Raw genomic sequence first — 112184 nt, 5'->3', positions numbered from 1 at the left:
GGCGGCACCGACACCATCGAGGCGGTGGTGAAGGTGGACGGCGTCGAGCGCGAGATCGTCGGCGCGGGCAACGGTCCGCTCGCGGCGTTCGTCGACGCGCTCGGTGCCATCGGCATCAATGTCCATGTGTTGGACTACTCCGAGCACGCGCTGTCGGCGGGTGAGGAGGCCCAGGCCGCCGCATACGTCGAGGCCTCCATCAACGGCAAGACGGTATGGGGTGTCGGCATCGCGACATCGATTACCACCGCATCGCTTCGGGCCGTCGTGTCGGCCGTCAACCGCGCGTCACGCTAGCCAGTCGAGGAAGGCGCTCAGCAGCCGGTTCACAAGACCGGCGGCACCCTGCGCGTTCTCGGACGCCTGGTGAGGTTGCTCGACCCAAGCCCGTCGCGCATCCTGCTGAACACGTCAGCCTCGTGTCGAGGTGAAGCCGGCGGTGTCGTCGTAATGACACCGCCGGCTTCACCTGTAAGTAAACTGACTGGCGCGCAAATAGATTGCGCACCTGACCGTTGACAAAGGAGCGGGCATGGACTGGGGTTCGACGTGGGATTTCCTCTGGCACTTTCTCATCATCTTCGGATGGATCGCCTACCTGATTGTGTTGTTCCAAATCCTCACCGATCTGTTCTGGCGCGACCATGAGACGTCCGGCGTCGTGAAAGCCATTTGGGTGTTCTTCCTGATCGTGTTCCCGTGGCTCGGGGCATTGATCTACCTGTTGACTCGCGGCAAGGGCATGGCGCAGCGGGCGCATGCCGCGGCGGTGGCGGCCCAGAAGGCGACCGACGACTACATCAGAGAGGCCGCGGGCCGGTCGCCCGCCCAGGAGATCGCGGACGCCAAGGCGCTCTTGGAGGCGGGCACGATCTCGCAGGCCGAGTTCGAAAGCCTGAAGGCGAAAGCGCTTTCCTAGTCGCTTTCCTAGTCGAGGAAAGCGCTCAGCAGTCGGTCCACCAGACCGGCGATATCCAGCGCACGTGACTCAGGTGCGATGGTGAGGTTGCTGAACACCAGGCCGTTGAGCAGCCTGCTGAGTTCTTCCATCCTCTCAGGAGCCGGAGTGAAGCCCGCGGCCTCGACGATAAGCGTCGCGGACTTCACTGCGGCCGCCTGGAGTTCACGCATCATCGGCTGCAACTCCGGGCGTCGTGTGCTTTCCATGAAGAGCTCGAACCGCGCGAGTGTCACCCGCCGCATCGGTTCGTTGGGATGGATCAGTTGAACTATCAACGCCTCCAACGCATCTCGTGACAGCGGACCGACCGCCGATTGCAGTTGTTCGACGCGTTGCCAATGCAGGTCGACGGTTCTGGCCGCAGTCGCTTCGAGCAGCGCAGGACGGGTGCGGAAGTAGTTCGAGGTAGTGCCGGCAGGGAGGCCGGCGCGACTGTCGACCTGACGATGCGTAAGACCCCCGACGCCGTCATCGCAGAGGATGTCGATCGCGGCGTCGAGGATCTGGTTCCGTCGTTCGGGATTGGCGGACATCAGTTCTTATAGTGCAGCTTCGCGAACGCCGTCAGGAAGGCTGGGTACGGCAGGATCAGCAGGAACCAGCTGAACCACATCGGGAAGAACGTCAGATAGAAGTCGACGTTGCCTTTGATCACACCGAAGTAGACGTGAAGCGGAACGCTGAGAGCGATGTACGCGATCGCCACGGTGATCAACACCTTGTGCGGCCCGTTGGCGAACGCCATTCGGCGATAGCCCACGATGCCGGTGATCGCGGCGTACGTCATCGGTATCAGCAGGATCTTGTCCGTCGTCGGCGTCATCGCGTACTGGAGCGTGAGCGCGTCGCCGAAGAGAATCCGGTACACGTGCAAACCCACTCCCATCGCGATGGTCAGGATCGCGACTACGCGGAAGAAGTAACCGTGCCTGCGGTAGGTGTCCCTAAGGGAGCGGTGTACTACATGTGTAGTGATCGTCATGCGCCGAAGGTGCCACTACGTTCGTAGTGGATACAAGGGGTCCGTCAGAAGAGCGCCAACTGGTCGCCACCCAGAGAGGCGTCGGCGAACTCCTCGACGGTGCTGCCTCCGACGACGGCGTGGAGCTGGCTCATGAAATCGCGATCGGTGATGGACGGAATGCCCAGCTCACGCGCCTGGTAGCCCTTGCCGTGCTCGGGATTGGCCTCATTGCAGATGATCACCGAGGTCTCGGTGTCGACGGCGTCCGCGTACGACAGTCCGGCGTGCAGAATCCGCTCGACGAGCTCCTCGTGAGTGCGGTCGACCTCGGCGGCCAGCGCCACTCGCATGCCCTGGACCAACGGCCGGCCAGCGACGAATCTGCCGGGGTTGACGTACGGGCATGGCAGCCGCGCCGCCAGCATCTTCAGCGGTCGCAGTTCCTCGTGTGTCACCTGTCCGTTCGGCCACTCGCGCCGCGACAGCGGACGAACCGGCAACCACACCTTGCGTTCGCGCGCGCGCACCAATACGGGCTTGAGGATCTGCGCGAGCACCATCGCGTCGTCTAGCGCGTCGTGCGGCTTCAGTTGCGTGATACCCCAATGCGCGGCAAGGGTTTCCAGGCGCAGGTTCTCGGTGCCCAGCTCCAGTCGGCGGGCCAGTTCGACGGTGCACATCGCGCTGTCGATGGGCAGTTCCGCCTCGACCATCTCGGCCTCGGCGGTCAGGAACGAGTAGTCGAAGCCGACGTTGTGCGCCACCAGGGTGCGGTCGCGCAGCAGTTCGATCAGATCGCCGACGATGTCGCCGAAGCAGGGCTGGCCCTCCAGCATCTCGGCGGTGAGGCCGTGAACATGGGTGGGTCCGGGGTCGCAGCCGGGATTGAGCAGTGTGTAGAGGCTCTTCTCGACGTTGCCGTCGTCGCCGAGAGCCAGGGCCGCGATGCTGATGACCCGCGCATGTCCGGGGTGGAAACCGGAGGTCTCCACATCGACGACGGCCCAGCCTGTGCCATCTTCGGCTGCCGGCCGGCCCCAGGAGCCGGGCCGCCGACTTTCGGCACCTGTTTGGCTCACGTTTTCGAGGATGGCACGGACGGGTGACATCACAGGATCACTCGCCAGCGTGTCGGGCACCTGCTTCTGCCCTTTTAGACTGCCGGGGATGATCACCATTCGCGGACGAGTCGCCCTCGCGGCCGGAGCCGGGGCGCGTTGGGCGTCGCGGGTCACCGGTCGTGGCGCGGGCGCGATGATCGGTGGTCTGGTCGCGATGTCGCTGGACAAGTCGATCCTGCGCCAGCTCGGCGAGGCACGTCGCACGGTGATCGTGACCGGTACGAACGGCAAATCGACCACCACACGCATGACCGCGGCCGCGCTGGGCACCGTCGGGCCGGTCGCGACAAACGCCGAGGGCGCGAACATGGATGCCGGGTTGGTCGCAGCCCTCGCGGGCTCGCGTGACGCGACGTTGGCGGCGCTCGAAGTGGACGAGATGCACGTCCCGCATGTGGCGGACGCTCTCGATCCCGCGGTGATCGTGCTGCTGAATCTGTCCCGGGATCAACTGGATCGCGTCGGTGAGATCAATCACATCGAGCGGACTCTTCGCGGCGGTCTCGCACGTCATCCTTCGACGGTGGTCATCGCGAATTGCGACGACGTGCTGATGACGTCGGCGGCGTATGACAGCCCGAATGTGGTCTGGGTGGCCGCCGGCGGCGGATGGGCGAACGATTCGGTGAGCTGTCCGCGTTCGGGCGAGGTCATCGTCCGCGACGGCAACCACTGGTATTCGACGGGAACGGATTTCAAGCGGCCGTCGCCGCAGTGGTGGTACGACGACACCCACATCCACGGCCCCCACGGCTTGTCGTTGCCGATGGAGTTGGCGCTGCCAGGGAACGTCAACCGCGGCAACGCGACTCAGGCCGTCGCCGCTGCGGTCACGCTGGGCGCGGACCCCGCCGCCGCGGTGGCCGCGGTGTCGGGCGTCGACGAGGTGGCCGGCCGCTACAGCACGATGCGCCTGGGGCAGCACACGGTGCGGATGCTGCTGGCCAAGAACCCGGCGGGCTGGCAGGAGGCGCTTTCGATGGTCGACACCGACGCCGGCTCTGTGGTGATCTCGGTGAACGGTCAGGTGCCCGACGGGGAGGACCTGTCGTGGCTGTGGGACGTCAACTTCGAGCATTTCGTCGACAAGCCCGTCGTCGCCGCCGGCGAACGTGGTACCGATCTCGCGGTCCGGCTGGGCTACGCCGGTGTCAAACACACGTTGGTGCACAACGCCGTTGAGGCGATCACGTCATGCCCACCGGGGCACGTCGAGGTCGTCGCCAACTACACGGCGTTCCTGTCCCTGCAAAGAACGTTGTCGCGCCATGCGTGAATCGACGGTGCGGATCGGGTTGGTGCTGCCCGACGTGATGGGAACGTATGGCGACGGCGGCAATTCCGTGGTGTTGCGCCAGCGCCTGCGGTTGCGCGGCTTCGACGCGGAGATCGTCGAGATCACGCTGGCCGATCCCGTGCCCGCCGAGCTGGACCTGTACACCCTTGGCGGAGCGGAGGATTACGCGCAGCGGCTGGCTACCCGGCACCTGCAGCGGTATCCGGGTCTCCAGCAGGCGGCCGAGCGGGGTGCGCCCGTGCTCGCGATCTGCGCGGCCATCCAGGTGCTGGGTCACTGGTATGAGACGTCGTCGGGTGAGCGGGTCGACGGGGTGGGCATGCTCGACGTGACGACGTCCCCGCAGGACAAGCGGACGATCGGTGAAGTGGTGTCGCAGCCGCTGCTGCCCGAGTTGACGGAACGCCTCACGGGCTTCGAAAACCACCGCGGCGGAACGGTTCTCGGCCCCGCGGCGCGACCGTTGGCGCGGATCATCAGCGGGGCGGGCAACCGAGCCGGCGACGGTTTCGACGGGGCGGTACAGGGCGGCGTCGTCGCCACGTATCTGCACGGGCCGTGCCTGGCGCGCAATCCGCAGCTCGCGGATTATCTACTGTCGCGCGTCGTCGGCGAGCTCGCTCCGTTGCAGATCGACGAGGTCGACCTGCTGCGCACGGAGCGACTGGCCGCACCCCGGCGCGTCTAGACCATCGCTATCCACGTTATGCAGTGAAAGTTCGAGTAAACCTCTGCATTTCGTTGATTTCGATGAGGCAGCCCCGGCTCACCAGTGCCGCCTCGACGCGTTCGATCACGTCCTGCGGCTTGTCCTCGGCGATGACGCGGATGACGATCCAGCCGAGCTCCTTCAGCATGCGCAGCCGCGCGATGTCCTTCACATACTGACGACGATTCTTCCTGTGGTGGTCGCCGTCGTATTCGACCGCCACCTCGTATTCACGCCACCCCATGTCGAGCCAGGCCACCGGCGTGACGCCGCGCAGGACGGGTATCTGCGTCTCGGGTAGAGGAAATCCCGCGTCGAGCAACAACAGTCGGATGCGCGACTCCCGCGGCGAGGACGCACCCCCGTCGACGAGTGGGAGGAGTTCACGCAGCTGCTTGACTCGGTGCGCCCGCGGATGAGCATCCGCGAGATCGAAGACCTCGCCGACGGAATACCGCTGATTCCACATGAGTGCATCCAACCGAGTCAGCGCCTCGGTGCGTTTCAGATGTCTTCCCATGTCGAACGCGGTGCGGACCCGTGTCGTCACGGGTAAACCGGCGACTCTGGTGATCTCGCTGTCCAGGATCCGATCCGCCCTGGGCACCAGCCCCGGTTGCGGACGCATCTTGACTCCAGCGAGCTCGATGGGGTGGTCCGGATCCACATACGGCGCACCGTGCAGGGCCGCGGCGGCCACCCCGGCGACCACACCTTTGCGGCGCGAGGCGAGCCACGCTGCGATTGCACGGTCACGCAGCGACAGTTCCGCATTCTTCGGTGCGTACACACCGTGATGAACCGCGCGGTACCAGCGGCTCAACTCGTGGCGGGTGACCCGTCCCGCCGCGATCGCCTCACTACCGATGAAGATGTCAGCCATGCCCGCATCGTGCCCCGGGGCACCGACACGTCATCGCTATCCACGTTTTGCAGCGAAAGTTCGAGTAAACCTCTGCATTTCGTTGAAAGCGATGGTTAGGCCATCGCGCGACGCCCCGCGAGCGCGCGACCCAGCGTCAACTCGTCGGCGAACTCGAGGTCGCCACCCATCGGTAGGCCGGACGCGATCCGCGTCACCGTGAGCCCAGGGATATCGCGCAGCATCCGCACCAGATACGTCGCTGTCGCCTCGCCCTCGGTGTTCGGGTCCGTCGCGATGATCACCTCGGTGATCTCCACACCGTCCACCCGCTCGCCAATCCTGTTGAGCAGTTCACGAATTCGCAGCTGTTCGGGCCCCACCCCCGACAACGGGTCCAGCGCTCCGCCCAGTACGTGGTACCTGCCGCGGAACTCCCGGGTGCGCTCGACGGCCTGCACATCCTTGGGTTCCTCGACGACGCACACCACCGAACCGTCGCGGCGAGCATCCGAACAGATGCGGCACCGATCGTCGTCGGATACGTTGCCGCACACCGCGCAGAACTTGACCCCGTCGCGAACCTTCCCCAACACCGCCGTGAGCCGGTCGATATCCGGCGGCTCGACGGACAACAGGTGGAAGGCGATCCGCTGCGCACTCTTCGGCCCGATACCCGGCAGCTTGCCGAGCTCGTCGATCAGATCCTGGACCGGTCCCTCGAACAACTCAGATTCCCGGCAGCCCTAAGTCGCCCATTCCACCGGCAAGGGGGCCGAGACGATCGTGAGCGAGAATCGTCACCTGTTTCGACGCATCGGCAATGGCTCCGACGACGAGATCCTGCAGCGTCTCCACGTCCTCCGGATCGACCACCTTCGGGTCGATGCGCACCGCGATCACCTCGCCGCTGCCCTTCATCGTCACCTGCACCAGACCACCGCCCGCCTGGCCGTTGACCTCGGCGGCGGCCAGCGCGGCCTGCGCCTCCATCAGCTGCTGTTGCACCTGTTGCGCCTGGGCCAGCAGCGATGACATATCGGGCTGCCCACTACCACCGGGTTGCATGACGATCCCCTTGCGTATTGGTCTCGACTTGATTGCTTCGTCGGGTCGAGCTTCAACAGTAGTCGGGGTCGGCGCTACGGTGGCGCCCGTGCATCCTCGCCTGCGTGTCGGTACCACGAGAGCACTGCGGTCCAGCGCCGCGGTGGCGACAGGACTGCTCGTCGCCGCATCGACGCTCGTCAGCCCTGCATCAGCGGCGCCGGCCAACATCGCGGGCAAGATCGTGTTCCTCGATCCAGGCCACAACGCCGTCAACGACGCCTCGATCAGCCGCCAGGTGCCGACCGGCCGCGGCGGCACCAAGGACTGCCAGGCCAGCGGCACGTCCACCGACGACGGCTATGCCGAGCACGCGTTCACCTGGGAGACCACGCTGCGCATCCGGCAGGCGCTCACCGCGCTCGGCGTGCGCACGGCCATGTCACGCGGCGACGACGCCAGCGCCGGGCCCTGCGTGGACGAACGCGCCGCGCTCGCCAATTCGGTGAAGCCCGATGCGATCGTCAGCATCCACGCCGACGGCGGACCGGCCACCGGCCGCGGATTCCACGTCCTGTACTCGAATCCGCCGCTCAACGACGCGCAGGCCGGGCCAGCGGTACGACTGGCCACCATCATGAAGGACCAGTTGCAGGCCTCGGGCCTGGTGCCGTCCACCTATATCGGCTCGGGCGGCCTGAACCCGCGGTCCGATATCGCCGGGCTCAACCTCGCTCAGTACCCCGCGGTCCTGGTGGAGCTGGGCAACATGAAGAACCCCGCGGATTCCGCGCTGATGAAGACGCCCGAAGGGCGGCAGAAGTACGCCGACGCCGTGGTCCGCGGTATCGCCGGCTTCCTCGGTTCGGGCTAGCCCTCGACCTGCTTCTTCAGGTTCGCCAGGACCTCGTCCTGGATCTTGCGCAGCCCCAGCGGGGCGAACGTCTTCTCGAAGAAGCCGCCGATGCCGCCCGCGCCCTTCCACGACGTCTTGACCGTCACCGACGAGCCCTCACCCGCTGGCGCGACCGTCCAGTTCGTGATCATCGACGAGTTGCCGTCCTTCTCGATCACGGTGTGCCCGGCCACGTCGACGGTGGCCTTCACGTCGCGCACCCGTGACTTCGTGGCCTGCAGCTTCCAGGTGACCACGGTGCCCGCGCCCTGCCCGCCCTCGAGCACCTCATACGCGCTGTAGTGCGGGGAAAGGATCTTGGGCCGCACGTTCACGTAGTCGGCGACGGCCGCCAACACGGTGTCGGGGGCGGCGTCAATCAGAACGGTGCTAGACGCGCTGACCTGTCCCATCGGTGCAAACTCCTAGGTCGGGGTGACATGTGTCGGTGCGGTCGCATCACCTGCAACCGCGGACTAGCGTATATCCGTGTCTGTGACGGAGACCGACGCACGTACTGCTCACTCCGCGGGAGTCGAGCGGCTCCTGGCCAGCTATCGGGCGATCCCGCCGAATGCCACGGTTCGCCTCGCGAAACCGACGTCGAACCTCTTCCGGGCCCGCGCCAAGACGACGGCCAAGGGCCTCGACGTCTCGGGCCTCGGTGACGTCATCGCGGTCGACCCCGAAAAACGGACCGCGGACGTGGCCGGGATGTGCACCTACGAGAACCTCGTCGCGGCCACTCTCCCCCACGGCCTTTCGCCACTGGTGGTGCCTCAGCTGAAGACGATCACCCTCGGCGGGGCGGTCACCGGGCTGGGCATCGAGTCGGCATCGTTCCGCAACGGCTTGCCGCATGAGTCGGTGCTGGAGATGGACATCCTGACCGGAGCGGGTGAGGTCGTCACCGCCAGCCGGAGCCAGAATTCCGACCTCTTCCATGCCTTCCCCAATTCGTATGGCACGCTTGGGTATTCGGTTCGGATAAAGATCGAGCTGGAGACGGTGCGGCCGTTCGTCGAGCTCCGCCATCTGCGATTCCACACGCTGGCCGATCTGTTTGCGGCGATGGATCGCATCATCGAAACCGGCGGCCACGACGGCAAACCCGTCGATTACCTCGACGGCGTGGTGTTCTCGGCCGACGAGAGCTATCTGACGCTCGGTTTCCAGACGTCGACGCCGGGGCCGGTCAGCGACTACACCGGCCAGCAGATCTACTACCGCTCCATCCAGCATCCGGAAGGCGAGAAACACGACCGCCTGACGATCCACGACTACCTGTGGCGGTGGGACACCGACTGGTTCTGGTGCTCAAGGGCATTCGGCGCGCAGGACCCGCGGATCCGCCGGTTCTGGCCGCGGCGCTACCGGCGAAGCAGCTTCTACTGGAAGCTGATCGCCTACGACCAGCGGTTCAACATCGCCGATCGGATCGAGAAACGCAACGGCCGGCCACCGCTGGAACGCGTCGTACAGGACATCGAGGTGCCGATCGGACGGGCGGCCGAGTTCGTCGACTGGTTCCTGGCCAACGTGCCCATCGAGCCGATCTGGTTGTGCCCGTTGCGGCTCCGCGACGACACCACCTGGCCGCTGTACCCGATTCGCGCGCATCAGACGTATGTCAACGTCGGCTTCTGGTCGTCGGTGCCGGTCGGCCCCAGCGAGGGGCACACCAACCGGCTGATCGAACGCAAGGTCAGTGAACTGGACGGGCATAAATCGCTGTATTCGGATGCGTACTACAGCCCAGAGGAGTTCGAGGAACTCTATGGTGGAGAAACTTACAAAACCGTCAAAAAGACCTACGACCCCGACTCACGACTGTTGGACCTGTACGCGAAGGCGGTACAACGGCGATGAGTGCTAACGCGGAGAGCGGAGGAACACGTTGACCACGTTCAAGGAACCCACCACTCAGGCGACAGGCCGGCTCACGCTTGCCGAGATCCTGTCGATCTTCGCCTCTGGCCAGGTCCCGCTGAAGTTCACCGCGTACGACGGCAGTGCGGCCGGGCCGGAGGACGCCAAACTCGGGCTCAACCTGTTGACCCCGCGCGGCACCACGTATCTCGCGACGGCGCCGGGTGAACTCGGGCTTGCGCGGGCCTACGTGTCGGGCGATCTCGAGCCGATCGGCGTGCATCCCGGCGATCCCTACGAATTGCTGCGGGCGCTCGCCGACAAGCTCGACTTCAAGCTTCCGCCTCCGCGTGTGCTGGCCAACATCGTCCGCAGCATCGGCATCGAGCACCTCAAGCCGATCGCACCACCGCCGCAGGAGGCTCTGCCCCGCTGGCGGCGCATCGCGGAGGGCCTGCGGCACAGCAAGACTCGTGACGCCGAGGCCATCCACCACCATTACGACGTCTCGAATCGGTTCTACGAGTGGGTGCTCGGGCCGTCGATGACCTACACCTGTGCGTGCTACCCGGATGCCGACGCGTCACTGGAAGAGGCGCAGGACAACAAGTATCGGCTGGTCTTCGAGAAGCTGCGGCTGCAGCCGGGCGATCGACTGCTCGACGTGGGGTGCGGCTGGGGCGGCATGGTCCGCTACGCGGCGCAGCACGGGGTGAAGGCGATCGGCGTGACGCTGTCGAAGCAGCAGGCCGACTGGGCGCAGCAGGCGATCGCCGAGCAGGGCCTTTCCGACCTGGCCGAGGTGCGTCATGGCGATTACCGCGACATCCGCGAATCCGGATTCGACGCGGTCTCGTCAGTCGGGCTGACCGAACACATCGGCGTGCAGAACTACCCGGCGTACTTCCGCTTCCTCAAGTCGAAGATGCGCAACGGTGCGCTGCTGCTCAACCACTGCATCACCCGGCACGACAACCGATCCCCCGCGACCGCAGGCGGATTCATCGATCGCTACGTGTTCCCCGACGGTGAACTCACAGGTTCGGGCCGCATCATCGCCGAGGCGCAGGACGTCGGCCTCGAAGTGGTGCATGAGGAGAACCTGCGTAACCACTACGCGATGACGCTTCGCGACTGGTGCCGCAACCTGGTCGAGCACTGGGACGAAGCCGTCGAGGACGTCGGACTGCCCACCGCGAAGGTGTGGGGGCTGTACATGGCCGGCTCACGGGTGGGCTTCGAGACGAATATCATTCAGCTGCACCAGTTCCTGGCGGTCAAGGTCGACTCGCACGGCAACGACGGCGGGCTGCCGCTGCGCCCGTGGTGGACGCCCTAATTCCTGGCGACTTGTGTGCGTTTTGTTGCGCTGAGCGCTCCTGAACGCACACAAATCGCTCAGGTGCCGTCGATGCGACGGGCGCCAAGTTCGTTCTGAAGCAGCTCCAGCGCGGCTTCCTCGGGATCGCGCCGCGGCGCTTGTGAGGTGTCGCTGCCCGCTTCGGCGAGCATGCTCTCCTCCTCGTCGTCGTGCTGCGGCGGCGGAGGAGCGGCGGGCGTGGACTCCTGCGGTTCAGGGGCGGGCGGACCGGGCGGGCCCGCCTCGCATCGAATCGTCCAGTCGACGCCGAGCGCATCCTTGAGCGCCTCGCGGATGACGTCGGCGTTGCGCTGTTCGGTCAGCCGCTTGGCCAGGGGCGCAGACTCGTGGCTGAGCACCAACGTGCCGCCCTCGACAGCACGGACCACCGCGCCTGCCAGCATCACCTCGGTGGTACGGCTGCGTTGGCGGACCTTCTCGCGCACCGTCGTCCACATGCTGCGCACCGCAGCCGCATTCGGCTCGCCCGTGACGGCGGCGGGCGGCGGCGCGGCGACCACGGGGTCGGAGGGCGGGCGCACCGGCGGAGGCGAATCGGGCTTCGGCGGCTCCGGCCGGGGCTCGGGGGCGGCGGCCTTGGGTTCGGGCCGGGGCTCGGGGCGGGGCTCCGGCGCGGCCTCGACCGCCACCGTCGGCTCCAGGGCGGGCTTACGCACCGGCTCGGGCGTTGGGGCCTGCGGCTCGGCGGCCTGCGCTTCGGTCTTGCTCTTGCGGGCGTACACCTTTGGAGCGCCGCCCTCGGTGTCCGGGATCGACATGTCCAGCCGGGTCTCGATGCGCTCGACACGCTGCAACAACGCGGCCTCGGTGTCGCTGGCCGACGGCAGCAGCAGCCGCGCGCACACCACCTCGAGCAGCAGCCGAGGTGCGGTGGCCCCGCGCATCTCCCCCAGCCCGGCGTGCACCACCTCGGCGTAGCGGGTCAACGTGGCGGTGCCGATCCGCGTCGACTGCTCGCGCATCCGGTCCAGCACATCCTCGGGGCCGTCCACCACCCCGCGGGCCACCGCATCGGGAACCGACTGCAGCACAATGAGATCCCGAAAGCGCTCCAGCAGGTCGGTCGCAAAGCGCCGCGGGTCATGGCCGGCGTCGATCACGCCCTCGACGGCGCCGAACAGCGCCGCGGCGTCGCCCGCCGCCAGCGCGTCGATCGCGTCGTCGATCAGGGCCACGTCCGTCGCACCCAGCAGCGCAAGCGCCCTGGGGTAGGTGACCTGATTGCCATCCGCGCCCGCCAGCAGCTGGTCGAGCACCGAGAGCGTGTCGCGGGGCGACCCGCCACCGGCCCGGATGACGAGCGGGTACACCGCGTCATCGACGGTCACGTTCTCCTGCGCACAGATCCGTTCGAGCAGCGAACGCATGGTCCGGGGCGCCAACAACCGGAACGGGTAGTGGTGGGTGCGCGAGCGGATGGTCGGCAGCACCTTCTCGGGTTCGGTGGTGGCGAACACGAAGATCAGGTGTTCCGGCGGCTCCTCGACGATCTTGAGCAGCGCATTGAAGCCGGCCGTGGTGACCATGTGCGCCTCGTCGACGATGAAGATGCGGTACCTCGACTGGGCGGGCGCGTAGAAGGCGCGATCGCGAAGCTCGCGGGTGTCGTCCACACCGCCGTGGCTGGCGGCGTCCAACTCGGTGACATCGACGCTGCCGCCGCCGTTGGGCGCCAGCGCGACGCATGAGTCGCAGACACCGCACGGCGTGGCCGTCGGCCCCTGCACACAGTTCAGCGAGCGGGCCAGGATGCGCGCCGACGACGTCTTTCCGCACCCGCGCGGCCCGGAGAACAGATAGGCGTGGTTGATGCGCCCGGCCGACAGCGCGGTGGACAGCGGTTCGGTGACGTGCTCCTGGCCAACCACGTCGGAGAAGGTCGCCGGTCGGTACTTGCGGTAGAGCGCCACGCTCAGCAGGCTACCGAGGCCCGGTGACGCCGCGGCGCCGCCTGTGGCCAAACGGGCAGTTCTGCCGAAATGTGTCCCCGTCCGGCCCGGTCGGTGCTCCTAACCGTGAGACCTGCCCACAGCAGGCGGACCGGAGGAGAGACCGATGAAGAACAGCCTGTCGCTGCGCCGTCAGAGCATTCGCGCGCTGACCCCCGCCGAGCTGAGCATCGCCCACGGCGGTGCCAATGCCAAGACCGGCACCTGTATTCCGACCAGGACGACGAACCGGACGAAATAGCAGGACGCCGCGATCGTGCGGCAGCCACACTTTGGGGAGCAGATGTGACGAGAAACGGGGCCGAGCATCTCGATGCTGCCCGACCCTCGGCCGGGGGTGAGGTCGTGACCGACGACGGTGTCGCTGACGGCGAGGTCCGCTACGAGTCGGTGTTCCGCGCGACCTGGCGGGACCGGCAGTCGGCGGGCGCCCGGCCGGGCGAGCTGATCAAGAACCCGGGCTGGATCGACGCCGGCCTCATCGCGCTGGCGGTGCTGTTGACCGGGGGCGCGGTCGCCGCCGCCACGATCACCGTCCAACAGTCCACGCCGTTACCTGCGGTGGTGCAGGGGGCGATCGTGACGGCTGATCTCACCGCGGGTCCGCCGCCCGCCCCCGGCGCCACGGTCGAGTTCCGTGACCCGTCGGGTGCGACGGCCGACGCGGTCGTCGTCGACGTCACCGCGACCGACGTGACCGCCCGGCTGGAACAGCCGGCCCCGGTATCCGCCGGTGAGCTTCTCGTTCCTGCCGCGCGGCAGCGGCTGATAAGCGTCTTCCTGCCGAGGTTCTGGTGAGCCCGCGACGGCGCGCGATCCCGTATATCGCGCAGGCCGAGATGGCCGATTGCGGCGCGGCCGCGATGTGCATGGCGCTCGCCTACCACGGCCGCCACGTGTCACTGGCGGAGATGCATGCGGCCACCGGCACCGGACGCGACGGCGTGAACGCGCTGCGTCTGGCGGAGGCGGCCACGTCGTACGGGCTGCGTGCCCGCGGGGTGGCGACCGAACTCGACGATCTGAGCGCCCTGCCCCGGGGGACCGTATTGCATTGGGGCGCCGCGCACTTCGTCGTCTTGGATTCGACATCACGGCGCGGCGTGACGATCGTCGACCCCGCCGCGGGGCGCTACCGGGTGCCGTGGAAAGCGGTCGGCGACCTGTACAGCGGTGTGGCGATCATGCTGGAGCCCAGCGAGTCGTTCAGTACCGGCGGAAGCAAACCCCCGGGTGCGTTCCACCATGCGCGACGACTGATGACCCGCTCGCGCGGCATCGGCAAGGTGTTGGCCACGTCGGTAGTGGTGCGGCTGATGGCGCTGGCCGTGCCGATCCTGACCGGCGTCATCGTCGACCAGATCGTGCCCGCAGGCGACGACCGCCTGCTGTGGATCGTCGCGGCGGTGATGGCCGCGCTGATCTGCTACTCGGCGCTCGCCACCTTCCTGCGGGCGCACTTGCTGCTGCGGTTGCGCAGCCGCCTCGACGTCGAGATGACACTGGGCTTCCTCGAACACCTGGTGGACCTGCCTTACGCGTTCTTTCTCAAACGCTCCTCGGGCGACTTGATGATGCGGCTGCGCAGCAACGCCACGGTGCGCGAAATCCTCACCAGCGGAACGATCGCCGCTCTGCTCGACGGCGTGCTGGCCACGGCGTATCTGGTTGTGATCTTCGTCCTGTCGCCGCAGCTGGCTCTGCTGGTGGTCGCGCTTGGCGTCGCGCAGGTTGTGGTGCTGTTGTCGGCGCGGCGACGCAATCAGCACTTGATGGGCGAGGCGCTGGCCACCGAGGCCCGCTCGCAGTCCTACGCCTACGAAATGTTCTCCGCGGTCGAGACGCTGAAGGCCGCGGGAGCCGAGCGCCGAGCGGTATCACACTGGACCAACCTTTTCGTCGCGGAACTGAACGTCTCGTTGCGCCGCGGGCGTTTGTCCGCCGCCGTCGAGACGGCGCTGCACGGGCTGTCGCTACTCTCCCCGATCGCGGTGCTGCTGTACGGGGCATATCTGGTTGGGAGCGGCCAGCTTTCACTCGGCACCATGCTCGCTCTGGCCGCGCTGTCCACCGCATTCCTGGAGCCGCTCGGCGTTCTCGTCGGAACCGTCCTGCAGATTCAGCTGCTCGGTAGCTACATGGCCCGCCTCGACGACGTGTTCAACACACCCACCGAGGTAGCAGGTCGCAACCTGCAGCACGCTCCCCGACTCACCGGCGCGCTGCGTGCCGAGGGCCTCACCTTCCGGTACGCACCCCACGGCCCGCCGGCCATCGACAGCGTCGACCTCGACGTGCGGCCGGGCCAGGTACTCGCCGTCGTCGGACGCTCCGGTTCGGGCAAGTCCACACTGGGCCGGCTGCTGCTGGGGCTGTACGCACCCGGTGCGGGGCGGGTCCTGCTCGACGGCATCGACCTGGCGACCATGCACCCACGCAGCGTGCGCTCGCAGATCGGGGTGGTGACCCAGGACCCGTACATCTTCGGGCTGTCGATCCGCGACAATCTGTCCCTCGGTGATCCGAGCCTGCCGCTGGAGCGGCTCGAGGTCGCCGCCGAGCAGGCCGGCATCGCGGAGGACATCCACGCGATGCCAATGGGTTGGGACACCCCGCTTGTCGACGCGGGCGCCTCATTGTCCGGTGGGCAACGCCAACGACTGGCGCTGGCCCGCGCACTCGCCACGCAGCCGCAGCTGCTGCTCCTCGACGAGGCCACCAGCAATCTCGACACCGTCACCGAGGCGAAGGTGCACGCCAACATCGCCCGGCTCGGCTGCACCGTCGTGCTTGTCGCGCATCGGCTGGCGACGGTCGTCGACGCCGACTGCATCGTCGTCATGGACGCGGGTCGCGTCGTCGAGGTCGGCCACCATCGCGAGCTGATGGCCGCAGGCGGGCACTACGCACAGCTGGTGGCCGGCCAGCTCGTCGCCGAGCCGGGGCGTTAGGAGGACGACATGGATTCGCAACTGACCACAAGTGGATTCTTCGTGATGCGCGCCCCGCTGCTCCCGATGGAGGAACTGGATCGACTGCGCAGCGATTCGCAGTACTGGCAGATCCTGTCGAAGCGCCCGGACGTACGTGAGGCGCTGCACCTGGCGTCGCCCGGGCTGCTGCAACGCCTGGGCGAGGGCAAGCCCGATGACAAGGTCGCGGCGTCGGTAACCGCATATCTGGTCCGGATGTGCACCCGGGCAACGCCTTTCGGGCTCTTCGCGGGCTGCGCGCTGGGGGCGGTGGCGGACACCACCGCCTTGACGGTCGACGGCCCGGAGGGCACCACCCGGCACAGCAGACCCGACACCGAGGTGCTGGCGACGCTCGTGGAGCGGCTGCTCAAGGATCCGTCGACGCGGCCCGCGATGGCGGTCGAGCCCAACTCCAGCCGCTACCACGCCGCGGGTGCGTTGCGACTCATCGAGAGCCGGCTGCGCGACGGCAGGCGCACGCATCATCTGGTCGTGGTCGAGGACGACGCGCCGTTGCGGTGTGCGCTCGACACGGCCACCGGCGGGTGCTCGGTCGAGAAGGTCGCCGAGGCGGTGGCGGCCGAGGCCGGCGTCGAGTTGGCCGAGGCACGCGAATACGTCGACGCTCTCGTCGAGGCGCACGTGCTCACCCCGGTGGCCGAACCCGCCGTGACCGGCGCCGAGCCGTTGGCGCACGTGCTCTCGTGCCTGAGCGGGCCGGAGCTTGCCGCGACGTCGGAAACCCTCAGCCGGGTGTCGGAGGAACTCAGCCGGCTGGACGCCGCCGGGCTCGGCAACCCGCCGAGCGCCTACGACAGCGTGGCCACCAGCCTGCTCGAGCTGGCAGGCGGCGGCGACACCGCCCGGGCGGTCCAGGTCGACCTGCACCGCAACGGCTCGGGCCTGACCCTGGGCCCCGACGCCGTGCACCTGCTCGAGAAGGGGATCGACGTGCTGCACCGCGTCTCGCCTCAGGGCGGCGACCCGGCATTGGCGCGGTTCAAGGCCGACTTCGCGAACCGCTACGAGGACCGCGAGGTGCCGCTGATGGAGGCCCTCGACGAGGAGATGGGGATCGGCTATGACCGGTCGCCGCATCCCGCCGCCGATGAGTCCCCCTTGCTTGCGGGCATGGATTTGGGCGGCGTCGCAGGCGATTACGCGTTTACCGCGCGCGACGCGACACTGCTCGATCTGGTGATGCGCGCTCGCGAGAACGGCGCCGAAAGCCTCGAACTCGACGCCGGCACCGTGACCCGCCTCGCCTCGGCGACACCGCCGCCGCTGCCCGACGCCTTGGCCGTCTTCGGCAGCTTGCTGGACGACGCGGTCGAAATCCAAAGCGTCACAGGCCCTTCAGGCGCAGAGCTGCTGGGGCGGTTCTGCCACGGCGACGGCCGGTTGCATGCCGCGGTGCGGGACCACCTGCGTGCCGAGGAGGCCCTCGCCCCCGGGGTGGTGTTCGCCGAGATCATCCACCTCCCCGAGGGCCGGGTCGGCAACGTCCTGGCCCGCCCGCTGTTGCGTGACTACGAGCTGGTGTTGCTGGGACGTTCGGGTGCGTCCGCGGACCGCCAGATCAGCGTCGACGAACTGACCGTGCGTCTCGACGGCGATCGGGTCGTGCTGTACAGCCCGCGACTGGGCGCCGAAGTCCGGCCGCGGCTGACCACCGCGCACAATCCGGCGTGGCGGGGTTTCGGGGTGTACCGGTTCTTGGCCGCCCTGCAGAACGACGGAGTGGCCGCCGGGCTCGCATGGGATTGGGGCGCAATGTCATCCGCGCCGACGCTGCCACGCGTCACCGCAGGCAAGCTCGTGCTGGCCCGGGCACGCTGGCGGCTGTCGGCCGCCGAGATCAAGGCGGTCACCGGAGCCGACCCGGTCGCCGGATGGGCGACCGTCAGCGCCGCCCGTGGCCTGCCCACCGAGCTTCTGATCACCGACGGCGACAACCGGTTGTACGTCGACACCGCAAGCCCGGCGCTGACCGCGGCGGCGGCGAAGGTGCTGCGCGGTCGTTCGGCGGCGGTCATCGAGGAGGTCCTGTCGAGCGCGGTCGCCACCGGCCCGCAGGGGCGGTTCGCCCACGAGTTCATCGTGCCCTTCATCCGTCGCGGCGAGCCCGCGCCGGCCCCGGCTCCATGGCGCGCACCCGGTGTGCGACGCAGCTTTACGCCTGGCAGCGAATGGCTGTACCTCAAGGCCTACACCGGAACCGCGTCCGCGGACCGCATCCTCACCGACGCCGTCGGCCCCGCCATCAACAAGCTGCGCGACGCAGGAAGCCTCGACCGCTGGTTCTTCCTGCGCTACGCCGATCCCGACCACCATCTGCGGCTGCGCCTGCACGGTGACCCAGCCGCACTGCGCGAGCACGCCCTGCCGGCGCTCACCGATGCGCTTGCGCCGCACCTCGGCGACGGGACCGTGTGGACGGTGTCGACCGACACCTACGACCGCGAGGTCGAGCGCTACGGCGGCGACGCCGGAATCGAACTGGCAGAGCAGATCCACGCGGCCGACAGCGACGCCGTGCTCGAGGTGCTCCGCCTGCTCGACGGCGATTTCGGCGAGGCAGCGCCGGAGGCTCGCTGGAAACTCGGCCTGTACGCCACCGACCGCCTGCTGGCGGACGCGGGACTGGACATGCAGCAGCGCCGAGAGTGGGCGAAGAGCGGCGCGGCGGGCTATCGGCCCGAGTACCCGAATGCGACCAACCTCGATCCCGGGATCGGACAACGGTGGCGTACCGAACGCGCGGACATCACGGCGCTGCTCGACGACACCCACGACCACGCCTACGAACCCGCACGCGACGTCTTCAGGCGACGATCGGAACGACTGGCACCCTTGCTCGTCGAGCTCGCGGACCGTTCGGCGCGTGGTGAACTGACGCAGTCCTATTCCTCGCTGTTGCACAGCTTCAGCCACCTCAACGCCGTGCGGCTGTTGCGTTCGGCGGCCCGCACCCACGAACTCATCCTGCTGAGTTTCCTCGACCGCCATTACGCCAGCCAGATCGCAAGGGCGCCGCGCACCTGAAAAGCGTCCCCGCCCAGAGCAGTTGGCGCTCTTACCTGTAGACGCGGCCCATCCGGGCAGCGACCACAGGAGGGAACCGAAATGAACACCAAGCAGCACAAGCTGGCCCTGCGCCGGCAGAGCATCCGCACCCTGACCGCCGACGAGCTGATGATGGCCCACGGCGGCGAGGGCGGTAACGGCACCGGCGGCGGCAACGGCACGGGAACAGGGACCGGCACCGGCCCGACCAAGACGACAAAGCACACCACGGTGCGCACCACGGGTACCCGCCAGCCCACGCTGACGTCGACCGATCTGCCGAAGCCGACGGTCACCATCGCCTAGTGGGTCGTTAACCACATCGACTCGCCCCCACAACACCGCCCCGCAACCGACTGCACCCAGGTTGCGGGGCGGTGTTCCGCGTGCGGTGAAACACACTTCACTCAAAAAGTGTCCCTTCCCAAGGGTTTTGACACCCATACCTATGAGCGTCGCCACCAGGGCGGCGCGCACCCACCAGGAGGAGACACCGATGAACATCAACCGCGACAAGCTGGCCCTGCGCCGCCAGAGCATCCGCACCCTGACCGCCGACGAGCTGAGCCTGGCCCATGGCGGCAAGGGCAACGGCACCGGAACCGGCACCGGCAACGGCACGGGCACCGGCACGGGTAACGGCACCGGAACCCGCACCACCCACAAAACGAAGTAGGCCGCGGCGCGGCTACACCCGACGTAGCCGGGCCACACACCACCGACCGCCCCATCACCGACTCGATTCGGTCATGGGGCGGTCGGCTGTGTGCGTACTGGGTGTGGGTGCCTGCCTTACCCTACGGACAGGAAACCCTTCCCGTCGGCAAGTGGAATCTGGCGTCGGGGCGATTACGAATTTCGCGCCGAAAAAGGACGATTTTTCAATGACACCCGCCACCACACCCCCGGTACGAGTCATCAGTGATGCGCAGCTCGCCACGGCTGCAGCCGCCGGGGACCGGGTGGCATTGGGCGCCATCTACCACCGCTACGCACCGCGGCTGCACGACTATTGCGTGACGTTGGTCCGCGACCACCACACTGCGGCCGACTGCGTGCAGGACGTCTTCTGCATCGCGGCCGCCGATCTGCCGAAGCTGCGTGAGCCGGACAAGCTGCGGCCGTGGCTGTACGCCATCGCCCGTCGCGCCGCACTGCGCAAACTACACGAGCGTCGACGTGAGCCGGCGCTCGACCAGATTCCCGACGCCGCATTCGTCGGCCCCGGGCCGTTCACCCTGACCGCACGAAACGAGCTGGCGCGCCTCGTCGTTGCGGCAGCGGGCGGATTGTCCGAGCGCGACCGTGACGTCCTGGAACTGGCCTACCGCCGGGATCTGGCCGGACCCGAACTCGCCGACGCCCTCGGCGTCAGCCACGACTGCGCGAAGAAACTCCTGCAGCGGCTGCGCCAGACCTTTGAGCGCTCGCTGGGCGCCCTTCTGGTGGCCCGCCGTGCCGCACAGCACGGATGCCCTGAGCTCGCCGTAGCTCTGTCGGACTGGGACGGACAGTTCACGGTTCTGACACGGAAACGCGTTGCGCGCCATATCGAGTCGTGCTCAACGTGCGACGACTACCGCCGGAGCCTGGTCGGTTCAGTGGCCATGGTGAGCAGCAAGGTCATCAGGAAGCTGTCCTAGCGCTGCGGCGAATGGCGGTAACAGTGACTTGGCTCAGCCCTTGAGCAACGATTCGGTGGCCGACAGCAGCGCACAGGTCGCCAGACCGTCCATTGCCTCACGCAGCTCGGGCAGCGGGGGGAATGACGGGGCGATCCGGATGTTCTTGTCCTCCGGGTCATTTCGGTACGGGAAGGTGGCGCCGGCCTCGGTGACCGCGATTCCGGCGTCCTTGGCCAATGCGATGGTGCGCCGCGCTGTGCCCGGCAGCACGTCCAGGCTCACGAAGTAGCCACCCTTGGGCTCGGTCCACGACGCGATCTTCGAGGGTCCCAGCCGGTCGGACAGGATCTCGAGCACGGTGGCGAACTTCGGGGCGAGCAGCTCGCGGTGGCGCTGCATGTGCAGGCGCACGCCGTCGGCGTCACCGAAGAATTTCAGATGCCGAAGCTGGTTGACCTTGTCCGGCCCGATCGACTTCTTGCCCGCGTACTGCAGGTACCAGGCGATGTTGCCCAGCGAGCCGCCGAAGAAGCTCACGCCGGCACCTGCGAACGTGATCTTCGACGTCGACGCGAACACCAACGGCCGGTTCGGGTTGCCCGCGGCCTCTGCCAGACCGAGGACGTCGATGTTGGCCTCGAAGTCGTGGGTCAACGTGTGCACCGCATAGGCGTTGTCCCACATCAGCCGGAAATCATTGGCAGCGGTTCGCATTTGAACCAGCCGTCGCACCTTCTCCCACGAGAAGGTGACCCCGGTCGGGTTCGAGTACACCGGAACGCACCACATGCCCTTGATGGCGGGATCGACCGCGACGAGCTCCTCGAGCATGTCGACATCGGGGCCGTCCTCGTGCATCGGGACGGTGATCATCTCGATGCCGAGGGTCTCGGTGATGGCGAAATGCCGGTCATAGCCCGGCGCAGGGCAGAGGAACTTCAGCTTGGGTTCCTGCGCCCACGGACGTGGTGAATCGACGCCGCCGTGCAGCATCGTGAACGTCAGGACGTCGTGCATGAACTCCAGGCTGGCGTTGTTGCCCGCGATCAGGTTGGGGACGTGGATGCCGAGTAGCTCGCCGAAGATGGCACGCAGTTCGGGCAGCCCGTGCAGACCGCCGTAGTTGCGGGTGTCGGTGCCGTCGCCGTCCTTGAAGGCGTCCTTGCCGGGCAGCTCCAACAGCGCGTTGGAGAGGTCCAGCTGGGCGGCCGACGGCTTACCCCGGGTCAGGTCGAGCTTGAGCCCCTTCGCCTTGAGATCGGCGTAGTTGCGCGTCTGCACCTCGTGCTGGGCGCGGAGTTCCTCGAGGCCGAGCGACTGGAACGACACGGGTGCGCCTTTCATTGGTGCCGGGGAACGCCGTAAATACGAGGGGACCCCGCGCACCCGCCAGAGCCCATTGACCCTTGCTGCCTTCCGGCCCTGGGGGAGTTCACAGGATGGACGCCGCGCGGGGTCCAGAACGAAGTCTAGTACCCGGCGCTCGTGCGGATCGACGGGTGCATCGGGACGAGAAGACCAAGGGGAGTCGGGCCATCAGTCTGTTCCGCTACCATGACCGGCGGAGGATTCGCCTAGTGGCCTATGGCGCTCGCCTGGAACGCGGGTTGGGTTAATAGCCCTCAGGGGTTCAAATCCCCTATCCTCCGCACCCGGACCGAGGTGCGGCTAGATAGCGAAGAGCCTGGTCGCACCTCGGTCCAACAAACCTCAAGGAGGAGTATGCGGCGCTGGGTCGCGGTCACGTGGCACGCGACGTTCTCCTGTGTCGCCGCTGTCCTCTATTTCGCCTTCGTCCTGCCGCGCTGGTGGGAGTTGATGGGCGTCACGTCGCACACCCTCGGCACGGTGCTGCGCATCGTTGCGGGCGCGTTGATCGCGCTGGCGGCGCTGCCGGTCGTGTTCACGCTGCTGCGGACCCGCAGGCCGGAGTTCCGCACGCCACTGTTGGCGCTGCGGCTGCGCACCGCATCGATCGCGCTGCACGTCGTCGCCGGTGTGGTGATCATCGGTGCGGCGATCAGCGAGATCTGGCTATCGCTGGACGACGCGGGACAGTGGCTGTTCGGTCTGTACGGGGCCGCCGCCGCGCTCGCCCTGCTGGGCATCTTCGCGTTCTACCTGGCCGATATCGCCGAGTTGCCGCCGCCACCGCCGAAACCGCTGAAGCCCAAGAAGCCCCAGCAGCGCCGCAAGAAGGACGCCGACGAAGAACAGGCCGACGCCAGCGCTGAGGCAGACGCCAAGGCCGAAGAGGCCGAAGAGGCCGAAGAGGACACCGAGCCTGCCACCGAGGATCAGCCCGACGACAAGCCGGCGGAGGTCACGGCCGAGGAGCCCGAATCGGCCGCCGACGAAGACGCCGAGCCGACCAAGACCAACGGCAAATCACCTGATAGCGGTACGTCCGAAAAGGTCACACCGACGCGTCGTAGGCGCAGACGACTGCGCGGCGGCGTCGCCGTAGACGATTAAGAACTGCGATATCGGGCAAAATGGGCAGATGCGCATACTCCCGATGCGTCGCGCGCTAGCGACGCCCTTGATCGCGCTCGTCGCGGTCCTGGCGCTCGTCGCCCCGGTGCATCCGGCAACGTCCACCGCTGCGCCGGGGGATCCGGTCGTCGCGGCCAGCCAGGTCGAGCCCGCCGTGGCGCGCGTCGACACCGAGATCTACTACCAGAACGCGATCGGAAACGGCGCGGGCATCGTGCTCGACCCCGCCGGTCAGGTGCTGACCAACTTTCACGTGGTGGCGGGCGCCGACCGGATCACTGTGAGCGTCGCAGGCCGGTCTTATCCGGCCGAACTCGTCGGTTACGACCGACAGCACGACATCGCGGTGTTGCAGCTGATCGGGGCAGGCGGGCTGCCCGCCGCGCCGATCGGTGACTCCGCCAGCCTCGTGCAAGGCGAACCGGTGGTGGCACTCGGCAACGCGCAGGGCAGCAACGCCCCCCTGACGCAGGAGGTCGGGACCATCACCGCCTTCGGCCGCACCGTCCAAGCCGAGGACACCCTCACAGGCAGCAAGGACGAGTTGACCGGGCTGATCGAGTTCGCGGCGCCGGTCGTCGCGGGCGACTCCGGGGGTCCCGTCGTCAACGGAGCCGGTCAGGTCGTCGGGGTCACGACCGCGGCATCGGTGAACTTCCGGATGGGCCCGGGCGGCAAGGGTTTCGCCATCCCGATCAACGATGCGATGGCCATTGCCAACCAGATTCGATCGGGGGCGCCGTCGGCATCGGTGCATATCGGACCGCCTGTGCTGCTCGGCGTCGGCGTGCGCACCGCTCCGTTGGATGTGCCCGGCGTGCTCATCGCCGACGTCCTAAGCGGCGGCCCGGCCGAGGCAGCCGGGTTGGCACCGGGCGACGTGCTGATCACCTTGGACGGCACGCAATTGGATTCGGCCACCACGCTGACGTACGTGTTGGACCGCCACTATCCGGGCGACGTCATCGATCTGACGTGGATCGACCGCGGTGGCCAGCAGCGCACCGGGAAGGTCGCGCTCGTCCCCCACTGAATCACGTTGTCTCACAACGGTTCAGCACCCTCGAGTATCCGGTTAAGCCCCGCGATCACCACCTCGAGTTCGAACTCGAACTGAGATTCGGCATCGCGCTCCGAAGGTGCGGCCGCTCCGAGTACCCGACGCAACGCCGGGTAGGCGTCGTGCGGCTCCCGCGACAGCGCCTCCATGGTTTCCGCGCGGTGCCGGTGTGCCCCTGACGCAGTCTGCGCGACGACCGTCTGCGCGGCCGATTGAGCGATGTTCGATGCGGCGGTCAGACCGCGCCGCGCGCTGTCGGGATCGAGGCCCGCCGACAGCATCGCGTCGAGAAGGCGATCGGCGAGGCCCAGCGCCGCAGAGGTGCTCAGCCCGCGCAGCTGGGTGAAGTCCGTAGCCGTGCCGACTCGCAGCAGGCCATCCCGGTAGGCCACCGCATACGCGCGCAGCGTGGCCCGCCAGTCGTCGTCCACAGGCAGCTCGACGGCGGCGAGTTCGCGCTCGAACTGGTCGAGCAGGATCAGGGTCAGCAGCCCCTCACGGTCGCCGACGTAATAGTGCAGCGCCTTACGGCTCACCCCGAGCTCATCGGCCACTGCCTGCATGGTCAGGCCCCCGGCGGGCAGGCTGTGCGCCGCGGCGACGATCTGGTCCCGACTGATTCTCGGTGGCCGGCCCCTGGTTCGCGCCATCACCGCAGCCTAGTTTTTCGCCAGTCGGGAAAAAAGCCTTCCGTCATGCTCCCGTATTTCCTATGCTGAGCGAGTGCCAAACACGCCCTATCGGGTCGTCCAGTGGACGACGGGAAATGTCGGAAAGAGTTCGGTCGAGGCGATCGCGAAGAACCCGAATTACGAACTGGTCGGCCTTTACGCCTGGTCGAAGGACAAATCCGGCCGCGACGCGGGAGAGCTGGCCGGCATCGGGCCGTTGGGGGTGAAGGCCACCAACGACATCGACGCGCTGCTCGCCCTCAAGCCCGATGTCGTGGTCTACAACCCGATGTGGATCGACGTCGACGAACTCGTCCGCATCCTCGAGGCGGGGGTGAATGTCGTCGCGTCGGCCTCGTTCATCACCGGACACAACCTGGGCGACGGGCGGGACCGGCTCGAGGAGGCCTGCCAGCGAGGCGGCTCGACGCTGTTCGGTTCGGGCGTCAGCCCCGGTTTCGCCGAACTGCTGGCGATCGTCGCGGCGACATCGTGCGACCGGATCGACAAGATCACCATCGCCGAGTCCGCCGACACCACCCTTTACGACTCCCCCGACACCGAGCGACCCGTCGGGTTCGGCACCGCCATCGACGACCCCGAACTCCAACCGATGGCCGCACAGGGAACCGCGGTGTTCGCCGAGGCCGTGCGCCTGGTCGCCGATGCGATCGGCGTGACGCTCGACGAGATCAAGTGCGTCTCGGAGTACGCGCAGACGACCGAGGATCTCGAGATGGCGTCGTGGACCATCCCGGCCGGCCACGTCGCGGGTGTCTTCGCCAGCTGGCAGGGCGTCGTGGGCGGCAAGACCGTGATCGACATCAACGTCCGGTGGAAGAAGGGCCAGACCCTGGATCCGGACTGGCAGCTCGACGGCGACGGCTGGAAGATCACCATCGAAGGGCGGCCGACGGTGAACATGGCCGTCAGTTTCCTGCCACCGCAGGACATGATCGAGAACGCCAAGAGCATCGAGGACTTCTTCGTGCTGGGCCACATCATGACGGCAATGCCGCCGATCCACGCAATCCCGGCGGTCGTGGCGGCAGCACCGGGCATCGCCACGTACAACGACCTGCCACTGCCACAGGCACGCGGCGTCGTCTCCACCGCTTAACGACGGCCCGCGACCTTTTTGGGCGCGTCCGATTCCCGGTAGCGCGCACCGTATTTCGGCACCGCGACCGGACCGGCGTGCCGCGCGGCGACGATCGCGTTGCGTAGCGGCCTGGCGATACCGGCGAATGAGCCCATGTCGAAGAGCATCGGCGTGAGCAGTCGATTGTGTACGAACGCGAACGCACTGCCGGTCTCCGGATCGGACCAGCCCAGCGTCCCGCCGAGGCCGATATGGCCAAAACCCTTGAGCAGACCGGGAATCGGTGACTCGTGGTAGCCGAGGTGAAACGGCATCGGTACGCCCATGTTCAGATCGGGCCACGGCTTGGGCTTTCCGATGAGCCCCTGCGTCAGCTCGGGTGAGAGCAGCTGGACGCCATCGATGCTGCCTCCGTTGGCGACAGCGGCATACATTCTGGCCAGCCCGCGCGCGGTCACTACCCCGTTGGCCGCGGGGACCTCCGCGTCGAGGAACGGGATATCGCCCTGCACAAGGGATTTGATGCCGGGAAAGTACATGGCGCCGAGCGCACCCGAGATCGGTAACCCGGCGACCTTCGGCGCGACGAAGTCGAAGACCGGGTTCGCACGGGTGCCCTGCGGGGCCAGGATCTGTGCGACCTTCGTCGGCGAGCCCGCCGGTGGGCGGCCGAGATGCAGGCCGTCGGTGTTCAGCGGTTCCGCGACTTCGACGCGGATGAGCTCACGCATGCCCATACCAGTCACGGCCCTGGCGAGGCCGGACAGAATCCATCCGTACGTCAGCGCGTGGTAAGCCTGCCTGCCCACCAGGTGATCGACCGGTGCGGCGGCGAGGCGCTGCTCCATCAGCAGGTGATCGAGCAGTTCGTCCTTGGTCACACCCTTGAGATGCGCCAGCCCGGACCGGTGCCGCAGGACGTCGCGCACCGTGATCCCGTCCTTGCCGTTCGCGCCGAACTCCGGCCAGTACCGTGCGACGGGCTCGTCGTAGGACATCAGGCCACGGTCGACCAGCCGGTGGATCACCATGGCCGCGACCCCTTTGGTGGCCGAGAACACCATCGCCCCCGTGTCGGCTGTCCAGACCTGCTCCCCCGCGCGGTCCGACCATCCCGTCCACACATCGACGACGGGTCTGCCGTCGATGTAGACCGCCAACGCCCCACCGCCGAACCGGCGGCCCGGGAACAGTCCGGCGAAGATGCGCGCGACGTTCGCGAATCGGGGGTCAGCTGCACCCTGGACGCCGCGCGGCAGACCCTCCTTGGCCCGCAGAAGTGACGCCTTCGTCATAGGGCAACAATGCGACCGCCCACCGCACCGTGGGTCAGAACCGCAAAATTCAGCTGCTCACACTCATGACGTGGGCCTTCAGCTGTGCTCCCGGCGGGCCTTGGACGACGACGTCCGTCAGGATCTGCGCCTGGTCCTTCTCGACGGTGAACTCACCCTTCTGCGGTGCGTCCCCGCCGATCACCTCGTAGAACACGGTGAACGGTGTCTCCGGCAGTGGGTGCAGGCCAATGTATTTCGGCTGGATCGTGTACTTGTACGTGCACGGCCCAGCCGGCACACAGGTCTGCTCGGTGACATTCACCGCGACGGTGAACTCGAACGGAGTCGGCACCTTCGGCGGCGCGGGCGCCAGCGTCGACCGCGGTGCCGCGTCCCGCTGCGACGGCTTGGGCGCACCCAGACTTCCGAAGATCATCATGGCCGCGACGCCGACACCGCTTGCGACGATGGCGAGAAGCGCCAGCACCGCGAACCACTTGCGCGCGGTTGACGGAACTCGCATGTACCTACTTAACCCGAGATTTCGTCAATGCTGGGGACGCCGCCGCTTTCCACGGAAGACGGTCAGCGCGATCGCGCCGATGCCGACCGCCGCCGCGATCACCGCCGCCACGATGAAGGTGATGTCCTTGCCGCTGAGACCGGTAGGCGTCGAGTCGCTGACCAGCTGCAGGTCGTAGTTGCCTGGCAACGGGCCCTCCGCAGGCGCCTCCATGCCGGGGAAGCTCTGGGTCTGGTGCACCTCGAACTGCGGCACGCCCTGTTCGTTCTGCTTCCATTCGCCCCACGCCGGCGTCACACCGTCGAGAAGCACTTTGTGGGCGCCGCCCTGCGAGGGATCGGGACCGACGTCGACGACCCTGCGGACCACGATCGGACGGTAGGTCGCATCGGTGTACTTGACCTGAACGGGGACGTCGTTCAGGGTGCGCACCGGCGGTGGCGGGGGTGGAGGCGGCTGCCCCGGCGCCGGCAGGTACCCGCCACCGAAGAAGTTGCCGACCGCGATGTCGATGGGAATGCCAAGGACATTGAGCCGCAACGCGGTGAAGTTGTACGAGCCGAGATCACGTACCTCGGTGACGACGCGCCCGAACGGCTCGATGAGCAGCGTCCGCGGTACGCCCCCGACGTCGTAGACGAGCTGGAGCGGCTCGGGGTACGGATTGAAGATCAACGGCCGGTAGTACTTGTCGTACTGCACCCAGTCGGGCTGCCATTGCATGACTTTCTGTTCGGCGGCCGCGAGGCTGGCGCTGGTCGGCGTGCTCGCGCCGTCGGTGCTTCCGTCCGGCGCCAGGATCAGATTCCTGAGCTTGTCGATCTCGGCGGGCGGCGCCGGCGGCGGAACCTCCTCCACCGGCTTGGCGTTCATCGCGCGCTCGACATCCTCAGGCAACGCCTCGACCCGTTGGGGTTCGGGGGTCGTGGTGACTCCGGCGGCCTGTTCGATGCTTCCGGAGTCCTCGACGGTGGTCCCGCCGATCTGCTCCGTGGTGGCGGTGGTCGTCTCACCCGATGTGCTCTCTTCGGACGCCGTTGCTTCTGATGCCGACGTACTGGCCACCGTCGCCGTTGTGCTCGTGCCACTGGGCGCCGAAGTGGAGGTCTCGAGCGCCGTTGAACCGCTGGGTGTTGTCGTTGCGCCTGAGGTGGTGGCACCTGAGGTCGTGGCATCTGTGGTCGCCGCTGTCGTTGCGGTGGTCACCGCTTCCGTCGTTGCGGGAGCCGCACTCGTCGGTTCGGATTCAGCCGTAACCGGCGGCGCCGCAGTCGTTGTCACGACGGGCGCCTGGGTCTCCACGGGCGCTTCGGTTACGACCGGGGCCTGGGTCTGCACCGGCACTGGCGTCTGCACCGGAGCCTGCGGTACCACGGGCGGCGCTGCGGTCGGTATCTCGATCACCGGCGGCGGAACCTCGACGACCGGCGGTGCCTCCGGCACGGCCTCTTCGGTAGGCACGTACGGGGTTTCCACGACCGTCGTTTCGTCGACGGGTTGCGCGAGGGCGGGAAACGCCGCGACGCCCATCGCGGTCGAGCCGACGGCTACGACCGACGCCACCGCGACGGCGACGCCGCGAGCACGTCGAACACCACGTGAATCTTGCATTGTCGTTCTCTCTCAACAACAGGCGTGCTGGCGGTCAGGCGTGGAACCGATTGCCGACGGCGCGGGCCAGACACCGGCGTCGGCAACAAACGAAGGCAGCGCAACGGATGTCGGCGGACCCGCGTGGGGCCGGCGGGACACCGACATCAGCCACCCCCTTCCAGCTGGTGTTCCCCCGAACGCTCCAGATCGTGGAATTCTCCCAGGTAGCGGCGGTGAATGCCGCGGATTCATCGAAATCAGCAAATTTGGACGGCGGATGGCATTCTGGCCGGAATGCGATCGCCCACCTGTGGGGTTGCCTTGCGTTCTCAAGGAATTGTCGGGCTAGATACGTTTCTGACCTCACACCGCAGCGCTGGAGGAACGAAACTTTGCGGATCCGATCACGCCCGGTGGGTTGCGGTACGCCGACGGCCAATTCAATCTCTAATACGGGACCGGGCACCTGCCCGATCGTGAAGACTGTGAACCCGCCGGTTTGCCGCAGTTCCCAGGAGGCGTAGTGGAGGGCACGCCCTTCGGTAGGTACCGCCTCGTCGAGTTGATCGGTCGCGGCGGCATGGGTGAGGTTTGGAAGGCGTTCGACACCGCCACCCGGCGGGTTGTGGCGGTGAAAGTGCTGCCGGCACAGATGGCCGCCGATCCCGTCTTCGAGCAGCGGTTCCGCCATGAGGCGTTCGCCGCTGCGGGGCTGAGCAACCCGCACGTGGTGCCGATCCACAACTTCGGCGAGATCGAGGGCCGGCTGTATGTGGACATGCGGCTGATCGAGGGTCAGGACCTCGAACACGTGCTGGCCAAGGGCCCCATGGAGCCCGCTCGAGCGGTGAAGATCATCGAGCAGATCGCGTCGGCGCTCAACGCGGCCCACAAGATCGGGCTCGTGCATCGCGACGTGAAACCGTCCAACATTCTGGTCGCCGAGGACGACTTCTCGTATCTGATCGATTTCGGCATCGCGCGCGCGGCCGGTGAGACGAAGCTGACGGCCACCGGCAACGTGGTCGGCACGTGGCCGTACATGGCACCCGAGCGCTTCACCACCGGCCAGAGCGATACCCGTTCGGACATCTACGCATTGACCTGCGTGCTCTACGAATGCCTCACCTCGAAGCGGCCGTTCCCGGGCGAGAGTGTGGAGCAGCAGATCGCCGGTCATCTCACCGCCCCGCCGCCGCGGGTGTCGATGAAGATTCCCGGGGTGCCGGCGGAACTCGACGCCGTGATCGCCGCGGGTATGGCGAAAGACCCGGAGGACCGCTTCGAGACGACGACCGAAATGGCCCGCGCGGCGCGGGCGGCTCTCACCAGCGCCCACACGCAGCCGGTGAAACCCGGTTCGACGCCGACCGCAGCCGGGACCGCACCGTCGTCGGCAACGCGGGCCTTCGGGGATGAAGACACCGAAAAGCATTGGAACCCAAAGCAGACCCGGCCCGCCGAGACGGTCGAGCCGGCGTCCGAGCCGACACAGGCGCGGCCGGCCGAGCAGACGTCGCCGCAGTGGGCACCCACCAAGGCGGGCACCCCCGAGCACGTCGAAAAGGCATGGGCACCGACACAGGCTCAACCGGCCGACCAAGGACTGCAGCCCCCGTGGGCGTCGACACAGTCCGGTATCCCTGACCATGTGGAAAAGGCTTGGGCACCAACGCATCTCGGCGCGCCCGCGGTGCATGCCGAGAACGCGGCCGCCCCCACCCAGGCTCGACCGGCCGAGGTCCTCCCGTCGGAGAAGCGAGCCGATGACGACGCACCCTGGCCCTGGTACCGACGGCCCGCGGTGATCGTCCCCGTGGCCATCGTGATGATCGTCGCCGCCGTGGCGACCATTCTCGTGGTCCTCAGCGGAGACGAACAGCCCGGCCCCAGCGGCCCACCCGCGGGTAACGGATTGAACGGCACCTTCGCCGCCCAGTTCGGCGCCCCCACCCAACCCAACGGTCAGCCGTTCCAGGGCGCGTCGGGCGGCAGTGAGACCTGGGTGATCAAGTCGGCATGCGACGACGGCGGCGCGTGCGTGGCGAGCGCGACGAAAACCAACGGATCTCTCAGCTCGGCAACGTCATTGGTGCTTGACGAGGTCGACGATCGTTGGGAGTCGGTGAGCGCGAAGCAGGCGACGTGCCAGGGCGCCGGCGCGACCGAGATCTGGGAATCGCTGTCGCTGCAGTCGCAGCCCGACGGGTCGCTGAAGGGCGACTTCATCGTGCGGTCGACGAACCCCAACTGCGCCAGCAACCGACCCGTGACGTTCACCCGAACCGGAGACGTCACCGAGGGCGTGTCCATCGTCGACCCCGCCACCCTGCCCGCCCGGGTGGCCTCGCCCGCGCAGGCGCTGTACGGCCGCTATCAGGAGGTCGACACGTACAAGGACGGCAACCGCAGCGCCGAGGTGAATTTCGACATCCAGACGTTCTGCCTTCGCACCGGCGACCGCTGCCTGAGCTACTGGTTCAATCCGACCGACGTCAAGATTCTCGTGTTCGAGAAGAACCAGTGGGTGCTGGCCAACAGGTCGTCGGACTCAACGTGCAAGGACGGCGGGCCGGCCCACCGCGAGATCACCTTGCAGTACCCCCTGCCCACCCCGGCGCAGGACCCCATCACGGTGCTCACCGGCACCGGGCACTACACCGTCACCGGGAGTTGCCCGTTCAACAGCGACTTCGATTCGCAGGTGCAGCGCACGGGGAACTAGACGAGTCCGGCGACGAAGGACGCCGCCTGATCCGTCATCCCCGGAACGTACTGATGGTGCGGGGCCCGGTTGCTCAGATCGCCCTTGTCGCAGATCGGGTCGTCGGCGTTGCACAGGTCGATGGTCCGTGCGCCGAACGCGGGGCTCAGCGCGTTCAGTGGGCCCATGATCCTGCCGAGGGGGTTGCCGAACACCGCGACGGCGGCCACCCGGTTGGCCGCGGCGGGCGGCAGCGGAGTCGCAAGGGCGTTGAGGTCGAGACCCGGGATGGCGTTGAGGCCGGGTATGGCATTCACGCCGGCGATGGCGGCGACGTTCGGGGCGACGCCCAGCATCAGGTCGACGACCGCGGCGCCCTGGGAGAACCCGCCGAGGACGAGTTTGGTGTTCGGGCAGTTCGTCGCCATGAACTGAGCGTGATTGTTGGCATCGGTGGCGCCTTCGGCCGCGCGGAGGAAGTTCATGGTGGCGGCGTAGTTCACCGGATACACGCCCACCGACCGGTCGCCGACCTTGGAGCGCAACGAGTCCACGAAGGCCTGGCCGACGCCGCCGATGCCTGGCGGATCATTTGTCCCGCGAGCGAAGATCACCTCGATGTCCGGGCACCCCTGCGCTGCCGCGGCGGGAATGCCGTTGGGCGCGAACCACATCGCAGCGACGGCCGCCGTCGCGGCGAGTAGACGAGCAAGGACCGAGCCCATCTGCCCGATGGCATACAGGCAACTCACAGCCTGCTGACGGTTTCGGCTCAGCCGTTCTGTCACAACGCTATCGGCGAAACAGCTATTTCTTCAGCGTGAACTGGTTGATGTCGATGAAGCCCGCTCGGAACGCGTCGGCACATCCGGTCAGGTAGCGCATATACCGCTGGTACACCTCTTCGGACTGAATCCGCACGGCCTCGTCATGATGTGCCTCCAGCGCTGCGGCCCAGTGATCGAGTGTCCTGGCGTAATGCAGCTGAAGGGATTGCCTGCGCGCAACGTTGAAGCCCATCTTCGACGCGTGGAACTCGACGATCTCGATGGCGGGCAACTGGCCCCCGGGAAAGATCTCGGTTGCGATGAATTCATTGAAGCTTGTCATCTCTTCAGACATCGTCAGCCCGTGGTCGACGATCTGCTGCGGGGTCAGCATGGTGATCGTGTGCAGCAGCATCACACCGTCATCCGGTAGCACCCGGTGGGCCATCGCGAAGAACTCGTCGTAGCGGTCGTACCCGAAATGTTCGAAGGCGCCGATGGAAACGATCCGGTCCACGGGCTCGTCGAACTCTTCCCAGCCGTGCAGCAGCACCCGCATGGTTCGTGTGGTGTCGATTTCGTCGAACACCTTCTGCACATGGGCTGCCTGGTTTTTCGACAGGGTCAAGCCGATGACGTTGACGTCGTACTTCTCCACCGCGCGGCGAAGCGTCCCGCCCCAGCCGCAACCGATGTCCAGCAGCGTCATTCCGGCGCGAAGACCCAGTTTGCGCAACGATAAATCCATCTTCGCGATCTGCGCCTCTTCCAACGGGATATCGCGCAACCGATCAAAGTAGGCGCAGCTGTACGTCATGGTGGAGTCGAGAAACAGCCGATAGAACTCGTCGGACAGGTCGTAATGGGCCTGCACCTCTTCGAAGTGCGGTGTGAGTTTCTCCGTCATGACGTTTACACGCCTTTCTGGCCCCCCGGGTTCACGCTTGTCTGCTGAACCACGTACTCAATGAAACCGCACCAGGCATACCTACGTGAACGATTTTCGTCCCGCGCCCATTTCCCCCGCCTAAAAAGTGGAAAGCGCGGCTAGACGTCGACTAGACCGGATTACCCTCGGCGTCCCAATGCGAGGCGACCTTCTTGCTCGGCTGGACGCGGGGCGGCTCCCCCGGCATCTTCGGATAGTTCGGCGGGTACGGCATATCGCCGAGTCCCCGCTCCTTCTCGTCGGCGCGAACCATCTCCAACAGGGGCTCGATCGACTGCGCGACCGAGTCGATGTCGGCCCACGGATCCGGCCGTCCCGCAATGAAATCCGGAACCGTCGAGATGGTGTAGTCGTCGGGATCGGCCTCGCGCAGCTCGTCCCAGCTCAGCGGAGTCGAGACTGTCGCGATCGGGGTCTTGCGCGCGGAGTACGCCGACGCGAAGGTGCGGTCGCGGGCGTTCTGGTTGTAATCGATGAAGATCCGCTGCCCACGTTCCTCCTTCCACCACGACGTCGTCACCCCATCCGGCGCCCGCCGTTCCACCTCGCGCGCCAACGCGATTCCGGCACGACGCACCGCGATGAAGTCCCAATCTGTCTTGATCCGCAAAAAGATATGCACGCCCCGCCCGCCCGAGGTCTTCGGATAACCGACGAGCCCAAGCTCATCGAGCAACGGTTTGAGGATGTCCACCGCGACGGTGCGCGCCTCGACGAACCCGGTGCCGGGCTGCGGATCGAGATCGATGCGGAGTTCGTCGGGATGTTCGGTGTCCGGGCAGCGGACCTGCCAGGGATGCAGCGTGATCGTGCCCATCTGTGCGGCCCAGATGACGGCCGACGGATGGGTGACCTTGAGCGCGTCGGCCGTACGACCCGACGGGAACGTCACCACGCAGGTCTCCAGATAGTCGGGATGCTTCTGCGGTACGCGCTTCTGATAGATCTCCTCGCCCTCGATACCGTCGGGGAACCGCTGCAGATGCGTGGGCCGGTCCCGTAGCGCGGTGAGCATCGGGCCCGACGCGACGGCCAGGTAGTACTCGACCAGCTTGCGCTTCGTGCCCTCCTTACCCAGCTTCGGGTAGTAGACCTTGTCGGGATTGGTGAACCGAACCTTGACGCCGTCGACGTCGAGTTCTTCTGCGGGCGTTGCCATCTCAGGACTCCAGGACGTCGTAGAGGTCGTAGTTCAGCGGTACGTCGAGTTGGTCGAAGGTGCAGCTGGCTGGCTCTCGGTCGGGACGCCAGCGGACGAACTTGACGGCATGCCGGAAGCGCCTGCCGTGCACGGTGTTTCCCTCCATCTGGTCGTAGGCGACCTCACAGACCTTCTCCGGTCGCACCGGGATCCAGCGCTTGTCGGCCGCGGAGTTCCACCGGCTAGGATCGCCCTCGCGCATGTCGTCGCCCTCGCGCAGCGGTTCGAGGTCGGCGAGCAGCTTGATCCGGTCTTTGACGCTGAACGACGCTGCGCCACCGACCATCTGGAGCTCGCCATCGTCACGGTATAGACCGAGCAGCACCGATCCGACACCCTCGCCGCTCTTGTGTATCCGGTACCCCATGGCTACGCAGTCGGCGTCGCGGGCGTGCTTGACCTTCACCATCTCTCGCTTGCCGGGCAGATACTTCCCGTCCAGTCGCTTCGCGATGACTCCGTCCAGCCCGGCGCCCTCGAATGTCTCGAGCCATTGCGCGCCCTGTTCTGGGTCTTCCGTCGTGCGGGTGACGTGGCACCAGGTCTTCTGGTTCACCGCGTCGGCCAGCGCGGCCCGACGAACCCGGAACGGTTCACGCATGAGCGACGTGTCGCCCGTGGCGAGCGCATCGAAACCGATGAAGTGCGCGGGTGTCTGCTCGGCCAGCATCTTGATCCGGCTCTGTGCCGGATGGATGCGCTGCGACAGCGACTCCCAGTCCAGCCGGACGCGGCCGTCGATCTCGCGTGGCACGACGATTTCGCCGTCGAGCACACAGCGTGGTGCCAGCTCCTCACGCAGTGCGTCCAGCATCTCGGGGAAATAGCGGCCGAGGTCCTTACCGCTGCGCGACAGCAGCACCACCTCGTCGCCGTCACGGAACACCAGCGCGCGTCTAGTTGACTGAACTTCGGCGAGCCTGCCGGTGGGGTGGGTGCAGCGGGCGGAGGATCCGGTAATGGGCGAGTTGGGACGGGTGGAGTCAGCCGAGTCCGGCCTGCCGTGGCGGGTGATCTTCCCCGATGTCGAGCACGTGGGTGCCACGTCGTACCTGCGGGAGCTGGCGGCGTCGGATTGCAGTCCACTCACAGTTCGAAGTTACGCGTTCGACCTGCTGCGGTGGTTCCGGTTCCTCCACGAACGCCTGATCAATTGGGAGCGAGCCGAACGGGTCGACGTCCGCGCGTTTGTCGAGCACCTGCGGGCGGTGCCCAATCCGCAGCGGTTGCGCCGACGTGCGGATGCGCCGCCGCCGGGGTCGGTGAACGCGGTGACCGGCAAGACGGAGTTGTCGGGCAAGTACGCGCCTCGCACCATCAATCATCAACTGTCGGTCTTGTTCGGGTTCTACGAACACGCCTGTGCCGCCGACCTGGGTCCGTTGGTGAATCCCGTTCCTGCACAGCGTGCTAGGCATGGTGGTCGGCCGCATGCTCACCACAACCCGATGGAAGACTTTGCGATCTTCCGGCGTGCGAACTATCGGCAGAAGACACCCAGACCGGTGTGGCGGGCGATCCCTGATGACGCTGCCGCAGCTCTGTTCAACGCGCTGCGCAGTCACCGCGACAGAGCGCTGGTGAGTTTCTATCTGTCCTCAGGCGTTCGCGCGTCGGAGCTGTTGGGCCTGCGTCACGGCGAACTGGATGCCGGCCGATACACGATCACGGTGACCAGTAAGGGCAGTCGCGTGCGGGAGACGGTCCCCGCGTCGGTGGACTCGTTCGTGTGGCTGGCGCTCTACCTGGCCGAGCAACCACCTATCGAGCCTGGCGCCCCGGTGTGGTGGACCCGACGCTCCCGCCCAGCACCGCTGAACTATCACGCCATGCGCGCGGTGCTGCGCCGCGCCAATGCCAGCTTGGGCGCGAACTGGTCGTTGCACGACTTTCGCCACACCGCCGCTGCGCGGATGCTGGCCGATCCCGCCTTCACCTTGGTCGACGTGCAGACCGTGCTACGCCATGCAAGCGTCACCACCACCCAGATCTACACCCAGCCGCGCCTGGAAGACCTGATCGGCAAGGTCCTTGAACATCACGCCCGACCGAAGGCCGACGCGGCGACCATCGAACCGGCCTATGACGCCGCGGCGGTCCGAGAGCTGCTGGGGCTGCCGCTTTGAGCGCTGAGGACACCCGGTCACCGCAACGCCGACAGGCCGCGGCGACGCGCCGTGCGATGAGCCCTCAAGTCCAGCTGCTGTCGCGCCCCGATTCTCCTCACTTGCAAGCGATCCCGGCGGACAGCCGATTCGGCCCCGCCGGCCTGGTACGTCCCCTGTGGGGTTATGACGCCAATCATGCGCCCCCGCCGCTGCCCGATCATGCCCGCGGTGCGGCGATGCAGGCGTTGAGCATCACTGAACTATGCGACGTCGTCGCCGAGTATCACCAAACCATGGCACCCCAGCAGCTGCAGCCCATCGTTCGAGGAACGCGAGCAGTGTTGGGTGTGCTGGCTCGATATCCCGGGCAGACGTGGGAGCAGCGGTGGCTGGCCAGTGGCTACGACGCCGCACCTCGCACCTGGTTCGAGCATGACGCTTTGCCGCACTACGATCACTGGTCACCCACGCTCAAGGCAGTCAATGCGCTGCTGCGGGTTCGGGCGTTACGGCCGTCATACAGTTGGCTGCTGGACTCCAAGCAAAGAGTGAACCTGTGGAGGTTCCTCGACTACAACGGCGGTCCGGACTTGGAACGGCTACGCGCGCTGCCCGCTTACCAGGACGCGGTGCCCAAGTACCAGGCCGACGCCGAAAAGGCGTTGGCGCGGGTGATGATTCGCACCGGAAAGACCATTGTCGAGGTGTGCGGTGACGATCTGCTGTTTTACGCAGATGTCGTGCGTACCTCGGGGCGGCAGCGGCGCGAACACCTCATCTGGGAGCTGCTGGTCGCGTTGGGCCCCTTGGCGGCGGAAGCACCCACGCTAAGGGCGACGTGGTCGGCGCGGGGCAACTCACGCCAACACAGCGCCGCGACGATGGTCGACCGATACGGCATCCCCGCCTCAGGGGTGCGTGATGTCCTGGTGGGCTACCTCGAAGAGCTTCAGCCCAACATGGACTACGGCTCGTTGGAAGGCTTGGCCTACCGATTGGCCAGGCTGTTCTGGTGCGAGATCCTGCAGATCAACCCCGGTCAGGCCAACTTGGCGATCTCGGCCGAGGTGGTGACTGCGTGGCGAGAACGCTTGGCGCTGACCCTGGACGGCCGACCGCGACGCGAGGTGCATTCGACCCTGTTCGCCGTCCGTGGGATGTATCGCGACTTGGCCGAGTGGTCGCACGACGACCCCGCCCGCTGGGGTGTGTGGGTGGCGCCGTGCCCAGTGCCGCGAGCACTCAGCCGCGCGGCGGCCAAGGAGAAACGCCGCCAGAAGGCCACGATGCAGGACCGCACCCGCATGCTGACGCCGCTGCTACCCGCGATACTGGCGACGGCTGCCGCCCACAAGGACCGCACCGCGCTGCTGCTGCAGCGCGCCCTGGCCTGCGCCCACGACCAGGAGTTCGTGGTCGACGGCTCCACGTTTCTGCGGCATTGCCCACCGCTGCGACGTGACGGCGACGAACGGGCCCGGATCTGGGCGCACCTCGCTCCAGGGCAGCAACGACCGAGCTGGATCCGGGGTCGCGCTCAGCGCATCGACGTAACCGCGCTGGAAGAGGAAGGATTCTGGGGTTGGGCCGTCGTGGAGACGTTGCGTCACACAGGTATTCGCATCGAAGAACTACTGGAGCTGACTCAGCTGTCGCTTCGGCACTACACCGCCTCCACCACCGCCACTCTGGTGCCGTTGCTGCACATCGTGCCGTCCAAGACCGACTGCGAGCGGCTCATCCCCATGACCCCGGAACTGGTGGCGGTGCTGCTTGAGGTGCTGCGCCGCGCCAAGGCCGGCAAGGATCAGGTGCCGCTGTCAGTTGCCTACGACACCAACGACAAGGTCCACAGCGAACCATTTCCACACCTGTTCGCACGTCCCTTGGGCACCCGCCACGAAGTGCTGGGCCGGCACTATGTGCGCCAGATCCTGATCCACCTCGCCACGATCGCCGGGTTGACCGATGCGGGTCGCCCGGTGCACTTCAGTCCGCACGACTTCCGTCGCCTGTTCGCCACCGACGCGGTCAATAACGGCCTGCCGTTGCACATCGCCGCGGCGTTGCTCGGCCACCTCAACCTTGACACCACGCGCGGCTACACGGCGGTGTTCCCGGAGCACATCGTCACTGCCCACCAGGCGTTCATCGAGCGCCGTCGCCAACTGCGACCTTTCGAGGAGGCCAAGGTCGCCGACGACGACGAGTGGGCCGACTTCGAAGAACATTTCCTACTGCGCCGCGTAGCGCTCGGCGAGTGCCACCGCCCCTACGGCACACCCTGCGTCCACGAGCACGCCTGCACTCGATGCCGGTTCCTGCGCGTAGACCCTGCTCAGCTAGGCCGCATCGACGAGATGGCCGAGAACGCCGAGCAGCGCCTCGTAGAGGCGAAGGACCGAGCGTGGCTCGGCGAGGTCGCCGCTCTGGAGGAAAGCATCAAGCATCTGCGTATTCGACAATCCGAGGCTCGGCAACGGCTTTCGCACGGGGCCAACCCGTTCGCGGACCAGAGACCACAATGAGACTGTGAAGCTACCCGTCATGCCACCGGTCTCACCGATGCTGGCCAAATCGGTCTCGGCCATCCCGCCCGATGCGTCCTATGAACCCAAGTGGGACGGGTTCCGTTCGATCTGCTTTCGCGATGGCGCGGAGGTTCAGCTGGGCAGCCGTAACGAACGACCCCTGACCCGGTACTTCCCCGAACTGGTCGCCGCTGTCACCGCTGAGTTGCCCAAGCGATGCGTCATCGACGGTGAGATCATCATCGCCGCCGACCACAGCTTGGACTTCGAGGCGCTGCAGCAGCGCATCCACCCAGCGCAATCGCGAGTACGGATGCTCGCGGAGAAGACCCCAGCGTCCTTCATAGCCTTCGATCTCCTCGCATTGGGCGACGAGGACTACACCCGGCGGCCGTTTACCGAGCGCCGCGACGCACTCGTTGAAGCGTTGGCCGACTCCGGTCCCTCGGTCCACCTCACACCAGCGACCACCGACCTCGCGATCGCACAACGATGGTTTGAAGAGCTCGAAGGAGCCGGCCTCGACGGGGTAATCGCCAAACCGCTGACCGTCACCTATCAGCCCGACAAACGGGTCATGTTCAAGGTCAAGCACCAGCGGACGGCTGACTGTGTCATCGCTGGCTATCGCGTGCATAAGTCCAGCGACGACGCGATCGGCTCCCTACTATTGGGCCTTTACACGGACGACGGCACCCTATCCTCGGTGGGCGTGATCGGAGCGTTCCCGATGGCCAAGAGGCGGCAGTTGTTCAGCGAATTACAGCCGCTGGTAACCAGTTTCGAAAACCACCCGTGGAACTGGGCCGCTCACGACGCCGGTGACCGCACACCGCTCAAGAACGAGGCGTCGCGTTGGAACGCCGGTAAGGATCTCTCGTTCGTCCCGTTGCGACCCGAGCGTGTCGTTGAGGTGCGCTATGACCAAATGGAAGGTGACCGGTTCCGCCACACCGCGCAGTTCAACCGCTGGCGACCCGACCGCGATCCGTGCTCGTGCACGTACGCACAACTGGAGCAGCCATCGGCCTACCGACTCGCCGATATCCTTCCTGGCCTCGATTCCCCCGGAGTCGATATGCCTGGGCAAAGTCGTAGCCCGCGTCGCTGAGCACATTCATTCGCTGTTCACTAACGATCGGTGGCCGAGGCTGCGGTAGGCGCTGGGTGTGGCGTTGAACCAGCGTTTGCAGGATCGTGTGAGGACGCTTTGTTCGGCATACCCGAGCTGATGGCAGATCTGGCGCAGGCTCAGGTTGGTATCGAGCAGCAGCCTGTGGGCGACTTCGCGGCGAGTTTGATCGACGAGTGCGGCGTACGTGGTGTGCTCGGCAGCCAGTCGCCGCTGCAGTGTTTTGGAGTGCAGACCGAAATGGCGGGCCGCGAGTTCGGAGGTCAGTCTCCCGGAGGGCAGCAGTTGCCGGATGACGTTACAAAGGTTGTGGGCCAGGCCCCGGGTGGAGTCACCGAAGGCGGTTGACAGATAGGTCATTGCGAGCTGGTGGGCCAGTGGATCGTGACTCAGCGGCCGTTGCAGGTCGGTGGCGCGCATCGTGAACCCGGAGACCGGCTCGTTGAACAACGGCGGGCACCCGAAGTAGCGGCGGTAGTCAGTCTTGGTGCCCAGCGCTGGGTGGGGCAGGTGCACCGAGACGGGGTGATAGGCGGTGCCCAGGAACAGATGCATGACTCGCAGTGTGACACCGAGGGCGAGCTCGATGGCCTGGGCTTGCGGTGGCGCCGGGTTGAGGAGGAAGTCGTACTCCAAGCGGCACAGCCCGGGGTCGGGATGGCTAGCGATACGGATGGCGATGCCGGGACTGTAGGCGCCCATATAGGTGTCGAGGATCGCGAAGGCGTCGGCGACGGTCGCCGCGGTGCGGGCCGCCACGCCGACCGGCCCGAGAATGTCGATGTCTTGCCGGGTTGCGAGTTGACGACCGAAATCGAGCACGTTGAGCATGGTGGCTGCGGTCTCCACGGCGCCGATGGCGCTGCGCAGTGAAATGTGACGGTCGCGCTGCCCGATGTCGTCAGCGTCGAGGTCGGCCAATACCAGGACGGCAGCTGGGTCGCCCCCATGAGCAGCGATCAGAGGGATGAAGCCGGTCAGCGACGATCCCCGAACCAGCTGCATGTCCAGAAGAGTCAAATAGACGTCCAGAAATGTCAAGACGGCGATGCTGGTCTGCAGCGAGGATGGGCATCGGAGAAACGCCGTGCGCATCGTGGCACTGCTGTCACAAATGTCGAAGCGACCGAAAGAGGACTGCAAGATATGAGCGGGCAAGACATGGTGAACAGAACGCATCTGCCGATCCCGAGTCAGACCCGCACCGGGTTGATCACCTATGACGCGAAGGACCCGGACTGCGCGTTCCCGCCTATTGAGCGGTTACGGCCGCCGGCGGGGGCGCCGAACGTGTTGTTGATTCTGCTCGACGATGTCGGGTTCGGAGCGTCGAGCGCTTTCGGTGGACCCTGCCAGACCCCGGTGGCCGAACGGCTCGCCGACGGGGGGCTGAAGTACAACCGGTTCCACACCACCGCGTTGTGTTCACCGACCCGGCAGGCCCTGCTGACGGGCCGCAATCATCACTCCGTGGGCATGGGTGGCATCACTGAGATCGCCTCCGGGGCACCGGGATACAGCTCAGTATTGCCCAACACGATGGCCCCGATCGCGCGGACCTTGAAGCTCAATGGCTACAACACCGCGCAGTTCGGCAAGTGCCACGAGGTGCCGGTGTGGCAGACCAGCCCGGTCGGGCCATTCGACGCGTGGCCGTCGTCGGGCGGGGGTTTCGAGTACTTCTACGGATTCATCGGTGGCGAAGCCAATCAGTGGTACCCCAGCCTTTATGAGGGCACCACGCCGGTCGAGGTGGACCGCACCCCCGAGGAGGGCTACCACCTCATGGAGGACATGACCGATAAGGCGATCGCCTGGATCGGTCAGCAGAAGGCCTTGGCCCCCGACATCCCTTTCTTCACCTACTTCGCGCCCGGCGCAACCCATGCCCCGCACCATGTTCCCGCGGAGTGGGCCGACAAGTACCGGGGCCGGTTCGATGACGGCTGGGATGTGCTGCGAGAGCGGACGTTTGCCCGCCAGAAGGAGCTCGGGGTGATTCCCCCGGACTGCGAACTCACCGCTCGGCACGCCGAGATTCCTGCGTGGGCGGACATGCCCGAGGAGCTCAAACCTGTGCTGCGTCGCCAGATGGAAGTCTACGCCGGTTTCTTGGAGTACACCGACCACCACGTCGGCCGGCTCATCGACAGCCTCGAGCGCCTCGGCGTGCTGGAAGACACGCTGGTGTTCTACATCATCGGCGACAACGGCGCCTCGGCCGAAGGCACACTCAACGGCACCTACAACGAAATGCTGAACTTCAACGGCATGGCCGCCATCGAAACCCCCGAATTCCTCATGAGCACGATCGACAAGCTTGGCGGACCCGATTCCTACAACCATTACGCGGTGGGCTGGGCGCACGCGATGGACACCCCGTACCAGTGGACCAAACAGGTGGCCTCACACTGGGGCGGCACCCGCAATGGCACCATTGTGCACTGGCCCGCGGCGATCACCGCCAGGGCCGAAGTTCGTAACCAGTTCCACCACGTCATCGACGTCGCGCCAACGATTCTGGAGGCCGCCGGAATCCCTGAGCCGCTGTTCGTCAATGGCGTGCAGCAGCACCCCATCGAGGGCACCAGCATGCTGTACTCGTTCAACGACGGACAGGCCCCCGATCGCCACGAAACTCAGTACTTCGAAATGTTGGGCAACCGCGGTATCTACCACAAGGGCTGGACGGCGGTGACCAAACACGGAACGCCCTGGCTGCTGGTCGGTGCAGACAAACCCGCATTCGACGACGACGTGTGGGAGCTGTACGACACCACCACTGACTGGTCGCAGGCCCGGGATCTGTCGAAAGACATGCCCGACAAGCTGCACGAGCTGCAGCGGTTGTGGTTGATCGAGGCCACCCGCTACAACGTGCTGCCGCTCAATGACGACCCTGCCAGCCGGATGAACTCCGATCTGGCTGGCCGCCCGGTCCTCATCAAGGGCAACACCCAGGTTCTGTTCTCCGGGATGGGCAGGCTGGCAGAAAACTGCGTCCTGAACCTGAAGAACAAGTCGCATTCGGTAACGGCACAGATCGTGGTGCCCGACACCGGTGCTGAGGGTGTGATCGTGGCCCAAGGGGCCAACATCGGCGGCTGGAGCCTGTATGCCACGGGCGGCAAGCTCAAGTACTGCTACAACCTCGGCGGGATCAAGCACTTCTACGCCGAGTCCGCCGATGCCCTGCCCGCAGGCGAACATCAGGTCCGGATGGAATTCGCCTACGCCGGTGATGGATTGGGCAAGGGCGGTGAGGTGACGCTCTACCTCGACGGCCAGAAGGTTGGCGACGGCCACGTGGAAGCCACGTTGGCCAACGTCTTCTCCGCCGACGACGGCTGCGACGTCGGCGTCGACACCGGATCCCCCGTCTCACCCGACTATCCACCGGCCCACAATGCGTTCAACGGTCGCGTCAAAGGCGTGCAGCTGGCCATCGCCGACGCCGCCCAGGCCGACAATCACGTCGTTTCACCCGAAGACGCGGTCCGCATCGCCCTGGCCCGCCAGTAGCACCCATAGAGCTGAGGAAGTGAATTCACAATGAGACTGACACTGAACCCACTTGGGAGCGCCTGTGCACTCGCACTTGCCGCGGGCTTCTTCCTCGGCGGCGGTACGGCCGCCGCCGAGCCGCCCACCGACCCGGTGCGCCCACCGAATTGCGCCGCCGCCGATCTCGCCGGCATCGCCTCTGGGGTTGCGGCCGCGACATCGGCCTACCTGTTCACCCATCCCGATGTGAACGAATTCTTCACTGACCTTCACGGGCATCCTCACGAAGAAGTGCCCGAATCCACCAGAGTGTATTTCGACGCACATCCGCAGGAGCTCGCAGAGCTCAGGGGCATCCGGCAACCGCTGGTCGACTTCCGTAACCGCTGCGGATACGGCGAGCCCAATCTGCTTGAAGGGCAACAGTAGTGAACGGATTGCGTTGGACGGCCCGAGTCCGCGGTATGACTGTCGCGCTCGCATTCCTGACGTTGCCCGGCGCCATTGTGTTGACTGTGCCCACCGGCACGGCCAACGCGGACGTGTGCGCCAGCGCGGGGCGCCGCATCTCGGTCGGGGGGTGTGTCAACATCGCCGATGCAGTCGCCCCCTACGTCCCGCCACCGGCCTACTACGCCCCGCTGCCGGAAGATCCGCCGCCACCTCCACCGCCGCCGCCTGGGTCCAACGTCAGCGGCTGCATTGGCTACAACGGCAGATGGGTCAGCGCCGGAGGCTGCAACTAGGACAGCGCCGAGGGTGCTTGCCCCCCGGCAGCTGGCTCGTGACTGTCAGAGGCGCTTCACGCCGAAAGAACGCGACTCCGCCATCGCTTGACAAGTTCAGTGAAGAAAACCGTCCCACTTCGGCTCGTACGACCACACCCCAGCCTCGGTCGGCACCTTGACCTGGGCTTTGGCGAGCATCGGCTCAAGCGGCGGCTGCACGGGGAGATCCACTTCACCCATTATTGCGTCCACGAGCGGTAGTCATCGGTAGTTGTCGTGCAGACGCCACCATTCATAGGGTGGCCCCTGCGGCCGTCCAGCAGGCACGTCCTGAGTCATCCTGGCGCGCGGCGGGACGCCAAGGTCGTCCCGCGCCTTCATCAACGCCTTCTCTTCGGCCAACAGTTCGTCGCGGGCGGCCTGCCATTCGTCGCGCGGGACAATTTGCGGCAGCGCAATGGCGTCGTTCGTCACCGACGGCGCCGGAATGGCGGGGCCCTGCTGCTTCGCAAAGTTCTCGCCCATACATGAGTAGACCTCTCAGCGCGTGCATAGTCATCGGGTGCAGGAGCAGTGCAGGATCGATGTGTGTCGATATCCACCCTTCACGATCCCGACCGGCGTGCTTTCGCGAGCGACAACTACGCAGGCGCGCATCCCGAGGTGCTGACCGCACTAGCCGCCGCCAACGGCGGGCACCAGGTCGCCTACGGCGAAGACAGCTATACCGAACGGCTCGCGGACGTGATCCGCGCACACTTCGGCGAGCGCGCCCTGACGTTCCCGGTCTTCAACGGCACAGGCGCCAACGTCGTCGCACTCACCAGCCTGCTGCCGCGTTGGGGCGCCGTCGTGACGGCGTCGAGCGCGCACATCCACACGGACGAGGCCGGCGCCCCGGAACGGATGACCGGCCTCAAACTCCTCACCGTTCCCACCGCCGACGGCAAGCTGACACCCGAATTGGTCGCCCGCGAGGCCTGGGGCTGGGGCGACGAACACCGCGCCCAGCCACTCGCGGTGAGCATCACGCAGGCCACCGAACTGGGCACCGTCTACACACCGGACGAGGTGCGGGCGTTGTGCGAGTTCGCACACGCGCACGGTATGGCCGTCCACATGGACGGCGCCCGGCTGTGGAACGCGGCCGCGGCGCTCGGCGTCGGTTTCCGCGAGTTCACCACCGACGCGGGTGTCGACATCCTCAGCCTGGGTGGCACCAAGAACGGCCTCCTCGGCGCGGAGGCTGTGGTGGTGCTCCACTCGGACGGCTCCAGTGGACTGGTGTTCCTGCGCAAGCTGACCATGCAGCTCGCGAGCAAGATGCGGTTCGCATCGGCACAGTTGCTTGCGCTCTTCGAGGACGATCTGGGGGTACGCAACGCCACCCATGCCAACGCGATGACGCAACGCCTGCGCGCCGCACTGGAGGCTGGCATCGCCGACGGTACGCTTCGCGGGCTTGCCTTCACCCAGGACAGCCAGGCGAACGCGATCTTCGCGACGCTACCGACCGAGGTGGCCGACCGGATCCGTGAACGCGTGCGGTTCTACGACTGGGACCGGGCCCGCGGCGAGGTCCGGTGGATGACCGCATGGGACACCACACCTGAGGACGTCGACGATTTCGTCGGCATCGTCGCCGAAGAGTTCGCACGCTGCTGATGAGCCCCGAGATCTATTCACCTGAAACGCCTTTCGCCTATGCTGTGGACGCGGTCCGACGCGGCGAGAAGAGCTCCGACGAAGCCGCCGACGAAATACTGCGCATGCTGACGGACCGCGAGCTGCTGTGGCTGCTCGACGGCGATAAGCCGATGGTCAGATCCGTCGTCGACGGTGCGCGGACTCGGACGAACTTCCTCGCCGTCACGGCGGGCCGCATCGACCGGATCGGCATCCCGGGGCTGCGTTTCACCGACGGTCCGCGCGGCGTGGGCATCGCACCGTCGACCAGCTTTCCCGTCTCCATTGCACGGGCCGCAACCTGGGACATCGACATCGAACGGCGCGTTGCCGCCGCGATCGCGGCCGAGGCGCGCGCCCACGGCGCCAACTTCTGGGGTGGTCTATGCATCAACGTCGCCCCGTTCCCCGGCTGGGGACGCGCCCAGGAGTCCTACGGTGAAGATCCGCTGCTCATCGGCGAAATGGGCTGCGCAGCAATCGAAGGTGCGAAGCCATGGGTGATCACGAGCGTGAAGCACTTCGCCCTCAACTCCATGGAGGAGGCGCGGTTCCAGGTCGACGTCAGCGTGCCGGAGGACATCCTCCACGAGCGATACCTTCCGCACTTCCGCCGAGCCGTCGAGGGCGGGGTGGATTCGGTGATGTCCGCCTACAACTCGGTCAACGGCGAATGGGCCGGGGAGAACTCCCACGTGCTGACCGAGATTCTGCGCGACCAGTGGGGGTTCGCCGGATTCGTGCACACCGACTGGGTGTGGGGTCTGCGGTATCCGGTCAAATCCGTTGCGGCAGGCCAGGACGTGGAGATGCCGTTCCGGCAGCAGCGTGCTCGCGCGTTACCTGCGGCGCTGCGCTCCGGCGAGTTGAAGCGGGACGACGTGGTGCGGGCCGGAGCCCGTATCCTGCGCACCCAGCTCGAGTTCGCCGCGCGTGCCCTACCCGCTCCCCCTCGATCGGTCGTCGCCGGTGCCGATCACCGCGCGCTGGCCCGCGAGGTGGCCCACCGGGCGACGGTACTGTTGCGGAACGAAAAAGCCGACGGGACACCGCTCTTGCCGCTGACAGAGCAACATTTGCAGCGTGTAGCGGTACTCGGCCGTCTCGCCGACCGGCCCAACCTGGGTGACACGGGATCGTCGAACGTCAGACCTCCACACACCGTCTCGGTACGGCAGGGCCTGCGGGAGCGGCTCGGAAGTCATCGAGTGGTCACGGACGCGCGCAGCGCCGACGTCGCGGTGGTCATTGTCGGCCTGACGCCGAAGGACGAGGGCGAGGCGTTGATCGCCCTCGATGCCGACACGATGGCGTTGTTCGGCGGAATCATGCGTCGGCCATGGGTCGCCAAACTCGCCAGCGCGCTGTTCAAGTTCTCGCAGCGGTGGTGGACGTTCGGCGGTGACCGCGCCGATCTGCGATTGCACGGTGAGGACGTCGCGCTCATTCGTGCCGTCGCCGCGGCCAACCCGCACACCGTGGTGGTGGTCATAGGAGGGGGCACCGTGGTCGTCGACCCGTGGGACCGTGATGTCTCCGCGGTGCTGATGGCCTGGTACCCCGGGATGGAGGGTGGCCGCGCGATCGCCGACATCTTGTTGGGCGACGCCGAACCGGCCGGGCGGATGCCGGTCGCTACCCCGGTACGACACGATCAACTGCCGCAGGTGAATTGGCGTTCCCGCGCGGTCACCTACGACCGTTGGTGGGGGCAGCGCAAGCTCGATCGCGACGGCGTGCCTGCGGCGTATCCGCTCGGGTTCGGGCTCGGCTACACGACGTTCACGATCACCGAGTTGACGCTCAGCCCTGTGCGCGGTGAGCACTTCGACGCGACGGTCACCGTCTCCAACACCGGCGACCGCGACGGCCGCCACGTGGTACAGGTGTACGCGGTGCGTGCGGTCGACGGAAACCCGGTGCGCCACCTCGTCGGCTTCACCTCGATTGCGGTCTTGGCCGGTGAAAGCGCCTCAGTCACGGTCGACTGCTCCGCTCGACCGCTGCAGCGGTGGACTGACGCGGGTTTCGTGCTCGACGAAGGCGACATCACCGTGGAAGCCGGCGGCTACTGCGGCGATCCGAACGCTGCGCGGTCACCACTGGTGTGCTGACACACATTGCTCGCCATACGCCCGTACAGGAACGGCGGATGTCAGAATACGAGGCATGGCGAAGCCGTCGCGGCGCGTGGGTGCCGAAACGTCCAAGACAAGGGACAACCTGCTCGACTGCGTCGAAACGATGATGCTCGAAGAAGGATACGCGAGCGTCACGTATCGCGCCCTGGCCGCCAAGGCCGGGGTCACCCCGAGCCTGGTGCAGTATTACTTCCCCACCTTGGATGACGTTTTCATCGCGGCGATCCGGCGTTATTCGGACCGCAATCTCGATCACCTCAACAAGATTCTGGAGAAGCGGACCGAAGACCCGCTGCGCGCGCTGTGGGAGTACAGCTGGGACGAGGCGACCGGCGCGATGATGACGGAGTTCATGGCGCTGGGCAATCACCGCAAGTCGATTCGCACCGAGATCGCCGCCGTGACCGAAAGTGTGCGCAAGCTCCAGCTCGATGCGCTTGTCGCGAAGTTCGGCGCAGACGCCCGACCGTGGGGCGATCTGTCGCTACCGGCTCTGCAGCTGCTGATCTCCAGCCTGCCGAAGTTCCTCAACCTCGAAAAGGGTGTCGGGGTCGACACCGCGCATGCCGACCTGACCAAGGCATTCGAACGTTATCTGGATTCGATCGAGCCGAACCCTAAGCGGAAACCGGCTGCCCGCAAACGGTCCCGCTGACTGCCCCGACCCCTACGTGGGCTGTACGTTCGTATGGCGTCGATGCTATACAATCGTACAACTGGTCGTCGCGGAAAGGACAGTTCATGACGGACACCGATGAGCTCGAGCAGCTTCGCCTGCGCGTGCAGTACCTCGAGGACCGCACCGCGATTCTCGACTGCGTGATGAATCAGGCACGCGGACACGACCGTCACGATGCCGAACTCATGGGCAGCGTCTACTTCGAGGACGGCATCGACGAGCACGGCCCGACCGTGAAAACCGGCCCCGAGTACGGTGAATGGGCCAATCAGGCGCATTCCGCGGTGTTCGAGGATCACCTACACAACATCACCACCCACACCTGTGAGATCAACGGCGATGAGGCCCACGCCGAGAGCTACGTGATGGGCGCCATGCGCGTCAAGGGCGGAAAGATCGTGTCCTTGATGGGCGGCCGCTATCTGGACCGCCTCGAGCGGCGCGACGGGGTCTGGAAGATCGCGCTTCGCCGCTGCACCATCGAATGGATGATCAGCGGTGACTCATCGGTGCTCAACTCCGGTGCGGTCCAGGGATTCATCAAGGGCAAGTGGGACCGCAGCGACGCCTCCTACATCCGTCCCCTCAAGCTGGAGAGCGAACCCGTTGAGCGGTGGTGACCTGTGAACCTCGCGGGTCGCGTCGCGCTCATCACCGGCGGTGCGTCCGGCATCGGTCGCGCGACAGCGGTGCGCCTCGCGGCCGAGGGGATGCGCGTGTGTGTCGTCGACATCGACGGTGATGCCGCCTCCGAGGTGGCCAGCACCGTCGACGGCATCGGATTGCATTGCGATGTCACCGATCCGGAGCAGGTGGATACCGCCTTCGCGTCCTGCCTGACCGCGTTCGGGGGGCTCGATCTGGCGTTTCTGAACGCGGGCATCACCATCCACTGGACCGGTGACATCGGATCCCTGGACCTGGCCCAGTACCGCCGGTCGGTGGGGGTGAATCTCGACGGCGTGGTGTTCGGGGTACGCGCCGCTGTGCGTGCCATGCGGTCGCTGGGCGGTGACTCAGACCGCGCGATCCTGGCCACCGCCTCCCTGGCCGGGCTGATGCCGTGGCATCCCGATCCGGTCTACTCGCTCGGCAAGCACGGTGTCGTCGGATTCATGCGGTCGATCGCCCCGAACCTGGCCGCCGAAGACTTTGCGGTGCATACCATTTGCCCGGGTATCACTGAGACCGGCGTTCTCGGTGATCGGCGGTCGCTCGTCGAAAGCATCGGTGTGCCCGTGATGGAACCCGAAGCGGTCGTCGACGGAGTGCTGGCAGCGCTGGCGGCACCGAAGAGCGCCGCCGGATCCTGCTGGGTGATCCAGCACGGAAAGCGGCCGTGGACCATGGATTTCGCGGCGGTAGAGGGTCCTGACAGCCGGCTCAACCTGCCCGTGCGACCGCGTTAGCCGACGATCGCGGGCATCGAGTCCCAGCCCCGCACCGTGGCCGTCGGGGCGCGGACCGCGTTCTCCTCGTCGATGGTCCAGTCGGGCCAGCGCTTCAGGATCTCCTCGAGTGCCACCCGTCCCTCGACGCGGGCCAGCGACGTCCCAAGGCAGAAATGCGCTCCGCGACCGAACGTCAGATGGTTGGGGTTGCGCCGGATGTCGAAGGTGTCGGGGTCGTCGAACCTGCGCTCGTCCCGATTGGCCGCACCCGCCATCAGCAGCAGTGCACGGCCGGCCGGCACGGTCTGTCCTTGGTACTCAACGCCTTTGGCCACGTATCGGGCGATGTTGTGTACGGGCGGCTCGACGCGCAGCACCTCTTCGATGGCGCCGGGAATCAACGACGGGTCCGCCGCAAGCTCGCGGCGCGCGTCCGGATGATCGGCCAGCACTTTGCCGAGCCAGCCGAACAACCGGCCCACCGTCTCGGTACCGGCATTGGCGATGACACCGAGGAACACCAGCAGCTCCTCGGTCCGCAACTTCCGCTTCTGCCCGTCGACATCCTCGAATTCGACGTTGAGCAGTTCGGTGACCAGGTCATCGGACGGGTTGTCCTTGCGCCAGGACACATAGTCCCGAAACATGTTGCCGTTGAAGTAGTTGTCCTTCTTGACCGGTAATGGCTCGCCCGGTTTGTTGCGCAACCGCGCCCCAGCGACCTTGCGAACGCTGCGCTGCAGTGAGTCCGGCATTCCGACCAGCATGCCGATGACCCGCATCGGCATCTCCGAACCGAGATCGAGCGTGAAATCGAAACGGTCGCCGTCGCTTAGCGGATCAAGGCACGCCGCACAGAACGTCCTGATCTGCTCCTCGATCGCCGCCATCTTCCTCGGAGTGAAGGCCCGCGACACGAGTAAGCGGTGCACCGTGTGCACCGGAGGGTCCTCGTTGATGAACACCCCGTCCGGCATGACCGGTTCGGCCTTCACGACCTCGAGAATGTCGCCCTTGGCGTTACTGAGGTTGTCGACGTCCCGCAGCGCGGATTCGACGTCCGCGAAGCGACTCAGACCCCAGAAGTCGAACTTCTCGTTGTAGTACACCGGCGCCTCGTCACGCAGCCGCTTGTACACCGGATAGGGATCCCGATCGATCTCGACGTTGTAGGGGTCGTAGTACAGAACGCTCACCTGTACGATCGTACAGCACGCTATCCACGCACAGGGAGAGTCGATGGACATCGGATTCGTCAGCCTGAACACGCCGCATGATCTCGCGCCTGGCGATCTCGCAAAGGAGCTGGAGCAGCGCGGGTTCGAGTCGCTGTGGGTGGGTGAGCATCCACAGATCCCGGTGTCCTCTGCAGGCGCCATGCCTGCGGCGCTGCTGCACGCACAACAGCGGATGTGGGATCCCCTGCTGTCCCTGGCTGCCGCGGCACAATCGACCACCACGCTCCGCCTCGGCACTGCGGTGGCGTTGCCTCTCGAGCACGAGTTGTTCTTGTTCGCAAAGCAAGTGGCCACTCTCGACCGGTTCAGCGCAGGCCGGCTTCTGCTGGGCGTAGGAGTCGGGATGCGAGCGGAACTCGCGGTCTCCAATCCGATCGCCTGGGCGGACCGCTACCGGGCCCTGTCCGACATGGTCGCTGCGCTGCGGGTGCTGTGGACCGCCGACGAAGCCGAACACCACGGTGACTTCTACGACTTCGACCCGGTCTGGTGTCATCCCAAACCACATCAGCAGCCGGCTCCGCCACTGCTGGTGGCGGCCACCGGCCCGAGAGCCATCCGAGAAAGCCTCCCGTGGGCCGACGGTTGGCTGCCCGGCGATGCGGCATTCCGGGATGTTTCGCAGGCGCTGGCCGATTTCCGGCGTCTCGCCGAGGACGCAGGCCGAGACCCGGCGACCCTCGACCTGACCATCATGGCCTGGGGCGACCCGTCCGCCAATCGTCTCGCGCGCTACCGCGACCTCGGGTTCAACCGGGTGGTGATCGGCGGTGGTCGCCGCGACGGCAATGACCCCTCGACCGCACTACCGTTCCTCGACCGCTACGCCGCGATGATCGACGAATTGCGTTGAACTAGACCGGAATGGGTCGAACCTTCTCGTTGACCAACTCGATCAGCTGACCGTCAGGATCCCGCACCATTGCGGCGAACCCTCCGCCCGGATCAGCGACCACGCTCCCCCCGGCGTCGGTCACCGCGGCCTGAGCCGCGGACAGATCGGGCACCGCGATCGACAGGTGCGTCAGTCCGGCGCCCACCATCCCACGCTCGGGCTCATCGGGCGCCGGATAGCCCGAGAACGTCAGCAACTGCAGAATGACACCGTCGTTGCGCAGGTATACCGCCTCGAAACCGATCGGCGGAGCCAGGCCGAGCAGGCCCTGCGCCATCTGGTCGGGCACGGTGAGGCGCTTCACCTCGGTGAAGCCAAGGGCGGCATAGAACTTCAGGGACGCATCCAGGTCGCGAACTCGGAGACCGATGTGGCTGACATTCATGGTCAAACTCCCGCCGGGCCCGGACCGCCATGCATGTACAACGTCTGCCCGGAGCAGTAACTCGACGCATCCGAGGCGAAAAACAGGACCCCGTATCCGATCTCGTCGGGCTCGGCGATCCGGCCCGACCCGTTCGTCTGGCCGATCATGTCGATGTCGAAGCCCTGCCGTTGCGCGTCGGCTTCGAGGCCCGGGGTGCGGACCGCACCGCAGGCGATGCAGTTGACCCGCACACCCTTTCGCGTCCATGCCGCGGCCATCGATCCGGTCAGGTTCTGCAAACCGGCCTTGGCGGCACCGTAGATCGGCGCCTGCGGCATGGCCAACAATCCGGCACCCGAGGAGATGTTGACGATCGCGCCCTTACCCTGCGCGATCATCGGCTTCGCCACGGCTCGCGACAAGTACCACGCGCTGGACAGGTTCAGGTCCAGCACCTGATGCCATTCTTCGTCCGTCCACTTCATCAGCGACTTCGTCTCGCCGCCGCCGGCGTTGTTGAGCAGCACATCGACACGTCCGAACTCGCCGAGCGCCGCATCGACCAGGGCCTGACACTCGTCGGCCTTCGTCACGTCCGTCGGAACGGCGAGAGCCCGTCGCCCGAGTGCCTCGATGTCACTCGCCGTCTCCTTGAGGGGCTCGGGACGACGTCCCGCAAGCACGATGTCAGCACCGTGTTCAGCCAGCACGAGCGCGGAAGCCCGCCCGATACCGGTGCCTCCCCCCGTGATGACGGCGACCTTGCCTGCCATCGAAAACCTGTCGCTCACAGAGTCACTCCCGTCCGTCCCGATCAGATGCAATACGACTGTACAGCATGTCTCTCGACATCAGGGCCCTGGTCGAGTAAATAGATGGAATGCCGTATCCCACCGATGACGTATGGGAAGTCCTGTCGACCGCTCGCTCGATCCGGCGGTTCACCGACGAGCCCGTTCCGCCTGAGATGCTGGAACGCTGCCTGCAGGCCGCCACCTGGGCACCGAACGGGGCCAACGCGCAGCTGTGGCGCTTCATCGTGCTCGACGCTCCTGAGCAGCGCGCTGCCGTCGCCGAGGCCGCGCACATCGCTTTGCAGTCATTCGAATCCGTCTACGGGATGACGCGGCCCGACCCTGCCGACAACAGTCGCGCCGCTCGCAACAATCGCGCCACGTACGAACTGCACGACCGCGCAGGCGAATTCACCTCGGTGCTGTTCGTCGCGTTCAAGAACGAGTTCTCCTCGGAGTTCCTGCAGGGCGCGTCGATCTATCCCGCGATGCAGAACTTCTACCTCGCGGCCCGTGCCCAAGGGCTCGGCGCATGCCTGACCAGCTGGGCGTCGTACGACGGTGAAAAGACGTTGCGCGCCGCCGTCGGCGTACCCGACGAATGGTTCTTGGCTGGACACGTCGTCGTCGGATGGCCACGCGGCCGGCACGGGCCCGTCCGTCGCCGTCCGTTGTCCGACGTGGTGTTCCACAACAGTTGGGATCCCGACCACGCCGACATCACCTACGGCAGGGGTGCTCGACCTCGAGGCAAGTGAGCGCTGCTAGCGCATGACGTGAGCATATTGCCGGTGCGGATGAACATCGAAAAGCTCACGGTAGGAAGGTGGTTGGCGTCCGCCCTCATCGGTGATCCCGTACTTGACGGCGAGTTCAGCGCCAATCAACGTCTGCCCGGTGACATCCATCACCGCCGGATCTCGGAACAGCTCCCAGATCACGTGTCCGGTCAATTCCGGCGTCTCGGCGGTGTCGAGGATGTGGCCGAACTTCTCGGGATTACTGGCGACAATCGCCCGGACCCGGTCGGTCAGCAGCGAGCCCATCCATATCGAGACAGCAGCGATCCCGGTGTCCTTGAAGTCGAACGCCATATCGGCGGCCATCTTGTCGACACCGGCCTTCGGGACTCCGTAGGCGGGTCCGAAGGCGTAATGCACCGAACCCGATGACGAGGTGAAGACGACCAGGCCCTTGCCGTGCGGCACCATCAGAGGTGCGGCATACACGGTCGCCACATAACTGCTGCGCAGTCCGACGTTGAGCGTGTCGATGACGTTGATCGGCTCTTCCCAGAACTTGGTGCGCCCCATCATCTCGTCGCGGATGATCGCGGCGTTGTTCACCAGGATGTCGATGCGGCCCTGCTCGCGGCCCACCCGCTCGAAGAATGCCTCGACCTGCTCGTCGTCAGCGTGGTCGACAGGAGCCGCGATACCCACACCGCCTGCCGCGCTGACTTTTTCGGCCGTCTCCCCGATGGTTCCGCGTACGGTTCCGTCGCTTTCGACAGTGCGGCCTGTCACGTAGACGATGCAACCGTGCGCGCCCAGCGCATGCGCGATTCCAGCACCTGCGCCGCGGCTCGCTCCTGTCACCACAGCAACCGGACGATTCTCCGTCATGCCAGTCCTCTCACACGACCGCACCGCCGTTGACGCCGATGACCTGTCCGTTGACATATCCGGCCGCCTCTGAACAGAGGAACGAGCAGACCGCCGCCACATCCTCGGGACCGCCGACCCGGCCCGCCGGAATGGCCTGGGTCAGATACTCGTCCGGCGGAAGTTTTCCTTCGGCCTGCTGCCGGCGCAGCATCGGTGTCTCGATCACGAACGGCGGCACCGAATTCGCGGTGACCCCATGCCGGGCGTAATCGCGCGCGACGGTCTTGGTCATCGCGATGACGCCGCCCTTGGTCGCCGAGTAGTGCCCTTGTTTCGGCCCACCCTGCTGGCCCGCTGCTGATGAGATCGTCACGACTCTGCCCCACCCGGCTTCGACCATGTCCGGTAGTGCCGCGCGGATGCTCAGGAACGTTCCGGTCAGGTTGACGGCGAGGTATCGGTTCCACTCGTCGAGGGTGATTTCGTCGAAGCGGGTGAATCCGCCGATCGCAGCACTTGTCACCAGCATCGCGAGGGGTCCGAATTCGGCTCGGACTGCGGCGAATGCCGCTTCGTCCGAGACGTCGGCCGCCACGGCGGTGGCCTGCGCACCGCGGCCGCGCAACTTTTCGGCGAGCTTCTCGGCGGCATCAGCGTCGACGTCCAGCACGCCGACGCGGTGGCCGTCTGCGGCCAGCCCCGTGCAGATTGCCTCGCCGAGACCCGACGCGCCGGTCACCACCGCCACTCGACTCACCGCTGCTCCTCGCTTCGCTGTACGAATGTATAGCACAACCGAGGCGGCTCACCAATGGCTAGGCGTAGATGGCTCCGCGCAACCAGTCCCGGTCGCCAAGGTAGCGGCCAGCGAGCTGCGCTGTGCCCTCGGCGAAACCGTCGGCGAACTCGATTGCGCTGTCGGCGTTGGCATGTGAGGCCACCCAAGCGGTGAGTTGCAGCCGGCGCAGCATCACGAACGAGGGGATCATCTCCAGATGCTCGGCGGGTAATTCACGCTGCTCGCGATAGCCCGCGAGCCACTCCGCGATCATCGTCTCGGCCGCCGGCGTGTCCTCGATGAACGACACCACCGCGCCGAGATCGGCGAGATGCCACGTCCAGCCACAGTCGTCGAAGTCGATGACGGTGATGGGTCCGTTCGGCACCTGCGGGTCGATCATCAGGTTCGCCATCCGCAGGTCGGCGTGGATCAAGCCGAATCGATCTGGAGTACAACCGAATTCGCTGAGGCGGCGCTGCAGCTCCACTACGGTTCGTTCGAGCGTGTCCGCGCCGGCGACGCTCAGCCCGGGAGCATCGCGCCAGTTGCCCCATCGACCATTCGGCCCGATCATCGAGTCGAGATCCCAGGAGAATCGCGTGAAGTAGGTCGGTGCCTTCCACTGCTGGACATGATCGTGCATGGTGGCGGTGATCCTGCCGAGCTGATCGAAGCCGACGGCCTCCGGCATCTCCTCCGCCGTGCAGCCGGTGATGAACGTCACGGCGTCGACGTTGAGTGGCAGCTCGTTGCGCACCACCGTGACCACCTCGCTGCCGTCCCGTGCCGGGATGAGCTGCGGCGTCACCACGTCGGTCTGTTCGCGCAGCGCCGCCATCCAGGCCAGCTCCGAGCGGATCGCGTCCAGTGAGTGGTAATCGGCGCGGTGCACCCGCAACACCAGCGGATCGCCGTCGTCCACCAGGTACGTGGCGTTCTCCGACAGGCTGAGCAGGCGTAACGGCGCGTCGGGGGCCCGTCCGTAGGACGGTAGGGCTGCGCGCGCGTACACATCGTGATCGGCGGGAAGTCCTGACACTCCCACAGTGTGACCCACGCGGGCGGATGCAGCAGACTGACAGCAATCACCTGCGAATGCCGGAGGCACTGGGCGTGAGCTTTTCGAACATCATGGACTCCAACAGCTACTCGGCGGGGTCGGGCGGTGATCCGCTGATCGCCGACCGCGAACGGGTCCTCGGCCCCGCCTACCGGTTGTTCTACGACCGACCGGTGCACCTGGTCCGTGGGCGGGGCAGCCATCTGTTCGACGCCGACGGCGCCCGCTACCTCGACGCCTACAACAACGTGGCCAGCGTCGGGCACTGCCATCCGCACGTCGTGGACGCGGTGTCGCGGCAGATGGCGACGCTGAACACCCACACCCGTTACGTGCACCGCGGAATCGTCGAGTACTCCGAGCGGCTGCTGGCCACCATGCCCGACGAAGTGAACCAGGTCATGTACGCCTGCACCGGGTCCGAAGCGAACGACCTGGCGCTACGTGTCGCCGAGATGCGTTCCGGTGCAACGGGTGTCATCATCACCCGCGATGCCTACCACGGCAACACGGCGCTGGTGACCTCGATCTCGCCGTCGCTCGGCAGTGCGACCACCATCGGGCCGAATGTGCGGATCGTTGACCCGCCCGATACCTACCGCGTACCCGCGGATCAACTCGCAGCCCGCTTCGCGGGCGAGGTGGCGCAAGCCGCCAACGACCTGACGGCGGCCGGCTACGGTCTCAGCGCCCTGATCGTGGACACCATCTTCTCGTCCGACGGCATCTACGCCGACACATCGGTGCTCGGAACCGCCGTCGCCGAGGTGCGCGCCCGCGGCGGGGTGTTCATCGCCGACGAGGTACAGCCTGGATTCGCCCGCACGGGTGATGCGATGTGGGGTTTTGACCGCCATGGCGTCGTGCCCGACATCGTGACCACGGGCAAGCCGATGGGCAACGGCATCCCGATCGCGGCGATGGCCGCTCGCGCGGACGTGCTCGAACCGTTCGCCGTGGGTGTGCCGTACTTCAACACCTTCGGGGGCAACCCGGTGTCGATCGCTGCGGCGTCGGCAGTCCTCGACGTGATCGAGGACGAAGGTCTGCTGGCCAACGCGGCGACCGTGGGACAAGCCCTGCGGACGCACCTGGCGGGGATCGACGATCCCCGGTTGGGCGACGTCCGCGGCGCGGGCCTCTATGTGGGCGTCGAGATCGTCACCGATCCCGAGACGAATACACCCGACCGCGCGCAGGCCCGTCGGCTCGTCAACGCGCTGCGGGAGCGACGTGTGCTGATCTCGGTGTGCGGCCACGACGGCAATGTCCTGAAGATCCGTCCACCGCTGGTGTTTTCGCTGTCCGATGCCGACTGGTTCGTTACCGAATTCACAGCCGCCCTTGGCGTCTAGCGGCCGTGCAGTATGAAATCCGCTGCGCGCCAGGCCATCGCCATCACGGGCCCGTTGAGGTTCCCCGCGACCATGGTGGGCATCACCGAGCAGTCCACCACCCGGAGTCCGTCGACTCCCCTGACTCGCAGCTGGCTGTCGACGACGTCGTCCTCGTTCGGGCCCATGGCGCAGGTGCCGACGGCGTGATAGCCGCAGTAGCCACCGTCGAGCGCGGCGTCGACCAGATCCGCATCACTGCTCACCTCAGGCCCGGGATACGTTTCGTGGCTGATGCGTTCAGCAATCGGTGACTGCTCGAAGATCGAGCGCATCGTGCGCATCAGGTTCGCTGTCGCCTCACGGTCATCCGCGGTGTGCAGATAGTTCGGTGTGATGCGCAGGGCGCCGGCCGGATCGGCGGACGTGATCTCGACATACCCCTGCGAGGTGGGGCGCAAAACCATGCCCAGGCACGAAATCCCGGGCTCCCGCTCGATGACGACCGGCTCACCGGTGTTGTACGGCGGCAGCGTCCAGGGCCCCATCATCACCTGCCCGTCCGGCCGCTCGGCGCCCGGTTGCGCCTTGACGAAGCCGACGACGTCGAACGACGGCGCCGCGAGCGGCCCCTTGCGGGTCGCCAGGTACTTCATCCCGGTGAGGGCCTGTCCGAGGCTGGTGGCCAGGCGCTTGTTGTAACCGAGATCCTCTTTCAGTCGATACCGCAAGGTGGCGCAGCGATGTTCGCGCATCCTGCGGCCGACGTTCTCCCGGTCGAGGCGCACGGGTACACCGGCGTGCGTCAGGACCTCGCGTGGACCGATGCCTGAAAGCTGCAGCAGCCGCGGCGAGTTCAGGCTGCCAAGGGCGATGATCACCTCGCGGGTGGCCCGCACCTCTTCGGTGCCGTTGCCGGTCGCGACGTCGAAGCCCACCGCGCGGTCGCCGTCGAACACCACCCGCCGCGCGGTGACCCCGGTGCGGACCTCCAGATTGGGGCGACGCGACGCGGGCTTGAGAAATGCGGTCGCCGCGCTGACGCGACGTCCGCTGCGGATCGTGGATGTCGCGTAGCCGATCCGCGCCTCGTCCGACTCGTTGATGTCCTGTACCCGGCTCAGCCCGATCCCGGTCGCGGCGTCGATCATCTCTTCGCACAAGGGATCCGGATCACGCGGTACGGACACGTGCAGCGGACCACCGGAACCGCGGGTCGCGGTCGCACCGAACGCGTTGTCTTCAAACGTCTTGAAGATCGGCAGGATGTCGTCCCAGCCCCACCCCTTGTTGCCGAGACGCTCGAGGGCGTCGTAGTCGGCGCGTTGGCCCCGGTTGTAGATCATCCCGTTGACGGAGCTCGAGCCACCGATCACCTTGCCGCGCATCCACTGTTCGACATGGGGATTGGGCCCGAACGGGGTGGTCTCGTAGTGCCACATGAACTTCTCGCTGTCGAAGAGCTTTCCCGATCCCTTGGGGATGTGCAGCCACGGACTGCGGTCGGGGCCACCCGCCTCGATCAGCAGCACATTGACAGCCGGGTCCTGCGACAACCGGCTCGCCAGCACGCATCCGGCCGATCCGGCACCGGCGATGATGTAGTCGTAGCGCGTCACTGCGGTTTCTGCCCCTCGCTCAAGCGGTGCTGTACGAGCGTATAGTACGCCAACGGGTCGGGGGCGGAAGGCGAATCAGCCTTCGATGGCGGGCAGCACCAGCGTGTCGATCAGCTGCCGCACGAACGGCGCATCCACTCGTTGCCCGCGGATCACCCGTAGCAGGCTCATCGCGGTGGTGACGTCGGCGACCAGTGACCAGTCCCGGCCGGCGGCGATCTCGCCGCGCGCCTCGGCTTGCCGCAAGATCGTCGAGATGACGTGCGGCCCCCGCAACAGCATCAGGTGATCCAGCGCGGACGCGAGTTCCGGGTCGTTGGCAGCCTCCATCGCGACGCGCAGGATCAGGTCGTTCGACACCAGGGATTCGTCGTTTCGCTTGACACGCTCGACCAACTCGTCGAAGTCGCCCCGCAGGCTTCCGGTATCCGGGGCGCTGTTGTCGAGCAGATCGGGCCGCCAGTAGACCAGGGCGTCGGCCATCAGCGCCGCCTTCGACGACCAGCGACGGTAGATGGCCGCCTTTCCGACGCCCGCACGTTCGGCCACGTCATTCATGTTCGTTGCGTCGTAACCGTTCTCGGTCAGGCAGGCCAGGGCGGCGTCGAGTATTGCAGGGTCGCGGGACCGGTCGAGCCGACCGTCCGTGCGCTGGCGCAGCTTGGATTCCGACATCGCCTGTCAGCCTAGTTTTTCACTGCATCGCCGAGATCGGTGCGGTATCCGCCCCTCGCTCGTCTTTTCGGCGGTATCGGTCGACGATCCGGAAGGTGTTCAGCGGCCACCAGAACCATCGGCCGAGCGCGGCCGCGATCGAGGGCGTCATGAACGACCGCACGATCAGGGTGTCGACGAGTAGGCCGATGCCGATCGTCATCCCCAACTGGCCCACCACCCGCAGATCGGACACGATCATCGACATCATGGTGAACGCGAACACCAGCCCCGCCGCGGTCACCACGCGCCCGGTGGCACCCATGCCGCGAATGATGCCGGTGTTCAGGCCCGCGTGGATCTCCTCTCGCAGTCGCGAGACGACCAGCAGGTTGTAGTCGGAGCCAACGGCCAACAGGATCACCACCGACAGCGGGATGACGATCCACTGCACGCCGAGGCCCAGTATGTCCTGCCACAGCAGGACTGAAAGTCCGCACGCGGTACCCAACGAGGCAGCGACCGTCCCCACGATGACCAAGGCGGCGACGACGCTGCGCGTGATCAGCAGCATGATCGCGAAGATCAGGATCATCGACGCGATGCAGGCGATCAGCAGATCGGTTTTCACACCGTTCTGCATGTCGGCGTAGAGCGACGCCGTCCCCGACAGCGACACCTTGGCGTTCTGCATCGGAGTGCCCTTGACGGCATCGGCGACCGCGTCCCTGATGCCCGCGACGTGCTCGATCCCGTCGACCGAGGCCGGGTCCCCCTGATGCGTGATGATCATCCGGACGGCTTTGCCGTCGGGCGACACGAACATCTTCAAGCCGCGTTCGAAGTCCGGGTTGCTGAACACCTCCGGTGGCAGATAGAACGAGTCGTCGTTCTTCGCCTGGTCGAAGTAGTTGCCCATCATCGTCGACCCCTCGGCGGCCTCCTGCATCTGCTTCTGGATGCCCGCCATGGTGCTGTGGGTCGCCAACATGAAGTCCCGCATCGTTTTCATGGACGCGATCGTGGGAGGTAGCACCTCGAGCATTTGCGGCATCAACGCGTCGAGCTGGTCGATGTCACCGGCCAGCCCCTCGAGCTTCCCCGCCAGCTGGTCGATGCCGTCGAGCGAGTCGAACAACGAGCGCAGCGAGAAACAGATAGGGATGTCGTAGCAGTGCGGTTCCCAGTAGAAGTAGTTGCGAATCGGGCGGAAGAAATCGTCGAAATTGGCGATGTGGTCGCGCAATTCGTTGGTGGTGTTCACCATGTCGTGCGTTCGCGCCGTCATGTCGTGGGTGACTCCGACGATCTGCTTGGTGATGTCGTACATCCGCTGCATGTTGGCGATGGTCTTGCTCAGCTCATCGGCCTGTTCGAGCATCTGCGCGGTGTTGTCGTTGTTGTACTTGGCCGTTTGCAGTGTTGCCGAATTCTGCATCGCGATCTGGAACGGTATGGAGCTGTGCTCGATCGGCGCACCGAGGGGCCGCGTGATGGTCTGCACCCGATCGATGCCGCGAAGGTGGAAGACACTCTTGGCAACTCGGTCGATGATGAGCATGTCCGCGGGATTGCGCAGGTCGTGATCGGCCTCCAGCATCAGCAGTTCTGGGTTCATCCGCGCCTTCGAGAAATGCTGCTCGGCGACGGCCATGGCGATATTGGACGGCAGGTCGGCCGGGGTGAACTTGTCGTCGTTGTACTGCGGCACATACGTCATCAGGGCGGCGAACCCGACGACCGCGACGAAGGATGTCGCAACGATGACCGGTTTGGGCCACCGCACCACCACCGTGCCGACCTTTCGCCAACCTCGCGTCGACAGTTCACGTTTGGGATCGAGCAGCCCGAACCGGGAACCCACGACCAGTACCGCCGGTGCCAGCGTCAGCGCCGCCGCGACGACCACCAACAGCGAGATCGCGCAGGGCAATGCCATGCTGGTGAAATACGGCAAGGTGGTGAACGACAGGCACATACACGCGCCGGCAATCGTCAATCCCGAACCGAGAATGACATGCCACACTCCGTGGTACGCGTCGTAGTACGCGTCGACACGGTCGAGTCCTCTGGCCCTGGCCTCCTGGTACCGGCCTAGCAGGAATATGACGTAATCGGTGCCGGCGGCGATGACGAGCATCGTGACCATGCTGACCGCATACGGGGTGAGCCCGATGATGTTCAGGTTGCCCGCGGTCGCGGTAACGCCCTGTGCACCAAAGAGTTCGATACCGACGATCACCAGCGCGATGAGGGCGGTGACGATCGACCGGTAGACGATGAGCAGCATGACGAGGATGACGCCGATCGAGACTAGCGCCATGACGGCAAGGCTCTTGTGCCCGGCGATGCTGGTGTCGGCGACAAGTACGGCGTTGCCTGCAACGTGGGCTTGTACCCCCGGCGGCGCCTGCACCGAATCGACGATCTCGCGTACCGCGGCCACCGACTCGTGGCTGGGTGTGGTGCCCTGCGCGCCGGTCAGAAACACCTGAACGTAGGCGGCCTCGGCGTCGGGACTCTGCACGCCCGCCGCCGTCAGCGGGTCACCCCAGAAGTCCTGTGCGAACTGCACATGTTCGTGGTCGGCTCGAAGCTTCGCCAGGATTTCGTCGTAGTACTGGTGGGCGCTGTCGCCGAGCTTGTCCTGCCCCTCGATGACGACCATGGCCGTTGAGTCCGTGTCGAACTCATGAAACACCTTGCCGATGTTCATCATTCCTTGGAAGGCAATGGAGTTCTTCGGGCTCATCGACACGGAATGTTCGTCGGCGACGGTGTCGAGCGACGGTGAGATAACGGCGAGCAGTGCGGCGAGCAGAACCCAGCCGACGATGATCGGTACCGCCAATGTCCGGATGAGGCGAGGGACCATCGATCGTGGTGGTGTGGAATGCGGATCGCTCATACGGACTTCACCAGGCAGTAGATGAACGGCTTGTACTCGTCGGTGCTGCGGTCGTCACGCACCTGACCGTCGACGACGACGCGACACCGCAAATCGGATACGCCGGCGGCGGCCTGGGCGACGATATTGGCCGACATCGACGGCAACGTGGTGACGATCGTGTAGGACCACGGCAGGGTGGCGTCGACGTGATGCGGCTGGCCGTTCTCGTCGAGATAGTCGACGCTGACCGGTCCGCCCGGCGACGAACTCGAGATTTCGTAGGTGATGTTCTTCGGATTGAACGGATCGGTGAAGCCGCCCCCCGATTCGGCACCCGTCGTCAGCTCATGACCGCCGATGTCGCCGCGGATGCGCAGTACCGCGTACGCGCCGAGCGCGACGACCACCACCAGGAGCAGCGGCATCCACGCCTTGGTGAGTAACCGAAACACTCGACCTCCTCGCCCCCAACCACGCCACGGAACCCGAGTTCCGTGACCGTGACGGACGTTACTCCGCGGTCCTGGGCGCCGCTCGTCCGCGTCCCCCGGAGGGTCGCCGACGCGGGACAATGAGTCGATGCGACTGCCCGTGATGCCGCCGGTCTCGCCGATGCTGGCCAAACCGGTGAAAACGATCCCGCCGGGGGCGTCGTATGAGCCCAAGTGGGACGGCTTCCGGTCCATCTGTTTCCGCGACGCCGACGAGGTCGAGCTGGGCAGCCGCAACGAACGCCCGATGACCCGCTACTTCCCCGAGCTCGTCGCCGCCGTCCGCGCCGAACTGCCGACACGCTGCGTCGTCGACGGCGAGATCGTCATCGCCACCGCCCAGGGACTGGATTTCGAAGCGCTGCAACAGCGCATCCATCCGGCCGACTCACGGGTTCGGATGCTGGCCGAGAAGACACCGGCGGCGTTCATCGCGTTCGACCTCCTGGCCTTCGACGACGAGGACTACACGCAGCGGCCGTTTCACGAGCGGCGCGCCGCGCTGGTCGACGCATTGGCGCAATCGGGCCCGTCGGTCCACGTCACGCCCGCAACTACCGACCTGCCCACCGCGCAGCGCTGGTTCGCCGAGTTCGAGGGCGCAGGCCTCGACGGCCTGATCGCGAAGCCGCTGACCATCACCTACCAGCCCGACAAGCGCGTCATGTTCAAGATCAAGCCCGAGCGGACGGCCGACTGCGTGGTGGCGGGCTACCGCGTGCACAAGTCCGGTGACGACGCGATCGGCTCGCTGCTGCTCGGCCTCTACAAGGACGACGGCACCTTGTCCTCGGTGGGTGTCATCGGCGCCTTCCCGATGGCCACCAGGCGTCAGCTGTTCACCGAATTGCAGCCGCTGGTAACGACATTCGACGAGCATCCGTGGAAGTGGGCCGCCCACATGTCGGGTGAACGCACACCCCGCCGTAATGAGGGATCGCGGTGGAACGCGGGCAAGGATCTCTCGTTCGTACCGCTGCGGCCCGAACGGGTCGTCGAAGTCCGCTACGACCACATGGAGGGCGAGCGGTTTCGCCACACCGCGCAGTTCAACCGCTGGCGGCCCGACCGCGACCCGCGATCGTGCACCTACGGCCAGCTCGAGCAACCGGCCACCTTCAGTCTCAGCGATATCGTGCCCGGACTCGTCGCAAACGTGTGATGCTCGCGGGGTGATGATCCGCACGACGGCAGCGACGACCGCCCTGGTCGGTGTGGCAGTTGTGCTGGCAGGTCCGGCGTGGGCGGACGATCGGTTGGACGGCGACTTCACCTTCATCAACGGGCCGACGTCGAACACGTGGACCATCACCACGCAGTGCAATCCCGAGGTCACCTGCGGCGGGACCATCTCCACGTCGATCGGGTTGATCGAACAGATCAGCCGCGTCGCCGGCGGCCCCTGGATCGTCGAACGCACCGACGTACCGAACGGCCGCGTCTGCCCCGACGGCAGCACCGGCCCCGCCGATCTGATGTATTCGTTCGATCCCGCGACCCTCGTCGGCGCCGTCAGCTTCCGCTCAAAGCCCGGCGTCTGCGGCGATCCGGACTGGACTTCCGGCGAGAACCCCGTCAGCCTCGTCCCGCTGTAACGGCGATTTCGGCGTGCTGGGTCACGCTCAGCGAGACTGAACACGCCGAAATCGCAGCGAATCGGCAGTTTGAATCACCGCCACCTGGGCACGCGACACGGATGTCTGGAACGAGTTTTCAGGACCTTCCGCTGGCCGACCGTGACCGCGAGTGGGACGGCGGCGCCGCCGAGAAGCGGGTGCGTAAATGGGCAGGCGCGGAGGACGAACCCAACCAGAAGTACCGCGACGCCCACGTCTGGTACGACAGCGACAACAAGGACAACTTCACCGCATACAAGCTGCTGATCGCCGATGTCGTGGACGGCAAGCTCGAGGCCGTGCCGCGCGGTGTGATGGCGGCGGGCGGCATCATGAACGGCGCCCGCGGCGGTGTCGACCTGCCGAAGGACGATGTCGACCGGGTCAAGAGCCACCTCGCGAAGTACTACAAGAAGATGGGTGAGGACCCGCCCTGGGAGCGCGACTAGCTAGATTGCGGGAGTGAATGCAGGCAGGTTCGCCCCGAGCCCGTCTGCCGACCTGCACATCGGCAATCTGCGCACGGCGGTGCTGGCGTGGCTGTTCGCCCGCTCGACGGGGCGCCGGTTCCTCGTGCGCGTCGACGATCTCGACGACCGAACCTTCACCGACATCGCCAACCGCCAGCTCGACGACCTCGCTGCCATCGGGCTCACCTGGGATGAGCCGCCCGAGTGGCAGACCCGGCACGCCGACCGCTACGACGCCGCGATTGCACAGCTGGCCGACCGCGCGTTGATCTACGAATGTTATTGCAGCCGAAAGGATATCGCGCAGGCGCCGCGGGCTCCGCACGCGCCGCAGGGAGCGTATCCGGGGACGTGCCGCGACCTCACCGACGCCGAACGCGCGGACAAGCGGGCGGAGCTGAACCGTCCGCCCGCGCTGCGGCTGCGCACCGACGCGATCACGTACACGGTGCACGATCTGCTGCACGGCGACTACACCGGAATCGTCGATGACTTCGTGGTGCGGCGCGGTGACGGTGTACCCGCGTACAACCTGGCCGTGGTCGTCGACGACGCGGCGCAGGGCGTCGACCAGGTGGTTCGAGGGGACGACCTGCTGCCGTCGTCACCGCGTCAGGCGTATCTCGCCGCGCTGCTCGGCTACCGCGAGCCGACGTATGCGCACGTTGCCCTCGTGCTGAATGAGGACGGTGCACGGCTGGCCAAACGCGACGGCGCCGTCACGCTCGCCGAGATCGGTGTGCACACCGCGCTGCGGCAGATCGCCGAATCGCTTGGCTACCAAGCGAACACGGTTGAGGACATGCTGCCGCAGTTCGACCCGGCGCAGCTGCCGCGTCACCCCTGGATCTACACGCCGCAGTAACTCGCGAGCAGACGCAAACTCCCCCAAAACCTCGGCGTGTCGGGGGTTTTCACGTCTGCTCGGCGGGGCTTGAAGGGGGTCAGGGGCCTATTCGACGGGTGAACGGCCCTTGGCCGCCCGCTCTGCAGCGGCCAGCAACTCGTCGCGGAACTGCGGATGTGCGATCGCCGCGAGCGCCTCGCCGCGCTCGGCGACCGTCTTGCCCTCCAACTCGGCGGCGCCGTATTCGGTGATGATGACGTCGACGTGGTGGCGGGGCGTCGTGATCACCGCGCCCGGGCCGAACCAGGGCACGATCCGCGACTGCAACGTGCCGTCCTTGGTGAAGGTCGACGGCAGGCAGATCAGCGAGCGGTCCGACAGCTCGAGGCCTGCCCCTGCCACGAAATCCTCGGCACCGCCGATGCCGCTGAACTGGTGACCGTTGAGGGTGTCGGCGACGACCTGGCCCTGGATGTCGATCGCCAGAGCGCCGTTGATCGAGACCATGAGGTCGTTGTCTGCGATCATTTCCGGCGAGTTGACGATCTCGACCGGCAGGAACGCCACGTCGGCGTTGTCGTCCAGCCATGCGTAGAGGTCCGCCGAGCCGAACGCGAAGGTCGTCACGCTCTTTCCGTGATACTGCCCCTTGCGCGCATTGCTGATCTTTCCCGCCCGGTGCAGGTGCATGCAGCCGTCAGTGAACATCTCGCTGTGCAGCCCGTAGTCACCGCCGTCGCCCTCGGCCAGCAGCGTGGCGATCTGGTTGGGAATCGAGCCGATCCCTGTCTGCAGCGTCGCGCCGATCGGAATGAAGCCAACGGCGTGCCGCGCGATCGCCTTGTCGGCCTCGGTGGGCGGTACGTCGCCGCCGGGCAGCGCGAGCGGGGCGTCCGTCGACTGCACCAGGATGTCGATCTCGTCGACGTGCAGCGCGTGGCGATGGTCCTCGCCCAGCCCGAAGGTCCGCGGGTAGGCGTCGGAGACCTCGACGATCAGCAACCGGTCGGGATCGGCGCCGGCGCGGTGCAATTCGCCGATCGTGCCGCCCGCGTGCAGCGACAGCGAGCACCAGCCGTCGGTGTCGGGCGGCGTCGCGACCGTCGTCATCACCCGCGGTCGCTGCCGTTCCAGCAGCGGCCCGAAGCGGCGGAAGTCCGCGGGTGCGAACTCGATGTCGGCGCCGCTGTCCCGCAACGCCCGCTCGAGCGGACCGAAGAAACCCGACCGGTACTGGACACCGCTGCGGGAGAACAACTCGGTGAGCACCGCGACCAGCGCGCCGTAGACGCGCAGATCGGTCCAGTCGTCGCGCTCGCCGAGGGCGCGCAGGAACGCCGGCGGCTGACCTGGGCCCAGCGGCATGCCCAGCGTGTCGGCGGGGCGTAAACGGGCAGCGGCCTGCTCGGCGGTGAGCTCCTCGGGCATTGCGTTAGCCAATCACGCCGACCGCTCCGCGCCCAACGGCCTCAGCCTGAGCAGAACTGTGTCGCCGGCCCGCGCTCGGTTGGTAGCGTCCGCAGGTGCACCATCTACCGAGATCGATACTCGCGGTCCTGCTGCTGACGGCACTGGCGCTGACGGCCTGCGGCTCCTCGGGTACCGACAGCAGCGACCCCATCAAATCGGCAGGCGTGCTGCGCGTGGGCACCGAAGGTGTCTACCCGCCGTACTCGTTCCACGATGCGAGCCAAGGCGGCCAACTGGCCGGCTACGACGTCGACGTCGCCAAGGCCGTCGCCGAAAAGCTCGGCGTCGAAGTGGAATTCGTCGAGACGCCGTGGGACGCCATCTTCGCGGCGCTGGAAGCCGACCGCTTCGACATCGTCGCCAACGAGGTCACGATCACCGAGGAGCGCAAGCAGAAGTACGACCTCTCCGAGCCATACTCGATCGCCCAGGGCGTGATCGTCACCCGCAAGGACGACAACTCCATCACGTCGTTGGCGGACCTGAAGGGCAAGCGGACCGCGCAGAACCCCACCAGCAACTGGGCGACGGTCGCGCGGAACGGCGGCGCCCAGGTCGAATCGGTCGACGGCTTCTCCCAGGCGATCTCCGTGCTCAACGACGGCCGGGTGGACGCCGTCGTCAACGACAGCATCTCGGTGCTGGCCTACAAGGCCGAACACCCCGACGCCCCGATCAAGATCGCCGTCAGGCTCGACGAGCGCAGCGATCAGGCGTTCGCGGCGCGCAAGGACAGCGGGTTGTTGCCCGAGCTGAACAAGGCGCTCGACGAGTTGCGGGCCGACGGCACGTTGACCCGGATCTCGGAGAAGTACCTCGACGTGGACCTTTCGAAGGCGGGGCCGACCAGTACCTGGCAGCTGATCCTCGACAACCTCTGGCCGCTGGCGCGTGCAGCGATCGAGAAGACCATTCCGCTCACGATCATCAGCTTCGCGATCGGTCTGGTGATCGCGCTTGTCGTCGCGCTGGCGCGGTTGTCGTCGAACCTCGCGATCTCGGGCCTCGCCCGGTTCTACATCTCGATCATCCGCGGCACCCCGCTGCTGGTGCAGCTGTTCATCGTGTTCTATGCGCTGCCCCAGATCGGTGTGCGAATCGCGCCGTTCCTCGCCGCGGTCATCGCGTTCTCGCTCAACGTCGGCGGCTATGCCGCGGAGATCATTCGGTCCGCGATCCTGTCCATCCCGAAGGGGCAGTGGGAGGCCGCCGAGACGATCGGCCTCGATTACGTTGGCGCGCTTCGGCGGATCATCCTGCCGCAGGCCACGCGCGTCGCGGTGCCACCGCTGTCGAACACGTTGATATCGCTGGTGAAGGACACCTCGCTGGCGTCGACCATCCTGGTGACCGAACTGTTCCGGACCGCGCAGAACGTCGCGGCTCCGACCTTCGAGTTCTTCGCGCTCTATGGGACTGCGGCGCTGTACTACTGGATCATCTGCCTCGTGCTCTCGTTCGCGCAGAACAGATACGAGCGCCGGCTGGAAAGGTATGTGGCTCGATGACCGAGTATCGCGTCAAGGCGGAAGGCGTACGGAAAGCCTTCGGAGACAACAAAGTTCTCAACGGTGTCTCGTTCGAGGTCGCACAAGGCTCTGCGACGACGATCATCGGTCCGTCGGGTTCGGGGAAGACGACGCTACTGCGTGCGCTCAACGCGCTCGACGTGCCGGACGCGGGGGTGATCCGCGTCGGCGATACCGAGATCGACTTCTCCAAGCCGGTCGCCAAGGATCAGCTGCGGAAGTATCGAGCTCAGAGCGGCTTCGTGTTCCAGTCCCACAACCTCTTTCCGCACAAGACGGTGCTGCAGAACGTCACCGAGGGCCCGATCGTCGTGCAGAAGAGGCCGCGCGATGAGGCGGAGGCCGAGGCCGTCGAACTGCTCGATCAGGTGGGGCTGGTCGCCAAGAAGGACCAGTACCCGTTCCAACTGTCCGGCGGACAGCAACAACGCGTCGGCATCGCGCGCGCCCTGGCGCTGAAGCCGAAGGTCGTGCTGTTCGACGAACCGACGTCGGCGCTGGACCCCGAACTCGTCGGCGAGGTGTTGTCGGTGATCAGGGATCTGGCCGTCGAGGGCTGGACGCTGGTGATCGTCACCCACGAAATCCAGTTCGCCAGGCAGGTTTCCGACCAGGTGCTGTTCACCGATCACGGCGTCATCCTGGAGAAGGGTCCGCCGTCCGAGGTGATCGGGAATCCGAAGGAGGAGCGCACCCGCCAGTTCCTGGAACGGATCCTCAACCCTCTCTGAACTCCCGAAAGCACGCGGGCATCTGTGAGAAAGTGACCCGATGGTGCAGCCGTCGATCAGGGAAGCCGACGTCATCGTCGTCGGAGCGGGACTCTCGGGAATGATCGCCGCCCGAAAGCTGCTCGAAGCGGGCCTCACCCCGCTGGTCCTGGAGGCCGACGAGCGGGTCGGCGGACGCATCCTCACCGAAGAGGCCCTGCCGGGCATCCCGGTCGAACTCGGGGCACAGTGGATCGGCGACACCCACGAACGCATGTTCAGGCTGGCGGCAGAACTCGGCGTCGAGACCTACCCGCAGTACGACGAGGGCGAGACGTCGTACGAACTCGTCGACTCAGGGGTGTTGCGGGAGAACGAGTTTCACGACCGGTTCGAGTCGGAGCTCAAGGAGCTCGAGCTGGTGTTGCGCAGGCTCGACGTGCTGGCCGAGGAGGTCCCCGTCGAGGCGCCGTGGTCGGCGCCGCGGGCACTGGAATGGGACGCCGTCACCGCCGGCGCCTGGTATGACGCGCAGGGACTTTCGCCCGTCGCGCGCACGCTCCTGGAGATCTGCACCGTCGGGATTCTCGCGGTCCCCACCGCCGAGGTCTCCTTTCTGCACCTGCTGTTCACGATCAACACGTGCGGGGTGACGTCGGAACTGTTCGCCGAATCGGAGGGCGGCGCGCAGACCACCCGCTTCGTCGGCGGCACCAGCGAGATCCCGAAGCGGCTGGCGGCCCTCATCTCCGACCACATCGTGCTGAACGTGCCCGTCCAGCTGATCGAGCACACCGCCGACAGCGTCACCGTGCACTGCCGCGGCGGGCCGGTCGCCCGCGGCCGACGGGTCATCGTGGCGATCTCGCCGACGCTCGCCGGTCGCATCATGTACGACCCGCCGTTGCCGGGGATCCGCGATCAGCTCACCCAACGCCTGCCCAACGGCTCGGCGATGAAGGCGTTCTTCATCTACGACGAGCCGTTCTGGCGCAGCGACGGGCTCAACGGCCAGCTCATCTCCGACATCGGCCCGGCCCGGATGTCGAACGACACCTGCATCCCCGGCGACGACCGCGGGGTGATCCTGCTGTTCCTCGAAGGCGATCAGGCCCGCACCTACGGCCGCCTCCCCGAGAGCGAGCGCCGCGAAGCGCTCACCGCGGAACTCGTCCGCCACTACGGCAGCGCCGCCGCCAAACCGGAGTTCTATGTCGACGGCGAATGGTCGGAGCGGCAGTGGACCCGCGGCTGCTACAACGCCAACCACGGACCCCACGTCTGGACCACCTACGGGCCGGCACTGAGCACACCAGTCGGCGCGATCCATTGGGCGTCAACGGATACCGCCACCTATTGGAGCGCCTATATGGAAGGCGCGGTCGACGCAGGCGAACGAGCCGCCCAGGCCGTCATCGCCGAGCTTTCTTAGCGATTTCGGCGTGCTGGGTCACGCTGAGCGAGACTGAGCTCGCCGAAATCGCAAGTTTGTCACGTCGAGTAGTAGCGGCCCAGCACGTGCGCGCGCAGCTCGTCGAACTCACCCGTCCGGATCGCCGCGCGGATCTCGTCGACCATCCGGATGACGAATCGCTCGTTGTGGATCGTGCAGAGCGTCGCGGACAGGATCTCCTTGGCCTTGAACAGGTGATGCAGGTAGGCCCGGGTGTAGTTGGCGCAGGTATAGCAATCGCAGTCGGCGTCGATCGGCGAAAAGTCACGCCGATACCGCGCATTCGTGATGTTGAACCGCCCGGTCGACGAGTACACCGCGGCGTTGCGCGCCACCCGCGACGGCGAGACGCAGTCGAACGTGTCCGCCCCCGCGGCGATCGCGTCGAACAGGTCGTCGGGCTCGCTGATGCCGAGCAGGTGCCGCGGCTTGTCCTCGGGCAGCTCGCTGGTGACCCAGCCGACGATGGTGGCCAGGTTCTGCTTCTCCAGCGCCCCGCCGATTCCGTAGCCGTCGAAGCCGACCCCGTCCTCACCGACGATCTTCGTGAGCCCGCGGGCCGCGGCCCTGCGCAGGTCCTCGTACTGCGCGCCCTGCACCACACCGAACAGGGCCTGCTTCGGCCGATCGGGAGCCGCCGCGGTGAGCCGGCGGTGTTCGATCACGCACCGCACCGCCCAGTCGTGGGTGCGCTGCACCGATTGTTCCTGGTAGCCGCGGGTGTTCACCAGGGTCGTGAGCTCGTCGAACGCGAAGATGATGTCCGCCCCGAGCTGGTGCTGGATCCGGATCGACCCCTCAGGGGTGAAGCGGTGCGTCGAGCCGTCCAGATGCGACCGGAACGTCACCCCGTCGTCGTCGACGTTGGCGAGCCGTTCCTTGCCTTCGGCGATGATGTCGTCGGCCTGCACGCGCTCGGTGTCCATCGCCAGCACCTTGCGAAAACCGGCGCCCAGCGAGAGCACCTGGAAGCCTCCGCTGTCGGTGAAAGTGGGTCCCGGCCAGTTCATGAATGCGCCGAGGCCGCCCGCCTCATCGACGATGTCGGGCCCCGGCTGGAGGTACAGGTGATAGGCGTTGGCAAGGATGGCCTGCGCACCAAGACTTTTCATGGTCTCCGGCAGCACGGCCTTGACGGTCGCCTGGGTACCGACGGGAATGAACGCCGGCGTGTGGATGTCCCCACGCGCGGTTCGGATGACGCCCGCGCGCCCCGGCCGGCCGGGCAGCTGCGCGTCGATGCTGAAAAAAGGGGCCGACGAGTCTTTCGGAGCAGACGAATTCGGCGCGGCCACGTCGTAGATTCTGCACTGTGAGAACTCAGCTGCTGGTCACCGCCGTCCTCGCCCTGACACTGGCAGGTTGCTCGTCGGGGCCTCCGGAGTACACCCCACCGGCCGGCCAGCTGGTCGCAGGCACGGCACAGGTGACGGTCAACGGTCAGGACACGGGCACCACCGACGCGGTGCAATGCAACACCACCGGACCCCTGACCATCATCACGACCGGCGACGAGGCCAGCGGCATCACCGCGATGGTGTCGAACAAAGACGAGCTCACCGCCGAGTCGGTCGCCATCCGCGACCTCGGCGGGTTCACCGGCAGCTACAACGCCGGGCTCGGCGACAGCGCCGAGGTCACGATGTCCGGCCGCACCTATGACATCTCCGGGACCGCCGACGGCTTCGACACCGACAGCCCCAGCTTCCGGAATTCGGGAACTTTCGCAATCAAGGTTTCCTGTTAGCTGGCGGCCCGACGCGGGTCACGTTTTCGTCTAAATCGGTGTGACGTGTGATGGGGCGCACCATACTGCTGAAGACGATCCGCCGATCTTGTCGGGTCGCGACAACACAAAGGAGAACAGTGGTGAAGCGTGGGTTCGTGGTCGCCGTGGGCGGCATGGCTATCCTCATCGCCGGTCTGACCGGGTGTTCATCTGGCGAAAAGAAGTCTGAGACCACCGGGGAGACCTCCTCTGCCGCCGCGGCCGAGGGCAAGACCACAGTCACTATCGACGGTGCGGACCAGGCGGTCCAGGGCACCGTGGTGTGCAGCTCCATGGGGGGCAACATGAACATCGCGATCGGCGATGCCGCGACGGGTATCGCTGCGGTCGTCAGCGAGGGCGATGAGCCCACGGTGCAGTCGGTGGGCCTGGGCAACGTCAACGGCGTGACGCTCGGCTACCAGAGCGGCACCGGTCAGGGCGAGGCCAAGGCCGAGAAGGACGGCAAGACCTACAAGATCAGCGGCACCGCGACGGGTGTGGACATGGCCAACCCGCTGCAGCCGGTCAACAAGCCATTCGAAATCGAGGTGACCTGCCCGTAGTCAGGGCACACGAGGCTCGTTTCGGCGGCGGCGTCCCGAAAAGGGGCGCCGCCGTCGTCATACGGACTCAGGCAGGCGGCAGGGTGTAGCCGGCGGCGGACTGCCGCAGCTGCCAGATCTGCGCCGGGCACAGCTCGTTGACGGCCTGGTTGATCAGATAGGCGCCCTGGTAGTAGTCGGCCGTGTGGAAGTCGGCCTTCACCTGGTCGACCAGTTGCGCGTAGCTCATCTTGCCCGCCACGCGGTCGCAGATGGTGTTTCCGTAACCGATCGCGGCGTCGGCGTTCGGGAAGTTGTACCCGGGCCGCACATGCACGTTCACGAGGTACGCGACGACGTCCGCCTGGGCCGTCGGCGCCAGCACAACTGCGCTCGCGGCGGTAGCCACGGCGGCTGCCGCAGTGGTAAAGGCCAGCTTCATGAACCGAAACCATACGCGGGCCGTGCCGGGAAAACCTACGCTATGGCTCATGAAGATCCTCGCGGCAGCAGCATTGGCGTGCGGATTCGTGGCGGCGCCCATGGTGATCGCGGCGAACGCATCGGGCTCCCCCGGCTACTGTGACGGCGCGGATTGCGTGCCATATCTCACACGCAGCGCGGTTGCCGGCGAACACTGCGTGCAGAACACCCGCTACAACTGGGGTATCGACGCGTCGGGCAACACCTTGGCCTGCAGTTCGGGCAGCGTCTGGATCCCGGCTCCGCCGCTGGTGGGGGTGCGTACGCTGCGGCTGCCCTGTGGCGAGGAGAAGGGCGTCGCCCAATCCCCGGACGGCGTTCCGCTCGCCTGCGTGGGCGGCGCCTGGTCCGCCGATTACAGCTGGACGTTCTACCGCTAAGTCACACACTGATAACGCGCCGGTTCCCTGCGTGAGATTTCGGCACTTTCGGGGTACAACGACGGGCGTGGCAATCGATGCGTGTTCGCGACCGGTCGAGTCGCTTCGCATCGAGGTTCCTGCGGTGGCTGAGCGGCTCGCCGAAATCCGACGCAAACTGACCGGCTGGCTGAAGCCGATCGGGGTGTCCAGCGCGAGCATCGCCGACATCGTCCTCGTGGTCAACGAGGCGTGCACCAACTGCATCGAGCACGCGTACCGAGACATCGTCGGTGGGTTCATCCGCGTCGACGCGGTTCACGACAACGGCCAGATCGTCGTCGACATCGCCGATGACGGCGTGTGGCAGACACCTCCCACCCAGCCGAGCACCCGCGGGCGGGGGCTGCCGATCATGCGCGCGGTGAGCGCAGGCGTCGACGTCGACTCCTCGCCGGAGGGCACCACCGTGCGAATGCGATTCGCCGCGCCTTAAGGCTGGGTTAGGGCTGAGGGAGCCGCACCACCTGAACGAAGAACTCGTCGATCTGACGCACCGCGTTCATGAACTGATCGAGATCGACCGGCTTGGTGACGTACGCGTTGGCGTGCAGCTTGTAGCTGCGCAGGATGTCCTCCTCCGCCGAGGACGTCGTCAACACCACCACCGGAATGTGGCTGAGGTCCGGATCGGATTTGATCTGCTCGAGCAGCTCGCGGCCGTCGTACTTCGGCAGGTTCAGGTCGAGCAGGATCAGATCGGGCCGCGGAGCGTCCTCATAGGCGCCGCGGCGGTACAGAAAGTCCAGACCCTCCTCGCCGTCGTGTGCGACGTGAAGGTTGTTCTTGATCTTGTTGTGCTCGAACGCTTCCCGGGTGATCAGCTCGTCTCCCGGATCGTCCTCGACGAGCAGCACGTCGATGGCGCGCACGTCCGATGTCATGCAGGTGTTCCTTCCAGGTCGGCCGCGACGCCTTGGTCGGCGGTGTCGGTGGTAACGGGAATCGTGAATCTGATCCTGGTTCCCCCGTTGAAGGAGTTGTCAATCCAGATGCTGCCGCCGTGGTGTTCGATGATCTTCTTGCACAGCGCAAGGCCGATTCCGGTGCCGGTGTAGACGTCGCGCCCGTGCAGCCGCTGGAAGATCACGAACACCTTGTCGGAGAACTCTTCGGGGATGCCGATGCCATTGTCGGTCACGGTGAGTGTCCACGGCGCATCGGGCTCATCTGCGTTGCGTTCGCAATCGATGACGATGCGTGGGGCAACCCCGTCGCGTTTGAACTTCACCGCGTTGCCGATGAGGTTCTGCCACACCATCGTCAACAGGGTGGGATCCCCGATGATGTGCGGCAGCGGCCGCCCTTCACGGACGATCTCGGCGCTCGATTCGGTGATCGCGGTATCGAGGTTCTCGATCGCTTCGTCCAACGTCTCGCCCAGGTCGACCTCGACGCGGGTCGGGTTGAGCCTGCCGACACGGGAGAAGGCGAGCAGATCGTTGATCAGAATCTGCATGCGCTTGGCACCGTCGACGGCGAACGCGATGTATTCGGTGCCGCGTTCGTCGAGCTTGTCCCCGTAGCGCTTCTCGATGAGCTGGCAGAACGACGCCACCTTGCGCAGCGGCTCCTGGAGGTCATGGCTGGCGACGTAGGCGAACTGCTCGAGCTCGGCGTTGGACCGCTGCAGCTCGAGAGCCTGCTCGGCCAGTTGGGCCTGCGCCGTCTGCGTGGCTTCGAGCTCGTCGATGATGCGCTGGCGCATGTCCTCGACGTCAGCCGCGATGGCCCGAATGTCTTTGGGACCCTGGGGGACGATCTTCTCGCTGAAGTCACCCTGGGTGATTTTTCGGCACGATGCGGCCAATGCGGTGAGCGGACGGGTGACGGCGTTTCTGATCACCACCGCCGACAGCACCGCGGCAACGATCAGTGCGACGGCGATCGCGGTGAAGACCGCATTGCGCCAATTCTGCAGCACCTCAAGCTGATTGACCGCGTCGTCGCGCTCCTGCTGCAGGTGCCTCAGCTGGGCGTCGAAGTTCTGCCGAAGGCTGTCGAACAGGGCCTTCCCCCGCGTGGCGGTGCCGGTATCGGCAACCTCAGGTGCGGTCGGTTTGATGTCGGCGATAAGCGGCTCGGCGTAAGTGCTCCGCCATTCCGCGGACGTGCGCTCAATTGCTTCCAGGTCGTCGAGCAGTCTCGTGCGCTCACCCGCATGCTCCCGAATCACCTGCGCCGCAGCGGCTTCGGCCTTTTGCCCGGCAACATACGGCTCGAGGAACCGAGGATCAGCGGAGATCGCATACCCGCGTATCGAGGTCTCCTGATCGCGCAACGCAGCCTGCAGCTGGTAGGCCGCGATGCGCATCGGCCCGATCTGTCCGGTGATCTCGTTGGACACCTTGTCGTTGCGGTTCAGCAGCACCGCACCGGCAATGGCTCCGGCGAGCACGACGACACCCAGGACTGCAAGAATCAGGTTCTGCCAACCCTGAACGGTCGGCTGCCATTTCATCCGGTCGTCGTCCGCTCGACCCGCACCACCGCGATGTCGTCGCTGATGCCACCGACGGACTGCGCGCGACGCTCGACGTCGTTGATCAACGCGTTGACGAACTGAGCGCCCGGAAGGTGCGCATACGAGCGCGCAACCTCGAGCAGACCCGACTCCATCAGGCGCTCGTTGCCGTGTCCGGACCGCCCCTCGAACAAGCCGTCCGTCAAGAGCACCAGGCCGTACCCCCGCGGAAGCTCCATGATGTTCAGCGGCCATTCGTAGCCGTTGAGCCCCAACGCCGGCCCCGCCTTCGGCTCCAACCAGTCCACCGAATCCGGCCCGTGCAGCAGCATGCCGGGATGGCCGGCGGACACCACATTGAAACTCAGGTCGTCCGGGGACAACGCGACGGACGCCACCGTCGCGAAGATGCTGGTGCCTGGACGCTCGGTGCTCAGGATTCGCTCCAGCTGACGCATCCGGGCGTTGCCGCGCAGACCGGCGAACGTCAGCGCGCGCCAGCCGATGCGCAGGGCAACGCCGAGCGCCGCCTCGTTCGGACCGTGGCCGGCCACGTCACCCACCATGACGTGCACGGTGCGGTCGGGCGTCTGGACGAAGTCGTAGAAGTCGCCGCCGAGTAGCGCGAACTGCCGGCTGGGCCGGTACTCCGCGACGATGTCGACGCCGGGGTTGTCCAGCAACAGCGGCGACGGCAGAAGACCCCGTTCGAGGCGGGCGTTCTCCTTGGCGCGCAGTTCGCTGGCGTGCAATTCGACGGCAGTGAGTTCCGCGCGCTTGCGCTCGACCGCGTACAGCAGGGCGCGGCGCAGCGTATCGGGCTCGACACGACCCTTGACCAGGTAATCCTGCGCACCCGCCGCGAGCGCGGACACGCCGAAGTGTTCGTCGTTGAGACCGGTGAGCACCACGACCGGCATGGTCACGTCGTGCCTGGCCACCTGGTCCAGCGCCTTGATGCCGTCCGCGTCGGGGAGGTTGAGGTCTAGCAGCATGCAGTCCGGACGGGCCTCATCCATCACGCGATGGGCGTGCTCCATCGACTGCGCCCACACCACCTGAATATTGGCGTCCGCGTCGGCGATCAACTCTTCGACCAACACCGCGTCTGCTCGGTCGTCTTCGACGAGCAGCACCGAAAACGGCCGCTCAGCGGCCGTTTTGTCGTCTGTCATGCTCACCGCAGGGTTATAAACCGAAGGCACTTGCAACCACGTTTCTCGCGCTTGTCACCGTGGCCGCTCTGACCTCTTTTTTAGTGACCCTCCGACAATAGCGGTTAACCGCTGTGCAGTCGCCCGAACCCGACATGACTACGAATCAGTGGCAACGTCGCCGAGGTGGCGAAATCGGGGGGCGCCTCGCACACGGCGACCACGGCGTTCAGGATCTGCATCCCGATCTCGCCGCCGACCGTGCCGGTACCCCATTGAACGACCCGATGCACGATCGGACCGTAGCACCGTGCGGACCGACGACCTAGAGACGACGCAGGGTGACAATGGTGACGTCGTCGTCGGTCTCGCTCGACGCCATCGCCGTCGAGATCCAGGTCGCTGTCGAATCGGCTGTGCCACCGAGGGTTTCGGCCAACCGCTCGATACCGTCGTCGATCGGCTCGTCACGCCGTTCCACGAGACCGTCGGAGAACATCACCAGAGCCTGGCCGGGCGCGATGGTGAAGGCGCTCGCCTCATACGTCGTACCGATCGCTCCGATCGGCGGCGACAGTCGCACGGGTGCGGGCACGGCCACCTCCCCCGGCCGGGCGACGTATGGGATCAGGTGGCCGGCGCACGCCGCTTCGACCGATCCCGACCCCAGATCGACCCGCGCGACGATCACGGTGACGAACGCGCGCGACACCATGTGCAGGCAGAAATCGTTGAGCCGATCAAGCGCCTCGGCGGGGGTGTCGCCGGTGAACAGATACGCGCGCAACACATTTCGCATCTGCGCCATCGTCCCTGCGGCGGCCATGCCGTGACCGGCTACGTCTCCGATCAACACGATCAACCGGCCGTCGCGGGTCTCGAACGCGTCGTACCAGTCGCCACCGACGCGGCCGCCGACGGCGGGCTCATAGTGGGCCGACAGTTCCCAACCGTCAACGGTGGGGATGGACGTCGGCAACAGACTGCGCTGCAGGGTCTCGGCGACGCGGAGCGCGCCGCGGGTGCGGCGGTACAGCGATTCCACAAGGTGGCGCCGCAGCGCCTCGGCGGACTCGACCTCGGTCGCCGCCCACGGCTCGCTGCAGCGGTGCACGATCTCGCGCCATCGATCGAACGACTTTCGGGGGCTCAGCCGGACCTGGTCGCCTTGGCTGACCGCAATCGCCTTGTTGTGCGGGTCACCGCCCCAGTCGACGGAGCGCAGCACTTCGCTTCGGAACCAGATCGCGTACTGCCCGTCGGGCAGGTTGATCGCCAGCGCACCGGAGGCCAGCTGCGGGTCGAGGTCGAGGTCCGGTAGCTCCCGCGACAACGACTCGCTGCTCGCGATCTCGTCGCCTGCGTCGCGTGCCCACGCCGCGACGGCGGCCACGACGTCCTGCGAGGGCACCGACCCCAGCCCCTGATACTCACCGCCGATGTTGACGACGGCACCGTCGGCGGGCACGAGGTCCAGGAGGTCGGGGGCGCCGAGCAGTACGGCAGTCAGCGACTCGCTGTCGTCCAGGGTGGCGGCGGTGAGCTTGCTCAGGACGGCCTGCGCACCCAATCTCTTGTGGAGCTGTTCGTCTTCGAATTGGTCAACGAGCCGCAGCGACAGAGTCGATCCGAGGAATTCGGCCGCTGCTCTGGTCCCGAACGGCGGAAGATGCGGGCCGGCGTAGTGATGGCATGCGATCAGCCCCCACAGCCGTCCGTGACGCAGCAGCGAGATCGACATCGACGCCTGCACGCCCATGTTCTGCAGGTACTCGATGTGGATCGGTGAAACGCTGCGCAGCGTTGCATGCGTGAGGTCGGTCGGCTCCCCCCGTTCCGGGTCGACCGCGGGCACCAGCGGCGACGGCGTGTAGCCGACGTCGTCGATGAGCCGCAGCCAGTTCTTTTCGTACAGCGCGCGGGCCTGCGCCGGGATGTCGGACGCGGGATAGTGCAGTCCAAGGAACGAGTTCAGCTCATCGCGTTTGGCCTCGGCGACGACCTCGCCGTTGTACTGCTCGTCGTAGCGGTAGACCATCACGCGGTCGAAGCCGGTGAGCTGGCGGACTGCGCGTGCGGTCGCATCGTAGAGCTCGGTCAGGGTGGTGGCGTGGTTGAGCTCATCGATCGAACTGCGCACGGCCAGATAGGTGTTCGGGAAGGAGAACGGCCGTTCGCCGTAGGCGATCTCGACCTCGACCAGCAGGACGCCACCAGGCTCGCGATGCAGGATGACGTCGAACGCGCGCGACTCACCCGCCACGTCGATGACGCACTCGAGCGGGTTTCGTTGCCGTAGGTCACCTTTGGCCAACGTCGCCTGCTCGACGCGAACCGCCTCATCGACACCGATCAGGGATGACAGATGCTGTCCCAGAACGCTTTCCGCTGAGCGCCCGAGCAAGTCGACGACGTTGGCGCTGACCTGACGCACCTCGAGGTCGGACTCCCGCACCACGGCCAGCACGCCACGGGGTTGGACACTGCCGGGAATGTGAATCGGCTCGCGCGCGCAGTTGTCGAGGTCGACCGGTGTACCGACCGGCACGAAGTCGGGCGTCGCATCGTCGCTGCTGGTCACTTCGGCCGCGCATTCAGTTCGGCAACGGACAACAGTCGGGCCTCCAGATGGTCGAATTGTTCGAGCCCGCTGCTGGACCACATCACTGGCCAGTATGCACTGTCGGTATGGCGCCGGATCGGTGAGGTAGTGCGTCAGAAGAGGTTTGAACCGGTGAGCCCGCACCCCTTCTGACTGCGAATTGCCCGGTCCATACGGCACTTTCGAACCACAAGAAAGGAGCACCCCAACTGGGTGCCCCTCTCTTGTCGAGCCGCTGTGTCAGCGACCGTTGCCGAACCTCGGGGTCGTGTCGGTGGTGGCACTCTGGTGGTTGTCCAGCACCCAACCGTGGTGCCCGAGGTCGGCTTGCGCCAGGCCGGCCAACCCAATCACCGCCGTCGCGAGTCCGCTGGCAACGATCGCAGCAAAACCGAACTTCTTCATCTTCTTACCTTCTTCTGTCTCTCCGCGTTTGCCGGTTTGTGTTCTTTCGCACCGGCATAGCTCAAGGAACAGCGAGGTCAGACGAATAATTCCGTTGGCAGGAATTGATGGCTGGTTGGCAGAAATCCATCAGCAACCGGTGGGCCGCCATGTGGCCGCAGCCACAATTCGGCAAATTTGATCGCGGGCCTCACACGGACAGGGCGGACGTGACGCAGTGATCTGCGCCGGAAAGATATGGCGGTGGCGGAGGGATTTGAACCCTCGGACGGGGGTTACCCGTCACACGCTTTCGAGGCGTGCTCCTTAGGCCGCTCGGACACGCCACCGTGTGGCAGCTTACCGACGAGAGTGGCGAGCGCCCAAACCGTCACATAATCGCGGCCGGCGGCGTCATCATTTGATGACGCTGCTAGCTCGGTCATGTCCCCATACCCGAGGTTCAGGGAGCTTTCGAGACCGAATCGACGCATGCCAGCCACGCGTGGCCAGCAGCCCAACCGGGTAGCCAGGCGTTAGAAAGGTGGGCAATGAAGATCACTGTGCTCGCAGCCCTGGCGATCTCCGGGGCAATCGCGTCGCTCGTTCACGGGCCGAGCGCCGTCGCCGCCCCCGATTCCGAGTACTGCACGAGCTTGGCCAGGGCGGGATACCCGGGCGATTGCGTCACCTTGACCAAACTCGCCAAGGATGTCTGCGCGCAATACGATCGCGGCCTCGATCAGACCACCATCGTGGAACGCCTCGACGTCCTCACCAAAGATCAAGGCCTGTCGAACTACATCATGGCCGGCGCTCCGCTGTACTTCTGCCCGAAGTACGCCAGCCAGAACTGAACGTGCGCTGACTGCGACATCTCGTCCAATTTTTCGCAGTACGCGCACGTTCGACGCACACCACGGCGCAAGGCAAGCGGTTCACCGCTGGCTGGCGAAGAACGCCTCCAGCGGCGCCGCGCAATCGGCGGCCAGCACTCCCCCGCGGACTTCAGGGCGGTGCGTCAGGCGACGGTCGCGCACGACGTCCCACAGCGAACCGACCGCCCCGGTCTTGGGCTCCCACGCGCCGAACACCAGCCGCGCCACCCGCGCCATCACCAGCGCACCGGCGCACATCGTGCAGGGCTCGACCGTCACCGCCAGCGTCGTACCCTCCAGCCGCCACCCATCGCCGAGCACCTCCGCGGCGGCCCGCATGGCCAGGATCTCGGCGTGGGCCGTCGGATCACCCGTCTCCTCACGGGCATTGGTCGCCCGCGCCAACTCGGTGCCGTCGGCGGCCCACACGACAGCACCGATCGGGACGTCCCGCGGTCCGGCGATCGCCGCCGCCTCCAGCGCGGCACGGACCAGGTCCTCGTCGGTCATCGGCTTCGGCCCGATGACCGGTTCACCGGTCGAGACGGTCGAGCACCGCCGACAGTTCGTCGGCGAAGCCCATTTCACGCGCGATCCGCCCGATCTGCTCGTCGGCGTACAGGTCCGACTCGTCGAGGATGACGGCCAGCACCGCCTCGGGCAGACCGATGTCCGAGAGCAGCCCGAGATCGCCCTCCTCGAACGGCTCGTCGGGGTCCAGATCGTCCTCGCTGATGTCGTTGTCCAGCTTCTCCAGCACTTCCGCGGCGATGTCGTAGTCCAACGCGGCGGTGGCATCCGAAAGCAGCATCCGCGTCCCGGCCGGCGCGGGTCGCAGAATCACGAAGAACTCGTCGTCAACATCGAGCAGCCCGAAAACTGCCCCCGCACTGCGTATTTCGCGAAGCTCCGTCTCGGCGGCGGACAAACTGGTCAGCGCCGCCGAGCGCATCGCGGCGCATCGCCACTTGCCGTCCTCGCGAATCACAGCCACGCCGAATCCGTCCGGGCGGTCGGCGGCCTGCTTCGACGCTGCGGCACGCTGTGCTCCCATGGGGGCCAACGGTAGTCGCCGACCAGGGGATTGACCAGAAATCCGCAGCAAGGCTCATACCGCGCGTTACCAGGGATGTGCCAGGCTGGAAGGGTGACGAACACACCGGTCTGCGTGATCGGGTTGGGCCTGATCGGCGGATCCGTGATGCGCGCCGCCGCGGCGGCCGGACGCGAGGTCTTCGGCTACAACCGTTCGGTGGACGCCGTCCAGGCCGCGACGGCCGACGGCTTCGACGCCACCGAGGACCTCGACGAAGCGTTGACCCGGGCTGCGAAAGAGAACGCCCTCATCGTGCTCGCGGTGCCGGGGCCCGCCTTGGCGCAGATGCTGGGCCGCGTCCGCGATCTGGCACCGCAATGCCCGCTGACGGACGTGACCAGCGTGAAATCGTGCGTCCTGGACGAGGTCCGCGCCGTCGGGCTGCTCGACCGCTTCGTCGGCGGTCATCCGATGGCGGGCACTGCGGAGTCCGGCTGGGCGGCAGGCGACGCCCGGTTGTTCGTGGGGGCGCCGTGGGTGATCAGCGTCGACGATCACGTCGACCCCGATATCTGGACGCTGGTGATGAACCTGGCGCTGGACTGCGGCGCGGTGGTGGTTCCCGCCCGGTCGGACGAGCATGACGCCGCCGCAGCGACGATCTCGCACCTGCCGCACCTGCTCGCAGAGGCCCTGGCGGCGACGGCCGGTGAGGTGCCGCTGGCGTTCGCGCTGGCCGCCGGGTCGTTCCGCGATGGCACCCGCGTTGCGGCCACCGCGCCGGATCTGGTCCGCGCCATGTGCGAGGCCAACGCTGATCAGGTGCTCCCCGTCCTGGACCGGACCCTGCACCTGCTCAACCTGGCCCGCGCAGCGCTGGCCGAGGGCAACCCGCTGACCGAACTCGTCGACGCAGGCCACGCCGCGAGGGTGCGTTACGACAGCTTTAGCCGACCCGAGATCGTCACCATCGTGGTCGGAGAGAACAACTGGCGCGAAGAACTGGCCGCCGAGGGCCGGGCGGGCGGGGTGATCAGATCCGCTCTGCCAACCCTGGATAGTCGAGGATGAACCCTTCGGAGTCGACGGTCACCGTCGTCTCGGCGACCGGCGAGTGCAGCTTGATGCCGTCGGGTGCACTGCTGTAGCTGATCGTCACTTCCTCGACCGACAGCTCGGGCAACCTGACGTACACCACCGGCAGGACCACGGATTCGCTTCGCTCATACAGCCCGGTGCGCCTGATGGGCAGGGCGTTGAAGAACGGGCTGAACACCACATCGACATCCAGCGCGCCGCCGTACGCAGCACGACTGGTCTCTCCCGTGTGCTGCTGGACGAGCCACATGTTCTCCTCGTCCCGCGCGATCGACAGCTGGCGCTCCCGCTCGGCGAGCGTCACGGTCATCGACAGCCGCTTGGTGGCGCCCGTTTCATCGGTCACCAGGTCGTAGGACGCAGAGAATGCTGGGTGCGACGAGGTGGCGGCGGCGACGATCCGGCCGTAGGCCTTGATGCGGTTGCCCGAGAGCTGCACCCGCACCGACTCCATCCGGGGCTCATCGTGCGCACGCCAGGTCAGGGTTGCCGGAAAGGTGGCCTGTTGCTCTGAGCGCGCTGCTTCACTCACTCATCTACCGTAATTGACGAAGACTCGGCTCCGACACCGGTTGCGCCGATGATCGCGACTCCAGAGCAACCTCGTCGCTGAGCAGCGGCTGCGGCATACGGCGAAGCCGTCCCGCACCGGGCACCGACACCCAGACCGCGAACGCGAGCGCGGCGTCGAGAACCAAGGCCAGCGCCGTCACCATCAGCGCGCCGACCAGCGCCAGATAGAACTCGCGCACCTTGATGCCGTCGATCAGATACCGCCCCAGCCCGCCGAGGCTGGCGTACGCCGCGACGGTCGCGGTCGCGACGACCTGCAGCGTCGCGGTCCGCAGACCGCTGAGGATGAGCGGCATCGCGTTGGGCGTCTCGACTCGCAGCAGGATTCGCCGTTCGGTCATGCCCATCGACCTCGCGGCATCCACCACGGCCGGATCGACGTTGGCGATGCCCGAGTAGGTGCCCGCCAGCAGCGGCGGAATGCCGAGCAGCATCAGCGCCACCGTGGGCGGCACCAATCCCAGGCCCCAGAGCAGGACGCCGAGCAGCAGCACGCCGAGGGTCGGCAGCGCACGCAGGGCGTTGACTCCGGTGACGACCAGGAAGGTGCCGCGGCCGGTGTGCCCGATGAGCATCCCGAGCGGGACGGCGATGAGCGCCGAGAAGACGACCGCGATGACCGTGTACTGCAGATGCTCGAGAATGCGTGCGCCAAGCCCGGCCGGGCCGCCCCAGTTGGCCGCGGTGAAGATGTACGCCAACGCCTCCTGCAGGAACGTCATCGGACTCATCCGGTCACCGCCTTCACCCGGCTGGGACGCCCCGCGCGAGCCCATGGTGTCAGCGCTTTTCCGGCCAGCATGATCAACGTGTCGATGACGACCGCCAGCACGAAGATCGCGATGATGCCCGCCACGATCTGATCGCTCTTGTTGGCCTGGTATCCCTCGGTGAACCAGGTACCGAGACCACCGATGCCGATCACCGAGCCGACCGACACCATGGAGATGTTGGTGACGGCGACGACCCGCAGGCTCGCGATCAGCACCGGAATTGCCAGTGGCAGTTCAACTTTCAGCATCCGAACCAACGGCTTGTAGCCGACGGCGGTGGCGGCGTCGAGCACCGCGGGCGACACCGCGTCCAGCGCCTCGGGAACGGCTCGCACCAACAGCGCCACGGTGTAGAGCGTCAGCGCGACGATCACGTTCGCCTCGTCGAGGATGCGCGTCGGAATGATCAGTGGGAGAACGACGAACAGCGCGAGCGAGGGGATCGTGAAGATGATGCTCGCGGTCAGTGTCGTGATGCGTCGCAGCGTCGTCGTCCGTTGTACGACCGCACCGAGCGGCACCGCGATGATCAACCCCAGCAGGATCGGGATCAGCGACAGCCGCAGGTGGATCACCGTCAGCGTCCACAGGTCGTCCAGGTGGTTGAGCAGATAACGCATCGACTACCCCAGCTCCGGGACGCGGCGTTGCTCCTTGAGTGCCTCGAGGACATCGTCGGCGCGCACCCCGCCGATCAGCCGGCCCTCGTCGTCGACCGCGACTCCCAGTCCGCTCGGTGAGGACAACGCGGCGTCCATGGCTTGCCGCAGAGTGTTGTCCGGCCGGAAGAACGACCCGCCGCCGATTGTGCTGTCGTAGAGCGCCTTGCCCTTGCGGTGCAGGTCGACCCCCTCGGCGTTGATCCACGCGTAGGGCTTGCCGTCCTTGATCACCAGCGCCCACTCGCCCTGGGCCAACGACACGCTGTCGACGTCGTCCTCGGCGACGTGGCTGATCTCATGCAGCGGCAGCCCCGTCGCGTGGAAGAACTGCAGCCCGCGATAGCCGCGGTCGGCGCCGATAAACGCCGACACTTCACTATTGGCGGGGTTGGACAGTAGAAATTGTGGGTCCCCGTACTGCAGCAGCACCCCGCCGCGACCGAACACCGCGACCTTGTCGCCGAGCTTGACCGCCTCGTCGATGTCGTGGGTGACGAACACGATGGTCTTACGCAGTTCGCTTTGCAGCCGCAGGATTTCGGTTTGCAGATCCTCTCGCACCACGGGATCGACGGCGCTGAACGGCTCGTCCATCAACAGGATCGGCGGGTCGGCGGCCAACGCCCTGGCCACCCCGACGCGCTGCTGTTGACCACCCGACAGCTGTGCCGGATAGCGGTTCGCGAGTTTGGGGTCCAGGCCGACTCGTTCCATCACCCCCAACGCGGATTTGCGTGCGCTGCGCCGTGATTCGCCCCGCAGCACGGGTACGGTGGCGACGTTGTCGACCACCCGAAGGTGCGGCATCAATCCTGCGCTCTGGATGACGTAGCCGATGCCGAGCCGCAACTGGACCGGGTCGACCTTGGTGACGTCCTTGCCGTCGACGGTCAGCGTGCCCGAGGTCGGGTCGATCATCCGGTTGATCATCCGCATCGAGGTGGTCTTACCGCAGCCCGACGGGCCGACGAAGACCGTGAGCGTGCCCTCCGGAACCTCGAGCGTCAGATCGTCGACCGCGACGGTGCCGTCGGGATACTTCTTGGTGACGTTTTCGAATGTGATCATTTCTGCACCGGTTGGTCGAAGCCGTTGTCCTTGATCCACTTCTCGGCCGCTTCGTCGGGGTCGATGCCCTGATTGCCCTCGACCGAGGTGTTGAGCTCGATCAGCGCCTCGGTGGTCAGCTTGGCGCTCACCGCGTCGAGCACGGTCTTGAGTTCGGTCGACATCTTCTGCGATGCGACCAGCGGAACGACGTTCGCGGCGAGGAAGACGTTCTCCGGGTCGTCGAGGACCACCAGCTTGTTCTGCTCGATCGAGGGTGAGGTGCTGAAGATGTTGGCCGCGGTGATGGCTCCGCTGGTGAGGGCCTTCACCGTCGCCGGGCCACCGCCGTCGCTGATCGAGACGAAGTTGGCGGGCGCGATGTCCAAGCCGTATTTGTCCTTCAGGCCCACCAGCCCGGTCACCCGGGTCTGAAACTCCGATGGCGCACCGACTTTCACTTCCGGCGAATGCTTCGCGAGGTCGGCGATCGACTTGAGATTCCACCGCTGCGCCGTCTCCTCGGTGACCGCCAGGGTGTCCTTGTCCTCCGCCGGCGACGGATACAGGATCGACAGGTCGCCCGGAAGCGCTTTGAGCAGCGCGATCAATACCGCATCGGGCGTCGTCGCCGTCGCCTCCGGATCGAAGTACTGCAGCAGGTTGCCGGTGTATTCCGGAATCAGATCGATGGAATGGTCTTGCACCGCAGGGATATAGGTCTCGCGACTGCCGATGCCGAATTGGCGGCGGACCGTGAACCCGTTGGCCTCCAGTGCCTGGGCATAGATCTCGGCGATGATCTTGCTCTCCGTGAAGTCGGCGGAACCGACCGCGATCGACTTTAGATCGCCGGATATCGCCCCACCGCCGAGCGGATTGGAGCTACCGCACGCCGAGGTCAGCGTTGCGATGAGCGCGAGCAGGGCCGCCAGGATCGGCAGCGATCTACCAGGGGACATGTGCCAGCCCTCTCGGCCTTTCGACATCTGATGGACAGTATCGACATGCAGGCGGTGACGCCGCGCTTTAGCTCAGCGTGAGTACCCATACCGGTTTCATTCGACGCCCGGAAGGGCAAAGATGGACCCATGACCAGCGATCCGCCTGTCCCGCCCGATCTGCCGCCGCCGCCGGTATCCGGCAGGGGCGAGCCGCCGGATCCGGTCGCCACCCCGGGTGAATATCTCGTCAAACCGGAGTCGGCGCTCAAGTTCACGCGCGCCGCCGCGCTGTGGGCGGCGTTGATCGCCGGGTTCATCATCCTGATCGTGCTGCTCGTGTTCATCATGCAGAACACCGACTCCACGACCATCCACTTCTTCGTCTGGGAGTGGAATCTGCCTGTGGGCGTGGCGATTCTGTTGGCCGCGGTATGCGGAGGTCTGCTGACGGTCGCCGTCGGTAGCGCGCGCATCGTGCAACTGCGCCGCGCCGCGAAGCGCAACCTGAAGTCGCAGAGCCCCTGACTTCCCCACGAACAGACACAAACACCCCCTTTTTCGCGGCGTGTCGGGGGTTTTCGCGTCTGGTCGCGGTGAGAACTCGCCCAGAGCTGCTAGCGCTTGAGCGTCTCCAGACCCGCGCTGATCAGCGGACCGACAGCTTCGGCGACCTGGTCGGTGTCCTCGGCGACACCGCCGCCCTCCCTGCCGCGGTAGGCGATACCTGCGGAGATGATCGCCAGCTTGAAGTACGCCAGCGCCATGTAGAAGTCCCAGTGGTCCAGCTCGACGCCGGCCGCGACGGCATATCGCTGCGCGAGCTCGTCAGCCGACGGGATCAGCGGTGACGACCAGGCCGCGTCCGCGTGCACCAGGTTGAACATCGGATGGCGGTACACACACATCAGCGCGGCGTCGCTGATCGGGTCACCCAACGTCGACATCTCCCAGTCGAGGACGGCGAGCACCTTGGTCGCGTCGTCCTTGTCGAGCATCGTGTTGTCGATGCGGTAGTCGCCGTGCACGATCGCCGTGCGGCTCTGCGACGGAATCGCTTCTCCCAGAGCCGAATGCAGCCGCTTCACGTCAGCGTCACACGGATCGTCCTCAGTGCGCACCAGTTCCCACTGGCCACCCCAGCGCCGCACCTGACGTTCCAAATAGCCCGTGGGTTTTCCGAAGTCGCCGAGCCCGACGGCCTCTGGATCGACGGCGTGCAGATCGGCAAGGACCTTGATCAACGCGTCGACACAGGCGTTGATGACCTTCTCGTCGCCGAGCGCCTCGAGTTGGTCGGTGTGCCGGACTACGCGGCCATCCACGTACTCGACCATCTGGAACGGCGCCCCGAGCACCGAGTCGTCGTTGAGCATCGTGACGGCGCGAGCCACCGGCACCGCCGTGTCACGCAGCGCGGCCACCACCCGGCATTCGCGCGCCATGTCGTGGGCCGACGGGGTCAGCCCGTGCAGCGGGGGACGGCGCAGCACCCACTTGGACGCGTCGTCGTACACCAGAAAGGTCAGGTTGGACCGGCCACCCGAGATGAACTCGCCGCGCAGGTCGCCGGTGCGAGGGATGCCTACCGAGCGCAGGTGGCGGTCCAGGGCGTCGAGGTCAAGCCCTTCGAGCGAATTTGTCACCGGAACTGTCTACCACTGCTGGTTTCGGGGCAGCAGATCCCATACATGCTCGGTCGCGTTGATACCCGCCACGAAGAACCTCTCCTGCCGCGACGACCACAGCAGCCGGGTGATCCCCGCGTAGTCGACCTGCACACACAGCAGCCGCTCGGTGTTCATGGCCCGGTGGGCCGTCGCGTTGATGACTCCGCCATGGGTGAAGACGGCGACGGTGTCCTCGCGGTCGGCGGTCACCAGGATGTCGTCGATACCCTCCGCGACCCGCGCGATGAACGCCGGCTGGTCCACCCCGCTGGGCAGGTCGCCGTTGAAGAGCCGCTTCATGTCCTCTTCGGAGATCTCCTCGACCGGGGTGTAATGCGAAAGATCGCGGTCGTATTCGGCGAGCCGCTCGTCGATGTCGATCGCCATCCCCAGCGCGTCGGCCACCGGCTGCGCGGTCTGCCTCGCCCGGATCTGCGGGCTGCTGACGATTCGACTGATCGGGAAGCGGGCCAGCGCATCGGGCAGCCTCTTGGCCTGCTCGATACCCTCCTCGGACAGTTCGGGGTCGGAACCCTGCCCGGGTTCGCTGCGGAGCGGCAACGCATGCCGGATGAGTAGCAACTGCACCGTGACACCATAGGACGCGTGCGCGCATTCGCTTGTCCCGTGTGCAACAACTTCACGCCGTTCGAGGCGGATCGCTGCCACACCTGCCATGCCGCGCTGGGGTTTCACCCGCCCACGATGTCGATGCTTGTGGTCACCGACGAGACGGTCAGCGTCGACGGCCGGCGGTGGATCCGCTGCACCCAGAGCCGCACGCTCGGCTGCAATTGGCTTGTGCCCGAGCAGGAGCGGGACGCGCACCAACGTGGCCGCTGCCAGGCCGACGCGCTGATCCGTCGTGAGCCCGACGCCTCGGACACCATCGCGCGGGAGAAGCTGGTACCGACGGCCGCGGCCATGCGGCGGCTGGTCTACCAGCTGCTCGACCTCGGCCTACCCGTCGACCCGTTCTGGCGCCGCGACGGCGGCCTGGCCTTCGACCTGGTGTCCAGTTACAGCGAGGGTGAGCGCGTGGTGATCGGCCACGCCAGCGGGGTCATCACCATCGATCTGGTCGAGTCGCTCGACGCGTACCGAGAATCCCTGCGCGTGCGCCTCGGCGAGCCGTACCGGACCATGCTCGGCCACTTCCGCCACGAGGTCGGCCACTACTACCAGAACGTCCTGGTCGAGACGGGCCCCGGCGCCGACCGATACCTGGCACAGTGCCGGGACCTGTTCGGAGACGAACGCACCAGCTACGCCGACGCCCTCGATCGGCACTACACGTTCGGCGCACCCGACGGCTGGCGGGAGACCTTCATCTCGGAGTACGCGACCATGCACCCGTGGGAGGACTTCGCCGAGTGCTTCGCCCACTATCTGCACATCGCCGACGCCATCGAGACCAGCCGCGAGGCCGGCATGGTTCTGCACGCCGACCGGCTTCGCTTCGCGGCACCCCGCGACGTCGTACCGCTGGCGTCGTACGCGGACGAGCCCATCGAACAGATGCTGTACGACTGGAAGTGGATGTCGCTGTTCTTCAACCGAATCAACACCGGGATGGGTAAGAATCCGTTGTACCCGTTCGAGATTCCGCCACCCGTCGTGGCCAAGCTCGGGTTCGTGCACCGGGTGATCCGGGAGACCGCCACCGACCAACGCCGCGAGGAGGAAGTGCCGCTGTGAGCTCAGGACGAGGGTATGCGGACGAGTTGTTCGACCTGACCGACCGGGTGGTGCTGGTCACCGGCGGTAGCCGAGGGCTGGGCAGGGAGATGGCTTTCGCGGCCGCGAAGTGCGGTGCGGACGTCGTCATCGCCAGCCGCAAGTACCACGCGTGCGTGGCCACCGCGGAGGAGATCAGTGCCGCGACGGGCCGTGCCGCGCTGCCGTACCAGGTGCATGTCGGGCACTGGGACGAGCTCGACGGGCTGGTCGACGCGGCATACGAGCGTTTCGGCAAGGTCGACGTTCTCATCAACAACGCTGGGATGTCACCGCTCTACGAGTCGCTGACCTCGGTGAGCGAGAAGTTGTTCGACGTGGTCGTGAACCTCAACTTGAAGGGCCCGTTCCGGCTCTCGGCGCTCGTCGGTGAGCGGATGGTCGCCGACGGGGGCGGCTCGATCATCAACGTCAGCTCGACAGGATCACTGCGTCCCGGCCCGCATGAGCTGCCCTATGCAGCGGCCAAGGCCGGGCTGAATGCGTTGACCCAGGGTCTTGCCCTGGCCTACGGCCCGACTGTGCGCGTCAACACGCTGATGCCCGGACCGTTCCTCACCGATATCAGCAAGGCGTGGGACATCCCCGCCTTCGAGAAGGGCGCGCAGGCATTCGCGCTCAAACGTCTCGGCCAGCCTCCCGAAATCATCGGCGCCGCACTGTTTCTCGCGTCGGACGCCTCGAGCTACACCAGCGGTTCGATCCTGCGGGTCGACGGCGGGATTCCGTAGTTACGCGACCGCCGTTGCGATATCCGCACTGAGTGGTGCGATCGCGGCAATGATCTGCTGGACGATCTCGTCAGGAACGCCCGCGGCGATGAGGCTGGCGCTCAGATGCCCGGCCACCAGGTTGAAGTGGTGCATCGTGATGCCGCGGCCCTGGTGCACCTGGCGCATCGGGGCGCCGGTGTATGGTTCGGGCCCGCCGAGCGCGGCGGCGAAGAACTCGACCTGCTTGCCCTTGAGTCTGGGCATGTTGGTGCCGGTGAAGAAGTGGGCGAGTTCGGCGTCGGTGAGTACGCGGTCATAAAAGTCGGCTACGACGACTTCCAACCCCTCGTATCCACCTACCTGATCGAAAACGGTTGGCATGAAGCAAGTACAGCGCACCGGCGTTGCACCGTCGTTTTCCGCGAGTTGCGTGGACGCTAATTCGTCCTCACAGGCGCGCTACGGCGTGACGATGTTGAAATTCGGATCGGGCCGGTCCACCACCGCGAGCAGCGACGGCAACGCATTCGCGTCACCGCTGATCTCCAACCCCGGCGAATCCGCGTCGCCCGCCGCGAATGCCAGCAGCCGCATCTTGCTCGCCAGTTTCACGGTGGCCTGCGCGGTGGCAGCGTCGGCGGACACTTTGCGGTACACCAGCACCCCGTTGCGCAGCGTCAGCCGGTAGTTGGTGTCGATGTCGAGGAAGGTGATGTCGACGGCGATGTCGAGGTCCCACGCCCTGGGTCCGTTCACGTTGATGGCGAAAGTGTCGAACATCTGCTCGGCCGTCAGCTGGCCCAGTATCGACGGGGACGCGACCTGGGTGGGCGTACCGAAGTTCCCTTCCCGCAGTTCCGTGGCCCCGGCGAGGAAGAAGTTGCGCCACACCGCATTCTCGGCGCCGTACGCAAGCTGCTGCAGTGTGTCCGCGTACAGTTCGCGTGCCGCCGAGTGGTTCTGATCAGTGAAGATGGCGTGGTCGAGGAGCGTTGCCGCCCAGCGGAAATCACCGTCGTCGAACGCTGTGCGGGCGATCGCGACGACGTTGTCGATCCCGCCCATCGCTTCGACGTAACGTGGTCCGATCGCCTCGGGGGGATGCTGCCACAGCCGGCCCGGGTTGCCGTCGAACCAACCCATGTAGCGCTGATATACCGCCTTGACGTTATGGCTCACCGAACCGTAATAGCCGTGCGTATGCCACGCCTTGTGCAGTGCGGGCGGCATCTGAAAGGTCTCGGCGATCTCGATCCCGGTGAAGCCCTGGTTCAGCAGCCGCAGCGTCTGGTCGTGCAGGTAGGCATACAGATCACGTTGCAGGGAAAGGAATTCGACGATCCGCTCCCTTCCCCATGTCGGCCAGTGATGGGAGGCGAAGACGACGTCGGTGCGGTCGGCGAACGTGTCGATCGCCTCGGTGAGGTAGCCGGCCCAGCCGTGGGGATCGCGTACCAGCGCCCCGCGCAGCGTCAGCAGGTTGTGCAGGTTGTGCGTGGCGTTCTCGGCCATGCACAGCGCACGGAATGCAGGGAAATAGAAGTGCATTTCGGCGGGCGCCTCGGTGCCAGGCGCCATCTGGAACTCGATCTCGACGCCGTCGATGGTGTGCTTCTCACCGGTCTCGCGGATGTCGAGCGTCGGCACGATCAGCGCCACCTCGCCGGTCGACCCGACCTGTCCCAGGCCGCAGCCCACCTGTCCCGCGGGACCCCTGGACAATGCCGCGCCGTACATATAGGAGGCGCGTCGTGCCATTGCGGTACCGGCGTAGACGTTTTCCTGCACGGCATGTTCGGTGAAGTGCTCGGGCGCGATCACGACGACCTTTCCGGCGTCGACGTCGGCCTGGGTCGTCACTCCGAGCACGCCGCCGAAGTGATCGACGTGGCTGTGGGTGTAAATGACGGCGACCACCTGGCGGTCGCCGCGGTGGGCGCGGTACAGCGCCAGCGCCGCCGCGGCTGTCTCGGTGGAGATCAACGGGTCGATGACGATGATCCCGGTGTCGCCCTCGATGAACGTGATGTTGGACAGGTCGAGTCCGCGCACCTGATAGATGCCTTCGACCACCTCGTACAGGCCCTGCTTGGCGCACAGCTGGCTCTGCCGCCACAGGCTGGGATGCACCGTCGCCGGCGCGTCGCCGTCGAGGAACGCGTAGACGTCGTTGTCCCACACCACTCTTCCGTCGGCTGCCTTGACGACACACGGTTCGAGGGCGGCGATGAATCCGCGATCGGCCGCCTCGAAGTCGGCGGTGTCGTCGAACGGCAGGGTGCTCAGGTGCTCGCGGTTCGCGGACTCAATGACCGCGGTCGGTGCCTTCTGATCCATGCGGCCACAGTATTCATCCGTCAGGAGTGGCGGGCGCGATCTTCGTACTCGCGACGTTCCGGTTTGTCGATGGCGTCGGCGAAGATGCGGTCTGCGTTCAGCGCGCGGGTGACCGCTTCGCCGACACGCAGTGGCAACCGCTTGGTGATCGCCATCATTACCGCGGCCTGGCGCGTGACGATCATCCGCGGCTTCGGCTTCTCGATGAGGCTGACGACGCCGGCCGCGATGTCCTCGGGTTCGGCGTTACGCATGCCGGGCATGCTGGCTACCCCGTCGATCATCCCCGTGTTCGTCAGTGTCGGCAGGACGGCGGAGGCGTGCACACCGGTGCCGCGCAGCTCCATTCGTGCGGTGTCGGTGTACCCGAGCACGGCGTGCTTCGTCGCGCAATAGGTCGCGATGCCGGGTACCCCGTTCAGCCCGGCGAGCGAGGCGATGTTGATGATGTGTCCCTTGCCGCGCTTGACCATTCGTTGAGCCGCCAGCTTGGTGCCGAGGATGACACCGGTGACGTTGATCGCCAGCGTCCGCTCGGTGACCTCGTCGGGTTCGTCGAGGAAGCGTCCGGTCGGGCAGATGCCGGCATTGTTGACCAGGACGTCGACCGGGCCCAGCTCACGCTCGACATCGTCGAGGAAGGTGGTGAAGGACTGCCGGTCGGTCACGTCGAGGCGCGCGTAGAACCCGAAGTCGAACTCCGACCCGGCGTCCTTGACCGCGGCTTCGTCGACATCGCCGATGGCGACCTTGGCGCCGAGTCGGTGCAGGGTCTTCGCGGTCGCGAGGCCGATACCCCGCGCTCCGCCGGTGATCGCGACGACTTTTCCGTTGATCTTCCCGTTCGGTCTGGACGCTCGTGCCATGGCTGCCTCTTCCCGCTTCAGATCCGCAGATTAACGCGCACCGCGTCACCGCCGGGGCAACTCAGCCCTCCTGCTCGGCCAACCACCGTTCGGCTCGCCGCTTCGATGCCCTCGACAGCCAGGCATCCTGAATCAGCTCGGTGAGCTCGACCTTGCCGATCTCCGACAATCGGCTGGCGCGCACCAGCACGGACGGGTGTCCCTCGAAGCGCTCTGTGGTGAAGAACGGCGAGTTGGGATCCTGGATGAGCGCCAGCTTGTCGGCCTCGGACTCGACCCAGATCATGATCACGTCGGTATAGCGCTCACCGGTCTCGGGATCTTCGGCATCGGGCTGTGGCGTGCGGAAGAAAACGAATGACTTGCCGCCCACCTGATAGATGGGGTTGCCCTTGGGGCCCTCGATACGGGTGGCGTGTGGCATCGCGGCGGCGATCTGGTGCACGTCGACGACGCGGGCGGGCCGGTCACGCATGGCGCTCCAGGCGGTGCAGCTCGACGTCAGACAGCTCGCCGTCATGCACGGTCGCGGTCATGTACGTGCAGAACTCCTGGCGTCGCCGATCCGTCGGGGAGCCTGGATTGAGCAGTCGCAGACCGGTTTTCGCGCAGGTGTCCCATGGGATGTGGCTGTGGCCGAACACCAGCACGTCGGTGTCGGGGTACATCCTGGCCATCCTGGCCTCACGACCGGACGCCGCTCCGGTCTCATGCGTCACCGTGAACCGGAGACCGCCGAGCGTGGCATCGGCCCTCTCGGGGAGGCGGCAGCGTAACTGGGCGCCGTCGTTGTTCCCCCAGCACGCGATCAGCCGCTTCGCGCGCGCCTCGAGGGTGTCGAGCAGCTGCGGCTCGACCCAGTCCCCGGCGTGGATCACCACATCGGCCGATGCGACCTCGTCCCAGACGCGGGCGGGAAGGTCACGGGCGCGCTTGGGAACGTGAGTATCGGCGATGAGCAGAAGCCGCACGACCTCAATCTAGCGACCAGGCCGGCGAGTGTTCCAAGTGTGAGCGCGCCCGAAGGGATTCGAACCCCTAACCTTCTGATCCGTAGTCAGATGCTCTATCCGTTGAGCTACGGGCGCATACATGTTCAGTTGTTGGCGGAGGCGAGAGGATTTGAACCTCCGGCCCGGTTTAAGCCGGGCAACTCATTAGCAGTGAGTCCCATTCGGCCGCTCTGGCACGCCTCCCGACGTTTACCGCCGATCCGACAGAGTACACAGCCCCGATAGCGCGAAGCAAAGCAGATCAGGAGCACGCCAGCTACCCATAAACTGAGCGGGTGACTGCCCGGCTACGACCAGAGCTTGCCGATCTACCGGCCTACACCCCCGGTATGAACGTGCCGGGGGCCATCAAGATCGCCAGTAACGAGACGGTGCACGGGCCGCTGCCCAGCGTCCGGGCCGCGATCGAGAAGGCCATCGACCACATCAACCGCTACCCCGACAACGGCTACGTCGACCTCAGGGAGGCCTTGGCCAAGCACGTCAACTTCTCGCCCGAGCACATCTCCGTCAGCGGTGGATCGGTCAGCCTCTCCCAGCAGTTGATCCAGATCACATCGACTGTCGGTGACGAGGTGCTCTACGGCTGGCGCAGCTTCGAGATCTACCCGCTGCAGGTCCGCACCGCAGGGGCCACGCCGGTACACGTACCGCTGTCGGACTACGTCTTCGACCTCGACGCGATGCTGGCCGCGATCACCGACCGCACCCGGTTGATCTTCGTGTGCAACCCGAACAACCCGACCGGCACTGTCGTCGACCCCGACAAACTGGCCGCCTTCGTCGAAGCGGTGCCGTCGCACATCATGATCGTCCTGGACGAGGCGTACGTCGAATACATCCGCGACGGGTTCGTGCCAGACAGCCTCGGCCTGGTCCGCAATCATCGCAACGTCGTTGTGCTACGGACGTTTTCGAAGGCTTACGGGCTGGCCGGGCTGCGCGTCGGCTACGCGGTCTGCGATCCCGACATCGTCACGGCACTGGGCAAGGTCTACGTGCCGTTCAACGCGACCACGGTGTCGCAGGTCGCGGCCATCGCCTCACTGGAGGCCGCCGACGAACTGATGGCCCGAACCGACGAGGTCGTGGCCGAACGTACCCGCGTCACCGATGCCCTGCGCGACGCCGGCTATACGGTGCCGCCGTCCCAGGCGAACTTCGTCTGGCTGCCACTGCCCGGCCGGACGCAGGAGTTCGCCAAGGCCGCGGCCGACAGCCGGATCATCGTGCGGCCGTACGCCGAGGACGGGGTGCGTGTCACCATCGGCGCGCCACACGAGAACGACGCGTTTGTCGAATTCGCCCGCGGCTGGATCTAACCCGGGTTGCGGCCGGTGAACGCCAGCAGGCGATCCAGCGCACCTGCGTCGTCGGGTACCTCGATCGGATCGTCGAAGCCGGCGTTCGCGCGACCCTGTGGGGTGATGATGTTGCGTGCCAGGCCCATGACATAGTCCGTCAGCGAGTCCGGCGCGTCCACCTCACGTCCGACGGCAGCCGCGTAATCCCAAGCGTGAACCAGGAATTCGAGCGACAGGATGCCGGCCATCAGTTTGGCGGGCACCTCGTTGGTCCCGAACGACACGGTGCCGTCGAGGCCTCGCCGCTTCCAGGCGTCCAATGCAGGCCGTGCGGCCAGGACCACTTGACGTTCCACCGAGTCCGTCCGATCCCGCTCGGGGAACTCGGCACCGGCGGCACCGCCGATTACGGTGATCGAGTTCATCAGGTGATCGGTGAGCGACGACACATCGAAATCGCGACACGGCGTCTGCTTGTCGAGGTCGTCGTCGGCGATTCCGTGCAGGACATGACCCAGCACGGCGAAGGTGGCTTCGGCGGCCTGCAGTTCGTCCGTCGGCGGCGAATCGGGTCCGGGGCGCAGGTCGTCGGTCATGGCTCGCCTCCCGCTCGTTCCGGTCCTCGCTCGTTCCTCCCTGCGATCCTCACTCGCGCTCGTCTTCGGGTGGTCATGCTGCCACGCTACGTCGCGCTTGCGCCTATCGTTGCCCAGATGAAGACGCACGTGCGGGTGGGGGCCGCGGCACTGATCGTGATCGGCCTCGCGACGGGGTGCCAGCGCACCACCGAGGGCAACGTCGCCATGACGACCGAACCCGGCCCCGATTTGACGTCGCCGCCGACGGCGACGGCGCAGCCGACCATTCCGGGCCTACCGGGTTTCGAGATCCCCGATATCCCCGGTCTGCCAGGGTTCGGCGGCGATGACGTCCCGGATGTTCCCGCGCCGCCGAATGCGCAGACAATGACGTGCGAGGAGTACACCGATCTCGACGAGGCCACCCAGAAGGCCGTGATCCGCGCCATCCTCGGCAAAGAAGGCGTGACCGACCAGACGGCCGAGCTGACGGCCATCCTCATGGCCGGCGCCATGTGCCAGTTCATGCCGGATATGACGGTCAGCGAGGTGGTGTCCGGCTCGCCGCCGTGAGTCGTTAGCCTTCTGCCCATGGGCGAGAAGCTTGGGGCATACGAATCCGTCACCGTCGAGGTCAAAGACAACGTCGCGCAGGTGACGCTGATCGGGCCGGGCAAGGGCAACGCGATGGGTCCGGACTTCTGGGCCGAGATGCCCGAGGTGTTCGCCGAGCTCGACGCCGACCGCGAGGTGCGGGCGATCGTGCTGACCGGTTCGGGCAAGAACTTCAGCTACGGGCTTGATCTGCTGGCGATGGGCGGCACCCTGTCGGACGTGCTCGCCGAAGGCGCCACCGCTCGTCCGCGGTCCGAGTTCCACAAGACGATCCTGCGGATGCAGGGCGCCATCAACGCTGTCGCCGACTGCCGCACACCCACCATCGCCTCCGTACACGGTTGGTGCATCGGCGGCGGCGTCGACCTGATCTCCGCCGTCGACATCCGCTACGCCAGCGCCGACGCCAAGTTCTCGGTGCGCGAGGTCAAGCTCGCGATCGTCGCCGACGTCGGCAGCCTGGCGCGGTTGCCGCTGATCCTGTCTGACGGGCACATGCGCGAGCTGGCGCTGACGGGTAAGGACATCGACGCGGCTCGGGCCGAGAAGATCGGACTCGTCAACGACGTGTTCGACGACGCAGAAGCGTCGCTGGCGGCCGCCCACGCGACGGCAGCCGAGATCGCGGCCAACCCGCCACTGGTCGTCAGCGGTGTCAAGGATGTCCTCGATCAGCAGCGCGTCGCCAGGGTCTCCGAGAGCCTGCGCTACGTGGCGGCCTGGAACTCGGCATTCCTGCCGTCCAAGGATCTGGCGGAAGGGCTCAAGGCGACGTTCGAGAAGCGGTCGCCGAACTTCACCGGGGAATAGGGGTCCAGCCGAGTTCGGCCTTCGCCTTGGCGTTGGTCAACGGCAGCCAGGTTGTCCCGAACGCCGTCGCCGACGCGATCTGCGGCGTCTTCGACGGTGAGCGGGTCACGCCGATCACCTCGTGGCCGCGCGAAGTCAACTCCCGCAGCAGCGGGATTCCGGGCACGCTCGTCGCGCCACCTACCAGCACGCGCATCAGCGACCTCCTCGTTCCGTGATGATGCTGGCGCGCAACGCAATTGCGAGGATCGCGGTCGTCGCAACCAGACCACCCGCCTCCAGCCAGCCGTACAGGTCACCCGCCCCGTGGTGGGGATCGATGATGTGGCTGATGGCGTGCAGCGCCCAGTGCAGCGTGGCGAAGGCCAATGCAGGCACCCTCCACGACACTCGCCGCACCGCGCCGAGCAGCAGCAGGCCTTGGGGAATCTCGAACGTGGCGTTGTCGAAGATGTAGTGATCGTTGCGGACCCCGAAGGTCCCGAGCGTGTCGAAAAAGGGCCCCGGGGCGAACAGCATGAACAGCCCGACGCCCAGGGCGTACAGCCCGAACACGATCAGCGTCACCTCGACGAAGCCGCCTCTTGTGCGGGCGGGAGTGGTCGTCATACCGTCACGGTAATACGCGACTGGCCTCAGGTTAGGCACCACTTAGATGACGATTTCGGGTACCACTTCCGGTCCGGAGCTGCTCGTCGAACTCGACAGGACGGCACCGGCCCCACTGCACCACCAACTCGTCAACGGTCTGCGCGACGCGATCCGCTCCGGGCGACTGACGCCGCACACCAGGCTTCCGTCGACCCGGGTGCTGGCTGCCGATCTCGGAGTGTCCCGTCGGCTCGTCGTCGATGCCTACAGCCAGCTCGTGGCCGAAGGCTTCCTGCTCAGCAGGCACGGGTCAGGCACCCGCGTCGCCACCGTCGACACGGCGAGCGCTCCCGAGCGCGCGACCGCCGAACCGCCGCGCTACGACGTCGACTTCCTGCCCGGATCACCGGATCTGTCCAGCTTTCCGCGCCACGCCTGGCTGCGCGCGCTGCGGCAAGGGTTGGCCGACCTCGAGTCCGATGCCTTCGGGTACGTCGCGCCCCAGGGCCTGATCTCGGCCCGCGTCGCGATCGCGGACTATCTGCGGCGCACCCGTGGTGTCTTGGCCGATCCGCAGCACATCGTCATCTGTTCCGGTGCGACACAGGCCATCGCATTGCTCGCTCAGACGCTGCGGGGCACCCCGCTCGCGATGGAGGATCCCGGCTTCTGGCTGCATCGAAAGATACTGCAGCACAACGGTATCAATCCCATACCGGTACCGATCGACGACGAGGGCCTCGATGTCGCGGCGCTGTCAACCAGCGGAGCCACGGCGGTGTTGACCACTCCCGCCCACCAGTCGCCGACGGGCGTCGTACTCTCCGCGGCACGGCGCACGGCGTTGGTGGAGTGGGCCCGCGCAGGACATCTGGTGATCGAGGACGACTACGACGCCGAATACCGTTACGACCGTGCACCTGTGGGCGCACTGCAGGGCATCGCGCCCGACCGCGTGGTGTACGTGGGATCGACGAGCAAGACGCTGGCGCCCGGACTGCGCATCGGCTGGATGGTGCTGCCTGCGCACCTCGTCTACGCGGCCACGTTGTCCAAAGGCCTTGCGGACACCGGGAGTTCGGTCATGGATCAGGTGGCTCTCGCGCAGTTCCTCACGTCGGGCGGCTACGACAGGCATCTGCGACAGATGCGTCGGCGATATCAGGTACGCCGTAATGCACTGCTGCGTGCGTTGGCCCGGCATCTGCCCGACGCGACAGTGTTGGGTGCGGCGGCAGGCGTCCATCTCACCGTCCGCTTTCCCGACGGCTTCCCCATCGACGATATCGTCGCGCACGCGGCCAGGATGCGGATTCGCGTCGAGCCGCTCGCTCCCTGCTACGCCGAACCGGCCACGGCGCCACCGGGATTGATGCTCGGCTATGCCAACCTCAGCGAGTCGCAGATCGAACGGGGCGTGCGGGAACTGGCTCGGGCGCTGGACTAACTGCCGCCGCAGCCACCGCCGCCGCCGCAGCCACCGCCGCCGCAGCCACCGCCGCATCCGGCTGCGCATCCACCGCCCTGATCTCCATCGCCATAGTCGCCACGACCGATGCCGAGATAACCGATGCCGGCGGCACCTGCCGACCCGGCGGCCCACATGTTGCGGCGCTGTTTGGCGCGCATCACCCGACGGTTTCGCGGACTGTGCAGATGCATGGCGCTGCGGCGGTATCGCGCCGCGGACGTTTCGCCACGACGGTCGATGCGGCTACTCCACAGCAGCCACCCCACGACCACTGCACATGCCACGGCCAGCACCGTGACTCCGATCACGGCCCCCACCGTTGCGCTCATGGATGAATGGTAGTGGCCACTTTGGCGGTGGCGGAGGGATTTGAACCCCCGGACGGTTTTAGCCGTCTCTCGCTTTCAAGGCGAGTGCATTAGGCCGCTCTGCCACGCCACCGCCGATAAGGGTACGGGCTAGACGCGGCCGAGTTTCGCGGGAGGTGCCGCAGTCTTGAGAGCGACGCTGACGCGTCGGCAGTTCTCCCCCATCGCCGCGATCTGCGGACGTGACAGCCGGCAGAGGAAGTGCGTCCGCACGCCCTGGCCGTAGGTCACCATGGCTTCGCGCACGGCGGTGCGGCCCTCGTCGGTGATGGTGGCCAGCACGCCGCGGCCGTCGTCGGGGCTCGCGCCGCGTCGCACCAGACCCTGTAGCTCGAGGCGGCGGATCTGACGGGTCACGCGGCTGGGGAGCGACATCAGGTTGTCTGCCAGGTCGCCCATCCGCGACGATCCGGTCTCGGACTTGTCCAGGATGTCGAGCAGTCGTACATCGTTGAGCGTCAGCTGGTGTGCATCCATCAGCGACCGGTTGAGGGTCGCGTACATCCGCAATGCGGAATCAAGGAAGTTTTGCCACGACCGCTGCTCAGCGATATCCAAACCCGGCATATCACTGGCCGTACGCCCCGCGATGATCTGCTCCATGCGGCAATGGTAAATCTCTGAGGCGTTGCTGGGGCAGGAACAATCAGACTGTTTTCGCAGCGTAGTAGCCTTGTTTGAATGCAAGCGATCATGACCGCCAGCAAAGGCCAATTGACCTGGCAAGAAGTTCCTGACGCGGTGCCCGGCGACGGCGAAGTGCTCATCAAGGTCAGCGCTGCGGGCGTGAACCGGGCGGATCTGCTGCAGGCGGCGGGCAAGTATCCGCCGCCACCTGGCGCTAGCGAGATCCTCGGCCTCGAGGTGTCGGGCACGATCGCCGGCCTGGGCGACGGGGTCACCGGATGGGACGTGGGGCAACCGGTGTGCGCTTTGCTGGCGGGCGGCGGCTACGCCGAGTACGTCGCCGTGCCCGCCGGACAGGTGATGCCTATCCCGGACACGGTGACGCTGCACCACGCGGCCGCCCTGCCGGAGGTCGCATGCACGGTGTGGTCGAACCTGGTGATGACCGCGCACCTGAAGTCCGGTCAGTGGCTGCTCGTCCACGGCGGTGCGAGCGGCATCGGCACGCACGCCATCCAGGTCGGCCGCGCGCTTGGCTGCCGGGTGGCGATCACGGCCGGGTCGAAGAACAAGCTGGACCTGTGCGCCGAGCTCGGCGCCGAGGTCAGCATCGACTACCACAACGAGGACTTCGTGGAGCGGATCCGCGCCGAGTCCGACGGCGCGGGTGCCGACGTGATCCTCGACATCATGGGTGCGGCCTACCTCGACCGCAACGTCGACGCGCTCGCGCCCGACGGCCGCGTGGTGATCATCGGCATGCAGGGCGGGGTCAAAGGCGAGCTGAACATCGGCAAGCTGCTCGGTAAGCGAGGCGGGGTGATCGCCACCGCGTTGCGGTCGCGTCCGGTGAGCGGACCCAGTAGCAAGAGCGAGATCACCACCGAGGTGGTCGCCAACGTCTGGCCGATGATCGCGGACGGTCAGGTGCGTCCGATCATCGGCGCCGAGTTCGGGATCGAGCAGGCAGGCGCCGCGCACGAGCTGCTGAACTCGGGTGAGGTCTCGGGAAAAATCCTTCTGCGCGTAGCAGATTGACGGGGTGCGCTCAGCCCAGCGAAGCGAGCGCACGCACGAGCTGGTCCACTTCAGCGGTCGTCGTGTAGTGGGCCAGCCCGACCGTGACGGCACCGCCGATGTCGTTGACGCCGATCGCGTCGAGCACACGCGATCCGGCATTGGCGATCGCCAGGACACCGTTGTCGGCCAACCGCTGCACCACCTTCTCCGCGGGCACGTCGTTGACCGCGAAACTGAGTACGGGAATACGCATTTCGGGCCGACCGATCACGATGACGGCGGGCAGCGAGCGCAGCGACATGAGCAGGTAGTCGAACAGTCGATTCATGTAGGACGACGCTGATTGCATTGAGAGCGCAAGTCTTTCGCGTCGGGTGCCGTGCGCCGACTCGTCGAGGGAGGCCAGGTACTCGATGCTGGCGACGACGCCCGCGAGCAGACCGAACTGGTGCGCCCCGACCTCCAGCCGCGCCGGTCCGCGAGCGTGGGGGTTCAGCGACACGGAACTGAAGGAGTCGATCACTGCGGGGTCGCGGAACACCAGTGCGCCGATCGGCGGGCCGCCCCAGGCGAGCGCGTTCACAGCGACCACGTCGGCGTCGATCTCGTCGATGTCGATCAGCCGGTATGGTGCGGCCGCCGAGTGGTCGACCACCACGAGACCGCTGTTTTCGTGCACCAGCTTGGTAACGGCCCGCAGATCGGTGACCGTACCCAGCGTCGATGATGCGGAGGCGATTGCGACGAGCCGGGTCGGAGCCGTGATCAGGCTCTCCCACTGCCAGTTCGGCAGCTCGCCGGTCTCGATGTCGACCTCGGCCCACTTCACCTTGGCGCCATAGCGATTGGCTGCGCGCAGCCACGGGGCGATGTTCGCTTCGTCGTCCAGGCGGCTGACCACCATCTCGTAGCCGAGCCCGACTCGAGCGGCCGAGGAGTCAGCAAGCGAGGTGAGCAGGACCGCGCGGTCGGAACCGAGGACGACCCCCTCCGGCTTGGCGCCGACCAGATCGGCGACCGCCTGGCGGGCGGCGGTGAGCACGGCCGCGCTGCGCTGGGCCGAGGGGTGCGGCCCGGTCGGGGTGGGCATGGAGCCACGGAATGCGGTCGATACGGCCCTGGCGACGGCGTCGGGCAGCAGCATGCCGTGCTGGGCGTCGAAGTGCACCCAACCGTCGCCCAAAGACGGGTGCAGCCCACGCACCCGGGCGACGTCGTATGCCATGCCAGCCCACCTCTTAGCCTGTCGTGAATCGCGCAACCGGACACGATCCCGGGCGATGACCGGCTGTGCCCAAAGCTTCCCAGCCGAGCCCGGTACGGGTCACCTGGCCAGCAATACTAGTCCAGTGCGGATTGGGGCCGGGGTGCTCATAGCCCGTTCGTTGCTGCTGCTCGGGGAGCAATCCTCGCGGGGGCGGCATGACGGTCGTCCCTACCTGACGGACTAGTGTCGCTAGATACGTTAAAGGCCGAGGGAGTCGAGGGTGACGCCCTCCGGCAACGGAAAAGCCCGCTCGACAAATGCGCGGAGAGGGACATGACAGCCAACAACGAGGACGACGGCATCGAGGTCATCGGCGGCGATCAAGGCGCTGCGAACGACGAGGGCGATGACAACGGCAAGTCGCTGACCGACCTGGTCGAGCAGCCTGCGAAGGTGATGCGGATCGGCACGATGATCAAGCAGCTGCTCGAGGAGGTGCGCGCGGCCCCGCTCGACGAGGCCAGCCGCAACCGGCTGCGCGAGATCCACCGGACCAGCATCGCCGAGTTGGAGGACGGCCTGGCGCCTGAGCTGCGCGATGAGCTCGAACGCCTGACGCTGCCCTTCACCGACGAGGCCGTCCCATCGGACGCCGAACTTCGCATCGCGCAGGCGCAGTTGGTCGGCTGGCTGGAGGGCCTGTTCCATGGCATCCAGACCGCTCTGTTCGCCCAGCAGATGGCCGCGCGTCAGCAGCTGGAGCAGATGCGCGGTCAGGGTGCGCTGCCCCCGGGAGTCGCCGGACCGCGCAGCGGTGCCGGGACCGGCCAGTACCTCTGACGTTCGGGTAGGAGTCGGCTGGTGACCCCGCGTATCGAGACGCGCGACGCCTGGGTGGAGTTTCCCATCTTCGACGCGAAGTCGCGCTCGCTGAAGAAGGCGTTCCTCGGGAAGGCCGGCGGGGCCATCGGCCGCAACGAGTCCAACGTCGTCGTCATCGAGGCGTTGCGGGACATCACGATGTCGCTGGAGCTGGGCGACCGCGTCGGCCTCGTCGGCCACAACGGTGCCGGGAAGTCCACACTGCTGCGGCTGCTGTCGGGGATCTACGAACCCACGCGCGGAGTCGCGACGGTGACAGGCCGGGTGGCCCCGGTGTTCGATCTCGGGGTCGGCATGGATCCCGAAATCACCGGCTTCGAGAACATCATCATCCGCGGGCTGTTCCTCGGGCAGACACGCAAGCAGATGCTGGCGAAGGTCGACGAGATCGCAGAGTTCACCGAACTGGGTGACTACCTGTCGATGCCGCTGCGCACGTATTCCACCGGTATGCGGGTGCGGTTGGCGATGGGCGTGGTGACGAGCATCGACCCCGAGATCCTGTTGCTCGACGAGGGAATCGGCGCGGTGGACGCCGACTTCCTGAGGAAGGCGCAGTCGCGGCTGCAGAGCCTCGTCGAGCGCTCGGGCATCCTCGTGTTCGCCAGCCACTCCAACGAGTTCCTGGCTCGCCTGTGCAACACGGCGATGTGGATCGACCACGGCACCATCAAGATGACCGGCGGCATCGAGGAGGTCGTGCGGGCGTATGAGGGCGAGGACGCGGCACGTCACGTGCGCGAGGTCCTCGAGGAGAAGCGCTCGGTATGACCGGCCTGTTGTGCGTCGTCGTTGTCACGCACCGGCGTCCGGACGAACTGGCCAAGTCGCTGGAGGCGGTGTCGGCCCAGACGCGTACGCCCGACCATCTCATCGTCGTCGACAACGACAACGACCCGCATGTTGCCGAGCTGGTCGCCGGTCAGCCGATCCCGACCACGTATATCGGTTCACGCCGAAACCTCGGCGGCGCAGGCGGTTTCGCGCTGGGCATGCTGCAGGCGCTCGCCCTCGGCGCTGACTGGGTATGGCTGGCCGATGACGACGGTCGGCCCGCCGATTCTGAAGTGCTCGGATCGCTGCTGGCGTGCGCAGACAAGCACAGGTTGGCCGCGGTGTCGCCGATGGTGTGCGACATGAACGACCCTGGGCGGCTGGCGTTTCCGCTGCGCCGCGGTCTGGTGTGGCGACGGCGGGTCGAGGAACTGCGCACCGAGACATCCGACGATCTACTGCGGGGCATCGCGTCCTTCTTCAACGGGGCGTTGTTTCGCGCGTCGACGCTGGAGATCATCGGCGTGCCCGACCTCCGGCTGTTCGTGCGTGGCGACGAGACGGAGCTGCACCGCCGCCTGGTGAGATCGGGGCTGCCGTTCGGCACCTGTCTGAACGCCAGTTACCTGCATCCACAAGGCGGAGACGAGTTCAAACCGATCCTCGGCGGGCGGATGCACACGCAGTACCCCGACGACGAGGCCAAGCGGTTCTTCACCTACCGCAACCGCGGATACCTGTTGTCGCAGCCCGGGTTGCGCCGACTGCTGTTCCAGGAGTGGGTGAGGTTCGGCTGGTACTTCCTGGTGTCACGGCGCGACCCGGCCGGCTTTATCGAGTGGATTCGGTTGCGGCGCATGGGCCGTAGGGAGAAGTTCGGGAGGCCCGGCCACCTGGGCGAGCGAAGCGACGGGAAAAAGAGATGACGTTCACCGACGCCGCCGCGCAGTCGAAGACGATGGCGCGTGCCTGGGGCGATTTGGTCGCGGGTTTCGGCAAGCGCGAGTTGTGGCTGCACCTGGGCTGGCAGGACATCAAGCAGCGCTATCGCAGATCCGTGCTTGGACCGTTCTGGATCACCATCGCCACCGGCGCGACGGCGGTCGCGATGGGGCTGTTGTACTCCAAGCTGTTCAAGCTGCCGCTGGAAGAGCATCTGCCCTACGTCACGCTCGGTCTGATCGTTTGGAACCTGATCAACGCGTCGATCCTCGAGGGTGCTGAGGTCTTCATCGCGAATGAGGGCCTCATCAAACAGCTTCCGACGCCGCTGTCGGTCCACGTGTATCGGTTGGTGTGGCGGCAGATCCTGCTGTTCGCCCACAACATGATCATCTTCGTGATCATCGCGGTCATCTATCCGAAGCCCTGGAAGTGGACAGACTTCGCGGTCGTCCCGGCGCTGTTCCTGATCGTGCTCAACATGGTCTGGGTGTCACTGTGTTTCGGGATCCTGGCGACCCGTTATCGCGACATCAGCCCGCTGTTGGTGAGCCTTGTGCAGCTACTGTTCTTCATGACGCCGATCATCTGGAACGAGTCGACCCTGCAGCAGCAGGGAGCGGGTGACTACGCGCGCATCGTCGAGCTCAATCCGCTGCTGCACTATCTGGACATCGTGCGGGCGCCGCTGCTCGGTGCGGACCAGGAGGTGCACCACTGGGTGGTGGTCATCGTGCTGACGATCATCGGCTGGATGATGGCCGCTTTTGCCATGCGGCAGTACCGGTCGCGCGTCGCGTACTGGGTCTAGTCCCGACGCCGGCACTGGCCGCCGCCGCCGGCTCTTGCGGAGAGTTATCCCCAATTGCGGTTTTATCCACAGGCTGGGGTTTGGCTGGTGGTGGGGCGTCCCTGTTGCCTCAGGTCAACATGCGCGCGAAGGGTTATTCGTTGCCTCACGTAAGCGTGCGCGCTTGTTCATGGGGGCTGTGGTGCCGGGTGCGGCTTTGCTGGTCGTTAGGGTATGCAGCTGGGTGGTGAGGGCGTGGACCTGGCGCTNCGCGAAGGGTTATTCGTTGCCTCACGTAAGCGTGCGCGCTTGTTCATGGGGGCTGTGGTGCCGGGTGCGGCTTTGCTGGTCGTTAGGGTATGCAGCTGGGTGGTGAGGGCGTGGACCTGGCGCTGGGTGGCGGCTGGGTTGATCAGCGAGTAGGTCCGGGTCAGGCCCACGATGCGTTCCACAGTCATGGTCGGATGGTTGATCGCGCGGTGGTATGGGGTGGTGGCGGTGTCGTGCTTTTTGGAGACCTTGGCCCCGGTGCGGACTTTGGAGATCAATTTCTGTTGTGGGTAGAAGTAGTTGGTCAGCTTGGACTGCAGAGCCCAGATCTCGTTGAGGAGCAACAGTTCTGAGGCGGTGTCGTAGCGGTAGTAGCCCACCACGGTGCGTACCATCGTCCAGTTCTTCTGCTCGACGTGGCAGCCGTCGTTCTTATTACCTGGCCGTGACCGGGTGAAGGTGATCTGACGATCTCGACACCATGCCAGCAGGTCGTCGTTGATGAATTCCGATCCGTTGTCGCAGTCGATCCCGAGGATCGGGAACGGCATGACGGTGGCGATGTGATTTAGGGCGGCCAGTATGTGTTTGGCTGCCCTGTCAGGTAGCGAGTGGCTCTCGGTCCAGCCGGTGGCGATGTTGGTGACCGTCAGCGTGAAGGCATGGCCGCCGCCGCGGTTGCCGCCGTCGTGAAAGACCGTGTCGATCTCGACGAAGCCGGGCACCGCGTCGTCCCATTCGGCCCAGGTGCGTACCGGGATCTGACTTTTCAGTATCGACCCCGGCTTGGTGCCCACCCGACCTCTGATCTTGTATTTGGCGCGCTCACCGGCAAGTCGGCGATCGATGGTGGCCGCCGACATCGATACCAACAGTGCCGCGATGTCGTCGCTGATCGCCAGCTCCCCGAAGTGCCGCAGCACCGCCACGAGCTCGGTGAGCATCGGTGCCAGCCGCTTACCGGCCGGCATTCCCAGCACTTGCCAGCACACGGTCAATGCCGCGATCACCTCATCGCCATATTTGACTGGCCGCGCACTGCGAGCGGTGATGCTCTTGGGCTGCCCCGCGGCGTTGAGTGCCTTGCGGGCATGGCTGCGGTGCCAGCCGGTGTTGGCGCACAACTCATCGAGGATCCGACCCTTCACNCGCTTACTGGCCCTCTGATAGCGGATCGCGGTCGTCTCGGTGATTGCTCTGCGCTGTGCCAACGTCAACCCCATCCCCTGGGCATACGCGCGCATTTCCAGTGAGGCAACGAATCACCGTTTCGCGCGCATATCTGATGAGTCAACGCGGTCGGTGGTGGGTTGTAGTATCGAATGTATGTTCGAGTCTGAGTTCGCTGGTGCTGACGACGCCATAGTTGTTGCTGCGATCGAGGACGGGGCGCGGGCCGAGGCGGTGGCGGGGGCGCGTCGGTTGGCCGCGATCGCTGAATTGATGCGTCGCCGTGTGCTGGATGAGCACGAGCGGTCGCGGTGGGCCTGTGATGGGTGGGATTCGGTGGTCGCTGAGGTCGCGGCGGCGTTGCGGCTCAGTCGGCGCAAGGCCTCTGGACAGATGTGTATCGCCGTGGCGTTGCGTGATCACCTGCCGACGGTGGCGGGGTTGTTTCACCGCGGTGAGTTCAGTGCGCGGGTGGTGGCTGCGATTACCTGGCGCACCCAGTTCGTCACCGACGATGCGCTGTGGGCGCGTATCGATACCGAGATCGCCGCGCGGGCCTCGACGTGGGGTCCGCTGTCTGAAGACAAGCTGGTCTCGGTGATCGACGCGGTGGTCTTTGAGTTCGACCGTGATGCGGTCATCGAGGCCAAAAGCGCCATCCGCGGCCGGGACTTTTGTATCGGCGATATCGGCCGCGACCTCCTTGCGCTTTCCGTAGGACACAAACCGCATCGAGTTGCGGATCAGGTGCACCACACAGGTCTGCACGGTGGCCTGCGGCCAGGTCGCCTCTACCGCCTCGGCGAACCCGGT

Annotated in this window: 115 protein-coding genes, 5 tRNA genes, 1 other RNA gene and 4 pseudogenes (1 of these 125 running past the window's edge); 59 read left to right on the top strand and 66 right to left on the bottom strand. The window is 66.2% G+C overall.

Translation table 11 applies throughout. From position 1 onward, the window contains the following. Together leuA and H7J93_RS28000 are read left to right on the top strand one after the other, a co-directional pair. On the top strand, nt 1-297 hold the 3' portion of the coding sequence (gene leuA, locus H7J93_RS28005) for a 2-isopropylmalate synthase (protein ID WP_267309538.1). Its footprint begins 1521 nt before the window's first position; 297 of the gene's 1818 nt are visible here — the last part of the coding sequence; its start codon lies off the left edge, out of view; the stop codon is at nt 295-297. 235 nt (nt 298-532) lie between these two features. After that, on the top strand, nt 533-919 hold the full coding sequence (locus H7J93_RS28000) for an SHOCT domain-containing protein (protein ID WP_267309537.1): 387 nt from the start codon (nt 533-535) through the stop codon (nt 917-919). Between the two features lie 8 nt (nt 920-927). On the opposite strand, the gene H7J93_RS27995 is transcribed toward H7J93_RS28000, so the two are convergent. Genes H7J93_RS27995 through H7J93_RS27985 form a run of 3 tightly spaced genes read right to left on the bottom strand, consistent with a single transcriptional unit; the run spans nt 928 to nt 3034 of the window. Further along, nucleotides 928-1494, bottom strand: a complete 567-nt coding sequence (locus H7J93_RS27995) for a TetR/AcrR family transcriptional regulator (RefSeq protein ID WP_267309536.1) — start codon at nt 1492-1494, stop codon at nt 928-930. After that, nucleotides 1494-1943: a hypothetical protein gene (locus H7J93_RS27990; RefSeq protein WP_267309535.1), complete on the bottom strand. Its 450-nt coding sequence runs from the start codon at nt 1941-1943 to the stop codon at nt 1494-1496. The genes H7J93_RS27995 and H7J93_RS27990 overlap by 1 nt, the downstream gene beginning before the upstream one ends. Nucleotides 1944-1987: 44 nt before the next feature. Then, complete coding sequence (locus H7J93_RS27985) at nt 1988-3034, bottom strand: DEDDh family exonuclease (protein WP_267309603.1); 1047 nt, start codon at nt 3032-3034, stop codon at nt 1988-1990. A gap of 58 nt (nt 3035-3092) precedes the next feature. Between H7J93_RS27985 and H7J93_RS27980 the strand changes: the two genes are divergently transcribed. After that, on the top strand, nt 3093-4322 hold the full coding sequence (locus tag H7J93_RS27980; RefSeq protein WP_267309534.1) for a Mur ligase family protein: 1230 nt from the start codon (nt 3093-3095) through the stop codon (nt 4320-4322). Next, a complete protein-coding gene (locus H7J93_RS27975) occupies nt 4315-5031 on the top strand; it encodes a type 1 glutamine amidotransferase (protein ID WP_267309533.1) in 717 nt (238 codons plus the stop codon). Before H7J93_RS27980 ends, H7J93_RS27975 begins: the two co-directional genes overlap by 8 nt. Nucleotides 5032-5047: 16 nt before the next feature. Here H7J93_RS27975 and H7J93_RS27970 read toward each other — a convergent pair whose 3' ends face one another. The 3 genes from H7J93_RS27970 to H7J93_RS27960 all read right to left on the bottom strand — a co-directional run bounded on the left by H7J93_RS27970 (nt 5048) and on the right by H7J93_RS27960 (nt 6982). Then, nucleotides 5048-5935, bottom strand: a complete 888-nt coding sequence (locus H7J93_RS27970; protein WP_267309532.1) for an endonuclease domain-containing protein — start codon at nt 5933-5935, stop codon at nt 5048-5050. A gap of 95 nt (nt 5936-6030) precedes the next feature. Then, complete coding sequence (gene recR, locus H7J93_RS27965) at nt 6031-6642, bottom strand: recombination mediator RecR (RefSeq protein WP_267309531.1); 612 nt, start codon at nt 6640-6642, stop codon at nt 6031-6033. 1 nt (nt 6643) lies between these two features. Continuing rightward, the gene (locus H7J93_RS27960; protein WP_267309530.1) at nt 6644-6982 is read right to left on the bottom strand and encodes a YbaB/EbfC family nucleoid-associated protein; all 339 of its coding nucleotides are present in this window, start codon (nt 6980-6982) and stop codon (nt 6644-6646) included. Between H7J93_RS27960 and H7J93_RS27955 the strand changes: the two genes are divergently transcribed. Beyond that, entirely contained in the window at nt 6981-7835 is an 855-nt protein-coding gene (locus H7J93_RS27955) for an Rv3717 family N-acetylmuramoyl-L-alanine amidase (RefSeq protein ID WP_276022525.1), read from the top strand. The two genes, H7J93_RS27960 and H7J93_RS27955, sit on opposite strands and share 2 nt — an antisense overlap. On the opposite strand, the gene H7J93_RS27950 is transcribed toward H7J93_RS27955, so the two are convergent. Next, on the bottom strand, nt 7832-8269 hold the full coding sequence (locus H7J93_RS27950; RefSeq protein ID WP_267309528.1) for an SRPBCC family protein: 438 nt from the start codon (nt 8267-8269) through the stop codon (nt 7832-7834). The genes H7J93_RS27955 and H7J93_RS27950 overlap by 4 nt on opposite strands. A gap of 76 nt (nt 8270-8345) precedes the next feature. Here H7J93_RS27950 and H7J93_RS27945 point away from each other — a divergent pair, with 76 nt between their 5' ends. Both H7J93_RS27945 and H7J93_RS27940 read left to right on the top strand, forming a co-directional pair. Further along, nucleotides 8346-9725 carry an FAD-binding oxidoreductase gene (locus H7J93_RS27945; protein ID WP_267309527.1) on the top strand — a complete coding sequence of 460 codons (1380 nt, stop codon included), beginning with the start codon at nt 8346-8348 and terminating at the stop codon, nt 9723-9725. A 28-nt stretch (nt 9726-9753) separates the two neighbouring features. Then, nucleotides 9754-11064, top strand: coding sequence for a class I SAM-dependent methyltransferase (locus H7J93_RS27940; RefSeq protein ID WP_267309526.1), 1311 nt, complete (start codon nt 9754-9756; stop codon nt 11062-11064). A gap of 59 nt (nt 11065-11123) precedes the next feature. Here the strand turns inward: H7J93_RS27940 and H7J93_RS27935 are convergent, their stop codons facing one another. Continuing rightward, nucleotides 11124-13016, bottom strand: a complete 1893-nt coding sequence (locus H7J93_RS27935; RefSeq protein ID WP_267309525.1) for a DNA polymerase III subunits gamma/tau — start codon at nt 13014-13016, stop codon at nt 11124-11126. Nucleotides 13017-13161: 145 nt separating this feature from the next. Here H7J93_RS27935 and H7J93_RS27930 point away from each other — a divergent pair, with 145 nt between their 5' ends. The 7 genes from H7J93_RS27930 to H7J93_RS27900 all read left to right on the top strand — a co-directional run bounded on the left by H7J93_RS27930 (nt 13162) and on the right by H7J93_RS27900 (nt 20739). Then, entirely contained in the window at nt 13162-13296 is a 135-nt protein-coding gene (locus tag H7J93_RS27930) for a hypothetical protein (protein WP_267309524.1), read from the top strand. Nucleotides 13297-13340: 44 nt separating this feature from the next. Next, a complete protein-coding gene (locus tag H7J93_RS27925) occupies nt 13341-13853 on the top strand; it encodes a hypothetical protein (RefSeq protein ID WP_267309523.1) in 513 nt (170 codons plus the stop codon). Then, nucleotides 13850-16006 (top strand): peptidase domain-containing ABC transporter, encoded by a 2157-nt coding sequence (locus tag H7J93_RS27920; protein WP_267309522.1) that lies wholly within the window; start codon nt 13850-13852, stop codon nt 16004-16006. The genes H7J93_RS27925 and H7J93_RS27920 overlap by 4 nt, the downstream gene beginning before the upstream one ends. Nucleotides 16007-16015: 9 nt before the next feature. Next, complete coding sequence (locus H7J93_RS27915; protein WP_267309521.1) at nt 16016-19075, top strand: lantibiotic dehydratase; 3060 nt, start codon at nt 16016-16018, stop codon at nt 19073-19075. An 81-nt stretch (nt 19076-19156) separates the two neighbouring features. Continuing rightward, nucleotides 19157-19402: a hypothetical protein gene (locus tag H7J93_RS27910; RefSeq protein WP_267309520.1), complete on the top strand. Its 246-nt coding sequence runs from the start codon at nt 19157-19159 to the stop codon at nt 19400-19402. A gap of 190 nt (nt 19403-19592) precedes the next feature. After that, nucleotides 19593-19772, top strand: a complete 180-nt coding sequence (locus H7J93_RS27905) for a hypothetical protein (RefSeq protein WP_267309519.1) — start codon at nt 19593-19595, stop codon at nt 19770-19772. 208 nt (nt 19773-19980) lie between these two features. Continuing rightward, the gene (locus H7J93_RS27900) at nt 19981-20739 is read left to right on the top strand and encodes an RNA polymerase sigma factor (protein WP_267309518.1); all 759 of its coding nucleotides are present in this window, start codon (nt 19981-19983) and stop codon (nt 20737-20739) included. Nucleotides 20740-20772: 33 nt separating this feature from the next. Here the strand turns inward: H7J93_RS27900 and H7J93_RS27895 are convergent, their stop codons facing one another. Further along, nucleotides 20773-22050, bottom strand: a complete 1278-nt coding sequence (locus H7J93_RS27895; RefSeq protein ID WP_267309517.1) for an aspartate aminotransferase type Ic — start codon at nt 22048-22050, stop codon at nt 20773-20775. 37 nt (nt 22051-22087) lie between these two features. After that, nucleotides 22088-22184: signal recognition particle sRNA small type (gene ffs, locus H7J93_RS27890), an RNA gene on the bottom strand. 100 nt (nt 22185-22284) lie between these two features. Here ffs and H7J93_RS27885 point away from each other — a divergent pair. The 3 genes from H7J93_RS27885 (at nt 22285) to H7J93_RS27875 (ending at nt 24250) form a co-directional block, all read left to right on the top strand. After that, nucleotides 22285-22370, top strand: a tRNA-Ser gene (locus tag H7J93_RS27885). 73 nt (nt 22371-22443) lie between these two features. Then, nucleotides 22444-23196, top strand: a complete 753-nt coding sequence (gene lucA / locus H7J93_RS27880) for a lipid uptake coordinator LucA (protein ID WP_267309516.1) — start codon at nt 22444-22446, stop codon at nt 23194-23196. A 28-nt stretch (nt 23197-23224) separates the two neighbouring features. Continuing rightward, nucleotides 23225-24250 (top strand): S1C family serine protease, encoded by a 1026-nt coding sequence (locus H7J93_RS27875; RefSeq protein WP_267309515.1) that lies wholly within the window; start codon nt 23225-23227, stop codon nt 24248-24250. A gap of 11 nt (nt 24251-24261) precedes the next feature. Here H7J93_RS27875 and H7J93_RS27870 read toward each other — a convergent pair whose 3' ends face one another. Continuing rightward, on the bottom strand, nt 24262-24927 hold the full coding sequence (locus tag H7J93_RS27870) for a TetR/AcrR family transcriptional regulator (protein WP_267309514.1): 666 nt from the start codon (nt 24925-24927) through the stop codon (nt 24262-24264). 73 nt (nt 24928-25000) lie between these two features. On the opposite strand from H7J93_RS27870, the gene H7J93_RS27865 reads away from it, so the two are divergent. Then, on the top strand, nt 25001-26068 hold the full coding sequence (locus H7J93_RS27865; protein ID WP_267309513.1) for an NAD(P)H-dependent amine dehydrogenase family protein: 1068 nt from the start codon (nt 25001-25003) through the stop codon (nt 26066-26068). Here H7J93_RS27865 and lipL read toward each other — a convergent pair. From lipL to H7J93_RS27850, 3 genes are read right to left on the bottom strand one after another with little or no spacing between them, the layout of a single operon-like run. After that, a complete protein-coding gene (gene lipL, locus H7J93_RS27860) occupies nt 26065-27345 on the bottom strand; it encodes an esterase/beta-lactamase LipL (RefSeq protein WP_267309512.1) in 1281 nt (426 codons plus the stop codon). The genes H7J93_RS27865 and lipL overlap by 4 nt on opposite strands. Before the next feature lie 49 nt (nt 27346-27394). Continuing rightward, on the bottom strand, nt 27395-27850 hold the full coding sequence (locus H7J93_RS27855; protein ID WP_267309511.1) for a hypothetical protein: 456 nt from the start codon (nt 27848-27850) through the stop codon (nt 27395-27397). Between the two features lie 24 nt (nt 27851-27874). After that, complete coding sequence (locus H7J93_RS27850; RefSeq protein WP_267309510.1) at nt 27875-29461, bottom strand: hypothetical protein; 1587 nt, start codon at nt 29459-29461, stop codon at nt 27875-27877. Nucleotides 29462-29966: 505 nt separating this feature from the next. Between H7J93_RS27850 and H7J93_RS27845 the strand changes: the two genes are divergently transcribed. Beyond that, on the top strand, nt 29967-32168 hold the full coding sequence (locus H7J93_RS27845) for a serine/threonine-protein kinase (RefSeq protein ID WP_267309509.1): 2202 nt from the start codon (nt 29967-29969) through the stop codon (nt 32166-32168). Here H7J93_RS27845 and H7J93_RS27840 read toward each other — a convergent pair. From H7J93_RS27840 to H7J93_RS27825, 4 genes are all read right to left on the bottom strand, one after another. Beyond that, a complete protein-coding gene (locus tag H7J93_RS27840) occupies nt 32165-32872 on the bottom strand; it encodes a cutinase family protein (protein WP_267309508.1) in 708 nt (235 codons plus the stop codon). The genes H7J93_RS27845 and H7J93_RS27840 overlap by 4 nt on opposite strands. An 82-nt stretch (nt 32873-32954) precedes the next feature. Continuing rightward, entirely contained in the window at nt 32955-33821 is an 867-nt protein-coding gene (locus H7J93_RS27835; protein ID WP_267309507.1) for a cyclopropane mycolic acid synthase family methyltransferase, read from the bottom strand. Nucleotides 33822-33972: 151 nt separating this feature from the next. Then, nucleotides 33973-35022 carry a non-homologous end-joining DNA ligase gene (gene ligD / locus H7J93_RS27830; protein ID WP_267309506.1) on the bottom strand — a complete coding sequence of 350 codons (1050 nt, stop codon included), beginning with the start codon at nt 35020-35022 and terminating at the stop codon, nt 33973-33975. A 1-nt stretch (nt 35023) separates the two neighbouring features. Beyond that, nucleotides 35024-36079 carry an ATP-dependent DNA ligase gene (locus H7J93_RS27825; RefSeq protein WP_443677677.1) on the bottom strand — a complete coding sequence of 352 codons (1056 nt, stop codon included), beginning with the start codon at nt 36077-36079 and terminating at the stop codon, nt 35024-35026. On the opposite strand from H7J93_RS27825, the gene H7J93_RS27820 reads away from it, so the two are divergent. The 3 genes from H7J93_RS27820 to H7J93_RS27810 all read left to right on the top strand — a co-directional run bounded on the left by H7J93_RS27820 (nt 36024) and on the right by H7J93_RS27810 (nt 40814). Continuing rightward, nucleotides 36024-37190, top strand: coding sequence for a tyrosine-type recombinase/integrase (locus H7J93_RS27820; protein ID WP_267309504.1), 1167 nt, complete (start codon nt 36024-36026; stop codon nt 37188-37190). The two genes, H7J93_RS27825 and H7J93_RS27820, sit on opposite strands and share 56 nt — an antisense overlap. Nucleotides 37191-37291: 101 nt before the next feature. Next, entirely contained in the window at nt 37292-39700 is a 2409-nt protein-coding gene (locus H7J93_RS27815) for a tyrosine-type recombinase/integrase (RefSeq protein WP_267309503.1), read from the top strand. Between the two features lie 4 nt (nt 39701-39704). Then, complete coding sequence (locus tag H7J93_RS27810) at nt 39705-40814, top strand: ATP-dependent DNA ligase (RefSeq protein ID WP_267309502.1); 1110 nt, start codon at nt 39705-39707, stop codon at nt 40812-40814. A gap of 6 nt (nt 40815-40820) precedes the next feature. Here H7J93_RS27810 and H7J93_RS27805 read toward each other — a convergent pair whose 3' ends face one another. Further along, entirely contained in the window at nt 40821-41840 is a 1020-nt protein-coding gene (locus H7J93_RS27805) for an AraC family transcriptional regulator (RefSeq protein ID WP_267309501.1), read from the bottom strand. Nucleotides 41841-41996: 156 nt separating this feature from the next. Here H7J93_RS27805 and H7J93_RS27800 point away from each other — a divergent pair, with 156 nt between their 5' ends. The 3 genes from H7J93_RS27800 to H7J93_RS27790 are packed head-to-tail and all read left to right on the top strand — an operon-like array spanning nt 41997 to nt 45085. Further along, nucleotides 41997-44357 (top strand): arylsulfatase, encoded by a 2361-nt coding sequence (locus H7J93_RS27800; protein WP_267309602.1) that lies wholly within the window; start codon nt 41997-41999, stop codon nt 44355-44357. A 30-nt stretch (nt 44358-44387) separates the two neighbouring features. Next, the gene (locus tag H7J93_RS27795) at nt 44388-44768 is read left to right on the top strand and encodes a heme-binding protein (protein ID WP_267309500.1); all 381 of its coding nucleotides are present in this window, start codon (nt 44388-44390) and stop codon (nt 44766-44768) included. Nucleotides 44769-44803: 35 nt separating this feature from the next. Next, the gene (locus H7J93_RS27790) at nt 44804-45085 is read left to right on the top strand and encodes a hypothetical protein (RefSeq protein ID WP_267309499.1); all 282 of its coding nucleotides are present in this window, start codon (nt 44804-44806) and stop codon (nt 45083-45085) included. 105 nt (nt 45086-45190) lie between these two features. Here the strand turns inward: H7J93_RS27790 and H7J93_RS27785 are convergent. Together H7J93_RS27785 and H7J93_RS27780 are read right to left on the bottom strand one after the other, a co-directional pair. Continuing rightward, nucleotides 45191-45307 (bottom strand): annotated as a pseudogene (locus H7J93_RS27785) (ATP-dependent DNA ligase); the annotation flags it as partial. Nucleotides 45308-45328: 21 nt separating this feature from the next. Next, nucleotides 45329-45592, bottom strand: a complete 264-nt coding sequence (locus H7J93_RS27780) for a DUF899 family protein (RefSeq protein ID WP_267309498.1) — start codon at nt 45590-45592, stop codon at nt 45329-45331. 63 nt (nt 45593-45655) lie between these two features. On the opposite strand from H7J93_RS27780, the gene H7J93_RS27775 reads away from it, so the two are divergent. The 5 genes from H7J93_RS27775 to H7J93_RS27755 all read left to right on the top strand — a co-directional run bounded on the left by H7J93_RS27775 (nt 45656) and on the right by H7J93_RS27755 (nt 50982). Next, nucleotides 45656-46732, top strand: coding sequence for a threonine aldolase family protein (locus tag H7J93_RS27775; RefSeq protein ID WP_267309497.1), 1077 nt, complete (start codon nt 45656-45658; stop codon nt 46730-46732). Continuing rightward, nucleotides 46732-48867, top strand: coding sequence for a beta-glucosidase family protein (locus H7J93_RS27770; RefSeq protein WP_267309496.1), 2136 nt, complete (start codon nt 46732-46734; stop codon nt 48865-48867). The genes H7J93_RS27775 and H7J93_RS27770 overlap by 1 nt, the downstream gene beginning before the upstream one ends. 55 nt (nt 48868-48922) lie before the next feature. Continuing rightward, complete coding sequence (locus H7J93_RS27765) at nt 48923-49549, top strand: TetR/AcrR family transcriptional regulator (protein ID WP_267309495.1); 627 nt, start codon at nt 48923-48925, stop codon at nt 49547-49549. Nucleotides 49550-49635: 86 nt separating this feature from the next. Then, on the top strand, nt 49636-50193 hold the full coding sequence (locus H7J93_RS27760) for a nuclear transport factor 2 family protein (RefSeq protein ID WP_267309494.1): 558 nt from the start codon (nt 49636-49638) through the stop codon (nt 50191-50193). 3 nt (nt 50194-50196) lie between these two features. Next, nucleotides 50197-50982: an SDR family oxidoreductase gene (locus tag H7J93_RS27755; protein WP_267309493.1), complete on the top strand. Its 786-nt coding sequence runs from the start codon at nt 50197-50199 to the stop codon at nt 50980-50982. Here the strand turns inward: H7J93_RS27755 and H7J93_RS27750 are convergent. After that, nucleotides 50979-52160, bottom strand: a complete 1182-nt coding sequence (locus H7J93_RS27750) for a cytochrome P450 (RefSeq protein ID WP_267309492.1) — start codon at nt 52158-52160, stop codon at nt 50979-50981. The two genes, H7J93_RS27755 and H7J93_RS27750, sit on opposite strands and share 4 nt — an antisense overlap. 43 nt (nt 52161-52203) lie before the next feature. Between H7J93_RS27750 and H7J93_RS27745 the strand changes: the two genes are divergently transcribed. Next, on the top strand, nt 52204-53055 hold the full coding sequence (locus H7J93_RS27745; RefSeq protein WP_267309491.1) for a TIGR03619 family F420-dependent LLM class oxidoreductase: 852 nt from the start codon (nt 52204-52206) through the stop codon (nt 53053-53055). Between the two features lies 1 nt (nt 53056). Here H7J93_RS27745 and H7J93_RS27740 read toward each other — a convergent pair whose 3' ends face one another. Both H7J93_RS27740 and H7J93_RS27735 read right to left on the bottom strand, forming a co-directional pair. Next, the gene (locus tag H7J93_RS27740; RefSeq protein WP_267309490.1) at nt 53057-53482 is read right to left on the bottom strand and encodes a VOC family protein; all 426 of its coding nucleotides are present in this window, start codon (nt 53480-53482) and stop codon (nt 53057-53059) included. A 2-nt stretch (nt 53483-53484) separates the two neighbouring features. Continuing rightward, entirely contained in the window at nt 53485-54255 is a 771-nt protein-coding gene (locus tag H7J93_RS27735; RefSeq protein ID WP_267309489.1) for an SDR family NAD(P)-dependent oxidoreductase, read from the bottom strand. An 89-nt stretch (nt 54256-54344) separates the two neighbouring features. On the opposite strand from H7J93_RS27735, the gene H7J93_RS27730 reads away from it, so the two are divergent. Then, on the top strand, nt 54345-55016 hold the full coding sequence (locus tag H7J93_RS27730; protein WP_267309488.1) for a nitroreductase family protein: 672 nt from the start codon (nt 54345-54347) through the stop codon (nt 55014-55016). A gap of 6 nt (nt 55017-55022) precedes the next feature. Here H7J93_RS27730 and H7J93_RS27725 read toward each other — a convergent pair whose 3' ends face one another. Genes H7J93_RS27725 through H7J93_RS27715 form a run of 3 tightly spaced genes read right to left on the bottom strand, consistent with a single transcriptional unit; the run spans nt 55023 to nt 57685 of the window. Continuing rightward, nucleotides 55023-55883 (bottom strand): SDR family NAD(P)-dependent oxidoreductase, encoded by an 861-nt coding sequence (locus H7J93_RS27725; protein WP_267309487.1) that lies wholly within the window; start codon nt 55881-55883, stop codon nt 55023-55025. A 10-nt stretch (nt 55884-55893) separates the two neighbouring features. Further along, nucleotides 55894-56622, bottom strand: coding sequence for an SDR family NAD(P)-dependent oxidoreductase (locus H7J93_RS27720; RefSeq protein ID WP_267309486.1), 729 nt, complete (start codon nt 56620-56622; stop codon nt 55894-55896). A gap of 58 nt (nt 56623-56680) precedes the next feature. Then, nucleotides 56681-57685: a phosphotransferase enzyme family protein gene (locus H7J93_RS27715; RefSeq protein ID WP_267309485.1), complete on the bottom strand. Its 1005-nt coding sequence runs from the start codon at nt 57683-57685 to the stop codon at nt 56681-56683. A 74-nt stretch (nt 57686-57759) separates the two neighbouring features. Here H7J93_RS27715 and H7J93_RS27710 point away from each other — a divergent pair, with 74 nt between their 5' ends. Further along, nucleotides 57760-59061: an aspartate aminotransferase family protein gene (locus H7J93_RS27710; RefSeq protein ID WP_267309484.1), complete on the top strand. Its 1302-nt coding sequence runs from the start codon at nt 57760-57762 to the stop codon at nt 59059-59061. Here H7J93_RS27710 and H7J93_RS27705 read toward each other — a convergent pair. The 4 genes from H7J93_RS27705 to H7J93_RS27690 all read right to left on the bottom strand — a co-directional run bounded on the left by H7J93_RS27705 (nt 59058) and on the right by H7J93_RS27690 (nt 64655). Beyond that, complete coding sequence (locus tag H7J93_RS27705) at nt 59058-60659, bottom strand: GMC family oxidoreductase (RefSeq protein WP_267309483.1); 1602 nt, start codon at nt 60657-60659, stop codon at nt 59058-59060. The genes H7J93_RS27710 and H7J93_RS27705 overlap by 4 nt on opposite strands. A gap of 75 nt (nt 60660-60734) precedes the next feature. Then, complete coding sequence (locus tag H7J93_RS27700; protein ID WP_267309482.1) at nt 60735-61334, bottom strand: TetR/AcrR family transcriptional regulator; 600 nt, start codon at nt 61332-61334, stop codon at nt 60735-60737. Between the two features lie 19 nt (nt 61335-61353). Next, a complete protein-coding gene (locus tag H7J93_RS27695) occupies nt 61354-64221 on the bottom strand; it encodes an MMPL/RND family transporter (RefSeq protein ID WP_267309481.1) in 2868 nt (955 codons plus the stop codon). Beyond that, nucleotides 64218-64655, bottom strand: coding sequence for an MmpS family transport accessory protein (locus H7J93_RS27690; protein ID WP_267309480.1), 438 nt, complete (start codon nt 64653-64655; stop codon nt 64218-64220). The genes H7J93_RS27695 and H7J93_RS27690 overlap by 4 nt, the downstream gene beginning before the upstream one ends. A gap of 127 nt (nt 64656-64782) precedes the next feature. On the opposite strand from H7J93_RS27690, the gene H7J93_RS27685 reads away from it, so the two are divergent. The 4 genes from H7J93_RS27685 to gluQRS all read left to right on the top strand — a co-directional run bounded on the left by H7J93_RS27685 (nt 64783) and on the right by gluQRS (nt 67645). Then, a complete protein-coding gene (locus H7J93_RS27685) occupies nt 64783-65856 on the top strand; it encodes an ATP-dependent DNA ligase (RefSeq protein WP_267309479.1) in 1074 nt (357 codons plus the stop codon). A gap of 13 nt (nt 65857-65869) precedes the next feature. Further along, nucleotides 65870-66289 carry a hypothetical protein gene (locus H7J93_RS27680; protein WP_267309601.1) on the top strand — a complete coding sequence of 140 codons (420 nt, stop codon included), beginning with the start codon at nt 65870-65872 and terminating at the stop codon, nt 66287-66289. Between the two features lie 101 nt (nt 66290-66390). Further along, entirely contained in the window at nt 66391-66759 is a 369-nt protein-coding gene (locus tag H7J93_RS27675; protein WP_267309478.1) for a hypothetical protein, read from the top strand. A 13-nt stretch (nt 66760-66772) separates the two neighbouring features. Further along, entirely contained in the window at nt 66773-67645 is an 873-nt protein-coding gene (gluQRS, locus tag H7J93_RS27670; RefSeq protein ID WP_267309477.1) for a tRNA glutamyl-Q(34) synthetase GluQRS, read from the top strand. Between the two features lie 87 nt (nt 67646-67732). On the opposite strand, the gene H7J93_RS27665 is transcribed toward gluQRS, so the two are convergent. Then, nucleotides 67733-69055 carry an acetyl-CoA hydrolase/transferase family protein gene (locus tag H7J93_RS27665; protein ID WP_267309476.1) on the bottom strand — a complete coding sequence of 441 codons (1323 nt, stop codon included), beginning with the start codon at nt 69053-69055 and terminating at the stop codon, nt 67733-67735. 95 nt (nt 69056-69150) lie between these two features. On the opposite strand from H7J93_RS27665, the gene H7J93_RS27660 reads away from it, so the two are divergent. Genes H7J93_RS27660 through H7J93_RS27650 form a run of 3 tightly spaced genes read left to right on the top strand, consistent with a single transcriptional unit; the run spans nt 69151 to nt 72768 of the window. Continuing rightward, nucleotides 69151-70605, top strand: coding sequence for an ABC transporter permease subunit (locus H7J93_RS27660; protein ID WP_267309475.1), 1455 nt, complete (start codon nt 69151-69153; stop codon nt 70603-70605). Continuing rightward, a complete protein-coding gene (locus tag H7J93_RS27655; protein ID WP_267309474.1) occupies nt 70602-71357 on the top strand; it encodes an amino acid ABC transporter ATP-binding protein in 756 nt (251 codons plus the stop codon). The genes H7J93_RS27660 and H7J93_RS27655 overlap by 4 nt, the downstream gene beginning before the upstream one ends. A gap of 40 nt (nt 71358-71397) precedes the next feature. Further along, on the top strand, nt 71398-72768 hold the full coding sequence (locus H7J93_RS27650; protein WP_267309473.1) for a flavin monoamine oxidase family protein: 1371 nt from the start codon (nt 71398-71400) through the stop codon (nt 72766-72768). A gap of 59 nt (nt 72769-72827) precedes the next feature. Here H7J93_RS27650 and tgt read toward each other — a convergent pair whose 3' ends face one another. Beyond that, nucleotides 72828-74084, bottom strand: a complete 1257-nt coding sequence (tgt, locus tag H7J93_RS27645; protein WP_267309472.1) for a tRNA guanosine(34) transglycosylase Tgt — start codon at nt 74082-74084, stop codon at nt 72828-72830. A 17-nt stretch (nt 74085-74101) separates the two neighbouring features. Here tgt and H7J93_RS27640 point away from each other — a divergent pair, with 17 nt between their 5' ends. Then, nucleotides 74102-74536 carry a lipoprotein LpqH gene (locus H7J93_RS27640; RefSeq protein WP_267309471.1) on the top strand — a complete coding sequence of 145 codons (435 nt, stop codon included), beginning with the start codon at nt 74102-74104 and terminating at the stop codon, nt 74534-74536. A gap of 122 nt (nt 74537-74658) precedes the next feature. Next, nucleotides 74659-75123, top strand: coding sequence for a lipoprotein LpqH (locus tag H7J93_RS27635; protein ID WP_083155014.1), 465 nt, complete (start codon nt 74659-74661; stop codon nt 75121-75123). Nucleotides 75124-75190: 67 nt separating this feature from the next. On the opposite strand, the gene H7J93_RS27630 is transcribed toward H7J93_RS27635, so the two are convergent. Next, complete coding sequence (locus tag H7J93_RS27630; protein ID WP_267309470.1) at nt 75191-75544, bottom strand: DUF732 domain-containing protein; 354 nt, start codon at nt 75542-75544, stop codon at nt 75191-75193. A gap of 49 nt (nt 75545-75593) precedes the next feature. On the opposite strand from H7J93_RS27630, the gene H7J93_RS27625 reads away from it, so the two are divergent. Further along, the gene (locus tag H7J93_RS27625; RefSeq protein ID WP_267309469.1) at nt 75594-75965 is read left to right on the top strand and encodes a hypothetical protein; all 372 of its coding nucleotides are present in this window, start codon (nt 75594-75596) and stop codon (nt 75963-75965) included. 67 nt (nt 75966-76032) lie between these two features. Further along, entirely contained in the window at nt 76033-76440 is a 408-nt protein-coding gene (locus tag H7J93_RS27620) for an ATP-binding protein (protein WP_267309468.1), read from the top strand. Between the two features lie 7 nt (nt 76441-76447). On the opposite strand, the gene H7J93_RS27615 is transcribed toward H7J93_RS27620, so the two are convergent. The 7 genes and pseudogenes from H7J93_RS27615 to H7J93_RS27585 all read right to left on the bottom strand — a co-directional run bounded on the left by H7J93_RS27615 (nt 76448) and on the right by H7J93_RS27585 (nt 82958). Continuing rightward, nucleotides 76448-76888: a response regulator gene (locus H7J93_RS27615; RefSeq protein WP_267309467.1), complete on the bottom strand. Its 441-nt coding sequence runs from the start codon at nt 76886-76888 to the stop codon at nt 76448-76450. Beyond that, the gene (locus tag H7J93_RS27610) at nt 76885-78465 is read right to left on the bottom strand and encodes a sensor histidine kinase (protein WP_267309466.1); all 1581 of its coding nucleotides are present in this window, start codon (nt 78463-78465) and stop codon (nt 76885-76887) included. The genes H7J93_RS27615 and H7J93_RS27610 overlap by 4 nt, the downstream gene beginning before the upstream one ends. After that, nucleotides 78462-79643, bottom strand: coding sequence for a PP2C family protein-serine/threonine phosphatase (locus H7J93_RS27605; protein ID WP_267309465.1), 1182 nt, complete (start codon nt 79641-79643; stop codon nt 78462-78464). Before H7J93_RS27605 ends, H7J93_RS27610 begins: the two co-directional genes overlap by 4 nt. Nucleotides 79644-79747: 104 nt before the next feature. Further along, a pseudogene (locus H7J93_RS27600) lies at nt 79748-79864 on the bottom strand (dihydrodipicolinate reductase); the annotation flags it as partial. A gap of 83 nt (nt 79865-79947) precedes the next feature. Next, the gene (locus H7J93_RS27595; protein WP_267309464.1) at nt 79948-82203 is read right to left on the bottom strand and encodes a SpoIIE family protein phosphatase; all 2256 of its coding nucleotides are present in this window, start codon (nt 82201-82203) and stop codon (nt 79948-79950) included. 261 nt (nt 82204-82464) lie between these two features. Next, the gene (locus H7J93_RS27590; protein WP_267309463.1) at nt 82465-82629 is read right to left on the bottom strand and encodes a hypothetical protein; all 165 of its coding nucleotides are present in this window, start codon (nt 82627-82629) and stop codon (nt 82465-82467) included. 238 nt (nt 82630-82867) lie between these two features. After that, a tRNA-Ser gene (locus H7J93_RS27585) sits at nt 82868-82958 on the bottom strand. 201 nt (nt 82959-83159) lie between these two features. On the opposite strand from H7J93_RS27585, the gene H7J93_RS27580 reads away from it, so the two are divergent. After that, the gene (locus H7J93_RS27580) at nt 83160-83465 is read left to right on the top strand and encodes a DUF732 domain-containing protein (RefSeq protein ID WP_267309462.1); all 306 of its coding nucleotides are present in this window, start codon (nt 83160-83162) and stop codon (nt 83463-83465) included. Nucleotides 83466-83546: 81 nt separating this feature from the next. On the opposite strand, the gene H7J93_RS27575 is transcribed toward H7J93_RS27580, so the two are convergent. Together H7J93_RS27575 and H7J93_RS27570 are read right to left on the bottom strand one after the other, a co-directional pair. After that, a complete protein-coding gene (locus tag H7J93_RS27575; RefSeq protein WP_267309461.1) occupies nt 83547-83996 on the bottom strand; it encodes a nucleoside deaminase in 450 nt (149 codons plus the stop codon). A 22-nt stretch (nt 83997-84018) separates the two neighbouring features. Continuing rightward, entirely contained in the window at nt 84019-84540 is a 522-nt protein-coding gene (locus H7J93_RS27570; RefSeq protein ID WP_267309460.1) for a tRNA adenosine deaminase-associated protein, read from the bottom strand. Nucleotides 84541-84615: 75 nt separating this feature from the next. Here H7J93_RS27570 and H7J93_RS27565 point away from each other — a divergent pair, with 75 nt between their 5' ends. Next, nucleotides 84616-85593 carry a prephenate dehydrogenase gene (locus H7J93_RS27565; RefSeq protein ID WP_499893251.1) on the top strand — a complete coding sequence of 326 codons (978 nt, stop codon included), beginning with the start codon at nt 84616-84618 and terminating at the stop codon, nt 85591-85593. On the opposite strand, the gene H7J93_RS27560 is transcribed toward H7J93_RS27565, so the two are convergent. The 5 genes from H7J93_RS27560 to H7J93_RS27540 are packed head-to-tail and all read right to left on the bottom strand — an operon-like array spanning nt 85556 to nt 89637. Beyond that, nucleotides 85556-86152 carry a putative glycolipid-binding domain-containing protein gene (locus H7J93_RS27560; protein WP_267309458.1) on the bottom strand — a complete coding sequence of 199 codons (597 nt, stop codon included), beginning with the start codon at nt 86150-86152 and terminating at the stop codon, nt 85556-85558. The genes H7J93_RS27565 and H7J93_RS27560 overlap by 38 nt on opposite strands. Before the next feature lie 4 nt (nt 86153-86156). Next, nucleotides 86157-86915, bottom strand: a complete 759-nt coding sequence (locus H7J93_RS27555) for an ABC transporter permease (RefSeq protein ID WP_267309600.1) — start codon at nt 86913-86915, stop codon at nt 86157-86159. Nucleotides 86916-86920: 5 nt separating this feature from the next. Beyond that, nucleotides 86921-87586 (bottom strand): ABC transporter permease, encoded by a 666-nt coding sequence (locus H7J93_RS27550; protein ID WP_267309457.1) that lies wholly within the window; start codon nt 87584-87586, stop codon nt 86921-86923. Between the two features lie 3 nt (nt 87587-87589). After that, entirely contained in the window at nt 87590-88696 is a 1107-nt protein-coding gene (locus tag H7J93_RS27545; RefSeq protein WP_267309456.1) for an ABC transporter ATP-binding protein, read from the bottom strand. Then, nucleotides 88693-89637 (bottom strand): ABC transporter substrate-binding protein, encoded by a 945-nt coding sequence (locus tag H7J93_RS27540; RefSeq protein WP_267309599.1) that lies wholly within the window; start codon nt 89635-89637, stop codon nt 88693-88695. Before H7J93_RS27540 ends, H7J93_RS27545 begins: the two co-directional genes overlap by 4 nt. Before the next feature lie 129 nt (nt 89638-89766). On the opposite strand from H7J93_RS27540, the gene H7J93_RS27535 reads away from it, so the two are divergent. After that, nucleotides 89767-90144, top strand: coding sequence for a LapA family protein (locus H7J93_RS27535; protein ID WP_267309455.1), 378 nt, complete (start codon nt 89767-89769; stop codon nt 90142-90144). Between the two features lie 89 nt (nt 90145-90233). On the opposite strand, the gene H7J93_RS27530 is transcribed toward H7J93_RS27535, so the two are convergent. Together H7J93_RS27530 and H7J93_RS27525 are read right to left on the bottom strand one after the other, a co-directional pair. Next, nucleotides 90234-91262 carry a phosphotransferase family protein gene (locus H7J93_RS27530; protein ID WP_267309454.1) on the bottom strand — a complete coding sequence of 343 codons (1029 nt, stop codon included), beginning with the start codon at nt 91260-91262 and terminating at the stop codon, nt 90234-90236. Between the two features lie 9 nt (nt 91263-91271). Then, nucleotides 91272-91874 (bottom strand): histidine phosphatase family protein, encoded by a 603-nt coding sequence (locus H7J93_RS27525; RefSeq protein ID WP_267309453.1) that lies wholly within the window; start codon nt 91872-91874, stop codon nt 91272-91274. Nucleotides 91875-91892: 18 nt separating this feature from the next. On the opposite strand from H7J93_RS27525, the gene H7J93_RS27520 reads away from it, so the two are divergent. Then, the gene (locus H7J93_RS27520; RefSeq protein ID WP_267309452.1) at nt 91893-92984 is read left to right on the top strand and encodes a zinc-binding metallopeptidase family protein; all 1092 of its coding nucleotides are present in this window, start codon (nt 91893-91895) and stop codon (nt 92982-92984) included. Then, nucleotides 92981-93754, top strand: coding sequence for an SDR family NAD(P)-dependent oxidoreductase (locus tag H7J93_RS27515; RefSeq protein WP_267309451.1), 774 nt, complete (start codon nt 92981-92983; stop codon nt 93752-93754). The genes H7J93_RS27520 and H7J93_RS27515 overlap by 4 nt, the downstream gene beginning before the upstream one ends. On the opposite strand, the gene H7J93_RS27510 is transcribed toward H7J93_RS27515, so the two are convergent. The 7 genes from H7J93_RS27510 to H7J93_RS27480 all read right to left on the bottom strand — a co-directional run bounded on the left by H7J93_RS27510 (nt 93755) and on the right by H7J93_RS27480 (nt 98135). Beyond that, nucleotides 93755-94117, bottom strand: coding sequence for a group I truncated hemoglobin (locus H7J93_RS27510; RefSeq protein WP_267309450.1), 363 nt, complete (start codon nt 94115-94117; stop codon nt 93755-93757). Between the two features lie 78 nt (nt 94118-94195). Next, entirely contained in the window at nt 94196-96073 is a 1878-nt protein-coding gene (locus tag H7J93_RS27505) for an alkyl/aryl-sulfatase (protein WP_267309449.1), read from the bottom strand. Nucleotides 96074-96093: 20 nt separating this feature from the next. Next, nucleotides 96094-96939 (bottom strand): SDR family oxidoreductase, encoded by an 846-nt coding sequence (locus tag H7J93_RS27500; RefSeq protein WP_267309448.1) that lies wholly within the window; start codon nt 96937-96939, stop codon nt 96094-96096. Nucleotides 96940-97000: 61 nt separating this feature from the next. Continuing rightward, a complete protein-coding gene (locus H7J93_RS27495; RefSeq protein WP_267309447.1) occupies nt 97001-97414 on the bottom strand; it encodes an MmcQ/YjbR family DNA-binding protein in 414 nt (137 codons plus the stop codon). Continuing rightward, a complete protein-coding gene (locus H7J93_RS27490; RefSeq protein WP_267309446.1) occupies nt 97407-97910 on the bottom strand; it encodes a metallophosphoesterase family protein in 504 nt (167 codons plus the stop codon). Before H7J93_RS27490 ends, H7J93_RS27495 begins: the two co-directional genes overlap by 8 nt. Before the next feature lie 44 nt (nt 97911-97954). Beyond that, nucleotides 97955-98027, bottom strand: a tRNA-Arg gene (locus tag H7J93_RS27485). 16 nt (nt 98028-98043) lie between these two features. Then, nucleotides 98044-98135, bottom strand: a tRNA-Ser gene (locus H7J93_RS27480). 92 nt (nt 98136-98227) lie between these two features. Here H7J93_RS27480 and hisC point away from each other — a divergent pair. Then, entirely contained in the window at nt 98228-99274 is a 1047-nt protein-coding gene (gene hisC, locus H7J93_RS27475; protein WP_267309445.1) for a histidinol-phosphate transaminase, read from the top strand. Here hisC and H7J93_RS27470 read toward each other — a convergent pair. Then, nucleotides 99271-99852, bottom strand: coding sequence for a TIGR03086 family metal-binding protein (locus H7J93_RS27470; protein WP_267309444.1), 582 nt, complete (start codon nt 99850-99852; stop codon nt 99271-99273). The two genes, hisC and H7J93_RS27470, sit on opposite strands and share 4 nt — an antisense overlap. A 117-nt stretch (nt 99853-99969) precedes the next feature. On the opposite strand from H7J93_RS27470, the gene H7J93_RS27465 reads away from it, so the two are divergent. Together H7J93_RS27465 and H7J93_RS27460 are read left to right on the top strand one after the other, a co-directional pair. Further along, nucleotides 99970-100407 carry a hypothetical protein gene (locus H7J93_RS27465; protein WP_267309443.1) on the top strand — a complete coding sequence of 146 codons (438 nt, stop codon included), beginning with the start codon at nt 99970-99972 and terminating at the stop codon, nt 100405-100407. 18 nt (nt 100408-100425) lie between these two features. Further along, on the top strand, nt 100426-101259 hold the full coding sequence (locus H7J93_RS27460) for a crotonase/enoyl-CoA hydratase family protein (protein ID WP_267309442.1): 834 nt from the start codon (nt 100426-100428) through the stop codon (nt 101257-101259). Here the strand turns inward: H7J93_RS27460 and H7J93_RS27455 are convergent. Together H7J93_RS27455 and H7J93_RS27450 are read right to left on the bottom strand one after the other, a co-directional pair. Further along, a complete protein-coding gene (locus tag H7J93_RS27455) occupies nt 101246-101455 on the bottom strand; it encodes a hypothetical protein (RefSeq protein WP_267309441.1) in 210 nt (69 codons plus the stop codon). The two genes, H7J93_RS27460 and H7J93_RS27455, sit on opposite strands and share 14 nt — an antisense overlap. Then, nucleotides 101455-101868 (bottom strand): hypothetical protein, encoded by a 414-nt coding sequence (locus H7J93_RS27450; protein WP_267309440.1) that lies wholly within the window; start codon nt 101866-101868, stop codon nt 101455-101457. The genes H7J93_RS27455 and H7J93_RS27450 overlap by 1 nt, the downstream gene beginning before the upstream one ends. Nucleotides 101869-101914: 46 nt before the next feature. On the opposite strand from H7J93_RS27450, the gene pdxR reads away from it, so the two are divergent. Beyond that, nucleotides 101915-103297 carry a MocR-like pyridoxine biosynthesis transcription factor PdxR gene (gene pdxR / locus H7J93_RS27445; RefSeq protein ID WP_267309439.1) on the top strand — a complete coding sequence of 461 codons (1383 nt, stop codon included), beginning with the start codon at nt 101915-101917 and terminating at the stop codon, nt 103295-103297. Here the strand turns inward: pdxR and H7J93_RS27440 are convergent. The 3 genes from H7J93_RS27440 to H7J93_RS27430 form a co-directional block, all read right to left on the bottom strand. Next, nucleotides 103294-103650 (bottom strand): hypothetical protein, encoded by a 357-nt coding sequence (locus H7J93_RS27440; RefSeq protein ID WP_267309438.1) that lies wholly within the window; start codon nt 103648-103650, stop codon nt 103294-103296. The two genes, pdxR and H7J93_RS27440, sit on opposite strands and share 4 nt — an antisense overlap. A gap of 22 nt (nt 103651-103672) precedes the next feature. Beyond that, a tRNA-Ser gene (locus H7J93_RS27435) sits at nt 103673-103762 on the bottom strand. 17 nt (nt 103763-103779) lie between these two features. Further along, nucleotides 103780-104292, bottom strand: a complete 513-nt coding sequence (locus H7J93_RS27430; RefSeq protein ID WP_267309437.1) for a MarR family winged helix-turn-helix transcriptional regulator — start codon at nt 104290-104292, stop codon at nt 103780-103782. 78 nt (nt 104293-104370) lie between these two features. On the opposite strand from H7J93_RS27430, the gene H7J93_RS27425 reads away from it, so the two are divergent. Continuing rightward, the gene (locus tag H7J93_RS27425; protein ID WP_267309436.1) at nt 104371-105354 is read left to right on the top strand and encodes an NAD(P)H-quinone oxidoreductase; all 984 of its coding nucleotides are present in this window, start codon (nt 104371-104373) and stop codon (nt 105352-105354) included. A gap of 10 nt (nt 105355-105364) precedes the next feature. Here the strand turns inward: H7J93_RS27425 and H7J93_RS27420 are convergent, their stop codons facing one another. Then, on the bottom strand, nt 105365-106561 hold the full coding sequence (locus H7J93_RS27420) for a cysteine desulfurase-like protein (RefSeq protein ID WP_267309435.1): 1197 nt from the start codon (nt 106559-106561) through the stop codon (nt 105365-105367). A 315-nt stretch (nt 106562-106876) separates the two neighbouring features. On the opposite strand from H7J93_RS27420, the gene H7J93_RS27415 reads away from it, so the two are divergent. The 4 genes from H7J93_RS27415 to wzm are packed head-to-tail and all read left to right on the top strand — an operon-like array spanning nt 106877 to nt 109952. Continuing rightward, nucleotides 106877-107383: a bacterial proteasome activator family protein gene (locus tag H7J93_RS27415; RefSeq protein ID WP_267309434.1), complete on the top strand. Its 507-nt coding sequence runs from the start codon at nt 106877-106879 to the stop codon at nt 107381-107383. A gap of 18 nt (nt 107384-107401) precedes the next feature. Then, on the top strand, nt 107402-108196 hold the full coding sequence (wzt, locus tag H7J93_RS27410) for a galactan export ABC transporter ATP-binding subunit Wzt/RfbE (RefSeq protein ID WP_276022530.1): 795 nt from the start codon (nt 107402-107404) through the stop codon (nt 108194-108196). Next, nucleotides 108193-109125, top strand: coding sequence for a galactofuranosyltransferase GlfT1 (gene glfT1 / locus H7J93_RS27405; protein ID WP_267309432.1), 933 nt, complete (start codon nt 108193-108195; stop codon nt 109123-109125). The genes wzt and glfT1 overlap by 4 nt, the downstream gene beginning before the upstream one ends. Beyond that, nucleotides 109122-109952 (top strand): galactan export ABC transporter permease subunit Wzm/RfbD, encoded by an 831-nt coding sequence (wzm, locus tag H7J93_RS27400; protein ID WP_267309431.1) that lies wholly within the window; start codon nt 109122-109124, stop codon nt 109950-109952. Before glfT1 ends, wzm begins: the two co-directional genes overlap by 4 nt. A gap of 206 nt (nt 109953-110158) precedes the next feature. Here the strand turns inward: wzm and H7J93_RS27395 are convergent, their stop codons facing one another. Next, on the bottom strand, nt 110159-111424 hold the full coding sequence (locus H7J93_RS27395) for a DDE-type integrase/transposase/recombinase (protein ID WP_443677676.1): 1266 nt from the start codon (nt 111422-111424) through the stop codon (nt 110159-110161). A 103-nt stretch (nt 111425-111527) separates the two neighbouring features. Here H7J93_RS27395 and H7J93_RS27390 point away from each other — a divergent pair. After that, nucleotides 111528-112019: pseudogene (locus H7J93_RS27390) on the top strand (DUF222 domain-containing protein); the annotation flags it as partial. A 36-nt stretch (nt 112020-112055) separates the two neighbouring features. Here H7J93_RS27390 and H7J93_RS27385 read toward each other — a convergent pair. Beyond that, nucleotides 112056-112184: pseudogene (locus tag H7J93_RS27385) on the bottom strand (transposase); the annotation flags it as partial.

It is taken from the genome of Mycobacterium barrassiae, from assembly GCF_025822765.1.
Classification (GTDB): Bacteria; Actinomycetota; Actinomycetes; order Mycobacteriales; family Mycobacteriaceae; genus Mycobacterium; species Mycobacterium barrassiae.
Note: the sequence above shows the minus strand (reverse complement) of the source record. Positions and strands in the feature narration are given on the sequence as shown.

Coding starts and splice junctions, on each gene's coding strand:
- H7J93_RS28000 (WP_267309537.1), top strand. CDS start 533: ATGGACTGGGGTTCGACGTGGGATTTCCTCTGGCACTTTCTCATCATC.
- H7J93_RS27995 (WP_267309536.1), bottom strand. CDS start 1,494: ATGTCCGCCAATCCCGAACGACGGAACCAGATCCTCGACGCCGCGATC.
- H7J93_RS27990 (WP_267309535.1), bottom strand. CDS start 1,943: ATGACGATCACTACACATGTAGTACACCGCTCCCTTAGGGACACCTAC.
- H7J93_RS27985 (WP_267309603.1), bottom strand. CDS start 3,034: ATGTCACCCGTCCGTGCCATCCTCGAAAACGTGAGCCAAACAGGTGCC.
- H7J93_RS27980 (WP_267309534.1), top strand. CDS start 3,093: ATGATCACCATTCGCGGACGAGTCGCCCTCGCGGCCGGAGCCGGGGCG.
- H7J93_RS27975 (WP_267309533.1), top strand. CDS start 4,315: ATGCGTGAATCGACGGTGCGGATCGGGTTGGTGCTGCCCGACGTGATG.
- H7J93_RS27970 (WP_267309532.1), bottom strand. CDS start 5,935: ATGGCTGACATCTTCATCGGTAGTGAGGCGATCGCGGCGGGACGGGTC.
- H7J93_RS27955 (WP_276022525.1), top strand. CDS start 6,981: ATGACGATCCCCTTGCGTATTGGTCTCGACTTGATTGCTTCGTCGGGT.
- H7J93_RS27960 (WP_267309530.1), bottom strand. CDS start 6,982: ATGCAACCCGGTGGTAGTGGGCAGCCCGATATGTCATCGCTGCTGGCC.
- H7J93_RS27950 (WP_267309528.1), bottom strand. CDS start 8,269: ATGGGACAGGTCAGCGCGTCTAGCACCGTTCTGATTGACGCCGCCCCC.
- H7J93_RS27930 (WP_267309524.1), top strand. CDS start 13,162: ATGAAGAACAGCCTGTCGCTGCGCCGTCAGAGCATTCGCGCGCTGACC.
- H7J93_RS27915 (WP_267309521.1), top strand. CDS start 16,016: ATGGATTCGCAACTGACCACAAGTGGATTCTTCGTGATGCGCGCCCCG.
- H7J93_RS27910 (WP_267309520.1), top strand. CDS start 19,157: ATGAACACCAAGCAGCACAAGCTGGCCCTGCGCCGGCAGAGCATCCGC.
- H7J93_RS27905 (WP_267309519.1), top strand. CDS start 19,593: ATGAACATCAACCGCGACAAGCTGGCCCTGCGCCGCCAGAGCATCCGC.
- H7J93_RS27900 (WP_267309518.1), top strand. CDS start 19,981: ATGACACCCGCCACCACACCCCCGGTACGAGTCATCAGTGATGCGCAG.
- lucA (WP_267309516.1), top strand. CDS start 22,444: ATGCGGCGCTGGGTCGCGGTCACGTGGCACGCGACGTTCTCCTGTGTC.
- H7J93_RS27875 (WP_267309515.1), top strand. CDS start 23,225: ATGCGCATACTCCCGATGCGTCGCGCGCTAGCGACGCCCTTGATCGCG.
- H7J93_RS27870 (WP_267309514.1), bottom strand. CDS start 24,927: ATGGCGCGAACCAGGGGCCGGCCACCGAGAATCAGTCGGGACCAGATC.
- lipL (WP_267309512.1), bottom strand. CDS start 27,345: ATGACGAAGGCGTCACTTCTGCGGGCCAAGGAGGGTCTGCCGCGCGGC.
- H7J93_RS27855 (WP_267309511.1), bottom strand. CDS start 27,850: ATGCGAGTTCCGTCAACCGCGCGCAAGTGGTTCGCGGTGCTGGCGCTT.
- H7J93_RS27850 (WP_267309510.1), bottom strand. CDS start 29,461: ATGCAAGATTCACGTGGTGTTCGACGTGCTCGCGGCGTCGCCGTCGCG.
- H7J93_RS27840 (WP_267309508.1), bottom strand. CDS start 32,872: ATGGGCTCGGTCCTTGCTCGTCTACTCGCCGCGACGGCGGCCGTCGCT.
- H7J93_RS27835 (WP_267309507.1), bottom strand. CDS start 33,821: ATGACGGAGAAACTCACACCGCACTTCGAAGAGGTGCAGGCCCATTAC.
- ligD (WP_267309506.1), bottom strand. CDS start 35,022: ATGGCAACGCCCGCAGAAGAACTCGACGTCGACGGCGTCAAGGTTCGG.
- H7J93_RS27820 (WP_267309504.1), top strand. CDS start 36,024: ATGGGCGAGTTGGGACGGGTGGAGTCAGCCGAGTCCGGCCTGCCGTGG.
- H7J93_RS27805 (WP_267309501.1), bottom strand. CDS start 41,840: ATGCAGCTGGTTCGGGGATCGTCGCTGACCGGCTTCATCCCTCTGATC.
- H7J93_RS27800 (WP_267309602.1), top strand. CDS start 41,997: ATGGTGAACAGAACGCATCTGCCGATCCCGAGTCAGACCCGCACCGGG.
- H7J93_RS27795 (WP_267309500.1), top strand. CDS start 44,388: ATGAGACTGACACTGAACCCACTTGGGAGCGCCTGTGCACTCGCACTT.
- H7J93_RS27790 (WP_267309499.1), top strand. CDS start 44,804: ATGACTGTCGCGCTCGCATTCCTGACGTTGCCCGGCGCCATTGTGTTG.
- H7J93_RS27780 (WP_267309498.1), bottom strand. CDS start 45,592: ATGGGCGAGAACTTTGCGAAGCAGCAGGGCCCCGCCATTCCGGCGCCG.
- H7J93_RS27770 (WP_267309496.1), top strand. CDS start 46,732: ATGAGCCCCGAGATCTATTCACCTGAAACGCCTTTCGCCTATGCTGTG.
- H7J93_RS27765 (WP_267309495.1), top strand. CDS start 48,923: ATGGCGAAGCCGTCGCGGCGCGTGGGTGCCGAAACGTCCAAGACAAGG.
- H7J93_RS27760 (WP_267309494.1), top strand. CDS start 49,636: ATGACGGACACCGATGAGCTCGAGCAGCTTCGCCTGCGCGTGCAGTAC.
- H7J93_RS27745 (WP_267309491.1), top strand. CDS start 52,204: ATGGACATCGGATTCGTCAGCCTGAACACGCCGCATGATCTCGCGCCT.
- H7J93_RS27740 (WP_267309490.1), bottom strand. CDS start 53,482: ATGAATGTCAGCCACATCGGTCTCCGAGTTCGCGACCTGGATGCGTCC.
- H7J93_RS27730 (WP_267309488.1), top strand. CDS start 54,345: ATGCCGTATCCCACCGATGACGTATGGGAAGTCCTGTCGACCGCTCGC.
- H7J93_RS27725 (WP_267309487.1), bottom strand. CDS start 55,883: ATGACGGAGAATCGTCCGGTTGCTGTGGTGACAGGAGCGAGCCGCGGC.
- H7J93_RS27700 (WP_267309482.1), bottom strand. CDS start 61,334: ATGTCGGAATCCAAGCTGCGCCAGCGCACGGACGGTCGGCTCGACCGG.
- H7J93_RS27695 (WP_267309481.1), bottom strand. CDS start 64,221: ATGAGCGATCCGCATTCCACACCACCACGATCGATGGTCCCTCGCCTC.
- H7J93_RS27685 (WP_267309479.1), top strand. CDS start 64,783: ATGCGACTGCCCGTGATGCCGCCGGTCTCGCCGATGCTGGCCAAACCG.
- H7J93_RS27680 (WP_267309601.1), top strand. CDS start 65,870: ATGATCCGCACGACGGCAGCGACGACCGCCCTGGTCGGTGTGGCAGTT.
- H7J93_RS27675 (WP_267309478.1), top strand. CDS start 66,391: ATGTCTGGAACGAGTTTTCAGGACCTTCCGCTGGCCGACCGTGACCGC.
- H7J93_RS27665 (WP_267309476.1), bottom strand. CDS start 69,055: ATGCCCGAGGAGCTCACCGCCGAGCAGGCCGCTGCCCGTTTACGCCCC.
- H7J93_RS27655 (WP_267309474.1), top strand. CDS start 70,602: ATGACCGAGTATCGCGTCAAGGCGGAAGGCGTACGGAAAGCCTTCGGA.
- H7J93_RS27650 (WP_267309473.1), top strand. CDS start 71,398: ATGGTGCAGCCGTCGATCAGGGAAGCCGACGTCATCGTCGTCGGAGCG.
- H7J93_RS27630 (WP_267309470.1), bottom strand. CDS start 75,544: ATGAAGCTGGCCTTTACCACTGCGGCAGCCGCCGTGGCTACCGCCGCG.
- H7J93_RS27625 (WP_267309469.1), top strand. CDS start 75,594: ATGAAGATCCTCGCGGCAGCAGCATTGGCGTGCGGATTCGTGGCGGCG.
- H7J93_RS27615 (WP_267309467.1), bottom strand. CDS start 76,888: ATGACATCGGACGTGCGCGCCATCGACGTGCTGCTCGTCGAGGACGAT.
- H7J93_RS27610 (WP_267309466.1), bottom strand. CDS start 78,465: ATGAAATGGCAGCCGACCGTTCAGGGTTGGCAGAACCTGATTCTTGCA.
- H7J93_RS27605 (WP_267309465.1), bottom strand. CDS start 79,643: ATGACAGACGACAAAACGGCCGCTGAGCGGCCGTTTTCGGTGCTGCTC.
- H7J93_RS27590 (WP_267309463.1), bottom strand. CDS start 82,629: ATGAAGAAGTTCGGTTTTGCTGCGATCGTTGCCAGCGGACTCGCGACG.
- H7J93_RS27580 (WP_267309462.1), top strand. CDS start 83,160: ATGAAGATCACTGTGCTCGCAGCCCTGGCGATCTCCGGGGCAATCGCG.
- H7J93_RS27575 (WP_267309461.1), bottom strand. CDS start 83,996: ATGACCGACGAGGACCTGGTCCGTGCCGCGCTGGAGGCGGCGGCGATC.
- H7J93_RS27570 (WP_267309460.1), bottom strand. CDS start 84,540: ATGGGAGCACAGCGTGCCGCAGCGTCGAAGCAGGCCGCCGACCGCCCG.
- H7J93_RS27565 (WP_499893251.1), top strand. CDS start 84,616: ATGTGCCAGGCTGGAAGGGTGACGAACACACCGGTCTGCGTGATCGGG.
- H7J93_RS27555 (WP_267309600.1), bottom strand. CDS start 86,915: ATGACGTTCCTGCAGGAGGCGTTGGCGTACATCTTCACCGCGGCCAAC.
- H7J93_RS27550 (WP_267309457.1), bottom strand. CDS start 87,586: ATGCGTTATCTGCTCAACCACCTGGACGACCTGTGGACGCTGACGGTG.
- H7J93_RS27545 (WP_267309456.1), bottom strand. CDS start 88,696: ATGATCACATTCGAAAACGTCACCAAGAAGTATCCCGACGGCACCGTC.
- H7J93_RS27540 (WP_267309599.1), bottom strand. CDS start 89,637: ATGTCCCCTGGTAGATCGCTGCCGATCCTGGCGGCCCTGCTCGCGCTC.
- H7J93_RS27535 (WP_267309455.1), top strand. CDS start 89,767: ATGACCAGCGATCCGCCTGTCCCGCCCGATCTGCCGCCGCCGCCGGTA.
- H7J93_RS27510 (WP_267309450.1), bottom strand. CDS start 94,117: ATGCCAACCGTTTTCGATCAGGTAGGTGGATACGAGGGGTTGGAAGTC.
- H7J93_RS27505 (WP_267309449.1), bottom strand. CDS start 96,073: ATGGATCAGAAGGCACCGACCGCGGTCATTGAGTCCGCGAACCGCGAG.
- H7J93_RS27500 (WP_267309448.1), bottom strand. CDS start 96,939: ATGGCACGAGCGTCCAGACCGAACGGGAAGATCAACGGAAAAGTCGTC.
- H7J93_RS27495 (WP_267309447.1), bottom strand. CDS start 97,414: ATGCGTGACCGGCCCGCCCGCGTCGTCGACGTGCACCAGATCGCCGCC.
- H7J93_RS27470 (WP_267309444.1), bottom strand. CDS start 99,852: ATGACCGACGACCTGCGCCCCGGACCCGATTCGCCGCCGACGGACGAA.
- H7J93_RS27465 (WP_267309443.1), top strand. CDS start 99,970: ATGAAGACGCACGTGCGGGTGGGGGCCGCGGCACTGATCGTGATCGGC.
- H7J93_RS27460 (WP_267309442.1), top strand. CDS start 100,426: ATGGGCGAGAAGCTTGGGGCATACGAATCCGTCACCGTCGAGGTCAAA.
- H7J93_RS27455 (WP_267309441.1), bottom strand. CDS start 101,455: ATGCGCGTGCTGGTAGGTGGCGCGACGAGCGTGCCCGGAATCCCGCTG.
- H7J93_RS27450 (WP_267309440.1), bottom strand. CDS start 101,868: ATGACGACCACTCCCGCCCGCACAAGAGGCGGCTTCGTCGAGGTGACG.
- pdxR (WP_267309439.1), top strand. CDS start 101,915: ATGACGATTTCGGGTACCACTTCCGGTCCGGAGCTGCTCGTCGAACTC.
- H7J93_RS27440 (WP_267309438.1), bottom strand. CDS start 103,650: ATGAGCGCAACGGTGGGGGCCGTGATCGGAGTCACGGTGCTGGCCGTG.
- H7J93_RS27430 (WP_267309437.1), bottom strand. CDS start 104,292: ATGGAGCAGATCATCGCGGGGCGTACGGCCAGTGATATGCCGGGTTTG.
- H7J93_RS27425 (WP_267309436.1), top strand. CDS start 104,371: ATGCAAGCGATCATGACCGCCAGCAAAGGCCAATTGACCTGGCAAGAA.
- H7J93_RS27420 (WP_267309435.1), bottom strand. CDS start 106,561: ATGGCATACGACGTCGCCCGGGTGCGTGGGCTGCACCCGTCTTTGGGC.
- H7J93_RS27415 (WP_267309434.1), top strand. CDS start 106,877: ATGACAGCCAACAACGAGGACGACGGCATCGAGGTCATCGGCGGCGAT.
- glfT1 (WP_267309432.1), top strand. CDS start 108,193: ATGACCGGCCTGTTGTGCGTCGTCGTTGTCACGCACCGGCGTCCGGAC.
- wzm (WP_267309431.1), top strand. CDS start 109,122: ATGACGTTCACCGACGCCGCCGCGCAGTCGAAGACGATGGCGCGTGCC.